Source organism: Streptomyces sp. NPDC058326 (genome assembly GCF_042879855.1).
Classification (GTDB): Bacteria; Actinomycetota; Actinomycetes; order Streptomycetales; family Streptomycetaceae; genus Streptomyces.
In genome coordinates this window covers 495930-608019 of sequence record NZ_JBHVZO010000004.1, presented here as the reverse complement: position 1 = coordinate 608019, position 112090 = coordinate 495930, and the positions used below count along the sequence as shown (strand labels likewise).

The 112090-nt window shown below is 72.7% G+C and carries 108 protein-coding genes and 1 pseudogene (1 of these 109 running past the window's edge); 61 read left to right on the top strand and 48 right to left on the bottom strand.

Annotation, left to right across the window (positions count from 1 at the left end):
• The 6 genes from asnB to ACFVYX_RS11520 all read left to right on the top strand — a co-directional run.
• On the top strand, window positions 1–858 hold the 3' portion of the coding sequence (asnB, locus tag ACFVYX_RS11545; RefSeq protein ID WP_389681105.1) for an asparagine synthase (glutamine-hydrolyzing). Its footprint begins 948 nt before the window's first position; only the last 858 of its 1806 coding nucleotides appear in the window; its start codon lies beyond the left edge, outside the window; it ends in the stop codon at window positions 856–858.
• On the top strand, window positions 848–2002 hold the full coding sequence (locus ACFVYX_RS11540) for a hypothetical protein (RefSeq protein WP_389681104.1): 1155 nt from the start codon (window positions 848–850) through the stop codon (window positions 2000–2002). Before asnB ends, ACFVYX_RS11540 begins: the two co-directional genes overlap by 11 nt.
• Before the next feature lie 90 nt (window positions 2003–2092).
• Window positions 2093–2839: an SDR family oxidoreductase gene (locus ACFVYX_RS11535; protein WP_266894913.1), complete on the top strand. Its 747-nt coding sequence runs from the start codon at window positions 2093–2095 to the stop codon at window positions 2837–2839.
• Between the two features lie 99 nt (window positions 2840–2938).
• The gene (locus ACFVYX_RS11530; RefSeq protein ID WP_389681103.1) at window positions 2939–4504 is read left to right on the top strand and encodes a class I tRNA ligase family protein; all 1566 of its coding nucleotides are present in this window, start codon (window positions 2939–2941) and stop codon (window positions 4502–4504) included.
• A gap of 139 nt (window positions 4505–4643) precedes the next feature.
• Window positions 4644–5957, top strand: a complete 1314-nt coding sequence (mshA, locus tag ACFVYX_RS11525; RefSeq protein WP_389681132.1) for a D-inositol-3-phosphate glycosyltransferase — start codon at window positions 4644–4646, stop codon at window positions 5955–5957.
• A gap of 217 nt (window positions 5958–6174) precedes the next feature.
• On the top strand, window positions 6175–6426 hold the full coding sequence (locus ACFVYX_RS11520) for a hypothetical protein (RefSeq protein ID WP_389681102.1): 252 nt from the start codon (window positions 6175–6177) through the stop codon (window positions 6424–6426).
• 117 nt (window positions 6427–6543) lie between these two features.
• On the opposite strand, the gene ACFVYX_RS11515 is transcribed toward ACFVYX_RS11520, so the two are convergent.
• From ACFVYX_RS11515 to ACFVYX_RS11485, 7 genes are all read right to left on the bottom strand, one after another.
• On the bottom strand, window positions 6544–7599 hold the full coding sequence (locus tag ACFVYX_RS11515; RefSeq protein ID WP_389681101.1) for a LuxR C-terminal-related transcriptional regulator: 1056 nt from the start codon (window positions 7597–7599) through the stop codon (window positions 6544–6546).
• Between the two features lie 123 nt (window positions 7600–7722).
• Complete coding sequence (locus tag ACFVYX_RS11510) at window positions 7723–8742, bottom strand: LuxR C-terminal-related transcriptional regulator (protein ID WP_389681100.1); 1020 nt, start codon at window positions 8740–8742, stop codon at window positions 7723–7725.
• A gap of 114 nt (window positions 8743–8856) precedes the next feature.
• Complete coding sequence (locus ACFVYX_RS11505) at window positions 8857–9297, bottom strand: Fur family transcriptional regulator (RefSeq protein ID WP_389681099.1); 441 nt, start codon at window positions 9295–9297, stop codon at window positions 8857–8859.
• Between the two features lie 179 nt (window positions 9298–9476).
• Entirely contained in the window at window positions 9477–10370 is an 894-nt protein-coding gene (locus ACFVYX_RS11500; protein ID WP_389681098.1) for an SAM-dependent methyltransferase, read from the bottom strand.
• 158 nt (window positions 10371–10528) lie between these two features.
• Complete coding sequence (locus tag ACFVYX_RS11495; protein ID WP_389681097.1) at window positions 10529–11008, bottom strand: GNAT family N-acetyltransferase; 480 nt, start codon at window positions 11006–11008, stop codon at window positions 10529–10531.
• A gap of 145 nt (window positions 11009–11153) precedes the next feature.
• Complete coding sequence (locus ACFVYX_RS11490; protein WP_389681096.1) at window positions 11154–12065, bottom strand: M56 family metallopeptidase; 912 nt, start codon at window positions 12063–12065, stop codon at window positions 11154–11156.
• Window positions 12062–12451 carry a BlaI/MecI/CopY family transcriptional regulator gene (locus tag ACFVYX_RS11485; protein ID WP_389681095.1) on the bottom strand — a complete coding sequence of 130 codons (390 nt, stop codon included), beginning with the start codon at window positions 12449–12451 and terminating at the stop codon, window positions 12062–12064. The genes ACFVYX_RS11490 and ACFVYX_RS11485 overlap by 4 nt, the downstream gene beginning before the upstream one ends.
• 82 nt (window positions 12452–12533) lie before the next feature.
• Here ACFVYX_RS11485 and ACFVYX_RS11480 point away from each other — a divergent pair, with 82 nt between their 5' ends.
• Window positions 12534–12689, top strand: coding sequence for a hypothetical protein (locus tag ACFVYX_RS11480; RefSeq protein ID WP_389681094.1), 156 nt, complete (start codon window positions 12534–12536; stop codon window positions 12687–12689).
• Window positions 12690–12768: 79 nt separating this feature from the next.
• Here the strand turns inward: ACFVYX_RS11480 and ACFVYX_RS11475 are convergent, their stop codons facing one another.
• The 3 genes from ACFVYX_RS11475 to ACFVYX_RS11465 form a co-directional block, all read right to left on the bottom strand.
• Window positions 12769–13050, bottom strand: coding sequence for a metal-sensitive transcriptional regulator (locus ACFVYX_RS11475; RefSeq protein ID WP_384873482.1), 282 nt, complete (start codon window positions 13048–13050; stop codon window positions 12769–12771).
• 38 nt (window positions 13051–13088) lie between these two features.
• Window positions 13089–15356 (bottom strand): heavy metal translocating P-type ATPase, encoded by a 2268-nt coding sequence (locus tag ACFVYX_RS11470; RefSeq protein ID WP_389681093.1) that lies wholly within the window; start codon window positions 15354–15356, stop codon window positions 13089–13091.
• A 72-nt stretch (window positions 15357–15428) separates the two neighbouring features.
• A complete protein-coding gene (locus ACFVYX_RS11465; RefSeq protein ID WP_389681131.1) occupies window positions 15429–15710 on the bottom strand; it encodes a heavy-metal-associated domain-containing protein in 282 nt (93 codons plus the stop codon).
• Between the two features lie 186 nt (window positions 15711–15896).
• Here ACFVYX_RS11465 and ACFVYX_RS11460 point away from each other — a divergent pair, with 186 nt between their 5' ends.
• From ACFVYX_RS11460 to ACFVYX_RS11450, 3 genes are all read left to right on the top strand, one after another.
• The gene (locus ACFVYX_RS11460) at window positions 15897–16868 is read left to right on the top strand and encodes a hypothetical protein (protein WP_389681092.1); all 972 of its coding nucleotides are present in this window, start codon (window positions 15897–15899) and stop codon (window positions 16866–16868) included.
• A gap of 52 nt (window positions 16869–16920) precedes the next feature.
• Window positions 16921–17610 (top strand): copper homeostasis protein CutC, encoded by a 690-nt coding sequence (locus ACFVYX_RS11455; RefSeq protein ID WP_389681091.1) that lies wholly within the window; start codon window positions 16921–16923, stop codon window positions 17608–17610.
• Window positions 17611–17788: 178 nt separating this feature from the next.
• The gene (locus tag ACFVYX_RS11450) at window positions 17789–18697 is read left to right on the top strand and encodes an aminoglycoside phosphotransferase family protein (RefSeq protein WP_389681090.1); all 909 of its coding nucleotides are present in this window, start codon (window positions 17789–17791) and stop codon (window positions 18695–18697) included.
• Between the two features lie 6 nt (window positions 18698–18703).
• On the opposite strand, the gene ACFVYX_RS11445 is transcribed toward ACFVYX_RS11450, so the two are convergent.
• Window positions 18704–19276 carry a dihydrofolate reductase family protein gene (locus ACFVYX_RS11445; protein WP_389681089.1) on the bottom strand — a complete coding sequence of 191 codons (573 nt, stop codon included), beginning with the start codon at window positions 19274–19276 and terminating at the stop codon, window positions 18704–18706.
• 108 nt (window positions 19277–19384) lie between these two features.
• On the bottom strand, window positions 19385–21448 hold the full coding sequence (locus ACFVYX_RS11440) for a HelD family protein (RefSeq protein WP_389681088.1): 2064 nt from the start codon (window positions 21446–21448) through the stop codon (window positions 19385–19387).
• 250 nt (window positions 21449–21698) lie between these two features.
• Between ACFVYX_RS11440 and ACFVYX_RS11435 the strand changes: the two genes are divergently transcribed.
• The gene (locus ACFVYX_RS11435) at window positions 21699–21887 is read left to right on the top strand and encodes a hypothetical protein (protein ID WP_389681087.1); all 189 of its coding nucleotides are present in this window, start codon (window positions 21699–21701) and stop codon (window positions 21885–21887) included.
• Between the two features lie 49 nt (window positions 21888–21936).
• Window positions 21937–22347 carry a hypothetical protein gene (locus tag ACFVYX_RS11430; protein ID WP_389681086.1) on the top strand — a complete coding sequence of 137 codons (411 nt, stop codon included), beginning with the start codon at window positions 21937–21939 and terminating at the stop codon, window positions 22345–22347.
• Window positions 22348–22356: 9 nt separating this feature from the next.
• Here the strand turns inward: ACFVYX_RS11430 and ACFVYX_RS11425 are convergent, their stop codons facing one another.
• Entirely contained in the window at window positions 22357–23997 is a 1641-nt protein-coding gene (locus ACFVYX_RS11425; protein WP_389681085.1) for a DNA repair helicase XPB, read from the bottom strand.
• Window positions 23998–24162: 165 nt separating this feature from the next.
• On the bottom strand, window positions 24163–26697 hold the full coding sequence (locus ACFVYX_RS11420; RefSeq protein WP_389681084.1) for a helicase-associated domain-containing protein: 2535 nt from the start codon (window positions 26695–26697) through the stop codon (window positions 24163–24165).
• Window positions 26698–26769: 72 nt separating this feature from the next.
• On the opposite strand from ACFVYX_RS11420, the gene ACFVYX_RS11415 reads away from it, so the two are divergent.
• The gene (locus ACFVYX_RS11415; RefSeq protein ID WP_389681083.1) at window positions 26770–27666 is read left to right on the top strand and encodes a hypothetical protein; all 897 of its coding nucleotides are present in this window, start codon (window positions 26770–26772) and stop codon (window positions 27664–27666) included.
• A 679-nt stretch (window positions 27667–28345) separates the two neighbouring features.
• On the opposite strand, the gene ACFVYX_RS11410 is transcribed toward ACFVYX_RS11415, so the two are convergent.
• Genes ACFVYX_RS11410 through ACFVYX_RS11400 form a run of 3 tightly spaced genes read right to left on the bottom strand, consistent with a single transcriptional unit; the run spans window position 28346 to window position 31258 of the window.
• The gene (locus ACFVYX_RS11410) at window positions 28346–29152 is read right to left on the bottom strand and encodes an ABC transporter ATP-binding protein (RefSeq protein ID WP_389681082.1); all 807 of its coding nucleotides are present in this window, start codon (window positions 29150–29152) and stop codon (window positions 28346–28348) included.
• Window positions 29149–30204: a FecCD family ABC transporter permease gene (locus ACFVYX_RS11405; RefSeq protein WP_389681081.1), complete on the bottom strand. Its 1056-nt coding sequence runs from the start codon at window positions 30202–30204 to the stop codon at window positions 29149–29151. The genes ACFVYX_RS11410 and ACFVYX_RS11405 overlap by 4 nt, the downstream gene beginning before the upstream one ends.
• 49 nt (window positions 30205–30253) lie before the next feature.
• Window positions 30254–31258, bottom strand: a complete 1005-nt coding sequence (locus ACFVYX_RS11400; RefSeq protein WP_389681080.1) for a FecCD family ABC transporter permease — start codon at window positions 31256–31258, stop codon at window positions 30254–30256.
• 113 nt (window positions 31259–31371) lie between these two features.
• Between ACFVYX_RS11400 and ACFVYX_RS11395 the strand changes: the two genes are divergently transcribed.
• Entirely contained in the window at window positions 31372–32010 is a 639-nt protein-coding gene (locus tag ACFVYX_RS11395; RefSeq protein ID WP_389681079.1) for an HAD family hydrolase, read from the top strand.
• Here the strand turns inward: ACFVYX_RS11395 and ACFVYX_RS11390 are convergent.
• Complete coding sequence (locus ACFVYX_RS11390; RefSeq protein ID WP_389681078.1) at window positions 31998–32276, bottom strand: hypothetical protein; 279 nt, start codon at window positions 32274–32276, stop codon at window positions 31998–32000. The two genes, ACFVYX_RS11395 and ACFVYX_RS11390, sit on opposite strands and share 13 nt — an antisense overlap.
• Before the next feature lie 141 nt (window positions 32277–32417).
• On the opposite strand from ACFVYX_RS11390, the gene ACFVYX_RS11385 reads away from it, so the two are divergent.
• A complete protein-coding gene (locus ACFVYX_RS11385; protein WP_318212558.1) occupies window positions 32418–32801 on the top strand; it encodes a cold-shock protein in 384 nt (127 codons plus the stop codon).
• A gap of 71 nt (window positions 32802–32872) precedes the next feature.
• Here ACFVYX_RS11385 and ACFVYX_RS11380 read toward each other — a convergent pair whose 3' ends face one another.
• From ACFVYX_RS11380 to ACFVYX_RS11365, 4 genes are all read right to left on the bottom strand, one after another.
• Window positions 32873–33727: a 1,4-dihydroxy-6-naphthoate synthase gene (locus ACFVYX_RS11380; RefSeq protein ID WP_389681077.1), complete on the bottom strand. Its 855-nt coding sequence runs from the start codon at window positions 33725–33727 to the stop codon at window positions 32873–32875.
• Window positions 33724–34548, bottom strand: coding sequence for a futalosine hydrolase (locus ACFVYX_RS11375; RefSeq protein WP_389681076.1), 825 nt, complete (start codon window positions 34546–34548; stop codon window positions 33724–33726). Before ACFVYX_RS11375 ends, ACFVYX_RS11380 begins: the two co-directional genes overlap by 4 nt.
• A gap of 7 nt (window positions 34549–34555) precedes the next feature.
• Window positions 34556–35041, bottom strand: coding sequence for a DUF2771 domain-containing protein (locus ACFVYX_RS11370; protein ID WP_389681075.1), 486 nt, complete (start codon window positions 35039–35041; stop codon window positions 34556–34558).
• 120 nt (window positions 35042–35161) lie between these two features.
• The gene (locus ACFVYX_RS11365; RefSeq protein ID WP_389681074.1) at window positions 35162–36541 is read right to left on the bottom strand and encodes an MFS transporter; all 1380 of its coding nucleotides are present in this window, start codon (window positions 36539–36541) and stop codon (window positions 35162–35164) included.
• 381 nt (window positions 36542–36922) lie between these two features.
• Between ACFVYX_RS11365 and ACFVYX_RS11360 the strand changes: the two genes are divergently transcribed.
• Both ACFVYX_RS11360 and ACFVYX_RS11355 read left to right on the top strand, forming a co-directional pair.
• On the top strand, window positions 36923–37852 hold the full coding sequence (locus ACFVYX_RS11360; RefSeq protein WP_389681073.1) for a DUF3027 domain-containing protein: 930 nt from the start codon (window positions 36923–36925) through the stop codon (window positions 37850–37852).
• Between the two features lie 446 nt (window positions 37853–38298).
• Window positions 38299–41436 carry a sacsin N-terminal ATP-binding-like domain-containing protein gene (locus ACFVYX_RS11355; protein WP_389681072.1) on the top strand — a complete coding sequence of 1046 codons (3138 nt, stop codon included), beginning with the start codon at window positions 38299–38301 and terminating at the stop codon, window positions 41434–41436.
• 58 nt (window positions 41437–41494) lie between these two features.
• Here ACFVYX_RS11355 and ACFVYX_RS11350 read toward each other — a convergent pair whose 3' ends face one another.
• The 3 genes and pseudogenes from ACFVYX_RS11350 to ACFVYX_RS11340 all read right to left on the bottom strand — a co-directional run.
• The gene (locus ACFVYX_RS11350) at window positions 41495–41944 is read right to left on the bottom strand and encodes an SRPBCC family protein (protein WP_389681071.1); all 450 of its coding nucleotides are present in this window, start codon (window positions 41942–41944) and stop codon (window positions 41495–41497) included.
• A gap of 656 nt (window positions 41945–42600) precedes the next feature.
• Window positions 42601–43725 (bottom strand): ATP-grasp peptide maturase system methyltransferase, encoded by a 1125-nt coding sequence (gene tgmC, locus ACFVYX_RS11345; RefSeq protein ID WP_389681070.1) that lies wholly within the window; start codon window positions 43723–43725, stop codon window positions 42601–42603.
• Window positions 43722–44120, bottom strand: a pseudogene (locus tag ACFVYX_RS11340) (ATP-grasp ribosomal peptide maturase); the annotation flags it as partial. The pseudogene ACFVYX_RS11340 and the gene tgmC, both read right to left, overlap by 4 nt.
• A 203-nt stretch (window positions 44121–44323) precedes the next feature.
• Here ACFVYX_RS11340 and ACFVYX_RS11335 point away from each other — a divergent pair.
• Window positions 44324–44647 carry a hypothetical protein gene (locus ACFVYX_RS11335; RefSeq protein ID WP_389681069.1) on the top strand — a complete coding sequence of 108 codons (324 nt, stop codon included), beginning with the start codon at window positions 44324–44326 and terminating at the stop codon, window positions 44645–44647.
• 191 nt (window positions 44648–44838) lie between these two features.
• On the opposite strand, the gene ACFVYX_RS11330 is transcribed toward ACFVYX_RS11335, so the two are convergent.
• The 3 genes from ACFVYX_RS11330 to ACFVYX_RS11320 all read right to left on the bottom strand — a co-directional run bounded on the left by ACFVYX_RS11330 (window position 44839) and on the right by ACFVYX_RS11320 (window position 48144).
• Entirely contained in the window at window positions 44839–45171 is a 333-nt protein-coding gene (locus ACFVYX_RS11330) for a hypothetical protein (RefSeq protein ID WP_389681068.1), read from the bottom strand.
• Window positions 45172–45353: 182 nt separating this feature from the next.
• Window positions 45354–47762, bottom strand: coding sequence for a cation-translocating P-type ATPase (locus ACFVYX_RS11325; RefSeq protein WP_389681067.1), 2409 nt, complete (start codon window positions 47760–47762; stop codon window positions 45354–45356).
• Between the two features lie 88 nt (window positions 47763–47850).
• A complete protein-coding gene (locus ACFVYX_RS11320) occupies window positions 47851–48144 on the bottom strand; it encodes a DUF2530 domain-containing protein (RefSeq protein ID WP_389681066.1) in 294 nt (97 codons plus the stop codon).
• A 165-nt stretch (window positions 48145–48309) separates the two neighbouring features.
• Between ACFVYX_RS11320 and ACFVYX_RS11315 the strand changes: the two genes are divergently transcribed.
• Entirely contained in the window at window positions 48310–49764 is a 1455-nt protein-coding gene (locus ACFVYX_RS11315; RefSeq protein WP_389681065.1) for an NCS2 family permease, read from the top strand.
• On the opposite strand, the gene ACFVYX_RS11310 is transcribed toward ACFVYX_RS11315, so the two are convergent.
• On the bottom strand, window positions 49734–49988 hold the full coding sequence (locus ACFVYX_RS11310) for a hypothetical protein (RefSeq protein WP_389681064.1): 255 nt from the start codon (window positions 49986–49988) through the stop codon (window positions 49734–49736). The genes ACFVYX_RS11315 and ACFVYX_RS11310 overlap by 31 nt on opposite strands.
• 199 nt (window positions 49989–50187) lie before the next feature.
• On the opposite strand from ACFVYX_RS11310, the gene ACFVYX_RS11305 reads away from it, so the two are divergent.
• Both ACFVYX_RS11305 and ACFVYX_RS11300 read left to right on the top strand, forming a co-directional pair.
• Window positions 50188–50631 carry a MarR family winged helix-turn-helix transcriptional regulator gene (locus ACFVYX_RS11305; RefSeq protein WP_389681063.1) on the top strand — a complete coding sequence of 148 codons (444 nt, stop codon included), beginning with the start codon at window positions 50188–50190 and terminating at the stop codon, window positions 50629–50631.
• A 26-nt stretch (window positions 50632–50657) separates the two neighbouring features.
• On the top strand, window positions 50658–51995 hold the full coding sequence (locus ACFVYX_RS11300) for an MFS transporter (protein ID WP_389681062.1): 1338 nt from the start codon (window positions 50658–50660) through the stop codon (window positions 51993–51995).
• A 434-nt stretch (window positions 51996–52429) separates the two neighbouring features.
• Here ACFVYX_RS11300 and ACFVYX_RS11295 read toward each other — a convergent pair whose 3' ends face one another.
• Window positions 52430–52954, bottom strand: a complete 525-nt coding sequence (locus ACFVYX_RS11295; RefSeq protein WP_389681061.1) for a GNAT family N-acetyltransferase — start codon at window positions 52952–52954, stop codon at window positions 52430–52432.
• 33 nt (window positions 52955–52987) lie between these two features.
• On the opposite strand from ACFVYX_RS11295, the gene thpR reads away from it, so the two are divergent.
• Both thpR and ACFVYX_RS11285 read left to right on the top strand, forming a co-directional pair.
• The gene (gene thpR, locus ACFVYX_RS11290) at window positions 52988–53584 is read left to right on the top strand and encodes an RNA 2',3'-cyclic phosphodiesterase (RefSeq protein ID WP_389681060.1); all 597 of its coding nucleotides are present in this window, start codon (window positions 52988–52990) and stop codon (window positions 53582–53584) included.
• 257 nt (window positions 53585–53841) lie between these two features.
• The gene (locus ACFVYX_RS11285; protein ID WP_389681059.1) at window positions 53842–54831 is read left to right on the top strand and encodes an aldo/keto reductase; all 990 of its coding nucleotides are present in this window, start codon (window positions 53842–53844) and stop codon (window positions 54829–54831) included.
• 69 nt (window positions 54832–54900) lie between these two features.
• Here the strand turns inward: ACFVYX_RS11285 and ACFVYX_RS11280 are convergent, their stop codons facing one another.
• Window positions 54901–55431 (bottom strand): MarR family winged helix-turn-helix transcriptional regulator, encoded by a 531-nt coding sequence (locus tag ACFVYX_RS11280; protein ID WP_389681058.1) that lies wholly within the window; start codon window positions 55429–55431, stop codon window positions 54901–54903.
• Window positions 55432–55479: 48 nt separating this feature from the next.
• Between ACFVYX_RS11280 and ACFVYX_RS11275 the strand changes: the two genes are divergently transcribed.
• Window positions 55480–55893 carry a carboxymuconolactone decarboxylase family protein gene (locus tag ACFVYX_RS11275; protein ID WP_389681057.1) on the top strand — a complete coding sequence of 138 codons (414 nt, stop codon included), beginning with the start codon at window positions 55480–55482 and terminating at the stop codon, window positions 55891–55893.
• Here ACFVYX_RS11275 and ACFVYX_RS11270 read toward each other — a convergent pair.
• Entirely contained in the window at window positions 55848–56603 is a 756-nt protein-coding gene (locus ACFVYX_RS11270; protein ID WP_389681056.1) for a GDSL-type esterase/lipase family protein, read from the bottom strand. The two genes, ACFVYX_RS11275 and ACFVYX_RS11270, sit on opposite strands and share 46 nt — an antisense overlap.
• Before the next feature lie 142 nt (window positions 56604–56745).
• Window positions 56746–57594, bottom strand: coding sequence for an alpha/beta fold hydrolase (locus ACFVYX_RS11265; RefSeq protein ID WP_389681055.1), 849 nt, complete (start codon window positions 57592–57594; stop codon window positions 56746–56748).
• Window positions 57595–57846: 252 nt separating this feature from the next.
• Here ACFVYX_RS11265 and ACFVYX_RS11260 point away from each other — a divergent pair, with 252 nt between their 5' ends.
• Both ACFVYX_RS11260 and ACFVYX_RS11255 read left to right on the top strand, forming a co-directional pair.
• Entirely contained in the window at window positions 57847–58839 is a 993-nt protein-coding gene (locus ACFVYX_RS11260; protein WP_389681054.1) for a WD40 repeat domain-containing protein, read from the top strand.
• 196 nt (window positions 58840–59035) lie between these two features.
• Window positions 59036–59401, top strand: a complete 366-nt coding sequence (locus ACFVYX_RS11255) for a hypothetical protein (protein WP_389681053.1) — start codon at window positions 59036–59038, stop codon at window positions 59399–59401.
• 109 nt (window positions 59402–59510) lie between these two features.
• Here the strand turns inward: ACFVYX_RS11255 and serC are convergent, their stop codons facing one another.
• A complete protein-coding gene (gene serC, locus ACFVYX_RS11250) occupies window positions 59511–60629 on the bottom strand; it encodes a phosphoserine transaminase (RefSeq protein ID WP_389681052.1) in 1119 nt (372 codons plus the stop codon).
• 51 nt (window positions 60630–60680) lie between these two features.
• On the opposite strand from serC, the gene ACFVYX_RS11245 reads away from it, so the two are divergent.
• The 3 genes from ACFVYX_RS11245 (at window position 60681) to ACFVYX_RS11235 (ending at window position 64530) form a co-directional block, all read left to right on the top strand.
• Window positions 60681–63440 (top strand): FAD-binding and (Fe-S)-binding domain-containing protein, encoded by a 2760-nt coding sequence (locus ACFVYX_RS11245; RefSeq protein WP_389681051.1) that lies wholly within the window; start codon window positions 60681–60683, stop codon window positions 63438–63440.
• A gap of 83 nt (window positions 63441–63523) precedes the next feature.
• Window positions 63524–63907 carry a DUF4440 domain-containing protein gene (locus ACFVYX_RS11240; RefSeq protein WP_389681050.1) on the top strand — a complete coding sequence of 128 codons (384 nt, stop codon included), beginning with the start codon at window positions 63524–63526 and terminating at the stop codon, window positions 63905–63907.
• Between the two features lie 92 nt (window positions 63908–63999).
• Window positions 64000–64530, top strand: a complete 531-nt coding sequence (locus tag ACFVYX_RS11235; RefSeq protein ID WP_389681049.1) for a cytochrome b — start codon at window positions 64000–64002, stop codon at window positions 64528–64530.
• A 110-nt stretch (window positions 64531–64640) separates the two neighbouring features.
• On the opposite strand, the gene ACFVYX_RS11230 is transcribed toward ACFVYX_RS11235, so the two are convergent.
• Entirely contained in the window at window positions 64641–65498 is an 858-nt protein-coding gene (locus tag ACFVYX_RS11230; protein WP_389681048.1) for a LysR family transcriptional regulator, read from the bottom strand.
• Window positions 65499–65758: 260 nt separating this feature from the next.
• Between ACFVYX_RS11230 and ACFVYX_RS11225 the strand changes: the two genes are divergently transcribed.
• The 9 genes from ACFVYX_RS11225 to ACFVYX_RS11185 all read left to right on the top strand — a co-directional run bounded on the left by ACFVYX_RS11225 (window position 65759) and on the right by ACFVYX_RS11185 (window position 75605).
• Complete coding sequence (locus tag ACFVYX_RS11225; RefSeq protein ID WP_389681130.1) at window positions 65759–66607, top strand: DMT family transporter; 849 nt, start codon at window positions 65759–65761, stop codon at window positions 66605–66607.
• Window positions 66608–66671: 64 nt separating this feature from the next.
• Window positions 66672–67049: a VOC family protein gene (locus tag ACFVYX_RS11220; protein WP_389681047.1), complete on the top strand. Its 378-nt coding sequence runs from the start codon at window positions 66672–66674 to the stop codon at window positions 67047–67049.
• 97 nt (window positions 67050–67146) lie between these two features.
• Window positions 67147–67326: a DUF1272 domain-containing protein gene (locus ACFVYX_RS11215; RefSeq protein WP_389681046.1), complete on the top strand. Its 180-nt coding sequence runs from the start codon at window positions 67147–67149 to the stop codon at window positions 67324–67326.
• A gap of 350 nt (window positions 67327–67676) precedes the next feature.
• The gene (locus tag ACFVYX_RS11210) at window positions 67677–68129 is read left to right on the top strand and encodes a hypothetical protein (protein WP_389681045.1); all 453 of its coding nucleotides are present in this window, start codon (window positions 67677–67679) and stop codon (window positions 68127–68129) included.
• 86 nt (window positions 68130–68215) lie between these two features.
• Complete coding sequence (locus ACFVYX_RS11205; protein ID WP_389681044.1) at window positions 68216–69004, top strand: TIGR03084 family metal-binding protein; 789 nt, start codon at window positions 68216–68218, stop codon at window positions 69002–69004.
• A complete protein-coding gene (locus ACFVYX_RS11200; RefSeq protein ID WP_389681043.1) occupies window positions 69004–70695 on the top strand; it encodes an acyclic terpene utilization AtuA family protein in 1692 nt (563 codons plus the stop codon). Before ACFVYX_RS11205 ends, ACFVYX_RS11200 begins: the two co-directional genes overlap by 1 nt.
• Window positions 70696–70805: 110 nt before the next feature.
• The gene (locus ACFVYX_RS11195) at window positions 70806–72413 is read left to right on the top strand and encodes an acyl-CoA carboxylase subunit beta (protein ID WP_389681042.1); all 1608 of its coding nucleotides are present in this window, start codon (window positions 70806–70808) and stop codon (window positions 72411–72413) included.
• A 130-nt stretch (window positions 72414–72543) separates the two neighbouring features.
• Window positions 72544–74475, top strand: a complete 1932-nt coding sequence (locus ACFVYX_RS11190) for an acetyl/propionyl/methylcrotonyl-CoA carboxylase subunit alpha (RefSeq protein ID WP_389681129.1) — start codon at window positions 72544–72546, stop codon at window positions 74473–74475.
• Window positions 74472–75605: an acyl-CoA dehydrogenase family protein gene (locus ACFVYX_RS11185; RefSeq protein WP_389681041.1), complete on the top strand. Its 1134-nt coding sequence runs from the start codon at window positions 74472–74474 to the stop codon at window positions 75603–75605. The genes ACFVYX_RS11190 and ACFVYX_RS11185 overlap by 4 nt, the downstream gene beginning before the upstream one ends.
• 246 nt (window positions 75606–75851) lie before the next feature.
• Here ACFVYX_RS11185 and ACFVYX_RS11180 read toward each other — a convergent pair whose 3' ends face one another.
• Window positions 75852–77513: an FG-GAP repeat domain-containing protein gene (locus ACFVYX_RS11180; protein ID WP_389681040.1), complete on the bottom strand. Its 1662-nt coding sequence runs from the start codon at window positions 77511–77513 to the stop codon at window positions 75852–75854.
• Window positions 77514–77756: 243 nt separating this feature from the next.
• On the opposite strand from ACFVYX_RS11180, the gene ACFVYX_RS11175 reads away from it, so the two are divergent.
• Genes ACFVYX_RS11175 through ACFVYX_RS11165 form a run of 3 tightly spaced genes read left to right on the top strand, consistent with a single transcriptional unit; the run spans window position 77757 to window position 80699 of the window.
• The gene (locus tag ACFVYX_RS11175) at window positions 77757–79340 is read left to right on the top strand and encodes an AMP-binding protein (RefSeq protein WP_389681128.1); all 1584 of its coding nucleotides are present in this window, start codon (window positions 77757–77759) and stop codon (window positions 79338–79340) included.
• A 10-nt stretch (window positions 79341–79350) separates the two neighbouring features.
• Window positions 79351–80079, top strand: a complete 729-nt coding sequence (locus ACFVYX_RS11170) for an enoyl-CoA hydratase family protein (RefSeq protein ID WP_389681039.1) — start codon at window positions 79351–79353, stop codon at window positions 80077–80079.
• Window positions 80067–80699, top strand: a complete 633-nt coding sequence (locus ACFVYX_RS11165) for a TetR/AcrR family transcriptional regulator (RefSeq protein WP_389681038.1) — start codon at window positions 80067–80069, stop codon at window positions 80697–80699. The genes ACFVYX_RS11170 and ACFVYX_RS11165 overlap by 13 nt, the downstream gene beginning before the upstream one ends.
• A gap of 133 nt (window positions 80700–80832) precedes the next feature.
• Here ACFVYX_RS11165 and ACFVYX_RS11160 read toward each other — a convergent pair whose 3' ends face one another.
• The gene (locus tag ACFVYX_RS11160) at window positions 80833–81870 is read right to left on the bottom strand and encodes a M4 family metallopeptidase (RefSeq protein ID WP_389681037.1); all 1038 of its coding nucleotides are present in this window, start codon (window positions 81868–81870) and stop codon (window positions 80833–80835) included.
• A 366-nt stretch (window positions 81871–82236) separates the two neighbouring features.
• On the opposite strand from ACFVYX_RS11160, the gene ACFVYX_RS11155 reads away from it, so the two are divergent.
• Entirely contained in the window at window positions 82237–83298 is a 1062-nt protein-coding gene (locus ACFVYX_RS11155) for an isopenicillin N synthase family dioxygenase (protein ID WP_389681036.1), read from the top strand.
• A 94-nt stretch (window positions 83299–83392) separates the two neighbouring features.
• On the opposite strand, the gene ACFVYX_RS11150 is transcribed toward ACFVYX_RS11155, so the two are convergent.
• Complete coding sequence (locus tag ACFVYX_RS11150; RefSeq protein ID WP_389681035.1) at window positions 83393–84493, bottom strand: citrate synthase 2; 1101 nt, start codon at window positions 84491–84493, stop codon at window positions 83393–83395.
• A gap of 189 nt (window positions 84494–84682) precedes the next feature.
• Here ACFVYX_RS11150 and pdxH point away from each other — a divergent pair, with 189 nt between their 5' ends.
• Window positions 84683–85366, top strand: coding sequence for a pyridoxamine 5'-phosphate oxidase (pdxH, locus tag ACFVYX_RS11145; protein WP_389681034.1), 684 nt, complete (start codon window positions 84683–84685; stop codon window positions 85364–85366).
• Between the two features lie 135 nt (window positions 85367–85501).
• The gene (locus ACFVYX_RS11140; protein WP_389681033.1) at window positions 85502–86836 is read left to right on the top strand and encodes a PAS domain-containing protein; all 1335 of its coding nucleotides are present in this window, start codon (window positions 85502–85504) and stop codon (window positions 86834–86836) included.
• A 17-nt stretch (window positions 86837–86853) separates the two neighbouring features.
• On the opposite strand, the gene ACFVYX_RS11135 is transcribed toward ACFVYX_RS11140, so the two are convergent.
• A complete protein-coding gene (locus ACFVYX_RS11135) occupies window positions 86854–87609 on the bottom strand; it encodes an SIS domain-containing protein (protein WP_389681032.1) in 756 nt (251 codons plus the stop codon).
• A gap of 149 nt (window positions 87610–87758) precedes the next feature.
• Between ACFVYX_RS11135 and ACFVYX_RS11130 the strand changes: the two genes are divergently transcribed.
• The 7 genes from ACFVYX_RS11130 to ACFVYX_RS11100 all read left to right on the top strand — a co-directional run bounded on the left by ACFVYX_RS11130 (window position 87759) and on the right by ACFVYX_RS11100 (window position 93773).
• On the top strand, window positions 87759–88448 hold the full coding sequence (locus tag ACFVYX_RS11130; RefSeq protein WP_073810447.1) for a metal-dependent transcriptional regulator: 690 nt from the start codon (window positions 87759–87761) through the stop codon (window positions 88446–88448).
• Between the two features lie 606 nt (window positions 88449–89054).
• Complete coding sequence (locus tag ACFVYX_RS11125) at window positions 89055–90104, top strand: alpha/beta fold hydrolase (protein ID WP_389681031.1); 1050 nt, start codon at window positions 89055–89057, stop codon at window positions 90102–90104.
• Window positions 90105–90262: 158 nt separating this feature from the next.
• Window positions 90263–91489: an FG-GAP-like repeat-containing protein gene (locus tag ACFVYX_RS11120; protein ID WP_389681030.1), complete on the top strand. Its 1227-nt coding sequence runs from the start codon at window positions 90263–90265 to the stop codon at window positions 91487–91489.
• Between the two features lie 340 nt (window positions 91490–91829).
• Window positions 91830–92285: a peptidoglycan-binding protein gene (locus ACFVYX_RS11115; protein ID WP_389681029.1), complete on the top strand. Its 456-nt coding sequence runs from the start codon at window positions 91830–91832 to the stop codon at window positions 92283–92285.
• Window positions 92286–92330: 45 nt separating this feature from the next.
• Window positions 92331–92783 (top strand): peptidoglycan-binding protein, encoded by a 453-nt coding sequence (locus tag ACFVYX_RS11110; protein ID WP_389681028.1) that lies wholly within the window; start codon window positions 92331–92333, stop codon window positions 92781–92783.
• A gap of 32 nt (window positions 92784–92815) precedes the next feature.
• Entirely contained in the window at window positions 92816–93265 is a 450-nt protein-coding gene (locus tag ACFVYX_RS11105; protein ID WP_389681027.1) for a peptidoglycan-binding domain-containing protein, read from the top strand.
• Window positions 93266–93317: 52 nt separating this feature from the next.
• Window positions 93318–93773, top strand: a complete 456-nt coding sequence (locus ACFVYX_RS11100; RefSeq protein WP_389681026.1) for a peptidoglycan-binding protein — start codon at window positions 93318–93320, stop codon at window positions 93771–93773.
• 56 nt (window positions 93774–93829) lie between these two features.
• Here the strand turns inward: ACFVYX_RS11100 and ACFVYX_RS11095 are convergent, their stop codons facing one another.
• Entirely contained in the window at window positions 93830–94903 is a 1074-nt protein-coding gene (locus tag ACFVYX_RS11095; protein WP_389681025.1) for a helix-turn-helix domain-containing protein, read from the bottom strand.
• A 162-nt stretch (window positions 94904–95065) separates the two neighbouring features.
• Here ACFVYX_RS11095 and ACFVYX_RS11090 point away from each other — a divergent pair, with 162 nt between their 5' ends.
• A complete protein-coding gene (locus ACFVYX_RS11090) occupies window positions 95066–96136 on the top strand; it encodes a GH25 family lysozyme (protein ID WP_389681024.1) in 1071 nt (356 codons plus the stop codon).
• Between the two features lie 2 nt (window positions 96137–96138).
• Here ACFVYX_RS11090 and ACFVYX_RS11085 read toward each other — a convergent pair whose 3' ends face one another.
• Together ACFVYX_RS11085 and ACFVYX_RS11080 are read right to left on the bottom strand one after the other, a co-directional pair.
• The gene (locus tag ACFVYX_RS11085; protein WP_389681023.1) at window positions 96139–96315 is read right to left on the bottom strand and encodes a DUF397 domain-containing protein; all 177 of its coding nucleotides are present in this window, start codon (window positions 96313–96315) and stop codon (window positions 96139–96141) included.
• Window positions 96312–97130, bottom strand: coding sequence for a helix-turn-helix domain-containing protein (locus tag ACFVYX_RS11080; protein ID WP_389681022.1), 819 nt, complete (start codon window positions 97128–97130; stop codon window positions 96312–96314). The genes ACFVYX_RS11085 and ACFVYX_RS11080 overlap by 4 nt, the downstream gene beginning before the upstream one ends.
• Window positions 97131–97212: 82 nt before the next feature.
• Between ACFVYX_RS11080 and ACFVYX_RS11075 the strand changes: the two genes are divergently transcribed.
• The 4 genes from ACFVYX_RS11075 to ACFVYX_RS11060 all read left to right on the top strand — a co-directional run bounded on the left by ACFVYX_RS11075 (window position 97213) and on the right by ACFVYX_RS11060 (window position 100389).
• Window positions 97213–97623 carry a hypothetical protein gene (locus ACFVYX_RS11075; protein WP_389681021.1) on the top strand — a complete coding sequence of 137 codons (411 nt, stop codon included), beginning with the start codon at window positions 97213–97215 and terminating at the stop codon, window positions 97621–97623.
• A 157-nt stretch (window positions 97624–97780) separates the two neighbouring features.
• A complete protein-coding gene (locus ACFVYX_RS11070; protein ID WP_389681020.1) occupies window positions 97781–98872 on the top strand; it encodes a hypothetical protein in 1092 nt (363 codons plus the stop codon).
• A 125-nt stretch (window positions 98873–98997) separates the two neighbouring features.
• Complete coding sequence (locus tag ACFVYX_RS11065) at window positions 98998–99705, top strand: alpha/beta fold hydrolase (RefSeq protein WP_389681019.1); 708 nt, start codon at window positions 98998–99000, stop codon at window positions 99703–99705.
• Window positions 99706–99714: 9 nt separating this feature from the next.
• Window positions 99715–100389 carry a winged helix-turn-helix transcriptional regulator gene (locus tag ACFVYX_RS11060; protein ID WP_389681018.1) on the top strand — a complete coding sequence of 225 codons (675 nt, stop codon included), beginning with the start codon at window positions 99715–99717 and terminating at the stop codon, window positions 100387–100389.
• 79 nt (window positions 100390–100468) lie between these two features.
• Here the strand turns inward: ACFVYX_RS11060 and ACFVYX_RS11055 are convergent, their stop codons facing one another.
• The gene (locus ACFVYX_RS11055) at window positions 100469–101041 is read right to left on the bottom strand and encodes a GNAT family N-acetyltransferase (protein WP_389681017.1); all 573 of its coding nucleotides are present in this window, start codon (window positions 101039–101041) and stop codon (window positions 100469–100471) included.
• Between the two features lie 166 nt (window positions 101042–101207).
• Here ACFVYX_RS11055 and ACFVYX_RS11050 point away from each other — a divergent pair, with 166 nt between their 5' ends.
• A complete protein-coding gene (locus ACFVYX_RS11050) occupies window positions 101208–101678 on the top strand; it encodes a carboxymuconolactone decarboxylase family protein (RefSeq protein ID WP_389681016.1) in 471 nt (156 codons plus the stop codon).
• 96 nt (window positions 101679–101774) lie between these two features.
• Here ACFVYX_RS11050 and ACFVYX_RS11045 read toward each other — a convergent pair whose 3' ends face one another.
• From ACFVYX_RS11045 to ACFVYX_RS11035, 3 genes are all read right to left on the bottom strand, one after another.
• Window positions 101775–103418, bottom strand: a complete 1644-nt coding sequence (locus ACFVYX_RS11045; RefSeq protein WP_389681015.1) for a transporter — start codon at window positions 103416–103418, stop codon at window positions 101775–101777.
• On the bottom strand, window positions 103415–104260 hold the full coding sequence (locus ACFVYX_RS11040) for an ABC transporter ATP-binding protein (RefSeq protein ID WP_389681014.1): 846 nt from the start codon (window positions 104258–104260) through the stop codon (window positions 103415–103417). Before ACFVYX_RS11040 ends, ACFVYX_RS11045 begins: the two co-directional genes overlap by 4 nt.
• A gap of 74 nt (window positions 104261–104334) precedes the next feature.
• Window positions 104335–105021: a bifunctional DNA primase/polymerase gene (locus tag ACFVYX_RS11035; protein ID WP_389681013.1), complete on the bottom strand. Its 687-nt coding sequence runs from the start codon at window positions 105019–105021 to the stop codon at window positions 104335–104337.
• A gap of 258 nt (window positions 105022–105279) precedes the next feature.
• Here ACFVYX_RS11035 and ACFVYX_RS11030 point away from each other — a divergent pair, with 258 nt between their 5' ends.
• A complete protein-coding gene (locus ACFVYX_RS11030) occupies window positions 105280–106662 on the top strand; it encodes a transcriptional regulator (RefSeq protein WP_389681012.1) in 1383 nt (460 codons plus the stop codon).
• Window positions 106663–106785: 123 nt separating this feature from the next.
• On the top strand, window positions 106786–108285 hold the full coding sequence (locus ACFVYX_RS11025; protein WP_389681011.1) for a hypothetical protein: 1500 nt from the start codon (window positions 106786–106788) through the stop codon (window positions 108283–108285).
• Window positions 108286–108354: 69 nt separating this feature from the next.
• Here ACFVYX_RS11025 and ACFVYX_RS11020 read toward each other — a convergent pair whose 3' ends face one another.
• The gene (locus tag ACFVYX_RS11020) at window positions 108355–109641 is read right to left on the bottom strand and encodes an ABC transporter substrate-binding protein (protein WP_389681010.1); all 1287 of its coding nucleotides are present in this window, start codon (window positions 109639–109641) and stop codon (window positions 108355–108357) included.
• A 180-nt stretch (window positions 109642–109821) separates the two neighbouring features.
• On the opposite strand from ACFVYX_RS11020, the gene ACFVYX_RS11015 reads away from it, so the two are divergent.
• Together ACFVYX_RS11015 and purU are read left to right on the top strand one after the other, a co-directional pair.
• Window positions 109822–110268, top strand: coding sequence for a hypothetical protein (locus tag ACFVYX_RS11015; protein ID WP_389681009.1), 447 nt, complete (start codon window positions 109822–109824; stop codon window positions 110266–110268).
• A gap of 46 nt (window positions 110269–110314) precedes the next feature.
• Complete coding sequence (gene purU / locus ACFVYX_RS11010; protein ID WP_389681008.1) at window positions 110315–111166, top strand: formyltetrahydrofolate deformylase; 852 nt, start codon at window positions 110315–110317, stop codon at window positions 111164–111166.
• 54 nt (window positions 111167–111220) lie between these two features.
• Here purU and ACFVYX_RS11005 read toward each other — a convergent pair.
• A partial coding sequence (locus ACFVYX_RS11005; RefSeq protein ID WP_389681007.1) for a maleylpyruvate isomerase N-terminal domain-containing protein occupies window positions 111221–112090 on the bottom strand: 870 nt, incomplete at its 5' end.

Below are 112090 nucleotides of genomic sequence, written 5' to 3'. Positions count from 1 at the left end.
GCCGTCGACCCCGACGAGCTGAGCTCGCTCCTCACCAGGACCGTCCGCCACCTCGGCCAGCCCAACGCCGACCCGATCACCCTCTCCACGTACGCCCTCTTCCGCGCCGTCCGCGAGAACGGCTTCACCGTCGCCCTCACCGGCGACGGCGCCGACGAGCTCTTCGGCGGATACGACCGGATGCGCGAGGCCCTCGCGGCGCCCGCCGGTGCCGACTGGGCCGGCGCCTACGCCGACGCGCTCTCCGCGGCCCCGCGGCTCCTCCGCGAACACCTCTACACGGCCAACTACCGCGCGTTCATCGCCGACCAGGGCTCGGCCGCCGACCGCATCGAACAGGAGCTGCGCTCGGCGGAGGCCGTCGGCGAGGACCGGCTCACCGCGATGACCGCCTTCGAGACGCGCTGGCGGCTCCCCGCGTACCACCTGCGGCGCGTCGACCACCTCTCCATGGCGTGGGCCGTCGAGGCGCGCATGCCGTTCTGCCAGCCGTCCGTCGTGACGCACGCGCGCGCGTTGCCGACAGCGGCGAGGACGGGGAAGCGGGCGCTGTACGAGGCGGGCGCGGAGCTGCTCCCGTCCTCGGTCCTGCGGCGGCCCAAGCAGCCGTTCACGCTGCCCGTGGCGGCGATGCTGGCCCCCGGCAGCCCGCTCCTCGACACCGTCCGCGACCTGCTCTCCCCGGCGCGGCTCGTCCTCGGCGGCAAGGTCCGCGCGGACCGGGTCCAGAAGCTCCTGGCCCGCCACCTCGAACGCCCCTCGCACCATGACGCCCTGGCCCTGTGGTCCCTCGCGGTCCACGAGCTGTGGACGGAGGTCGTCCAGGGCATGCGGATCCCGGCCGGCTGTGCGGCCTGAAGCCCCGGGACCTCCGCGTCCCGTACCCGCCGGGACCGGGCTCCCCGGCCCGGCGCCGGGCGCCGCCCGGCCCGGGAACCCCGCGGCCCGGACCCCGCGGGTCCGCACCGGTCCGGGCCCCGCCCCGTCCGCGACGAAGGCCACCGTCGTCCGGGCCGTTGACGCCCCCGGGCCCACCCTCGTCCTGCGGGTCGACCGGCTCCCCGTCGGCACCCTCGCCCTGGGCGGCGAGTTGGCGCGGTTGCGCCACGCCCTCGCCCGTACCCGCTACCCCCGGCTCGACAAGATCGCCCTCTACGGGCCCGCCGCCCGCCCCGGCCACTCCCTCGACTACCGGTTCATGCAGGTCCTCCCCGACGGGCGGTTCGACTTCCGTGCCGGTTGCGGGCACTCCCTGCTCGCCTGTGTCGTCGCCGAGGGGCAGCCGGGGCCCGTCACCGTCCGGGCGGTGACCACGGGGGACACGGTGCTGTGCGAGCGGGAGGGCGCGGCGTACACCCTCAGCTTCCTCAAGGCTCCCGCCGCCCCCGGCACTCTCCCCACCGGCCGGGCCCTCGACCACCTGCTCGGCGTCCCCGTCTCGATCGTGCGCTACGGCAACCCCTACGTCTTCGTCGACGCCCGGCACCTTCCCGAAGCCGACGCAGTCAACGCAGCCGCCGCAGCCGCCGCAGCCCACGCAGCCGCCGCAGCAGAGGAGTCCGCCGAATCAGGCGCAGCCCGCGCAGCCCACGCAGCCCACGCGGCCCACGCGGCCCACGCGGCCCACGCAGTCCACGCGGCCGACGCGGCCCTCCAAGCCCGGCTCCTCGCGCTCCGGGCGTGCGCCGCCCGCCTCCTCGGCCACCCGCCCCACTCCGCGCTCCCCAAGATCGCCGCGTTCACCACCGGCCCCGGAGGGCTCTCCGTCCGCGCCCTGACCGTCGGCGGCTGGCACCCCCGTCTCGCGCTCACCGGCGCCGCCGCCCTCGCCGCGGCCGGGGCACTCGACGGCACCGTCGTCCCCGCGACGAGCGGCCCCGTCCGCACCCCCGGCGGCACCGTGACCGTCTCCACCGCGCCGGACCGCGTTCGCGTCCACCACAAGCGGGCCGAGGTGCTCGAAGAGCTCGAACTGCCATGGCGTGTCCACGCAACGGCGTGAACGCGCACCCCGCTCACCAGGCCCGGCGCCCGCTTCCTCTGCCACGCTGAAATGGACCGGCCATCGGTATCCGTGGGGAGAGCAGACACCATGAAATTCGAGAACCTGCGTGTCGTCGTGACCGGAGCGTCCCGCTATTTCGGTCGCGCGCTCGCCGTGGGCTTCGCCCATCTCGGCGCCGAGGTCTATGTGTCGGCGCGGACCGTGGAAGCGGCCGAACGCACCCGTACCGAAGTCATGGGCTCGGCCCGCGACCGTATCCACGCCTTCGGCTGCGACCTCAGCCGGCCCGCCGAGATCCGCGAGTTCGCGGCCCGCGTGGGCGAACACACCGATCGCGTCGACCTGTTGGTCAACAACGGCGCCCGCTGGCTCGACGGCATGGACCTGGAGGCGGCGAGCGACGCCGAGATCGTCGAGACGATCGAGTCGACGGCCGGCGGCACCGTCCTGATGGTGAAGCACTTCCTGCCGCTGCTCCGCGGCTCGCTGCGACCCGACATCGTCAACATGGTCGCCGTCCGCGACGCCGAGGGCGCCTCCGCGGCGACCGCCGGTGTCGCCCACGAGGCCTTCTGGGCGGCGAAGAGCGCCCAGGCCGGATTCGCCGACATCCTCTCGCGCCGGCTGAGGCCCTCCGGGGTCCGTGTCTTCTCCCTCTTCCCGCCGGACTTCTCCACCTCCGACCCACGGTTCGCGGAATGGGACGGATCGAATCCGGACGGGATAGCGCCCGACGAGAAGCTGACCACCCAGGCCCTCTTCGAATGCATCGTGTACGCCGTCGAGCAGCCCCGTGACTGCTTCATCCGCTCGTTCCACTTCGAGCCCCGCTGACCGTTCTTCCCACCGACCCCGCTGGCCCGCCCTGCGCCGACAGCGCCCCGCCGCACGCGACCGCTGAAGCCCACCGCACCACAGCGTCAAGGAGGTCCCATGAGCACCCCTGTCTGGATCACCGCGACCCCTCCCGCCACCCACGGTGAACTCCACATCGGCCACCTCGCCGGGCCGTACGTCGCCGCCGACGTCCTCACCCGCTATCTGCGCGCCGAGGGCGAGGCGGTGCGGTTCACCACCGGCACCGCCGACCACGCCAGCTCCGTCGAGGTCCGGGCGCTGCGCCACAACCGCAAGCCCGAGGAGGTCGCGGAGGGCTACCGCGCCGCGATCACCGCCGACTGGCTGCGTTCGGGCGTGGAGTTCGACCACATCGTGCGCCCGCGCCGCGACAAGGGCTACGGACGCTGGGTGCAGGACCTCTTCGGCCGTCTCTTCGCGCAGGGCGTGATCGCCCCGCGCACCCGGCTGCTGCCGTACTGCGAGCCCTGCGACCGCTGGCTGTACGGGGCGCACGCGACGGGCACCTGCCCGCACTGCGGCGCGGTCAGCGACGGCGGCATGTGCCACGAGTGCGCCCGTCCGAACGACGGCGGCGACCTCATCGCCGCCCGCTGCGCCCTCTGTGACACCCCGGCGGTCGCCCGCCGCTGCCGCCGGCTGTACGTCCCCCTGGAGCCGTTCCGGGAGACCCTCGCCGACTACTGGGCGACGGCGGGCCTGCCGCCGCGGCTCGCCGCGCTGTGCGAGTCGCTCGTCGAGGACGGCCTGCCGGACATCGCGGTCGGGCATCCCGCCGAGTGGGGTCTGCAGGTGCCCGTGGAGGGTTTCCCCGACCACCGGATCGACGGCTGCTTCGAGGCCGCCGCGATGCACCTCTTCGGGTACGACACGAAGGGCCCGCTGCCCCGCCGTGCCATCCACTTCTGCGGCTTCGGGCACTCCTTCTGCCACGCGGTGCTGCTGCCGGTGCTGCTCCTCGCGCAGGACATCAAGCTGCCGCAGGACTTCAACGTCAACGAGTCGTACGTCATCGAGGAGGGCGTGCAGGAGGGCAACGTCTGGGCGCTCGACCTGCTCACCGAGTACGGCTCCGACACCCTGCGCCGCCATGTCCTCCAGGCCCGCCCGCTGGGCCGCCGCACGGTCTTCCAGCGGGACCGGCTCGCCGCCGCCCGCCACGAGCTGGACGACAACTGGAACAGCTGGCTCTCCCGGCTCTTCGCCGCCGTACGGGAGGAGTGCGGCGGCCTCGCGCCGCAGGCGCTGCCAGGCGGCACCGGCTGGGAGATCCTGGAGCGGCGGCTGCACCGGGGCGTGGACGACCTGCGTGAGGCGTACGGTCCCGATGCCTTCGACCCGCGCCGCGCGGTGGCCGTCCTGGACGAGATGGTCCGTTCGACGGCCGACTTCGGTCACGTCAACGCCCACGAGCGGTGCCGGCCCAGCACGTCCTGCCGTCATCTTCCGGCGCTCGCCGCCCAGTTGGCGGTGGCCTCCGCCCTGTCGGCGTGGGCGCGGCCGGTGATGCCGGAGGGCGCCGACCGGCTGGCGGCGGCGCTCCAGGTGGCGCCGGGGCGGCCGGTCGACTGGCACGCCCTGACGCCTCCCCTTCCGGGCACCCGCCTGGCGCCGCCGTCGGGCCCGGTCTTCGGGTTCTGACCACCACGACCCCCGCAACTACTAAGCAACTAAGCAACTAAGCACATACGTACCTGCCGCGTGACCGTGCGCGCGAGCGACGCGCAGGGACACGTGGCCCCCCACTCCTCAGGAGCCCCACGTGTCCCTGCGCGTCGCCATGCTCAGCGTCCACACCTCCCCGCTCCACCAGCCCGGGACGGGGGACGCCGGCGGGATGAACGTCTACATGGTCGAGCTGTCCCGAGCCCTGGCGGAACAGGGCGCGGAGGTCGATCTGTTCACCCGCTGCCGGGGCGAGGCCCTGCCCCCGCTCGTCGAGCTCGCCCCCGGGGTACGGGTCCGCCATCTGCAGGCGGGGCCGCGCGAGGCGCTCCCCAAGGAGGCCATGCCCGATCTCGTGGTGCCGTTCTCCCTCGCCCTGCTCAAGGAGGAGCGGCGCTACGACCTGGTCCACTCGCACTACTGGCTCTCCGGGCAGGCGGGCCGGATCGCCTCCGTGGGCTGGCGGATCCCGCTCGTGCACACCGCCCACACCCTGGCCCGGGTGAAGAACGCCTCGCTCGCCGCCGGTGACACCCCCGAGCCGGAGCTCAGGATCCGGGGTGAGCACCAGGTGGTGGGCGCGGCCGACCGGCTGATCGCCAACACGGCCGACGAGGCGGAGGCGCTGCGCTCGCTGTACGGGGCGGAGGGGCCGCGCACCGAGGTCGTACGCCCCGGGGTCGACCTGCGGACCTTCCATCCGGGGGACGGCCGGGCGGCCGCGAGGGCCCGGCTCGGGCTTCCCACCGACGCGTTCGTACCGCTCTACGCGGGCCGGATACAGCCGCTGAAGGGCCCTGACGTGCTGGTACGGGCGGTGGCCGAGCTGCTGCGCGAGGCCCCGGACCTGCGCCGCCGGCTGCTCGTGCCGGTGGTCGGCGGGCATTCGGGCGCGACGCGCGAGGGGACGGCCTGGCAGCTCGCGGCGGAGCGGGGGGTGACGGATGTGCTGCGGTCCTGCCCGCCCGTACCGCAGGAGCGTCTCGCGGACTGGTACCGGGCGGCGGACGTGCTGGTGGTGCCCTCGCGCAGCGAGTCCTTCGGGCTTGTGGCCCTGGAGGCGCAGGCGTGCGGGACGCCGGTGCTCGCGGCGGCGGTGGGCGGGCTGCCGACGGCGGTGTGGGACGGGGTGACGGGGCTGCTCGTGCGCGGTCACGATCCGGTGGAGTACGCGCGCCGGCTGCGCTGGCTCGCGGCGCATCCGGAGGTGGTGGCGACGATGGGGGAGGCGGCGGTGGACCATGCGCGCGGGATGAGCTGGCGGGCCTCTGCCATCCGGACCGTCGAGGTGTACCGGGGGGCGCTCGCGGAGGCGCCCCGGCCGGTCTTCTTCGGGGTGGAGCGGGAGGTGGGGCAGGGGCGGCGGCACGCCCCTGCCCCGGCGGCCCCTCTCTCCTGGAGGAACGAGAAGGCCGTTGCACAAGTCTAGCACCTCTTTTGGTTCGACCAAAGATATGGAGAGCTCCGGATTCATCAATTCCGTTGTGCGAACGGCGGATTGACGCATCCGCGCCATGGCGAGTCCACGCAAAGACAATCCCTGGATTCGATTCGGGGGCCGGGACAGAATGGAGATGTCTTCAGGGAGCGCCCGGCGGCACGGGCCCCCGGAAGGCGGAATTGACATTCCAAATCCTGGAGGAAACATGTCTGCTGAGCGCGCCACGGGGATGCCCAAGATCGTCCGTCAGTTCGCGGTCGCCGCGGCTGCCTGTCTCTCCGTCGCGGGCGGTGCGGCGCTCGTGACGGCCCCCGAATCGGCCTCCGCTTCCCAGCACGTGATGGCCGAAGGAACGGAAGACGCCACGACCGCGACGCCCACCCCCACCCCCACGCCGTCCCCGTCCAACGGAAACGAGTGGGACCGTGTCTCCCCGGCCTCGATACCTGCCAATTGAGCCGTCGGGTAAAAGGCTCCGTGGCTGCCCGGAAACGGGAGCCACGGAGCCTTTGATTTTTCATTGCCGGAACTGATCCGAAGTAATTCCCCGCCGTACGGGGGAGATTCGGGGCCGTCAGTCGACCCAGCCCAGCCGATAGGCGCGCACCCCGGCCTCGAAGCGGCTCGTCGCGCCCATGTCCTGCATCAGCTCCGAGAGCATGCGGCTCACCGTCCGCAGCGACACCCCGAGCCCGCGTGCGATCTTCTCGTCCTTCATGCCGGAGGCGAGCATGCTCAGCGCCGCCCGCTGCTGCTCCGAAAGACCGTCACCACCCTGCTCCGGGGCGGAACGGTCCCCGTACGGCGAGGCGGTGTGCCAGCAATGCTCGTACAGCGCCAGGTACGAGCGGACGAGAGCAGGGCCCCGGGCCAGTACCGCGCCCGCCGCCGGCTCGGCCGGATCGACCGGCACCACCGCGAACTGGGCGTCGGCGATGATCAGCGGCATGGGCACCGCGGAGGCGATCCGCACCTCCACGCCCGCCTCGACCCGCCGCCGCAGATGCTCCGCCACCTCGGGCGAGGTGCAGACCTGCTCGCTGTACATGGCGCGGACGCGCACCCCGTTGTCGATCTGCCGCCGGTCGCGGCTCAGCACCCGTTCCCCCACCTCGCGCTTCAGCGACGTCAGGTGCATCGACGCCAGACCGTGCTGGATGACATCGGTGATGTCCTCAAGGACCTGCTGGATCCGCCGGTAGTCGCTGAGCAGTTCCACATCGGCGTCCGAGCGCGTGAGCGATCCGGCCCGCAGATACGCCCCGGCCAGGGTCTCCAGCGTGCTGTACGCCCGGTCCGCCTCGTCCAGATGGTCGCGCAGCTGCTCGCGCTCGCGCTGCAGCAGCCGGAGCATCGCGATCTCCGGGTCGATCACGGCGAACGTGTCGCCGTCCTGGTGCCCCGTGCCGCGCTCGTACTCCGCCCGGGCCGCGTGCTGGGCGGGGTTGGTCGGCACGATCAGACCGAGCGCCGTCAGCTCCGTCCTACATCGCTCGTACTCCTCAGGTGCGAGCCGGAGTTCGGCCCCCACCTCGTCGAGCCGTGACACACCTCGCCTGCGTAACTCCTGGTAGAGGTTCACCACAGGATCGGGTGACCGCTCTCCCGTACCGCCGCCTCTGGTGATCATGGCGAAGTGACCCCCTGTTCGCTCGAGTCGCCCCCCGCCCTCACCCTGTCATACGGCTCGGAGGGGTCCGTCATGCCGGTCTCGCACCCATCGTGCGTCATACGGACTCCTCCGGGGGAGGCCCTACAGCGCGCGGTCGTTCCACTCGCTGTCGAGCAGGCCGAGCCGGGCCGCCTTCACCCCCGCCTCGAAACGGCTCGCCGCGCCCAACTCCTGCATCACCTCGGACAGGAGACGGCTGACCGTCCTCAGCGAGACCCCGAGATTGCGGGCGATCTGTTCGTCCTTGATACCGGACGCGAGCATGAGGAGCGCCGCCCGCTGCTGCTCGGAGAGCCCGTCGCCGTCCTTCTCCGCCGGAGCCTCCTGACCGTACGGAGCCGCCGCCGTCCAGCAGTACTCGTACAGCGCCAGATAGGACCGGACCAGACCGGAGCCGCGCGCGAGAATCGACGGGGACGACGGGTCGAACGGATCGGTCGGGAGCATCGCGAAGTTGTCGTCGGCCAGCACCATGTTCATCGGGATGACGGAGGACAGCCGGATCTCCACGCCCACCGCGGCGCGCTCCTCCAGGTGCTGCGCCATCTCCGGCACCGAGCCGGCCCGCCGGCTGTACATGGCACGGATCCGGATCCCCCGGTCGGCCCACAGCCGGTCCCGCGCCAGCTCGCCGTTCGTCTCCTCGCGGCGGACGGAGCCGGTGTGCATGAAGTGCGCGGCCGTGCGTACCGAGTCCGTCAGGTCCGCGACGCTGCGCCGGGCCCGCTCGGGGGAGTCGACGATCTCGACCTCGATCTCGGCCCGGGGGGTGGCGCCCGCCTGGAGGAAGGGCCCGGCCAGGGCTTCGAGGGCGGTGTGCGCGCGGCTGGTCGCGGCCAGGCGTTCCTGGAGCCGGTCACGCTCCCGGCGCAGCAGCCGCAGCAGGGCGACATCGGGGTCGACGACGGCTCGGGCCGGGGGTGCTCCGTGTGCTGCTTCCGTGCTCTCGGTCAGTCCCAGGGCGGCGAGTTCCTCCCGGCACCGCTCCCGGTCCTCGGCGGAGAGCTCGAAACGGTCCGCGACCTCGTCGAACGTGGCATCCGGGCGGATGCGGAGTTCCTGGTAGACGGCGAGAGCCTGATCGCCCCCCACACGCGGCACGGCGGTATTTCTGGACACTGCGCAGCAGACTCCCCTCGGTCCACCCGGACCCGTTGAATCGCCCCGCTAGACACTGCCACACATTCGAACGCGCCGCACAGAGTTGAACAAGGCTCAGGTGACGGGAACGCTCGTCCGGCAGTCGGGGCACAGGCCCTTGAACACGACCTCCGAGTCGTCCACCCGCCACTCGGACAGGGCGCCCCCGGGCGGCGCGGGCGCGGCCGACGCCACGTTCTCCACGCGGCCGCAGACCGTGCACAGGGCGTGCTGGTGCGCGGGGCCCGAGATCTCGAAGACCGCGGGCAGGCCGGGCCGGTCGAACTTGCTGACCAGGCCCGTCTCCTGGAAGTGCCGCAGCATCTCGTACACGGCCTGGCTGGTCAGCGTGCCGAGGCGCTCGCGGGCGGTCGTGGTGATCGCCTCGACGTCGAGATGGCCGCCGGCGGCGAGCACCGTGAGCACTTCGAGGCGGGGGCCCGTGACCCGCAGCCCGACGTCGCGCAGGCGCTGGATCACCGCCTCGCGGCCCGTCAGCTCTTCCACGACTGCCATCTTCTCCGCCCGCCACCTGGTCGGCTCAAACTTTTGTAGGCATCGTACCTCTTGCCCGTCAACCTCGTCAGGGTGCCTGTCGACGTCGTCAGGTGTTCTCCGGCCCTCCGGTGACGTCCGTCAGTCGTCCGGGGCGGCCCGTGCCGTCCGGTGGCGCCCATGCCGTCCGGAGCCGTCCGTCACTCGTCCGTCCTGCACACGAGCAGCACGGACTCGGTCCGCTCGTCGATCCGGTGCCGCCGCCGGCCCTCGATGTGCAGGCCCGCCGCGTGCAGCTCGGCGGCGAGCCGTTCGGGGTCCACGATCCACTTGTCGGTGGTCAGCACGACCCGCTCCGTGGAGAGCTTGCCGGTCCTCGCCGCGTAGTACGTGATCCGCTCGCTCATCGACGGCAGGTCGAAGACCTGCCGGGCCACCACCCACTCGTCGATGCCGTCGAAGCGGGGCACCTGGAACGCCCAGGTCCGCCGCGGCTCCGCGATCAGCGCCGGCAGCTGGTGCGCCGTGTAGTCGAGGGCGAGCGCCCCGCCCGCCTCCAGATGGGAGGCGACCTCCCGGAGCAGTCCTGCCCGGTGCGCCGGGGGTACGGCGGTGACCATCGCTCCCGCGAGCAGCGCGAGCCGGTAGCTGCCGTCGAGGCGCAGTTCGGTGAGGTCGGTCCGGTGGGTGACGACGAGCCCGGCCACCTGCGGACCGATCCGGCGGGCCCAGCCTTCGAGGCGCTCCAGTGCCGAGGCGTCCCGGTCCACGGCTTCCACGGCGAAGCCGTGCCGGGCGAACGGGACGGCGAGCCGCCCGGCGCCGGAGCCGAGGTCGAGGACGGGTCCGCCGGTGGAGCGGGCGAGGCTGAGGTACCGGACGATGTCCGCGCTGTGCGGGCCGAGCAGGGCGTCGTGCAGCCAGACGGATCCCTCGTCGGCGGGGGAGACGGATTCGAGCCCGGGGAGGGTGTCCGAGGTGACCCGGATGCCGGCCCCGGGGGCGGGCTCCTGCTCCCGGCCGTATCGGGACGGCAGGACCGGCGCGAGCGCTGCGGGCACGACGGGCAGGGAAAGGCCGCTCGGTGTGTGCATCGCTCCTCCAGGGGCTCGCTCGGTCCATGCCGTCCGGACGGGGTGCCCGTGCCGCCGGGACCGCGCCGCTGGGCCCATCCTGACCTGGTGAGGGAGCCCCGATCCACCGGATCGGGCTGCGTGAACACGCGATGGCGTGGATCTGCCACGCCCCTGGTTCAGAGTGCGCGGCTGAAGCGTCTGGGGGAGAGGGCCGCGAAGCCCAGGTGGGTGTAGAAGGGCAGGGCCGGGTCGGCCTCCGCGGGGAGCTCCACGTGCTGGGCCCGGGCGCCGTGGCTCCGCATCCGGTCCGTGGCGGCGGCGATCAGGGCCGTACCGACGCCACGGCGGCGGGAGCCGGATGCCACGGCCAGGGCGTACACCTCGCCCTCGCCCGGGACCGGGACGCCGCCCGCGGCGACGCCGACGACCGTGCCCTCACCGTCGCTCGCGACGAGCCAGCCGAGCCAGCCGGGCGCACCCCCCGGAATTTCAATTTCCGCACGTATGCGGGGGAGCGCGCATTGGGCGGAGATGAGCCGCCGCATCGGGATTTCGGCCAGGATTCCGGTGTAGCTGCTCCGAATGACATCGGCAAGCAGCCTGGATATCGTCGTCGCGTCACCGGCCGCGGCCGTCCGAACGCCAGCCAGCTGCATTGGTTTCGTACCCTTCGACGTGCCGTGCCAGAGCCCCAACATACCCACAATAGCCGGGTATTAAGTTGTCCGTGACCGATGCGAAATCTACGAATTCGCTTAGTAAATAAGGCTGTTCGGCAGGTCGGCCGGCGACCCGTGTCGATTAACCGGGGAAGGAACAGCAGGCAATGATCAAGGGCGTCATCGCGAGCGCCCCCGCTCCGATGGTCAGCAACCCCCGGAGAACGGGATGCCCCGCGCTGTACGGGGTGAGGATGCGCCGCATCCGCAGCGCCGCCGAAGGGCCGCCCGCCGCGAACGCCGACCGGGGCGCCCGCCCCGACGCCAGCGCGTAGAGCGCCGTGGCCAGAGCGTCCCGCGTACACCGCCGCAACGCCCGGTCGTCCGCCGCCATTTCGAGCAGCAGCGGTACGGCGGTCCCGCCGTGTCGCGCGAGCGGCAGGCGCGGGAAGACGGCCGCGAAGGCCTCCGCCGCCGCGACCAGAAGATGATGCCGCCCCGCGATGTGCGCCCGTTCGTGCGCGAGCGCCGCCGCCAGCTGGGCCGGGGTCAGGGTGTGCACCGCGCCCGAGGAGACGACGACCCGGCGCGAGCGGCCGGGCAGGCAGTACACGGCGGGCCGCTCGTCGTCGAGGACGGTGGCCCGCAGCGCGGCGTCGTACCGCCCCACGAGCCGCAGCACCCCCGCGTGCCGCACCCGCACCCGCCGGGCCCGGAACAGCCGGCGGACGAACGCGGCGGCGGGCACCGAGAGGACGGCGAGGGCGAGCGAGAGGGCGACCAGCTCGCGCCCGTCGAGGGCGAGGAGCTGGGCGGGGGTGGGCGGACGGAGCATGAGCATCATGTCCGCCAGACGGTGACTGCTCTCGCTCGACAGGACCATCTGCGCGGGCAGCAGGGCGGACGCGCCGGCGAAGACCGCGCCGCACGCGGCCCACACCCCGAGGGCGAGCCGGGGGACCTGCTGCGCCCAGCGCGCCCGGGCCACGAGTAACGGCAGGAGGAATCCGGTGAGGGCGACGAGCCCGAGCGGGACGAGGGCGTGGTGGTTCACGCGCCGCTCCCGCCGGGCTGCGGGTCCTGGTCGCCCCGGGCGGCGCGCAGGGCCGCGTCGAGGGCGTCCATGTCCTCGTCCGAGATGACCTCGACGAACCGCAGGAGGGCGGCGGGGCGGTCCTGGCTGTCGCCGAGGGCGTCCCGCATGAGTCCCGCGGTGTACTCCTCGCGGCTGCGGACGGGCTCGTACAGCCAGGCACGCCCGGTCTTCTCGCGGCGGAGCCAGCCCTTGCGGTGCAGGATGTCCGCCACCGTCATCACGGTCGTGTAGGCGACCCGGCGTCCGCGGTTGATGTCGTCGACGATCTCGCGGACCGTGGCGGGCCGCTCCCAGGCCCACAGCCGGTCCATGATCTCGGCCTCCAGGTCTCCCAGCCGGCGCACGTGCATCCCCTCCCCTACGGGCGGCTCATCGTACGGGCCGCCTCCCCTGCCCAGGTATACCCCCTAGGGGTACGCTGGCGGGATGTCGATCCTCATGAAGAACGGCTCCTGCGCGAAGATCTGTGACGCCGGTCCGGCCGGTTCGGCGGAGCTGGTGCTCCTCCGGCAACTGCTCGGCCTCTGTCTCCGGCTGAGCGTCACCCTGTCCGCCGCCTGTCCCGCACGCAAGAGCGGTTGACACCACCGAAGGGCCCCTCGGGGGGCCCTTCGGTCCGACTCCCCTTCCGGGGCCTTTCGCGGTGACTCTCTTTCAGGCCCTACGTCCGGATGAGCCGGGCGATGGCCTTGGACGCCTCGCCCACCTTCGCCTTGGCCTGGTCTCCGCCCTGGGCGATGGCCTCCGTGACGCAGCAGCTGAGGTGTTCGTCGAGCAGGGCGACCGCGCAGGACTGGAGCGCCGCGTTGATGGCGGAGACCTGGGTGAGGACGTCGATGCAGTAGACGTCCTCGTCGACCATCCGCTGCACCCCCCTGACCTGACCCTCGATGCGCCGCAGGCGTCTGATGATGTCTTCCTTGTGCTGTCCGTAACCGGCCACGGCGGGCTCCTCGGAGATTGGCGGGGAAGGGCGGGTCGTCAGCGGTCGGCGGCCTGGAAGCCGCGGAGTCGGAGGCTGTTGCCGACGACGAAGACGGAGGAGAAGGCCATGGCGGCGCCGGCGATCATGGGGTTGAGGAGTCCGGCGGCGGCGAGGGGGAGGGCGGCGACGTTGTAGGCGAAGGCCCAGAACAGGTTGGAGCGGATGGTGCCGAGCGTCTTGCGGGAGAGGCGGATGGCGTCGGCGGCGGCGCGGAGGTCTCCGCGGACGAGGGTGAGGTCGCCGGCTTCGATGGCGGCGTCGGTGCCGGTGCCCATGGCGAGGCCGAGGTCGGCCTGGGCGAGTGCGGCGGCGTCGTTGACGCCGTCGCCGACCATGGCGACGGAGCGGCCCTCGGCCTGCAGGCGCTTGACGACGTCGACCTTGTCCTGGGGCATGACTTCGGCGATGACTTCGTCGATGCCGACCTCGGCGGCGACGGACTCGGCGACGGCCTTGTTGTCCCCGGTGAGCAGGATCGGTGTCAGACCGAGGGCGCGCAGCCGCCGGATGGCCTCGGGGCTGGTCTCCTTGATGGCGTCGGCGACTTCGAGGACGGCGCGGGCCTGACCGTCCCAGGCGACGGCGATGGCGGTCTTGCCGGCCTTTTCGGCGGCGTCCTTCGCGGACTTCAGCGCCTGCGGAAGTTCCATCGCCCATTCGTCGAGGAGCTTTTCGCGGCCGACGAGGACGGCGTGGCCCTCGACGACGCCCTGGACGCCGAGACCGGGGATGTTGGCGAAGTCCTCGGGGGTCGGGAGGGTGCCGACCTTGGCGGCGGCGCCGGTGGCGACGGCCTGGGCGATGGGGTGCTCGGAGGAGTGCTCCAGGGCGCCGGCGAGGCGCAGGACGTCGGTCTCGTCGGTGCCGGCGGCGGTGTGGACCTTGATGAGGGTCATGCGGCCGGTGGTGACGGTGCCGGTCTTGTCGAGGACGATGGTGTCGACCTTGCGGGTGGTTTCCAGGACTTCGGGGCCCTTGATGAGGATGCCGAGCTGGGCGCCGCGGCCGGTGCCGACCATGAGGGCGGTGGGGGTGGCCAGGCCCAGGGCGCAGGGGCAGGCGATGATCAGGACGGCGACGGCGGCGGTGAACGCGGCGGTCAGGCCCTGTCCGGTGCCGAGCCAGAAGCCGAGGGTGCCGAGGGCGAGCGCGATGACGATGGGGACGAAGACGGCGGAGATCTTGTCGGCGAGGCGCTGGGCGGCGGCCTTGCCGTTCTGGGCGTCCTCGACGAGCTTGGCCATCCGGGCGAGCTGGGTGTCGGCGCCGATGCGGGTGGCTTCGACGACGAGGCGGCCGCCGGCGTTGAGGGTGGCGCCGGTGACGGAGTCGCCGACGCTCACCTCGACGGGGACGGATTCGCCGGTGAGCATGGAGGCGTCGACGGCGGAGGAGCCCTCGACGACGGTGCCGTCGGTGGCGATCTTCTCGCCGGGACGGACCAGGAAGCGGTCCCCGACGGCGAGTTCGGCGGTGGGTACGGTGACCTCGCGGCCACCCCGCAGGACGGTCACCTCCTTCGCGCCCAGCTGCATCAGGGCTTTGAGGGCTGCGCCTGCCTTGCGCTTGGAGCGGGCTTCGAAGTAGCGGCCGGCGAGGATGAAGGCGGTGACGCCTGCGGCGGCCTCCAGGTAGATGTTCCCGGCGCCGTCACTGCGGGCGATGGTGAACTCGAAGGGGTGGGTCATCCCCGGCGTACCGGCGGTGCCGAAGAACAGCGCCCACAGCGACCACAGGAACGCGGCGGTCGTGCCGACCGAGATCAGGGTGTCCATGGTCGCCGCGCCGTGCCGGGCGTTGGTCCAGGCGGCCTTGTGGAAGGGCCAGGCGGCGTAGACGACGACGGGTGCGGCGAGGGTGAGGCTGAGCCACTGCCAGTACTCGATCTGCAGGGCCGGGACCATCGCCATCGCGATGACCGGCACGGCGAGCGTGACGGCAGTGATCAGCCGCTGCCTCAGGGGCCGCAGCTCCTCGTCGGCCCTCTCCTCGTCCGTGGGGCCGTCCGCGGCGCCGGGGGTGTCCGTCTTCGGGGGCGCGGGCTCGGCGGCGGTGTAGCCGGTGGCCTCGACGGTCGCGATCAGCTCGGCGACGTCGATGTCGGCGTCGAAGGTGACCTTCGCCTTCTCGGTGGCGTAGTTGACGGTGGCCTCGACCCCGTCCATCCGGTTCAGCTTCTTCTCGATACGGGCCGCGCACGAGGCGCAGGTCATGCCGCCGATGGCGAGCTCGACCTGGGCGGTGCCCGGAGTGGTCGTGGTCATTTCCTGCTCCTCGTTTCAAAGCCTTCGGGGGCCGGGGCCCGTGTCTGGGCGGGCCCCGGCGGCCGGGATGGATCAGGCGCGGCCGGTGAGCTCGTAGCCGGCGTCGTCGACGGCCGCCGTGATCGCGGCGTCGTCGGGCTCGCCGCCCGTGGTCACCGTCACCAGGCCGCCGGCGACGTCGACGTCCACGGAGATGACGCCGGCGAGCGCGCTGACGGAGGTGGTGATCGCGGTCTTGCAGTGGCCGCAGGTCATGCCCGAGACGGCGTAGACCGTGGCGGTGCTGTCGGCGACCGCGACGGCGGCGGTCTCCGTGGTCGAGCAGCTGTTGTCGGGGGTGCAGCAGGAGCCCATGGCTTCCTCCTCGGTCGGTTCCACTTCACCGGATACCCTCGGGGGGTATCTGGTCGTGGCTCCATGTATACCCCCCAGTGGTATTCGGCGCAAGCGGATCCCCGACTTGACTTGATACCCCCTGGGGGTATGGTGAAGTGCATCGGACGAGAACCCGCGCCACCCCTCATGTACGGGAGAGCAGTCATGAACACCGGAGTGAAGATCACTGCCTTTGCCGCCGCGCTCGCCGCGACCTTCGGGACCGCGTACGGGGTCGGCAAGGGGGTCGGCCCCATCGACGAGCCGAAGAAGGCGGAACACGGCGGCCATGCGGCCGCCCCCGCCAGGAGCGCGCCCGACGGGCACGCCGGCCACGAGGAGGGCGCGGCCAAGGACGCACCGGCCGCCGCGAACCTCCCCGGCGGCCTCCAGGTCTCCCAGGACGGCTACACGCTGGCCATGGAGACCCCGACGCCCGCCGCGGGCAAGAGCGTCCTGAAGTTCTCCGTCAAGGATGCGGCGGGCAAGAAGGTCACCGCCTTCGCCACCGAGCACGGCAAGGAGTTGCACTTCATCGTCGCCTCGCGCGACCTCGGCACCTTCCGGCACCTGCACCCCGTGAAGGCCGCGGACGGCACCTGGACGACCCCCGTCGACCTTCCCGCCGCCGGCGGCTACAAGGCCTTCGCGGACTTCAAGCCCGCCGCGCCCGGAGCCAAGGGCATCACGCTCGGTGCCGACCTCGCCGTCCCCGGCGCGTACACCCCGAAGCCGCTGCCCGCCGTCGCCCCGACCGCGAACGTCGACGGCTACCAGGTCCGGCTCGGCGGCACCCTGAACCCGGGCAAGGCCGGCGAGCTCCGGCTCACCGTCAGCAAGGGCGGGAAGCCCGTCACCGACCTGGAGCCGTACCTCGGGGCGTACGGGCACCTCGTCGCCCTCCGCGCCGGTGACCTCGCCTACCTCCACGTCCACCCGAACGAGGGCGGCCCCGGCCCCGACGTCTCCTTCACGGCGACGGCACCCAGCGCCGGCGCGTACCGTCTGTTCCTCGACTTCCAGCACGAGGGCAAGGTCCGGACGGCGGCCTTCACGGTCACCGCGGGCGGCGCCGGGGCCCCTGTTCCCTCGGCTGGTGAGGCCACGCACGATGCGGGAGGCCACACGCACGGCTAGGCTGGTCATTGGACTAGACCTGTAGCCGTCATTTATGGAGAAATGGGCTTCGATGAGCAACCGTGCAGTCCTTGAGGTGATCGCCCTCGACGAGGAGGATGCGGTCGCCGCCCAGACCGGCGGCGCCGACCGGCTCGAACTCGTCACCGACATGGCGGCGGACGGGCTCACCCCGTCCACGGCGTCCTTCGTCGCCGTCCGGGCTGCCGTCGACATCCCGCTGCGCGTGATGATCCGTCTCGCCGACGGCTTCGCGGCCGGCGACACCGACGCCCTGGTCCGCCGGGCGGAGGAACTCCGCGCGGCGGGCGCCACCGAGTTCGTCCTCGGCTTCCTCACCCCGGACGGCGAGCCCGACCTGGTGGCCGTCGAGCGGCTCGTCACCGTCTTCGACGGCTGCCGCTGGACCTTCCACCGGGCGATCGACCGCGCCGCCGACCGTGACGGGCTGCGCAAGCGCCTCGCCGACCTGCCGGGCCTCGACACGTACCTGACCGCCGGCGCGGCCACCGGCGTCGACGACGGCCTGGCCACCCTCAAGGCCGAGGCCGCCCGCACGGGCGAGCCCGGCTACGAGGCCCGGATCCTCGTGGGCGGCGGACTGCGCCTCGACCACCTCCCGGAACTCCGCGCGGCGGGCCTCGACGCCTTCCACATCGGCGGCGCGGCCCGCCCCCAGGGCTGGGCGCGCCCGGTCTCCTCCGCGGCGGTCCGCGTCTGGCGCGAGGCACTGGACGCGTAGACCTGCCGGGGGATCGCTGCCCTCGGAGCGGGATGCCGGAGGTGTGCCCCGGGGGATGCCGGAAGCCTGCCCTGGGGAGCCGGGGAGCCGGAAGCCGGGAGCCGGAAGCCGGAAGTCCGGCGGCGCCGTGCGGAAAACGCGTGGCCCCGGCCCAAGGGCGATGGCTAGCCTGCCCGGTATGGCAGCCACCCCCATGCAACCCGGCGAACTCCCCGTCGACACCGCGCTCGTCGAGCGGCTCGTCGCCGGGCGGTTCCCCGAGTGGGCAGGCCTTCCCGTGCGGGCCGTGGACTCCGCCGGTACGGACAACGCGATGTTCCGGCTCGGCGACGACCTCGTCGTACGGCTGCCCCGCGTCCCGTACGCGGCGCGCCACGTCGAGAAGGAGCAGCGCTGGCTGCCCCTGCTCGCCCCGCACCTGCCGCTCGACGTCCCCGTCCCGGCCGGGCGGGCCGGGGCGAGCGCGGAGTTCCCGCTGCCCTGGTCCGTCTACCGCTGGCTCGACGGCGACGACACGTACGACGTACCGCTCACCGACCTCGCCCACGCGGCCGTCGCGCTCGGCCGCTTCGGCGCCGCCCTGCGCGCCGTCGACGCGAGCGGCGGGCCCGCCTCCTTCCGGGGCGGCCCGGTCACCGCGTGGGAGGACGGCAACCTGCCGGGCGCCGTCCGGGAGCTCGCGGCCGACGGCGCCGTCGACGCGGAACTGGCCCTCGCCTCCTGGGAGGCCGTCCTGCGGCTCCCGCAGTGGGACGGCGCGCCCGTCTGGATCCACGGCGACCTGCTGCCGGGCAACCTGCTCGGCCGCGACGGCCGGCTCAGCGCCGTCATCGACTTCGGCGGCCTCGGTACGGGCGACCCGGCCTGCGACATGATGCCCGCCTGGACCCTGCTCACCGCCGGCACCCGCCCGCTGTTCCGCGAGGCCGCGGGGGCCGACGACGCGACCTGGGCGCGCGGGCGGGGCTGGGCGCTGGCCTGGGGCCTGGTGACGGAGGCGTACTACCGGGACACGAACCCGGTCCTCGCGGCCGTCGCCCGCCGCACGCGCACCGAGGCCCTCGCGGAGTACGCGACACCGCGCTGACCGGACCTAACGCACGACGTCGAAGACGTTCAGCTGCATGCCGTTGGAGTACGCCTCGTGCTCGACGAGCTTCAGCTTCTGCGTGTCCTTGTCCGTCTGGCTGAACAGCCGCTTGCCCGCGCCGAGCAGGAGCGGGAAGACGAGCAGGTGGTAGCGGTCGATCAGGCCGGCGTCCGAAAGGGCGCGGCCCAGCGAAGCGCTGCCGTGCATGATGATCGGCCCGCCCTCGGTCTTCTTCAGCGCGGCGACGTCGTCGAGCGAGCGCAGGATCGTGGTCTCGCCCCAGTTGTCCACCAGGTCGCTCTCGGAGAGGGTCGTGGACACGACGTACTTGGGCATCGTCCTGTACCCCGCGAAGTCCTCCATGTCCGGCCAGACGGGGCTGAACGCCTCGTAGCTGACGCGGCCGAACAGCATCGCGGTGGCCTCCTCCTGCTCCCGGCCCTTGACGGCGTACGCCTCGGGGACGAACTCCATGTCCTTGAAGGTCCAGCCCGCGTTCCGGTAGCCGGCCTCGCCACCGGGTGCCTCCACGACGCCGTCGAGCGAGACGAAGGCGGAGCTGATCAGGGTGCGCATCTGGGTTCTCCCGTGAGGTTCATGACTGGTACTCGCCAACAACACCCCCTAGGACCGCAGACCGCGTGGAAACTCATCGGTCCCGGACCGCAGGGCCCCCGGCCTGGCTCACACGTGCCCCAACTGCCGTGGCAACGGCGCCGAGTGGAGGACCGTCAGGCCGGAGACGGCGCGGGTCAGGGCCACGTAGAGGCGCCGCAGACCCGTCCGTTCGTCCGGTTCGCCGTCGACGACCGCGGCCGGTTCGTCCAGCACCACGTAGTCGTACTCCAGGCCCTTCGCGAGCGAGGCCGGAACCAGGGTCAGCCGGGACTCGGCCGTCGTCTCCTCGCCAGGGGAGAGGTACGCGAGCCCGGCGGCCGTCAGGGCCTCCGCCAGCGGGGCGATCCGGGCGTCCGCCGCGATCAGGCCGATGGAGCCCTCCTGGGCCAGGAACTCGACGCAGGCCGCGACCACGTCCTCGTCGGGCGTGTCCGTGGGGCGTACCGCGAGGGAACCGGGGTTCTCACGGACCGACTCGACCGGCGCGAGGCCCGGCGACATGTGCGGAAGGAGCCGGGAGGCGTACGCGATCACCTCGCGCGGCACACGGAAACCGGCGGTCAGCTCCTCCACCACCGCCTCCGGTTTCCCGAGGTGCCCGAGCGCCTCCGCCCAGCTCCCCGTCGCCCACGGCGTCGTCCCCTGCGCGAGGTCGCCCAGGATCGTCGCCGAGCCGGTCGTGCAGCGCCGGCCCACCGCCCGGTACTGCATCGGCGACAGGTCCTGCGCCTCGTCGAGGACCACATAACCGAGCGAGTGCGTCCGCTCCACCAGGTCCCGCGCCTCGTCGATGAGGACCGCGTCCGCCGCCGACCACTTCGCCGTCCGCACGCTCCGCGCCGGCTTCGCCCACAGCAGCAGCTTCTGCTCGTCCCCGGTGAGCAGCCCCTCGGCGTGTTCCGCGAGGAACTCCGGGTCCGAGAGCAGCCGGAGCACCAGCTTCTCCGGTTCCACCGGCGGCCAGCACTCCTTCACGACCGCCTTCACCGCCGTGTTCCGCGCGACCGTGTTCTGCACCCGGTCGTCGGGTGCCTCGCCGGCCTGTTCCATCCGGACCAGGACGGCGTGCGCGATGCGCTGCGGCAGTGCCTCGCGGGCCGCCCCGTACCGGATGTCGCGGTCCGCCAACTCGCGGACGATCTCCTCCAGTTCGTACGCGGGCACCCGCCAGCGGCGTGAGCCGCGCACCACCATCAGGGGCTCCGTGGGCAGCGTGATGTGGGAACGCACCGCCCGGCGCAGCACCTCCGCCATCCGGGCGTCGCCCTTGACGACCGCCGTCGCCGCCTCGTCCGTGCCCCGCACCTCGACGTGCGCGACGAGGTCGTCGACCGTGGCCTGCCTGACCTCCAGCTCGCCGAGCGCGGGAAGGACCTGCTCGATGTAGTGGAGGAAGGACCGGTTCGGTCCGATGACCAGGGTGCCGGTGCGGGCGAGCCGCTCGCGGTGCGCGTACAGGAGGTACGCGACACGGTGCAGGCCCACGGCCGTCTTGCCGGTGCCGGGGCCTCCCTGCACGCACACGGTCCCGGAGAGACCGGACCGGACGATTCCGTCCTGCTCCGGCTGGATCGTGGCGACGATGTCCCGCATCGGGCCGACGCGGGGCCGCTCGATCTCCGCCTGGAGCAGCCGGCTGGTCGTCTCCAGCTCCTCCGGATCGGACAGGTGCTCGTCCTCGTACGCGGTGAGTTCGCCGCCCGTGTACCCGAAGCGGCGGCGGAGGCCGACGTCCTGCGGGTCCTTCTTCGACGCCTGGTAGTACGGCTGTGAGACCGGCGCGCGCCAGTCGATCACCATCGGGTCGCCGTCGGCGTCGTGGACGTGCCGCCGCCCGATGTAGAAGCGCTGCCCCTCCTGCGTGGTGTGGAGGTAGTCGAGGCGCCCGAAGAACAGCGGAAGCCCGGAGAGGTCGGCGAGTGCCTTGATGCGGTCCTCGATCTGCCGTCCGAGGACGACGGCGTTGACCCAGTTCGCCGTGACGTCCTTGATGTCGAGCGCCTCGACGTCCTCGCGCATCGCGCGCAGGGCGGCGCGGGAGGAGGCGAGATGGGCGCGTTCCCGCGCGAGCGGGTCGCCGGCCGGCGGAACTGCCGGGTGAGCGGCGCGCGGATCGTCGGATACGGACACGGTGAAGCCTCCGGGCAGGTGGATACGCGGACACGACGAGGTGGCCGCCGGTTTCCGGCCGGGCGGCGGCTCTCCACGGAGGGAGGCGGGGAAGCTGGCGAGTGTAACTCCTGTGCGGGTTCGGGGCGAACGGATTCGCCGCCCGTCCGCCCCGTAGGGGACGGGCTCCGTCTCACGTCGGAGCCGGGTCCGTCCCCGGTTCACTCCCGAGAGCGATGTGTTCGGAATGTCCGGATTCCATCATGGAGGTATGACCGCGACGACGTTCACCTCCGCGACCACGATCCCCCGGCCCCGAGTCCGCCACCTCGGCACCGCCTTGCGCGCGATCCGCGCCTTCGGCGGCGCCGCGGCCGGAGTCGTCCTCCTCGGCGACTACGGCCCGCCCGGGGCGGGGGTCAGGAACCCGCGCCCTGAGTACGCCCCCGGCCCCGACTGAGTACGGGAACGTCTGCCGGCGCCGCCGTCGCGCCTGATGGGATCAGCACATGACGACGACGCCCGCCCCGACCCCGGACGAGCCCGCCCCGGCCGCGCCCGCCCCGACTCCGGCCGAGACCTCCCCGGCCGCGCCCGCCCCGGCTCCGACCGCCCCGACTCCGGCCCCGGCCGCGACCGCCCCGGAAGCGTCGCCCGCCCCGTACACCTTCGGGCTGCGCCTCGCCGCGGCCGGCGGGCTGGTCTTCCTCCTCGCCTGTCTGGTGTTCACCGCCATGGTCACCCTCAGTGACGCCGTCGAGGGCGACGGTACGGGCGGCGTCCTCATCGCGGCCGGATTCTGGGCCGTGGCCCTCGGGGCGGTCGCGGGCGTGGCGGCCCTGGTGTCACCCCGCCGCGCGCTGGTCACCGCCCAGTACTGCCTGGGGGCGGCGGGCCCGCTCCTTGCCCTGATGGACTGAGCGCCCAGGTCACTGCCCCAGCAGCTCGTCCGCGTCGACGATCCGGTACGCGTACCCCTGTTCGGCCAGGAACCGCTGGCGGTGCGCCGCGAAGTCCTGGTCGATGGTGTCGCGGGCGACCACCGAGTAGAAGTGCGCCTGGTGTCCGTCGGCCTTCGGCCGCAGCACCCGGCCGAGGCGCTGGGCCTCCTCCTGCCGCGAGCCGAAGGTGCCCGACACCTGGATCGCGACGGTCGCCTCCGGCAGGTCGATCGAGAAGTTCGCGACCTTCGACACCACGAGCACACTGATCTCGCCGGTGCGGAACGCGTCGAAGAGCTTCTCCCGCTGCGCGTTCGACGTCTCGCCCTTGATGACGGGGGCGTCCAGGTGCTCGCCCAGTTCGTCGAGCTGGTCGATGTACTGCCCGATGACGAGGATCTGCTGCCCCTCGAACCGCTTTACCAGGGCTTCCGTCACCTTCCGCTTCGTCGCCGTCGTCGCGCAGAAGCGGTACTTCTCCTCGGCCTCGGCGGTCGCGTACGCGAGCCGCTCCGAGTCGGTCAGGTTCACCCGGACCTCGACGCAGTCGGCGGGCGCGATGTACCCCTGCGCCTCGATCTCCTTCCACGGCGCGTCGAACCGCTTGGGCCCGATCAGCGAGAAGACGTCGGACTCCCGCCCGTCCTCCCGCACGAGGGTCGCGGTGAGGCCGAGCCGTCGCCGGGCCTGGAGGTCGGCGGTGAACTTGAAGACGGGCGCGGGCAGCAGATGCACCTCGTCGTAGACGATGAGGCCCCAGTCGCGGGAGTCGAAGAGCTCCAGGTGCGGGTAGATGCCCTTCCGCTTGGTCGTGAGCACCTGGTACGTGGCGATGGTGACCGGCCGGATCTCCTTCTTCGTCCCGCTGTACTCGCCGATCTCGTCCTCGGTGAGCGAGGTCCGCTTCACCAGCTCGCTCTTCCACTGCCGGGCGGACACGGTGTTGGTCACGAGAATGAGCGTGGTCGCCTTGGCCTGCGCCATGGCCCCCGCCCCGACCAGCGTCTTCCCCGCACCGCAGGGCAGCACGACCACCCCGGAACCGCCGTGCCAGAAGCCTTCGACGGCCTGCCTCTGGTACGGGCGCAGGGCCCAGCCGTCCTCGGCCAGGTCGATCCGGTGCGCCTCGCCGTCCACGTACCCGGCGAGGTCCTCGGCCGGCCAGCCCAGCTTGAGCAGCGTCTGCTTGATCTGCCCGCGCTCGGACGGATGCACGGCGACGGTGTCGGCGTCGATGCGCTCCCCGACCAGCGGCTGCACCTTCCGCGACCGCAGGATCTCCTCCAGGACGGGCCGGTCGGTGCTGGTGAGGACGAGCCCGTGGGTGGGGTGCTTGGACAGGGTGAGCCGCCCGTACCGTGCCATGGTCTCGGCGATGTCGACGAGCAGTGCGTGCGGCACGGGATAGCGCGAGTACTCGACGAGCGCGTCGACGACCTGCTCGGCGTCGTGCCCGGCGGCCCGCGCGTTCCACAGGCCGAGCGGCGTCAGCCGGTACGTGTGGATGTGCTCCGGCGCCCGCTCCAGCTCCGCGAACGGCGCGATGGCCCGCCGACAGGCGTCGGCGAGCTCATGGTCGACCTCCAGGAGCAGGGTCTTGTCACTCTGGACGATGAGCGGTCCACTCACGTGTGATCAGGTCCTTCCGGCACCCGGCCGTTCCCGTAACGGCCAATCCTCCAGTGTGCAGCATGGTCGCGCGCGGGACGTGGCTCGCTCGTACGACAGCTGTATGACAGGTGTACGACGCGGCGCGAGGTGAGATCCGTGGCAGGACGCGCGGCGGCCGGCCCTCTACACCTGGTCGTCCGCCAGCTCCGCCACCCCCGTGATGCGGTGCAGCGGATACGTGCGGACCTCGTCCGCCGTGTGGTCGTACCCGGTCACGAAGCCGCCCTCCACCCGCACCGGGGCGATGACCCGCTGGCTCGCCGCGCCCTCCGCGTTGACGTAGCCGATCCAGACCGCGGAGCCGGTCATCGCCGCCGCCTGGACGGTGGCCAGGGTCTCGGCGGCGGAGGTGCGGGGCAGGGCGCCCGCCGCCGTCGCCACCGCCGGCTCCTTCCGAACCACCGTCGCCGCCCGGTCGCCCGCCCGGATCGCCCGTACCGCCGCGCCGAGCAGGGTCGTGTCCGGCGCGGGCGGCCCGTCGGGGACGGGCACGGGGGCCGTACGCGCGGGCGTGCGGTACGCGTCGGCGCGGGTGACGAGGACGTCGCCCTCCGCCGACTCGGCGGCCGGCGCGTACCCCATCGACCGCAGCCCGTCGAGCAGCGACACCGGGTCCGTCTGCGCCGCCAGGACCGTCGGCGCGATCCTCCGCAGACCGAGCGAAGCCGAACGCCGGTCCGCCAGGATCTCCCCGAGGACCGTGTCGTCATCACACCGCACATACGCGGACGCCGCCCCCACCCGCAGATGTCCGTGCCGTCTCGCCACGTCGTCCACGAGGTACGCGAGCGGCTGCGGCACCGGCGTACGGGCATGCGCCTTCAGGAAGTCGTGCAGGTCCGAGGCCGTCAGCCCGGAGTCGAGCGCACGCCGGACGGACCCCGGCGTGAACCGGTAGACCGTCGCGCCACCCTTCGACTCGACATCCGCCAGAACCGCGAGCGCGTCCGCGAGCGGCCGCCGCAGCGGCCCCGGCGCGACGGCCGTCAGATCCGCCTGGAGGAGGACATGGTCGACGGCCTCGGGAAGCAGCGGCGCGAGCAGGGTCGCCGCCCGCGCCGCCGCCACCGACAGCTCGACGCCGCCACCGTGGTCGGCGGGGGCGGCGGCCTCCGCCAGGGGCAGGTTGAGCAGCGCCCGCGCCGGACCCGACAGGGCGCCCCGGCCGGTGAGCCCCAGGAACTCCGCCTCCGCGAGCGTCCAGCGGGCGAGCCGCGACCGCAGATCCGTGGTCCCGGCCCCCTCGGAAGCGACCTGCGAGGCGCCCCGCAGGGGCCGCTCCCAGCGCAGCCGCGCCAACAGCGTCTCCGGGTCGGCCGCCGCGCCCGGCGCCAGCGTCGCCAGGAGCTCCAGAACCCGGTGCCGCACCTCGGGCGCCGGCGCCCGGTCCAGGTCCGGGCCGAGAGCGGCGAGCGTACGGCCCTTCGCGTCCGGGCCGCCGACCAGGCCCGGCGTACGGGTCGCCGTCAGCCAGGGAGTGACGAGCAGCGCCCAGCGTTCGGCGGGCGGCAGGTCCAGCCAGTCGTCGTAGGCGGGCGTCGGCGCGTACCGCTCGTCCGCCTCACCGTCCGAGGCGAGCAGCCCCGCCCCGTAACAGAGCTCCAGCCAGAACGCGGCCGTCTCCTCCGTGACGTCCAGGGCCGCCGCGGTCCGCTTCAGGTCCCGCACCGCGAGCCCGCCCGCGCGCAGCACCGGCGGACCGCCCCGGTCCCAGGACTTCAGCAGCTCCTCGACCGTCGCGAGCGCCACATGCGCCTGACCGGCCGCCGCACTGTCCACAACCTGTGGGCGGTACTCGCGCAGCACCCCCAGCTCGGGCGGCACCGGCTCCGGCGACCGGTGCGCCCGCCCGCCCCGCAGATGCAGCGCCACCTCGCGCGGCAGCACCATCGTCCGCGCCGACACCGGGAGCAGCAGGCCACGGTCGCGCAGCCAGCGCACCGGAGGCGCCGGGTCCGAGGTCACCTCGCCGTACGGAGGGCCCCACACCAGCCGGTCCAGGACGCCGAGCGCGTCCGGAGACGCCGTGTCGAGCAGCGCGCCCATCCGGTCCCGGTCGGTGAACAGCTCCGTCAGCGCCGCCACCGCCGACACCGGATCGTGCGTCGTGGGCAGCCCCGCCGCCGCGATGATCTCCTGCACCCGGCCCGGCGACATCCCCGACGTCGCCTCCGCGACCGTCGGCCCGAGCCCCGTCGGCGACGGGTGCTGCGCCGAGGGCGCGAGCAGCTCCCGCGCCGTCCGCACAAGCCGCAGCCGGTCGTCCTCGCCCCACACGAGCGCCTGCTCGCGCAGCAGCGCCACCGCGCCCGGCAGCGCCGCCTCGACCGCCGGGTCGCCCTCGTCGCCGGACAGCAGGGCCAGGAGTACGGGATACGGGGTCGGGTCGGGGCCGACGGCGAGCGCTTCGGCCGTCTGGAGCGCGAACCGGTCGAGCCGCTCCAGGGCACGCACCACCGAACCCCGCGTACCGGCGCGGGTCGCCAGCTGCGTCAGGTCGTTCGGCACGGGACTCAGCAGGTCCGGCCGGGCCCGCAGCAGCGCGGCGAGCCCCTCGTCGCCCCGCGCGCGCAGCGCCTCCGCGAGCGTGCGGGGCGCCGTGGCGGCGCCAGTTACCTCGGGCACGTGCGCCTCCCGGTCGAGCTCACCGATCCCCATCCGGACCACGTTAGCCGCTGCGCAGGCGCTAACGTCGGGCCGTACCGGGCGAACCGGCCGTGGAGGGGCACCGTGGGCATCGAGAGCGACCAGTTGGTCTACGACTACCTGAGCCGGGTCGGCGATCTGGCACAACAGCGGCAGCTGCCGGCGAGCGACCGGATGCGGCTGGTGTCGACGCTGCGGGACGAGATCGACCGCCGCCGCACCACGCACGGCGAGGAGAGCCCGTCGGAGGTGCGCGGCATCCTCGGGGCGCTCGGCACGCCGGACGAGGTGGTGGAACGGGTCGGAGGCCCGGGCGCGGCGGCGGTGCCGAAGCCACGCGAGGGAGAACCCGAGGTTCCGGACGGGGACGAGAGCGAGCCGGAGTGGTGGCGGACCGACACCGCCGAGGCCCTGCCGGGCTTCGTGGGCGGCGTCGAACGCCCGGACCTCTTCGCACCGCCGGAGCCGGACGAGCCGGAGGAGGGGGAGCCGGAGGGCCACGAGCCGGAGCCCGCGCCGGGCAAGCGCCGCCGGCCGGCCCGAGCGCTCCTGCTCCGTCGCGGCGGGCCCGCGACGAAGGCGCGGCCGGAACAGGACCCTGCCCCGGCCCCCGGCCCCGAGGGGACCGCGGCCTCCCGCCTCCGCCTCAGGAACCCCTTCGTGCTCCTTGCCGCGCTTCTGCTGCTCGGCGGCGCGATCTTCAGCTCGCTTCCCGCGCTGGCCGCGGGCTGGCTCCTCGCGTACGCCTCGCGCCGCCTCACCCCCGGCGAGGTCAGGACCGCGGTCCTGGTGATCCCGGGCCTCGCCGCCGCGTCGGGTGTCACCTGGCTGTGGGGCCGCGTCGAGGGCCGCTGGGGCGAGCCGGTGGCGACGGGCGGGGAGGCGATGGGCGCGGCGATCTCGGAAACCTGGCCGTGGATCTTCCGGGCGGCGGCCATCACCACGGCGGCCTACCTCCTCTGGCGCTCCCGCCGCCCCTGAAGCCCCGCCGCCGGTCCGCCCCCCGCCGTGGTGGGCATCTGACCCGCTGGAGCGGGCCTGACCCGTGCGGCCCCCGCCGCCCCGCGTTTGTGAGCGTGGGTTCCGCCGTGCCGCCCCCCGTTGTGGGCGTGGGTTCCGCCGTGGCGCCGCCCGCCACCTCCGTTGTGGGCATCTGTTCCGCTGGGGCGGGCCCACCCTTGGCGTCCCCGCTGCCCCGCGTTGTGGGCATCTGTTCCGCTGGGCCGGGCCCACCCTTGGCGTCCCCGCTGCCCCGCGTTGTGGGCATCTGTTCCGCTGGGGCGGGCCCACCCGTGCCTCCCCGCTGCCCCGCGTTGTGGGCATCTGTTCCGCTGGGGCGGAACGGGTGGGCACAACGGAACGGCGCCCCTTGCCGGGCCCAGGCTTCCGGGCCTGAACCCGCACCCGTCGTGCGCCGCACAAGTCGGTGGCGGGTCCAGGCACAAGGGCGGAGGCGCCCGCCGAAGGGCGCCGTCCCGTGTGCCCACCCGTCCCGCCCTGCGGGACGATTGCCCACACGGGGGGGGCGACGGGCCGGCGGGTCCAGCCACAAGGGCCGGAGGCGTCGCCCGCCGAAGGGCGCCGTCCCGTGTGCCCACGCGGGGTGGGCGACGGGCGCGGCCCGCCCCGACCCATGGGCGACGGGCCCGTCAGGAAGGCCTCAGCCCCCCACCGTCACATCCGCGTGCCACGGCGCCCCCGGTACCACCAGCGGTGATCCCGTCACCGGGTCCGGTACGACCACCGAGCGGAGCCCGAAGACGTCCCGTACCAGCGATTCCGTCACGATCTCGCCCGGCGGGCCCTCCGCCACCACCCGGCCCGCCTTCATGGCGACGAGGTGGTCGGCGTACCGGGCGGCCTGGTTCAGGTCGTGGAGGACGAGGACGACCGTGCGGCCGCGCAGCCGGTTGAGCCGGCGGACCAGGTCGAGGACCTCCACCTGGTGGGCGATGTCCAGGTAGGTGGTGGGCTCGTCGAGGAGCAGCAGGTCCGTCTCCTGCGCGAGGGCCATCGCGATCCACACCCGCTGCCGCTGGCCGCCGGAGAGCGCGTCGACGGGCCGGTCGGCGAGCGCGGTCACGTCCGTGCGGGACATGGCGTCGGAGACGGCCCGTTCGTCCTCCTCGGACCACTGCTTCCACCAGGCCTGATGCGGCTGGCGGCCCCGCGAGACGAGGTCGGCGACGGTGATCGCCTCGGGCGCGACGGGGGTCTGGGGAAGCAGCCCGATGGAGCGGGCGATCCGCTTCGTCGGCAGCTTGGCCAGTTCCTCCCCGTCGAGGAGCACCGCGCCGCCCGCCGGCTTGAGCAGCCGCCCGAGGGCCCGCAGGGTGGTGGATTTGCCACAGGCGTTGGGGCCGACGATCACGGTCACCTTGCCGTCGGGGACGGCGAGGTCGAGGTCGTGGACGACGGTGCGGTCCTCGTAGGCGAGCGTCAGCTCGCGGGCCTGCAGTCTGCTCACGCCTTACCTCCAACAGCTCGGCTCCGCACGATGAGCCAGATCAGATACGGGGCGCCGACCGCCGCCGTGAGGACTCCCACCGGCAGTTCGACGGGGGAGAAGAGCCGCCGGCCGATCAGGTCGGCGAGGACCACGACCGCCGCGCCGGCCAGCGCCGAGCAGAGCAGCGGGATCTGCGCGGTCCGCGTCATACGGCGGGCGATCTGTGGGGCGAGGAGCGCCACGAAGTCGACGGGGCCCGCGACGCCCGTGGCCACGGACGCGAGGACGACGCCGACGGCGACGAGCCCGAGGCGGACCCGGCCGAGGGAGACGCCGAGCGCGGTCGCCGTGTCGTCGTCGAGGGACACGGTCCGCTGTGCGCGGGCCGCCCACAGGACGGCGGGCAGCATGAGGAGCAGCGTCCAGCGGAGGGGCGCCGACTCGTCCCAGCCGCGCCCGTTGAGGGAGCCGGTCATCCAGATCTGGGCCTGCTGGGCGACGAGGTAGTCGCCCTTGGTCATGAAGAGGGTGGTGAGGGACCGCAGGGCGATGGCGAAGCCGATGCCGATGAGGACGAACCGGGTGGCGTGCAGTCCGCCGCGCCACGCGAACGCGTACACGAGCGCGGCGGCGAGGACACCACCGGCGATCGACAGGTAGGGCAGGACGGTGTACGAGGTGAGGCCGAAGGTCATCGCGGCGACGGTGACGGCCCCGGCGCCCTGGCTGATGCCGATGATGTCGGGGCTGGCGAGCGGGTTGCGGGCGACGGTCTGGATGAGGGCGCCCGCGATCCCGAAGGCGGCGCCGACGGCGAGGGCGACGACGAGCCGGGGCTCGCGCAGCTCCTCCACGACGAACGCCGACGGCGACGGCTGCCCGAGCAGGATCCGTGCGACCTCGGTGGGGCCGACGAACCGTTCGCCGACGCAGAGGTACGCGACGGAGGCGGCGGCCAGGAGCAGCAGCAGGCCCACGGCGACGAGGGCGGAGCGCCGGTGGAGCAGGAAGGAGGCGCGCCGGGCGCGCAGGATCCCGTACCCGGCGGGACGCACATCGAGGGCGCTCACGCGGGCACCGCCTTCCGGCGTACGAGGGTGACGGCGAACGGGAAGGCGCTCACGCGGGCACCGCCTTCCGGCGTACGAGGGTGACGAGGAACGGGACCCCGATCAGCGCGGTCATCACCCCGGCCGGCACCTCGCCCGGCGGGAACACGATCCGTCCGGTGACGTCGGCCACGAGCAGCATCACCGGCCCGATGACCGCGGCCATCGGAAGTACCCACCGGTGGTCGGAGCCGACGACGGCCCGCGCGATGTGCGGGACGGCGAGGCCGACGAACGCGACGGGCCCGGCGGCCGCCACGGCCGCCCCGGTGAGGACGGTCGCGCCGATCCCGCCGACGATCCGTACGGTCGCGACCCGCTGCCCGAGCCCCTTGGCCACGTCCTCGCCGAGCGCGAGCGCGTCGAGGCCGCGGGCCACGGAGACGACGAGGACCGTGCCGAGCAGCAGGAAGGGCCAGATCTGGCCGACGATCTGGGCGTCGCGGCCGTCGAGGGAGCCGATCTGCCAGAACCGGAACTCGTCGAGCGCGGAGGCCTTGGTGGTGAGGATGCCGGTGGTGACGGAGAGCAGCAGCGCGTTGATCGCGGCCCCGCCGAGCGCCAGTTTCACGGGCGTGGCCCCGCCGCGCCCGCCGGAGGCGATGGCGTGGACGGCGACGGCGGCGAGCGCGGCTCCGGCGAAGGCGAACCACACGTATCCGGTGAGGCTGTGCACCCCGAAGAAGGCGATGGCGAGGACGACGCCGACGGAGGAGCCCTGGCTGATGCCGAGGATGCCGGGGTCGGCGATCGGGTTGCGGGTGATGCCCTGGAGAGCGGTCCCGGCGAGGGCGAGCGCGGCGCCGACCATGAGCCCGATGAGGGTGCGGGGGACGCGCAGCTGCCGTACGACCTCGGCGTCGGGGCTCGTGCCGCCGTGCAGCAGGGCGTCGAACACCGTGGAGGGGGCGATGGCGCGGGCGCCGACGGCGAGGCTGAGCAGGACGGCGAGGAGGAGGGCGACGAGAGCCGCCGAGGTCGCGAGGACCCGTCTGGTACGGAAAGCGGCTGGCATCAGGGACCCATCGGGTGGTGCAGAGGGCGGAGCGGGGTTCGGTAAGGCTTGGCTCAGTGTAAGCAGCACCGAGATTCGAACGCCGGGGGCCGGAGGTCCCGCAGAATGGCCCCATGACGACCACCGCGACCCCCTCCGCCCCCGCGTCCCCGCTGACCGTCGGCTTCGACCTCGACCTGACGCTGATCGACACCCGCCCCGGCATCAAGGCGGCCTGGGAGGCCTTCGCGGCCGAGACCGGCGCCGCGATCGACGCGGACCTCGTCGTCACCCGCCTCGGCCCGCCCCTCGAACACGAGATGGCGTACTGGTTCCCCGAGGAGCATGTCCCGGAGATGGTGACCCGCTACCGGGCGCTGTACCCCACGTACGCCATCGAGCCCTCGCACCCGATGCCGGGCGCCCGGGACGCCGTCGAGGCCGTCCGCGAGGCCGGCGCGCGCACGATAGTCGTCACCGCGAAGAACGGCCCGCACGCCGAGCTGCACCTCGCCCACCTCGGCATCGAGCCGGACGCGGTCGCCGGCGGCCTGTGGGCCGAGGGCAAGGCGGAGGCCCTGCGCGCCCACGGCGCCCAGGTGTATGTGGGCGACCACGTCGGCGACGTCCGCGGCGCGGCCACGGCCGGTGCCTTCTCGGTGGCCGTCGCCACCGGCCCCTGCGCCGCCGAGGAGCTGAAGCAGGCCGGCGCGGACGTGGTCCTCACGGACCTGACGGACTTCCGCGGCTGGTGGGAGGGCTACCTGGCCTGAACCGGCGTGTCGGCGCCGCCCCGCGCCTGCCGCCGCTGGGCGGCGATCGACCGCAGCACACCGGCGGCGGCGACGGCGAACCCGACCCCCATCAGCATGGAGACGGTGTACGCGACGGTGGGGAACGGGTCGGTGCCGAGGAACAGCGGAGCCACGGTGACCAGCGTCGCCACGGCGCCGACGGCGAAGAGGATCACACCGGCCCTGACGAGGCCGTCACCCGGAGCGCTGTCGTTCTCCGGTGCTGCAGGGGTTTCACTACGCATCCGGCCAGGGTAGTTCCCAGGCCACAGGAACACACCGGCACCGTCTTGTCACCGGCCTCCGGGCCATTAGCCTTGGTGCCGGCGGGTCGGTGGACCCGCTGTTCGCCATACCCGACGACGAGTACGAGGACGAGGACAGACGTGCCTACCGGCAAGGTCAAATGGTTCAACAGTGAGAAGGGCTTCGGCTTTCTCTCCCGGGACGACGGCGGCGACGTCTTCGTCCACTCGTCGGTGCTCCCTGCCGGAGTCGACGCCCTGAAGCCGGGGCAGCGGGTGGAGTTCGGGGTCGTCGCCGGTCAGCGCGGCGACCAGGCGCTGTCCGTCACCATCCTCGACCCGACTCCGTCCGTCGCCGCGGCGCAGCGCCGTAAGCCCGACGAACTGGCGTCCATCGTGCAGGACCTGACGACGCTCCTGGAGAACATCACGCCGGCCCTTGAGCGGGGCCGCTACCCGGAGAAGACCCAGGGCGCGAAGATCGCGGGCCTGCTGCGCGCGGTGGCGGACCAGCTCGACGTGTAGTCGAGCTCAGACGTGTGTCGAGCTCAGACGCGGTCGAGCTCAGACGCGGTCGAGCTCAGACGCGGTCGAGCTCAGGGGAACGCGAGCGCGTCCGGGCCGAGGGGCGGTACGAGTCCCTCGGCCGCGGCGCGGGTGAGCAGCCCGCGGACGGCCGCGTAGCCGTGTTCGCCGAGGTCGGCCGTGAACTCGTTGACGTAGAGACCGATGTGCTGGTCGGCCACCTTCGGGTCCATCTCCTGCGCGTGTTCCAGGACGTACGGCCGGGAGGCGGCCGGGTCGTCCCAGGCCATCCGTACGGAGGCGCGGGCGGAGGCGGCGAGCCGTTCGAGGGTCTCGGCGCCGAGTGAGCGGCGGGCGACGATCGCGCCGAGCGGGATCGGCAGGCCGGTCGTCGACTCCCAGTGCTCGCCCATGTCGGCGAGGCAGTGGAGCCCGTAGTTCCGGTAGGTGAAGCGGGCCTCGTGGATGACGAGCCCGGCGTCGGCCTTGCCGTCGCGCACGGCGGGCATGATCTCGTGGAACGGCATCACGACGACGTCCCCGACGCCGCCCGGCACGTTCTCGGCCGCCCACAGCCGGAACAGCAGGTAGGCGGTGGAGCGCTCGCTCGGCACCGCGACCGTCTTCCCGGCCAGATCGGCGCCCGTCCCGGCTTCCCGGGTGAGGACGAGCGGCCCGCAGCCGCGGCCCAGAGCGCCGCCGCAGGGCAGCAGCGCGTACTCGTCGAGGATCCACGGCAGCACGGCGTACGACACCTTCAGGACGTCGTGGGTGTCGGTGCCGCTCTCCGCCCAGCCGTTGGTGACGTCGATGTCGGCGAAGGTCACGTCGAGCCGGGGCGCACCCGGGACACGGCCATGGGCCCAGGCGTCGAAGACGAAGGTGTCGTTCGGGCAGGGCGAATAGGCGATCTTCAGCTTGGTCACGACGGCTCCAGCTCCACGAAGACGGTCTTGCCGAGCACCCGGAAGGCGTGCCCCAGCGCTTCCAGGGCCTCGCCGATGCGCCAGGCGGCCCGGTCACGGGGGCCGACGGCGTTCGACACGGCACGGATCTCGACGACGGGCACGCCGTACGCGGCGGCGGCCTCGGCGACGCCGAAGCCCTCCATCGCCTCGGCGGCCGCCCCGGGATGCCGGTCCGCGAGCTCGGCGGCACGCGCCGCGGTGCCGGTGACGGTCGAGACGGTGAGTACGGGGCCCACGGTGTGCGCCTGGCCGCCGGCGTCCAGGGCGGCGGCGATACGGCCGGTCAGGGCGGCGGGCACGGGGTGCGCCGACCGCCCGAAGCCGAGCTCCTCGACGGTGAGGTAGCCGTCGGGGGTCTGGGCGCCGAGGTCGGCGGCGACGACGGACGCCGAGACGACGACGGATCCGAGCGGCGCGAGGGAGGGGAACCCGCCGGCGATGCCGGCGGAGACGATCAGGTCGTAGGGGGCCGCATCGGTGCCGGCCTCCGTGAGGGAGGCGCAGGCGAGCGCCGTCGCCGTCGCGGCGGCCACGGCGGCGGGCCCGACCCCGCCGACGAGCACGTCGACGCGCAGGCGTGCGGCCCGCTCGGGTGTGGCCCGTAGGTCGACAGGTATGCGTGCGGCCCGCTCGGGTGCGGCCCCGGCGCCGTCCGTGTGCCGGCGCAGGACGAGGCCCCCCGGCAGCGGGAGGAGCTCGGGGCCGCCGAGGCCGAGGCCGGCGGTGACGGAGTCCGCCTCCGCCGCCACGGCCGTCACGATCAGGATCCGGTGGACCACCGGAGGATCAGGATTCCTTCTTCAGCTTGAAGTGCCAGATGCCGGTCAGCTTCTTGCCGGTGTTCTCGACGATGGTCACCTGCGTGTCGCCGGCGCTCTCGCCGGTGGGGCTCTGGCTGGAGAAGAAGGCGCTGGCCGGAATGGTCCGGTACGTCTTCTTGTACGGCTCGGGCTCGGCCTGCTGGCCGCCGAGGAAGATCGTCCAGCCGTTGTCCGCGATCTCGGGGTCGACCCCGAAGCGGATCTTGTCGTCCATCGCCACGGTGATGGACTTCTCGGCCTTCTTGTTGAGGCACTGCTGGATCTGGGACTCCTTGATCGCCTCGCCGTCGTTGTAGCAGGCGGCTTCGGAGTTGATCGAGTCGGAGCCGACCGTCAGGGTCGCGATCGGAGTCGGCTTGTCGCAGGCGGAGAGTACGAGGAGCCCGGCGGAGACGGCCCCGAGGGCGACGGCGGCCCGGCGGCGCGAGCCGGAGAAGAACGCAACGGTCATGAGCCGAAGGCTATCGGGCCGCCGCGTCCGCGCCACGCGGGGGTACGGCGTGCCGCCCTCCGGTCCCGGAAGGCACCCGCCGTGACGAGGGGATGTCCCGCCGGCCAGACCGGGCTCCTCCTACTCCACCCGCGCCTTGGGGCGGTCCTTGGAGCCGGGGCGGCGGCGGGCCGCCGCGAGGAGGCCACGGACCGCGAGGAGCGCGCCCAGGGCGAGGAAACCGGCCGCGACGGACATGCCCAGGGTCCCGTTCAGCGGCAGCGCGATCCCGATCGCGCCGCCCACCACCCAGGCCATCTGCAGGGCCGTCTCGGAGCGCGCGAACGCCGAGGTCCGCACCACCTCCGGCACGTCGCGCTGGATCAGCGCGTCCAGGGACAGCTTGGACAGGGCCTGCGTGAGCCCCGCGACCGCCCCCAGGACCGCCACCATCACGCCGCCGAAGAACACCGCCGTACAGATCGCCGTACCGCAGACCACGCTGATCATCGTGGCGATGATCACCTCGGGGCCGTGTCCCCGCTCGCGGAGCAGCGAGCCGACCGCCGTGCCGCAGGCGTTCCCGACGCCCGCCGCCACGCCCACGATCCCCAGGGAGACGGCGGCGCTCTGCCCCGACAGCGGGTGCTCGCGCAGCAGGAACGCCAGGAAGAAGATCAGGAAACCGGACAGCATGCGTTGCGCCGCGTTCGCCTCCAGGCCGTGCAGGACCGAAGGCCCCACCGTCCGCAGGCTCGGTTTCCGCTCGCCGTGCGTCAGCAGGTGCGCCCGCCGCTCGCCCTTCGCCGAGTCCACCTTCGGCGGCATCCGCAGCGCCCAGAACGCCCCGAGCAGGAACAGCGCGCACGCCCCGTACAAGGGGTACGGGGTTCCGAGCATCTGAAGCCCCGCCCCCACGGGCGCGGCGATCCCGGTCGCGAGGAGCCCGGCCAGGGTCACCCGGGAGTTCGCCTTCACCAGCGAGAACCCCGGTGGGAGCAGCCGTGGCACGACCGCGCTGCGCACCACCCCGTACGCCTTCGAGGCGACCAGGACCCCGAGCGCCGCCGGATACAGCTCGATGCCGCCGGTGGCGACCGCCGCCGACATCATGATCGCGAGGACCGCGCGGGTCAGCATCGCGCCGGCCATCGCCGCCCGCCGCCCGTGGGGGATCCGGTCCAGGAGCGGACCGATCACCGGGGCGAGGAGGGTGAACGGGGCCATCGTGATGGCGAGGTAGAGGGCGACGCGCCCCCGCGCCTCGTCGGTCGGCACGGAGAAGAAGACGGTGGACGCCAGGGCGACGGTGATCATGACGTCCCCGGCGCCGTTCACGGCGTGCAGCTCGATCAGTTTCCCGAGCCCCGACTCACCCGCGCCGTGCGCGTGCGTGGCTTTCCTGATTCCCTTCGCGGTTCCCGTGAACGGCAGGTGCAGGGCACGCCCCACCGACCGGCCCGCTCGGCTGAGCGGTCCGGCATGATCTTCGGATCGTGCGGGAGACCGTGCGGCTGCCACTCCGTCATAGTGCCCCACCCGCACGCCCGGCGAACCGTGGCGCGGCGGGGGAGGCCCTTCGGAAGGCCCCCGGCGGCCCTCTCCGGCCCGCGCCGGAAGGCATCCGGCTGTCCGGGATCCGGGCCACTTGGGGCGGGCAGGTGGGCTGAGGCCCGCGAACGGGGTAGCGTGCGTAGCGCGTCACCGGCGGAAGCTCCCGGCCGCGCGCCTCTTCGGCATCCCGCAGAATGGATGACGATAGGTGTGCCCGAGACACGCGAGACAAGTCGGGTGCGCGGACGTCGATGCGGCCCACAGGTCCGCTCCGCCCGCCGCCCGTGGCTTCGCTCCCGCCCCTCGGCCGGCGCACCCGTGAGACGGCGTAGGAGAGAAGCGAGACCTGTGAGTGCTGCGACGACGCGAAGCGGTACCCCGCGTACCCCGCGAGCCACGCGTATCCCCGACCGCCTGTGCGCCGAGGCCGTAGACCTCGCGCGGGAGGCCGCCGAGGAGGCGGCCGCGCCCGGCATCGTCGGCGCACACGTCGAGGTGGTCGCTGAGGGCGACCGCGTCGTCACCCACTACTTCGAGTCCAAGGAACCCGGCTACCGGGGCTGGCGCTGGGCGGTGACGGTCACCCGCGCCTCCCGCGCCAAGAACGTCACCCTTGACGAAACCGTCCTGCTGCCCGGCTCCGACGCCCTCCTCGCCCCCGAGTGGGTGCCGTGGAGCGAGCGGCTCCGCCCCGGCGACATGGGCCCCGGCGACCTCCTCCCCACCGAGCAGGACGACCTGCGCCTGGAGCCCGGCTACACGGGCGAGGACGCGCCGCCGCCGAACTCCGTGGTGTCGGAGGAGCTGGAGGAGCACCTCGACGCCGAGGACGCCGAGATCGTGACCCGTACCCCCGCGCGGGGAACGGTCGCCGCGGTCGCCGAGGAACTCGGCATGCGGCGGGCCCGTGTCCTCTCCCGGTACGGCCTCCACGTGGCCGCCGACCGCTGGGACGAGGCCTTCGGCGCCGCGACGCCGATGGCGCAGGCAGCGCCCGCCTCCTGCGAGTCCTGCGCCTTCCTGGTGCCGCTCGCCGGATCCCTGAAGCAGGCGTTCGGCGTCTGCGCCAACGAGTTCTCCCCGGCCGACGGCCGGGTCGTCTCCCTCGCGTACGGCTGCGGCGGGCACTCGGAGGCCGCGATCATGCCGAAGCCGCCGCGGCCGGCGCCGCCGGTCTTCGACTCGACGGCGGTGGACGCGTTCCCGCTCCGCCCGGCCAAGGACTCCGGCTCGACGACGGAACCGGACGACACCTCGGAGGACCTGGGCCACTCGTAGTCCCGTACCCCGGTCGTGGGCATTCGTCCCGCCGGGGCGTGGGGCCCCCGGACGGAGTCCGGGGGAGGGCGGGCACGGCGGGACGGCACCCTTGGCCGGACCCGCCGCCACCGAGCACCACAAGCCGCCACCGCCGCCACCGAGCACCACAAGCCGCCACCGAACACCACAAGCCGCCGCCAAGCACCGCCGCCGCCCACGCTTCCGCGCCGGAACGTGCACCACGGGGACGGCGCCGTAGCGGCCGGACCGGCACTGGGGCGGCGCCGCAGTGGCCCGACCGGCACCCGGCCGGCGGCAACCACGGCGCGGCGGCCGCCGCGTCCTTCTCGCCGAATGCCCCCACACGCCCCGACCGCCGTACGTGCCCCCGCGACCAGCGCACCTCGGCGCGCGGTACCTTCGGGCCCCGGGACTCACGGTCCCGGGACCGAGCCCCCCGCAGAGTGGAGTCAGACGTGAGCGTCAGCGTCCGGACGTCGACCGACGGAACCGACCCCTTCGGCACCGCACGGCTCCGGCGGGGCGTGCTCGACGCCTGGGGCGCCTCGCCCGCGCGGTTCAGGGAGGACGCCAACGCCGAGGAGGACCTCGCCCTCGGCGGCTACCGCGACCGCCTCGTCGTCGAACTCGCCCAGAACGCCGCCGACGCCGCCCACCGCGCCGGCGTCACCGGCCGCCTCCGCCTCACCCTGCACCCCGCCGACCACGAGGGCCCCGCGGTCCTCGCCGCCGCCAACACCGGCGCCCCGCTCGACGCCGCCGGCGCCGAATCGCTGTCCACGCTCCGCGCCTCCGCCAAGCGCGAGCAGACCCACGGTGCCGTCGGCCGCTTCGGCGTCGGCTTCGCCGCCGTCCTCGCGGTGACCGACGAACCCGCCGTCCTCGGCCGGCACGGCGGCGTCCGCTGGTCCCTCGCCGAGGCCCGCGAACTCGCCGCCGAGACCGCCCGGTACAGCCCCGGCCTCGGCGACGAACTACGCCGCCGCGACGGCCACGTACCCCTCCTGCGGCTTCCGCTGCCCGCCGAGGGCACCGCCCCCGACGGCTACGACACCGTCGTCGTCCTCCCCCTGCGGGACACCGCCGCCGGCGACCTCGCCGAACGGCTGCTCGCCTCCGTCGACGACGCCCTGCTCCTCACGCTCCCCGGCCTCGCCGAGATCGTCGTCGAGACCGCCGAAGGGGTACGGACCCTCCGCCGCTCCGAGGACGACGGCTACGTCCGTGTCGACGACTCCGCCACCGGCACCCACCGCTGGCGGACCGTCTCCCACGGCGGCCCCCTCGACGCCGAACTGCTCAGGGACCGCCCGGTGGAGGAGCGGCTCCGCCCCCACTGGTCCGTCACCTGGGCCGTACCCGTGGACCCCGAGGGCGCCCCGCTGCACCCCCGTACGAGCCCCGTCGTGCACGCCCCCACGCCCACCGACGAGCCGCTCGGCATCCCCGCCCTCCTCATCGCGTCCCTCCCGCTCGACACCGCACGGCGGCACCCGGCACCCGGACCGCTCACCGACTTCCTGGTGCAGCGCGCCGCCGACGCGTACGCCGAACTCCTCGCCGACTGGCAGCCGGTGACGTCCGCCACGCTCGCCCTCGTCCCCGGCCCGCTCGGCAAGGGCCCCCTCGACGGGGCGCTGCGCGAGGCGATCCTGCACCGGCTGCCGAGGGTCGCGTTCCTCGCGCCCGCCGCCCCGTCCGAGGAACTCCCGGCGCTCCGCCCCATCGAGGCCGAGGTCGCGGAGGGCGCGGGCGCGGACACCGTCGACGTCCTCGCCGAGGTCTTCCCGACGCTCCTCCCGGCGGGTCTTGAGCGGCGGCCGGAACTCCGTACGCTCGGCATCGGCCGCGTACCCCTGACCGAGGCGATCGACCGCCTCGCCGGGGTCGACCGGCCCCCGACGTGGTGGTGGCGCCTGTACGACTCGCTCGCCGGCGTCGACCCGGACCGCCTGACGGGGCTCCCCGTCCCGCTGGCCGAGGCGGAGGAAGGCGCCCGGATCCGTACGGCCATCGGCCCCCGCCAGGTCCTCCTGCCGCAGGACCGCACCCCCGCCGAGCTGACCCGGCTCGGCCTGAAGGTCGCCCACCCCGACGCCGCCCATCCGCTCCTGGAGAAGCTCGGCGCCCTGCCCGCCACACCCCGCGCGGTCCTCACGACCCCGCAGGTGCGGGCGGCGGTCGCGGCCTCCCTCGACGCGGGCGAGATCTGGGACGAGGACGCGCTGGACGCGGAGGAGCTGGCGGACACGGTCCTCGCGCTGGTCAGGGACGCGGAACTCGACCCGGGCGACGAGCCGTGGCTCGGCGCGCTCGCCCTCCCCGATGAGGACGGCGAACTCTCCCCGGCGAGCGAACTGGTCCTGCCGGGCTCCCCGTTCGCGGACGTCATGCGCGAGGACGAACTCGCCCACGTGGACGCCGACCTGGCCGCCCGCTGGGGCGAACAGCCCCTCGCCGCCTGCGGAGTCCTCGCCAACTTCGCCCTCGTCCGCGCCACCGACCTGCTCCTCGACCCGGACGAGGTCGAACCCCGCGAGGGCGACTACCCCGAGCCGGACGACGCGGGGCTCCTCGACGCGGTCGACGTGTGGTGCGAGGACGTCCTCGACCGGCTGCCGGAATCGCCGGTGCCGCCGGTGGCGACGGAGGTCGTGGCCGTACGGGACCTGGACCTCGTCGACGACGAGTCCTGGCCGCAGGCCCTTTCCCTCCTCGCGCAGCCCCCGCTCCGTGACGCCCTCACCCAGCCCGTACGCGTCCTCCTCCCGGACGGCACGACGGAGACGGTCCGCTCGTACACGGCCTGGTGGCTCCGCGACCACCCGGTCCTGGACGGCCGCCGCCCGGCGGGACTGCGCGCGGCGGGCTCGGACCCCCTCCTCGCCGGCCTGTACGACTCCGCCGACGCGACCGGCTTCGAGGACGAACAGGTCCTCCGGGCCCTGGGCGTCCGCACCTCCGTCCCGGCCCTCCTCGACGAACCGGGCGGCGCGGCGGAACTCCTGACCCGCCTGGCCGACCCGTCGAGGGAGGTCACGGGCGTCCAGCTGCACGCCCTGTACACGGCCCTGGCGGACCTGGACCCGGACCAGGTGACGCTCCCGGACGAACTGCGGGCGGTGGTGGACGGCGAGCTGGTGGTGGTCGACGCGTCGGAGGCCCTGGTGGCGGACGCCCCGGACCTCCTGCCCCTGACGAACGGGCTGCCGCTGCTCCCGGTGTCCCCGTCCCACGCGGCGGACCTGGCGGAACTGTTCCAGGTACGGCGCCTGAGCGAGGCGGTGGAGGCGGAGGTCACGACGGTGGGCGAGGAACACGAGGTCCCGCCCTCGGTCCACGCCCTCCTGGGCCCGTCGACGCCCACCTCGTACCTCGAACACGAGGAGCTTCAGGCAGGCGGAGTGGAACTCGACTGGCGCCACACCCCGGACGGCGTGGTGCACGCCTCCACCCTGGAAGGCGTGGCGGCCGGCCTGGCCTGGGCGGCGGGCCAGTGGCCCCGCCGCTTCGAGGTGGCGGCCCTCCTGGAGGACCCGTCGAGGACGACGGAACTGGCGAGGGACCGCTGGTTCGACTGATCCCGGCCGACGGCCGGGGGACGGGGGCGCCCGGACGGGCGCCCCGGGGGGCCGGGCCCTAACGGGCGCCCGACTCCATCAGCTCCTTCAGGTGCTCTTCGTTCCGCGGCATCTCCTTACGGATGTGCGGTTTGACCACGAGCGGGACGAGGACCTTGCCGATGCCGTGCGACTCGAAGTCGATCGACAGGGTCAGCCGGGACCGCCGCCCGTCGTCGAGCGGCTCGATCGTCCCCTGGACGTCGCCGCGGACGGGCCCGTCGATGCCGTGGAGATGCCAGCTGCGCGACGGGACCATCTCCATGACCTCCATGGTCATGGGCATCTCACGGCGCCCGATACGGCGCTTGATGTGAATGCGGGAGCCGACGTCGAGCGGCCCGTCACTGAGCTTGCGCGCGGCGACGGCGCTCTCCTGCCATTCCGGCATGTGCGAGGGATCCATCATGTACGAGAAGAGGTCCTCGGGGCTGCGGGAGATGTCGATGGTTTTTTCGATTCGGGACATTACGCCCCCTCGGGTAGTCATTACGACAAAATCATCCCACGCCGGCGGCCGCCCGAGCGAGGGCGAGCAACGCACTACGACGAACCGCCCGGACGCAAACGAGGCACTCGGGGTGCGGGCTGGGCTCGTGAACGGCGCCGGTGGGTCCGTCTCCGTCGGTCGGGGTGCGCGGACGCCGAATGGGGCGGCCCGGCGGCGTTAAGGGTCTTGCGGTTGTTGCTCGGTGGGGCTTCGGGCCCCGCTGGTCTGTCTGGGTGGGTGGAAAGGGCTCTCAGGGCGGTGGGCCCGGGAGCCTTCCTGCTGCTACTCGCGGTAACTCCCTGATCCGGCCCCTCTGGGGCTGGTTACCGCGAGTAGGAGCACGTTGACTTCGTCGCCTGCTCCTCACGGACTTCCCACCACCGGGAATGACCAGCGGGGCCTGAAGCCCGGCCATTTGCGAGCGTGACTCGCCGAGCCGGAGCCCGGCCGCCCCATTCAACGACCGCGCACCACCAACCGACGGGACTGCGCCCACCCGCCCGGCCACGAACCCAGCCCCCACCCACCGGCCCGACGGGCGCCCTCCGGCCCCGGATGCTGTCCGGGGCTCCGGTGCCCCCCACCCCAAGGACCTCACCGACCGCCGGACGCGCCTGACTCCTCCCGCTCGCCGATCAGTGTGGCCACGTGATGGCCGTGCCGTCCGGAGTGACCGTGATCCGGAAGCGGTCGAGGGCCGGTGAACCGCTCCGCCGCCATCGGGTCACGTGGTCCTCGATCCGGCTCCACAGGTGGTCCGGGCCCCCCTGGCGGACGGTCCATCGTGCGCCGTCGCGCCGAAGCGTGACCCATGACCCGGCATCGACGTCAAGGAGCACGGGGCGCGCCCCGCCGCCGAGAGACATCCGGATGAGCTGAGCGCGCGGGGCGGCGAGCTGGGCGACGAAGCGGGTGGTCCAGTTGTCCAGGACGTCGGGGCCGAGGACGGTCTCCCGTTCTTCGCCGTCGTCCAGGTCGGGGAGCACTCCCAGGGGTGGCGGGAGGTGGGGGCGGGCCAGCATGAAGGAGACCTGACCGCCGAGGAGCCGGCCGTGAGCGGTGCCGTCGCTCCCGACGGTGAGGCGGGCGAGCTCGGAGGAGTACATCCAGCCGCACACCGTGGCGAGGATCTGCCCGCCCGGCCTGGTCTGAGCGAGCCAGGCCGGTGGGACCGCCAGGATTCCGCAGGTGGCCACGATCCGGTCGTACCGGCCCCCGCCCGGATCCCCGGTCAGACCGTCCCCGACGACCAGCCGGGGCAGATGGCCGACGGCGCCGAGGGCGGCCCGGGCCCGAGCGGACACGTCAGCGTCGACCTCGACCGACGTCACGCGGTCGTCGCCGAGGCGGTGGCAGAGCAGGGCGGTCGAGTAGCCGGTCCCCGTGCCGATCTCCAGGACCCGCATGCCCTCCTCCACCTGGAGGTCTTCGAGCATCTGGACGACCAGGCCGGGCAGAGTGCCGGAGCTGGTCGGAGGGCGGAAGATCCGGCCCTGGATGTCGGCGGGCGTGATGGTGCCGGCGATCTGGGTCACGAGCGAGTCGTCCTCGTACGTGGCCGGGAGCCATGCCGGGTCGTCCGGCATCACCGGCTCCCAGCCGGTGGGGCCGGCGCCGTCCACCCGTCTGAAGTAGCCGCCGCGAAGGAACTCGTGGCGGGGTGTGTCGAGGACGGCCCGGTGCCACTCGGGCGAGCGTAGCTGGCCACCCGAGGCGAGCCGGTCGACCAGTCCTTCCCGAAGAGTCTTGTCGTCGCTCACGCAGCCTTCCGTTCCAGGAGGTCAGCCATGGCCGCGACCATGGGAAGTCCGGTTTCCGGTTCCATCCACGCCCATTGGCCGGACGGGTTGCATTCGAGGAACCACCATGACCCCCTCCGGTCCACGGCGAAGTCGAATGCACCGAAGACCAGCCCGAAGTGGTCCAGGTAGCGGTGGAGGGCGTCAATGATTCCGGACGGCGGTTCGACCACGGTGTACGTGAGCCGGTCGTAGTCCGTGCGCCAGTCCAGCACCCCGGAGTCGATCCGCACGCTGAACACCCGTCGACCCATGACCGTCACGCGGACGTCGGCGACCTTGTCGACGCGATGCTGGAACAGGTGGGCGGTGCCGGCCACCCGCTCGTCGATCTGGTCCGCTGTGACCTCGCCGACTTCGAGATGAGAACTACCCAGCCCACCCCTCCCGCTCCCCAACTCGCCTGGCCACACGATCGGGTGAAGGCGTGTCCGGTGGCCGGACAGGTGGGGTGGGGCGTGCGCTACGGTCAGCCGTAATAGCGGCATATGACAAGTCGGCCCCCGGCAGGACTGGCATCCTGACGAGGGCCTGACCAAGCAGGAAGTAGCGCTTCCCCATGGCTGATCCGCAGCCTGACGCGGTCGTTTCCGTCTGCCCCGTTCCGTACGAGATTCCCGACGACGCGCCTCGCGCCGGGGTCATCCACGTGCGTCACCGGCACACCGACCGGTTCACCGTCGTCGGCGACCACCTCGCTCAGCATCCGCGTCTCTCGGCCGTCGCGATCGGGCTCGGCGTCTACCTGCAGTCGCTGCCCAACGGCGCCGACGTCACCGTCAAGACGCTCACCCTGCGGTTCCGCGAGGGTGAGATCACCATCCGGCGGGCCCTCGACGAGCTCGTGGCCGAGGGGTACGTGGAGCGGCGGCGGGTGCGCTAGGCGGCGGGTGGTTCGCCACCCGGACGCTGTCGTACGACAATCCCGGCTGTGGGTCCCGTAGCCGGCGATCGCCTGCCGGCCTCAGCCGTACAGACGGAGCCGGAGCCCGGTCCCGCGCCGGACACCGTGGCCCGAAGCCCCGAGCCGTGTCGGCCCGGGGCTTCGGAGAGAGGGAGGTCGGTCAGGACCGGTCAGCCCTCGACCCAGGAAGCGCTGCCCGCCCCTGAACCGCCCCCGCATTCGCCCGCCGAGGTGCCGCGCTGGCCGGAGTTCAGCGTGACCCACTGGCCGTACGTGTCCGGCCACCAGCCGCAGACGATGGAGACCCGGAAGGCGATGGCGCGGTTGGTGTTGTTGGTGCAGTCCGCGAAGCCCTGGTAGCCGTTGACCCACGTCTGGCAGTTCAGTGCGTTGGCCGCCGCGCGGGGTGCCGCCTCGGTGGTGTGGGCGGTTGCGGGGGCTCCCGCCGAGAGCAGGGCCGCCCCGACGAGGGCGGCCAGGGTGACAGGCATCTTGCGTCGCATCAGTTACTCCTTGGCAGGATCTCCGTCGCACTACCACGGATGACTCCACGCGCATGCCCCGAGGAGCGCTCCTCGTCGCCCTTGTGTCGAACCGCAGGTCCGAGCCCCGCGACGCCGGCGTGGTGCTGGATGTAGTGCTCAATGAGATAACGGACATCCCGCCCGGAAGGTGCGGAGTTTCCTCACGCCGGGAACCTCCGGCCCACCCACCGCCACGCGAGCTCCAGGAGCAGGCCTCCCGTCGCCGCGATGGCGACCGCCGCCCACGGCATCGTCGTGCCCACCAGCTTCAGCGCGAAGAAGTCCTGGAGCCAGGGGACCACCAGGACCAGGAGGAAGGCCCCTCCCATCGTGGCGACCAGGGCGAGGCGCCACCAGGTGTACGGGCGGGCGATGATCGCCAGGACCCACATGGAGACCAGGAAGAGGGTGAGGGTGGCGGCGCTGGTCTCCGCGTCCAGGGCGCCTTCGCCGCTGTAGTGCCGGCGGGCCAGGAGGTATGTGGTGAAGGTGGCCGCCGCCGCGATGACGCCGCTGGGGATCGCGTACCGCATGACCCGCCGTACGAAGTTCGGCTTCGCCCGTTCCTTGTTGGGGGCGAGGGCGAGGAAGAACGCCGGGACGCCGATGGTGAGGGTGGAGAGGAGGGTGAGGTGCCGGGGGAGGAAGGGGTACTCCACCTGGGAGACCACCACCAGGACCGCCAGGAGGACCGAGTAGACGGTCTTGGTGAGGAAGAGGGTCGCGACCCTCGTGATGTTGCCGATGACCCGGCGGCCCTCCGCCACCACCGACGGGAGCGTCGCGAAGCTGTTGTTCAGGAGGACGATCTGCGCGACCGCCCTCGTCGCCTCCGAGCCCGAGCCCATCGACACGCCGATGTCGGCGTCCTTCAGGGCCAGGACGTCGTTGACGCCGTCGCCCGTCATGGCGACCGTGTGACCGTGGGACTGGAGCGCCGCCACCATGTCCCGTTTCTGCTGTGGGGAGACCCGCCCGAAGACCGCGTTCTCGTCGAGGACCCTCGCCATCTCCTCCCGGTCGGCGGGGAGGGTGCGGGCGTCCACCGTGTTCGCCGCGCCGGGCATGTCGAGCTTCGCGGCGACGGCGCCGACCGAGACCGCGTTGTCGCCCGAGAGGACCTTCGTGGCGACGTTCTGGTCGGCGAAGTAGGCGAGGGTGTCGGCGGCGTCGGGCCGGAGGCGTTGTTCCAGGACCACGAGGGCGGTCGGGTGGGCGTCGGCGGCGACGTCCGGGTCGTCGAGCTCGTGCCGCGTGCGGGCGAGGAGGAGGACCCGCAGTCCCTGTTCGTTGAGGTGGTCGATCTCGGTCAGGGTCGGGTCGTCGGCCGTGAGCAGGACGTCGGGGGCGCCCAGGAGCCAGGTGGAGTTCTCGCCGTCGCCCTCGCTGAAGGACGCCCCGCTGTACTTGCGGGCCGAGGAGAACGGCAGCGCCTGCGTGCACCGCCACTCCACCGAGTCCGGGTACGCCTCGATGATGGCCTGCAGGGAGGCGTTCGGGCGGGGGTCGGACTCGCCGAGGGCGCCGAGCACCTTCCGTACGTACGTCTCGTCGCTGCCGTTGAGGGGACGGAGCCCCGTGACGTCCATGCCGCCCTCGGTGAGCGTGCCCGTCTTGTCCAGGCAGACGACGTCGACGCGGGCGAGCCCCTCGATGGCGGGCAGTTCCTGCACCAGGCACTGCTTGCGGCCCAGGCGTACGACTCCGATGGCGAAGGCGACCGAGGTGAGCAGGACGAGGCCCTCGGGGATCATCGGGACGATGCCGCCGACCGTGCGGGCGATCGAGTCCTTGAGGTCGTTGTCCTTGACGACGAGCTGGCTGATGATCAGCCCGATCGCCGTCGGGACCATCATCCACGTCACGTACTTGAGGATCGTGGAGATGCCGGAGCGCAGTTCGGAGTGGACGAGCGTGAAGCGGGAGGCCTCTTCGGCGAGCTGCGCCGCGTACGCCTCGCGGCCGACCTTGGTGGCGGTGAAGGCGCCGCCGCCGGCGACCACGAACGAGCCCGACATCATCGGGTCGCCGGGTTTCTTCACGACCGGGTCGGCTTCGCCGGTGAGGAGGGATTCGTCGATCTCCAGGCTGTCGGCCTCGGCGACGACGCCGTCGACGACGACCTTGTCGCCGGGGCCGAGTTCGATCAGGTCGCCGAGGACGATCTCGGAGGTGGAGAGTTCGGCGGTCACGCCGTCCCTGCGGACGGTCGGTTTGGCCTCGCCGATGACGGCGAGTCCGTCGAGGGTCTTCTTGGCGCGGAGTTCCTGGATGATGCCGATGCCGGTGTTCGCGATGATCACGAAGCCGAAGAGGCTGTCCTGGATCGGTGCGACGCAGAGCATGATCACCCAGAGGACGCCGATGATCGCGTTGAAGCGGGTGAGGACGTTGGCGCGGACGATGTCGGTCGTCGAACGGGAGCTCCGTACCGGGACGTCGTTGACCTCGCCGCGCGCGACGCGCTCGGCGACCTCGGCCGAGGTGAGCCCGGCGGCGCGGTGCACGACGGGCGGGCCGGCCGCCTCGGTCTCACTGCCGTCCGTGTCGATCTTCGCCCGCTGAGTCATGTTTTCGACGGTACGACCGGAACGGGGCGTTCACCTGCCGGGGAGGGCGAAGATCGGACCGGGGGAGGAGGGGAATGGTCCCCGGGTACTACACGCCGGGCGCCTGGGCGCCGGACCCCGCCGTCCCCGCCGTTCGCTCCGCCTCGTGCCGCTTGATCGCCGCGTCCCGCTTCCGTACGTACCAGATGCCGATCAGGCCGAGTCCCGCGCCGGCCAGGCAGGTCCACACCCACCAGGTGAGGTCCCGGTCGTCGAACCAGCCGTAGAAGGGGACCTGGACGACGAAGAGGACGAACCACAGGATCGTTCCGCCGGTGATGGTGGCGACGACGGGCCCTTCGAGGGGCTCGGGTGCCTCGTGCTTCGGTGTCCACTTCGCCATGGGGTCAGTCTAGGTGGCGGGAAATCGTACCTACGCATGGTCTACGCGCGGAGATAGACGCTGGCTCGTTCATGTGTTCATACTGAAACGGTTTGCCTCTGGCAGGTTTCCTTCGTACGAACCGCCAAAAAAGGACTTCTCCGCTCCGAAGAGGAACCCACCCCCATGAGCACCACGGCCACCGCCAAGGCCACGTCCCCCGAGGGACCCCAGGGCCCCGAAGCCCCCGTCTCGGGCCTCGACCGCTACTTCAGGATCTCCGAGCGCGGCTCGACCGTCGCCCGCGAGGTCCGTGGCGGCTTCGCCACCTTCTTCGCGATGGCCTACATCATCGTGCTGAACCCGATCATCCTCGGCAGCGCCAAGGACATGTACGGGCACCAGCTCGACGGCGGCCAGCTCGTCACCGCCACCGTCCTCACGGCGGCGTTCTCGACGCTCCTCATGGGCGTCATCGGCAACGTCCCGATCGCCCTCGCCGCCGGCCTCGGCGTGAACACGGTCGTCGCGCTCCAGCTCGCGCCGAAGATGTCCTGGGCCGACGCGATGGGCATGGTCGTCCTCGCCGGTGTCGTCGTCATGCTGCTCGTCGCGACCGGTCTGCGCGAGCGCGTGATGAACGCGGTCCCGGTCGGCCTGCGCAAGGGCATCGCGATCGGCATCGGCCTCTTCATCATGCTGATCGGCCTCGTCGACTCCGGCTTCGTCTCCCGCATTCCCGACGCCGCGCACACCACCGTCCCGCTTCAGCTCGGCGGCGACGGTCACCTCACCGGCTGGCCGGTTCTGGTCTTCGTCCTGGGCACGCTCCTCACGCTCGCCCTGATCGTCCGCAAGGTGCCGGGCGCGATCCTCATCTCGATCGTCGTCATGACGATCGTGGCGATGGTCATCAACGCGGTCACGACCGTCCCCTCCTGGGGCCTCACGACCCCCGAGTGGCCGGGCAACCCCGTCGCCTCGCCCGACTTCGGCCTGGTCGGCGAGGCCAGCCTCTTCGGCGGCTTCGAGAAGGTCGGCTACCTGACCGGCGTCCTGTTCGTCTTCACCGTGCTGCTGTCCTGCTTCTTCGACGCCATGGGCACGATCCTCGGTGTCGGTGACGAGGCCAAGCTGATCGACAAGGACGGCAACTTCCCCGGCATCAACAAGGTCCTCCTCGTGGACGGCCTGGCCGTCGCCTCCGGCGGCGCGACCTCCTCCTCGGCCACCACCTGCTTCGTGGAGTCCACGGCGGGCGTCGGCGAGGGTGCCCGTACGGGACTCGCGTCGGTGGTCACCGGTGGTCTGTTCTCGGTGGCGCTGTTCCTCACGCCGCTGGCCACGATGGTCCCGTCCCAGGCGGCGACGCCCGCGCTGCTCGCGGTCGGCTTCCTGATCCTGGCCGGTTCGGTCAAGGACATCGACTGGAGCGACTTCACCATCGCGGTGCCGGCGTTCCTGGCCATGGTGATGATGCCGTTCACGTACTCGATCACGAACGGCATCGGCATCGGCTTCATCGCGTTCAGCGTGCTGCGGCTCGCGGCCGGCCGGGGCCGTGAGGTCCCGGTGGCCATGTACGCCGTGTCGGCTGTCTTCGTCTTCTACTACGCGATGCCGGCGCTCGGCCTCACGTGATCGGGGGGCGCGGCGGCCCCCGGGCCGTTCGCGCCGTCCTCCCCGTCCTCCCCGTAGAACTTCTCCGTCTCGTCGACGGCGGTCTGGAACCGCTCGTCGAAATCCTCCCGAATGAGCGTCCGGACGACATAGTCCTGGACGCTCATTCCTCTTTTCGCGGCGTGGCTTCTGAGCCGGTCGAGCAGCTCACCGTCGATGCGCAGGCTGAGCACTGTCGATCCCATGTCGTTCAGGGTCGGGGCAGCCGGGGCGTCTTTGCGTCACTTTCTGGATCGGACTCACTCGTTCGGGTGATACATGGAAGCTGGAGTGTGATCTGCCCGGCGCTGTGCTGCCGCCGGGTGTCCGGCGGGGGTGTGATCCGTGCGACGTCGGCGCGTTCCCGTTGGTATTTAGCGAGAGTAATGAGTTAGGCTAACAAACATGCCTGACCTGTCCCACGGCACCGCCGACGACGACGCGGCCGTGAACGCGCTCCGCTCCTCCGTCATGCGGCTCGGCCGACGCCTCAAGCACCAGCGCGTCGACGAGTCGCTGAGCCCCACCGAGATGTCGGTGCTCGGCACCCTCGCGCTCTGCGGCTCCGCCACCCCCGGTGAGCTGGCCCGCAAGGAACACGTTCAGCCGCCGTCGATGACCCGCATCGTCGCGCTGCTCGAAGCCAAGGGACTGGTCCGGCTCGAGCCGCACCCCGACGACCGACGGCAGAAGGTCGTCAGCCAGACCGAGCGGGCCGAGGCCATGCTCGAAGAGTCCCGCCGCAAGCGGAACGCCTGGCTGGCCACCCTCGCCGAAGGCCTGGACGAGGACGAATGGGCCAAGCTGCGCGCCGCCGCCCCGGTCCTGGAGAAGCTCGCCCACCTGTAATCCACGCGCCAAGGAGGCGACGCACTTTGAGTACGGGACCCGGAGCAGACTCCGCACCCGTCCACAAACCCACCCTCAAGACCCGTGGGCGGGGGGAAACCTTCTCCTCGCTCCGCATCCGCAACTACCGGCTGTTCTTCACCGGAGCGATCGTCTCCAACACCGGTACGTGGATGGCCCGTATCACCCAGGACTGGCTGGTCCTGAGCCTCACCGGCTCGGCCGCCGCCGTCGGCATCACCACGGCCCTGCAGTTCCTGCCGATGCTGCTCTTCGGCCTGTACGGCGGTGTCATCGCCGACCGCTACCCGAAGCGGCGCCTGCTGCTCTTCAGCCAGGCAGCCCTCGGCCTCTGCGGCCTCGCGCTCGCCGTCCTCACCCTCTCCGGGCACGTCCAGGTCTGGCACGTCTATCTGATCGCCTTCCTCCTCGGCATGGTGACGGTCGTCGACAACCCGGCCCGGCAGGCGTACGTCTCCGAGATGGTCGGCCCGAAGCAGCTCCGCAACGCCGTCTCGCTCAACTCCGCGAACTTCCAGTCCGCGCGGCTCATCGGCCCCGCGGTCGCCGGTGTCCTCATCGCAGGGGTCGGCAGCGGCTGGGCCTTCCTCCTCAACGGCCTGTCCTTCCTCGCGCCCCTCATCAGCCTCCTGCTCATGCGGACGAGCGAACTCCACAAGGTGGACCGCGCCCCGCGCGGCAAGGGCCAGCTGAGGGAAGGACTGCGGTACGTGGCCGGGAGGCCGGACCTGATCTGGCCGATCGTCCTCGTCGGCTTCATTGGCACGTTCGGGTTCAACTTCCCGATCTGGCTCACGGCGTTCTCCGGCGACGTCTTCCACGTCGGCGCCGGCATGTACGGCTTCCTCAACACCCTGATGGCGGCCGGCTCCCTCGTGGGCGCCCTCATGGCGGCCCGGCGCGGCTCGACCCGGCTGCGGATGCTGGTCCTCGCGGCCGGCGTCTTCGGGGTCCTGGAGATCGCGGCGGCGCTCTCGCCCACGTTCTGGCTGTTCGCCGTGCTGCTCGTCCCGATCGGCATGATCGGCCTCACGGTGAACATCACCGCGAACTCCGCCGTCCAGATGGCGACGGACCCGGCCATGAGGGGCCGGGTCATGAGCCTCTACATGATGGTCTTCGCCGGCGGCACCCCGATCGGCGCGCCGCTCCTCGGCTGGATCACCGACACGTACGGCGCCCGAGTCGGCTTCGCCACGGGCGGTGTGATCTCGCTGCTTGCGGCGGTCCTCGTGGGCCTGGTCCTGGCCAGGGTCGGCGGCCTCAAGGTCGCCTGGGCCTGGCACCACGGCCACCCGCAGGTGCGGTTCGTGGCGCGGGAGCGCTTGGCGACCGCGGCGTAGCCCTTGGGCGGGCGGCGGCCCGGGTGGGGGGTGGTCCGGCTCGTCCGGGCCTGGAGGGGGCTGCCTCGGGGCCCGGGGCCTCCCTGCTCCGGGCCGCGCTGCTCCGGGCTCGTCCCTACGGGGCCTCCTGCTCTGGGCCCGTTGCTACGGGGTCTCCCGCTCCGGGCTCGTTGCTACGGGATCTCCCGCTCCGGGCTCGTCCCTAGCGGGCCTCCCGCTCCGGGCCCGTTGCTACGGGGTCTCCCGTTCCGGGCCCGTTGCTACGGGGTCTCCCGTTCCGGGCTCGTCCCTAGGGGGTCTCCCGTTCCGGGCTCGTCCCTAGGGGGTCTCCCGTTCCGGGCTCGTCCCTAGGGGGTCTCCCGTTCCGGGCCCGTTGCTACGGGGTCTCCCGTTCCGGGCCCGTTGCTACGGGGTCTCCCGCTCCCGGCTCGTTCCTACCCGGCCCGTCCCTGGGCGACCCGGCGTTCCAGGACCTGGCCCTCCCAGTCGCCGACCGTGAAGGTCTCCGTCCGGGTGAAGCCCTGGTTCTCGTAGTACGCGATGAGCCGGCCCTCGCTGCCCGCGAAGCAGTCCACCCGCAGCAGCGACACCCCCTGCCGCCGGGTCTCCTCCGCCGCGTGGGCGAGCAGCGCCGCGCCCACCCCGTGCCCGTGGAACCGCGCGTCCGTCGCGAGCAGCCGTACGTACACCTCGGGCTCGCCCGCCGGCTCGACGTGCTGCCCGGGGAACGGCGTCAGCGTCATCGTCCCCGCCGGTACGCCGTCGATCTCGGCGATCCACGGATCGCCCGCGACCATGGTGTCCTCGACCTGCCGCACCGCCTTGGGCCGCGCCGAGAACGGCTCCGTGCCCCACTGGGCGGTGATCCCCTTGCCGTTGAGCCAGACCACGGCGCTGTCCAAGACGCCGAGTATCGCGGGGAGGTCCTCCGCCCGGCCCTTCCTGATGCTGATCTTCATGCCCGCGAGGCTAACCGCTGCCACACTCGCCCCATGAGGCTTTTCGCCGGCGTCCTGCCGCCAACCAGCAGGCTCGACGAGCTCGGAGACGTCGTCGACCGTCTGCACCGGCTGCCCGGGGCCGAGGGGCTCCGCTGGACCTCGCGGCCCGGGTGGCACCTCACGCTCGCCTTCATGGGCGAGGTCGACGAGGAGCTGCTGCCGGAGCTGCGGGTGCGGCTCGCCAGGGCCGCGCACCGCACCCCGCCGTTCCCGCTGCGGCTGCACGGCGGCGGGCACTTCGGGCGGCGCGCGCTGTGGACCGGGGCGGCCGGGGGCCTGGACGAGCTGCGGCTGCTCGCCGAGCGCGCGGACGCCGCCGCGCGCCGGGCCGGGGTCCCGATGGAGGAGCACCGGCGCTACCAGGCGCATGTGACGGTCGCCCGGGCGCGGACGGGCGAGGTGGACCTGCATCCCTTCCTCGATGTGCTCGGAGGTTTCGAGGGCACGCGGTGGGAGGTGGGCGAGCTGGCCCTGGTCCGGTCGAACCTGCCGGTGAGCGGGGTGCCGGGCGAGCAGCCGAGGTACGAGGAGGTCGACGGCTGGCCGCTGGAGGGAGCCGGGGGCGGGCGGGACGGCCGGGCGGGTTAACCTCGAAGGGTGGATCCCAAGACCCGTAACCGAATCATGGCCGGCGTGCTCGTACTGATGTTCGCGATCATCGCGGTGGCATCCGTGGCCGGTCTGTAGCCGTCGTGCGCCGTTGAGGCCGTACGCCATAGCGGCCGTACGCCGTAGTCGGCCGTGGTCGGCCGGTTGGCCGCCGTACGACCGTCGCGGGCCGTCGTCCGTCACCCCGTGGGAACCCCCTTGCTTCGAGCGCACTCGAAGCAGTTGGCTTGACGCCCATGGAGTACACGCAGCTCGGACGCACCGGACTCAAGGTCAGCCGACTCGTCCTCGGGACGATGAACTTCGGCCCCCAGACGGACGAAGCCACCAGTCACGCCATCATGGACACGGCGCTCGACGTGGGGCTCAACTTCTTCGACACGGCCAACGTGTACGGGTGGGCGGAGAACAAGGGGCGGACGGAGTCGATCATCGGTTCCTGGTTCGCGAAGGGTGACGGCCGTCGTGACAGGACCGTCCTCGCCACCAAGGTCTACGGGAACATGGGCCTCGACGGCGAGGCCTGGCCCAACCACGACAAGCTCTCCGCGCTGAACATCCGCCGGGCGGTCGAGGGCAGCCTCAAGCGCCTCGGCACCGACTACATCGATGTCTACCAGTTCCACCACATCGACCGCTCGACCCCCTTCGAGGAGATCTGGCAGGCCGTCGACGTCCTGATCCAGCAGGGCAAGATCCTCTACGCCGGCTCCTCCAACTTCCCCGGCTACAAGATCGCCCAGGCCAACGAGACCGCCGCCCGGCGCGGCTCGGTCGGCCTCGTCAGCGAGCAGTGCCTCTACAACCTGTACGAGCGGCGTGCCGAGATGGAGGTCATCCCGGCCGCCCAGGAGTACGGCCTCGGGGTCATCCCCTGGTCCCCGCTCCACGGCGGCCTGCTCGGCGGCGTCCTGAAGAAGGAGACCGAGGGCAAGCGGCGCACGGAGGGCCGTGCGGCTGCCACGCTGGCCGACCCGGTGGCGCGGGCGCGGTTCCAGGCGTACGAGGACCTGCTCGACAAGCACGGTCTGGAGCCGGGGGAGACGGCTCTGGCCTGGCTGCTCACCCGGCCGGGCGTGACGGGCCCGATCGTCGGCCCCCGGACGCCCGAGCAGCTGACGAGTGCGCTGCGCGCCCTGGAGCTGGAGCTGAGCGAGGAGCTCCTGGCCGGGCTCGACGAGATCTTCCCGGGCCCGGGTCCGTCGCCGGAGGCCTTCGCCTGGTAGTCGCTCGTGAGGCCTTCGCCTGGTAGTCGCTCGTGAGGCCTTCGCCGGCGGGCGCTCGGCGGGTGCTCTTCAGGCGCCGCCCAGCCAGCTGATGGCGTCCAGGCGGAACGCCGTCTCGGCGGGGACGACGTTCCGCAGGGACGTCTCGATGTCCCGTACGCGGTCCGCGCCGAGGGCCGCGACCCACTCCGCCCGCAGTTCGTCGAAGATCGCCGCGGAGCGGGCGAGGGCCTCGTAGCCGCGCGGGGTGAGGTGGACGAGTTTGCGGCGGGCGTCGGCGGGGTCGTCGGCGCGCTCGGCGTACCCGAGGGTGAGCAGCCGGTCGACGGTCTTCCCGGCCGCCTGCTTGGAGACGCCGAGGCGGCGCCCGATCTCGCTGGCGGTGGCGCCGTGGGTGCCGATGGCCTGCATGGCGAAGCCGTGCGCGGGACGCAGGTCGGGGTGACCCTCGGCGGCGAGACGGGTGTGCAGCCGGTCGATGAGGGTGCGGAAGCCGCCGAAGAGGAGCAGGGGGAGCTCGAATCCGGGGCCGTCGCCGGATACCCCCTTGCCAGTATCGACAACCTGGTTTACTTTTTCCCTCGCGACATGGTCAACCATGTTGTCGATTCTATGCCACCTCCACCGCCACCGCTCATCGGAGATGCCTTGTCCGTAGACCTGTCCGCCCGCACCGCCGACGCCGTCGCCCTCCTCAAGGAGTCACCCGAGACCCTCGACGGCTTTCTGAAGCTCAGCCAGATCTTCGAGTCCACCACCCTCGACCCGCACGCCCGAGAGACGGTGATCCTGACCGTCGCCGCCCGCAACCAGTGCCACCTCTGCGTCGACATGCACGAGGTCAAGATGGCCGCCCTCGGCCCGGCGCCCGAGCCCGAACGGCTCGACGCCGTGCGGACGTTCACCCTCCAGGTGCTCGCCGCCTCCGGCGCGGTGAGCGACGGGGACCTGGCCGCCTTCGAGAAGGCCGGCTACACCCGCCGCAACGCCCTGGAGGTCGTCCTCGGCATCGGCGCCTACACCCTCTCCACCTTCGCGAACCGCCTCACGCGGGCGTCCTGAGGGGCCTGGGCGTCCTGAGCGTCCTCGGGGGGTTGCCCGTACGGGCCGCCCAGGCCCCACGCCTGGTGCATCGCGTCGGCGAAGGCGGCGGCCAGCTTGTGTTCGCCGGAGGGGCCGGGGTGGGTGCCGTCATAGGTGTCGGTGCCGAGGTCGTACGACTCCGGGATCGTCGCGAGGAGCAGCGGCGACGCGGCCGTGTCGAGGTCGGCGACCGCCTTCGCCAGGAGCTCGTTGAAGCGGGCGCACTCGGCCGCGAAGGGGGCGTCGTACCCGGCACGGACGTTGGGGATGACCGGCAGGAGCACGGCCCGCACCCGCGGGTTGGCGGCGCGGGCCGCGGCGACGAACGCCCGGACGTTGGCGTGGGTCTGGTCGCTGTCGGTGTAGAAACCGAGGTCGATCAGGCCGAGGGAGATCAGCAGCACGTCCGCCCCGGTCGCCGTGACCGTCTCGCCGATCACCGGCGCCATGTGCAGCCAGCCCTCGCCCCAGCCGGCCAGATGGCGCCGGGCGGGGGCGGGGAAGCCGGGATCGGCGTAGGCGTCCGATGCCGGGGCGTCGGCGGCGGGCTCGTACAGCCGGGTGCGGGGGCCGACGATCTCGTACCCGCCGGGGAGCGTCGCCTCCAGGTGCCGCCACATGCGGTACCGCCAGGTCCAGTCGCCGGCGCGTCCGATGGTCATGCTGTCGCCGACGAACAGAAAACGCATGGTCATATCATCGCGGACGCCGTCCCGGACCTGCGACGTGATCCGGGACACGGGCCGCAGGCCACCCGGCCCCGGCCCCGGCCCCAGCCCCGGCCCCGGGCTTCGGGGCTCGGCCCCGGACTTCGGGCTGCGGGCGTCGGGGTCATCCGTTCAGGAACGAGTCCACCGTCTTCGCGAACCGCTCCGCGTCGTCGTGCCACGGGAAGTGCCCCGCCCCGTCCAGGACGGCCAGGGTGGCCTTCGGGAACAGTTCCGCGTACGCGGCGGCCGTCGGGACCGGCGTGTTCACGTCCCCCTCCCCGGCCACCACGAGCACCGGACGCGCGAACTCCGCGAACACCGCGCGCGTGGCGGCCGTGTCGAAGGCGCCCTCACTCGCGAAGACGCCCGCGCCCTCGCGGTTCCGCTGCCCCTCCCCGGCCGCGTGCCGCTCCCGCGCCGCCTCGTCCCAGGTCCCGTGGAAGAACGGAGCCACCGCCCCGAACGACTCGGCGGTACCGCGCCCCGCCGTGACGTCCTCCAGAGCCGCGTACGCGGGCCCGAACCACGGCTCGTCCCGCCGCAGCCGCGCCGCCGCGAGCCGCTCCTCCGGGGCGGTGTCGAGCCCGACGGCCGCCGTGCCCGGGGTGACGAGCACGAGCCGGCCGACCCGCCCGGGGTACCGGGTGACGTAGAGCGCGGCGAGGTTCGCACCCGCCGAGTGACCCAGGAGGTCGACGGTGTCGAGGCCGAGGTGCGCGCGCAGCGCCTCCACGTCATCGACGAGCCGGTCGCAGCGGTACGCGGCCGGGTCGTCCGGCACCGCCGACGCGCCCGTGCCCCGCAGATCGAGCCGGATCAGCCGGCGGCGGGCCGCGAGGCCGCCGAGGTCGCCGAGGTAGACGGAGTCCTGGAGCGGACCGCCGGGCAGGCAGATCAAGGGCTCTCCGGAGCCGGAACCGAACTCGTGGTAGGCGAGCACGGTGCCGTCGGGAGCGGGGAAGGTAGGCATGATCGCGACGATGGCAGGGCCTCCCGAGCCGGTCAATCAGGTTTCCCCCGCCCTGACACGGCTCGACTCCGGCCCTGGCACCGCTCCAACCCCAGGCCTGGCACCGCTCCGACCCCGGACCCTGACACCACTCCGACCCCAGCCCGGACCCCGCCCCTGACTCCGACCCGGACCCGGCCCCGGCGCAGGTCAGGGAGGTTTCAGGGGCAGCGGACCGGACTCCCGCCCCCGCGCCGTGGCAGGCTGGGGGGCATGCGATCTGCTCTGTGTGCCCTCGGCGTGGCGGTGGCCCTGGTGCTGCTCCCGGCCGGTCATGCCCGTGCCCAAGGGCAGGAGCCCGACCAGGACTTCACGATTGAGGACTCCCGCGTCACGGAGTCCAGCGGTCTCGCGGCGAGCCGCGCCCACCCCGGGATCTACTGGACGCACAACGACCAGGACGCGCCCCTGATCTACGGCATCGACTCCCGTACGGGAAAGACGGTCGCGACCCTCACCCTGCGGGGTGTCGGCACCCCCCGGGACATGGAGGCCATCGCGGTCGGACCGGACGGCGACATCTACGTCGGCGACATCGGGGACAACCTCGACGGCTCCTGGGACCACGTCTGGATCTACCGTTTCCCCGAGCCGAAGGCGCTGAAGGACCAGCAGGTGGCGGCGGAGCAGTACGTCGTGAAGTACGCCGACGGGCCGCGCAACGCCGAGGCCCTGATGGTCCATCCGAAGACCGGCCGGGTGTACATCGCCAGCAAGAACGAGGACGGCGGCGGGCTGTACGCGGGCCCCGAGCGGCTCTCCTCTTCCGGGACCAACGTGTTCCGGCGCGTCGGCGAGGTGCCGTGGGTGACCGACGGCGCCTTCTCCCCGGACGGCGGCCGGCTCGTCCTGCGCGGCTACTTCAGCGCGAGGGAGTACGTGTGGAAGGACGGCCGTACGGAAGGGGACGGCACCTCCGTCGGAGCCCCCTTCCAGGGGCAGGCGGAGTCGGTGACGTACACGACGGACGGCTCGGCGTTCATGTTCGGCTCGGAGGGCGGGAGCAGCAGGGTCGTCCGGGTCGACCGGCAGGAGCCGGCGCCGAGTCCCTCGGACGGACCGGCGGACCCCCCGGGCGGCGCGCCGGAGTCCCCCCGCTCACCGGCCGCCGACGGCGAGGGCGGAAACGCCACGGTGGGCTTCCTGGTCCTCGGGGGCGCCTTGGTGCTCGTCTTCGGCGCCAAGCGCCTCCTGCGCCGGGACTGACATCCGCCGGCGCTTCTCCGGGCCCCGCGCTTCTAGGCCCCGCGCTTCTCCAGGCCCCGCGCTTCTAGGCCCCGCGCTTCTCCGCCCCCTGCCCGAGCTACCCCTGCCGCCCCCGCTTCCCCGTGTCGACCGGGCGCGGTCCCGGGTCGAGACTGGAAGGAGACCGGACACGCCGGGGACGAGCCGTGGAGGAGTCATGACGGCATTCACTCGCGAGGGCACCCCCGTCGCCATGGAAGGCGGCGGTGTGGACTTCCGTACGCAGGAGGCCGGCGGCGACATGAGTGTCGCCTTCATCCACCTCCCGAAGGGCACCGACATGGCCCCGGCGCTGAAGGGCCTCGAAGGCGATCTGTGCCAGTGCCCCCACTGGGGATACCTCCTGAACGGCCGGATCAGGATGCGGACCGCTTCGGGCGAGGAGATCTACGAGGCGGGACAGGCCTACTACTGGGGCCCCGGGCACGCCCCCGAGGCGCTTGAGGACGTCGACGTCGTGGAGTTCTCGCCGACCGCCGAGTTCAACGCGGTGATCGACCACGTGAAGGCGCAGTCGGGCTGATCCGCGCCGCCGGACACGGCGGGGCACGTGTCCGGGCCGAGGGGCGCCGGACATGGCGGAGGGCCCGGTGCCGGTCGTGTCCGACGCCGGGCCCTCGTCCGAGAACCGGTTACAGCTTCTCGATCACGTAGTCGACGCAGGCCGTCAGGGCGCGCACGTCCGCCGGGTTGATCGCCGGGAACATCGCGATCCGCAGCTGGTTGCGGCCCAGCTTGCGGTACGGCTCGGTGTCCACGATGCCGTTCGCGCGCAGCACCTTCGCGACGGCCGCCGCGTCGATGTCGTCCGCGAAGTCGATCGTGCCGATGACCTGCGAGCGCTTCGCCGCGTCCGTGACGAACGGCGACGCGTACTTGGACTCCTCGGCCCAGCCGTACAGCGCGTCCGAGGACTCCTTCGTCCGGGCCACGGCCCAGTCGAGACCGCCCTGGCCGTTGATCCACTTCAGCTGCTCGTTGAGCAGGAAGAGGGTCGAGAGCGCCGGGGTGTTGTACGTCTGGTTCTTCAGCGAGTTGTCGATCGCCGTCGGCAGCGAGAAGAACTCGGGGATGTGCCGGCCGGACTCGTGGATCTTCTTCGCGCGCTCCAGGGCGGCAGGGGAGAAGGCCGCGAGCCACAGGCCGCCCTCGGCGGCGAAGGACTTCTGCGGGGCGAAGTAGTAGACGTCCGTCTCGGTGATGTCGACCGGGAGGCCGCCCGCGCCGGAGGTCGCGTCGACCAGGACGAGCGCGCCCTCGTCGGCGCCGGCGACCCGCTCGATCGGGGCGGCGACACCGGTGGAGGTCTCGTTGTGGGTGTACGCGTAGACGTCGACGCCCGCCTCGGCCACCGGCTCCGGGTGGGTGCCCGGGTCGGAGGAGATCACGGTCGGATCCGCCAGCCACGGGGCCAGCTTGGCGGCCTTCGCGAACTTGGAGGAGAACTCGCCGAAGGTGAGGTGCTGCGACTTGTTCTCGATGAGACCGTGGGTCGCGACGTCCCAGAAGGCGGTGGAGCCGCCGTTGCCCAGGATCACCTCGTAGCCCTCGGGGAGCGAGAAGAGGTCACGGATGCCGGTACGTACCTCGCCGACCAGGTTCTTCACGGGAGCCTGGCGGTGGGACGTGCCGAGGAGAGAGGTGCCGGTGGCGGCCAGGGCGTCCAGCGCCTCCGTACGCACCTTGGAGGGGCCCGCGCCGAAACGGCCGTCGGCGGGCTTGATGTCAGCGGGAATCTGGATATCAGCCACGAGGCGGAGAGTATCGGGTCGGGAAGGGGCCGGTCGCCGTATGTCCGCCCGATGAGACGAGCTCTGAGACATCCTGGGCCTGTGGGAAGACACGAGGAACTCGCCGCCGCCCTGCGCGCCGCCGTCGCCGGAGACGTCGACTTCTCCACCACGGCCAGGGCGCTGAACACGATGGACGCCTCCAACTACCGCCGTGTTCCGGACGGTACGGTCGCGCCGCGCGACGCCGACGACATCGCCGCCGTCCTCGAGGTGTGCCGGGCCCACGGGACGCCGGTCGTCGCGCGCGGCGGCGGTACGTCCATCGGGGGCCAGGCCACCGGAACGGGGGTCGTGCTCGACCTCACACGGCACATGGCGCGCCTCGTCTCCCTGGATCCGGAGGCGCGGACGGCGGTCGTCCAGCCGGGGCTCGTCCTCGACCGGCTGAGGGAGGCGGCGCGGCCGTACGGGCTGACCTTCGGCCCCGACCCTTCCACCCACAGCCGCTGCACCCTCGGCGGCATGATCGGGAACAACGCCTGCGGGGCGCACTCGGTCGCCTGGGGGACCACGGCGGACAACGTGCGCTCGCTGGAAACGGTGAGTTACCGGGGCGCGAGGTTGACGCTGGGGCAGGAGGGGCGGGGTGCGCCGCCCGGACTCCTCGACCTCGTCGGCGGCCACCTCGCCCTGCTGCGGACCGGCTACCCGGAAGGCCTTCCGCGCCGGATCTCGGGGTACGCGCTCGACGCGCTGCTTCCCGAGCGGGGGGTCGACGTGGCCCGCTCGTTCTGCGGCAGCGAGGGCACGCTCGGGGTGGTGACGGAGGCGACGGTACGACTGGTCCCGCTGCCGGAGGAGCCGGTGCTCGTCGTCCTCGGGTACGCCGACGAGAGCGCGGCGGCCGAGGCGGCGGCGGGACTCCTGGAGTACGGCCCGCTCACGGTGGAGGGCATGGCGGCCGATCTCGTACGGGGTGCGGAAGGGCTGCCGAGGGGCGGGGCCTGGCTGTTCTGCGAGGCGGACGGGGGCGCGGCGGCCCGGCGTCTGGTGAGGGCGGCGGACGCGCTCGACGCGGCCGTGGTGAGGGATCCGGTGGGGCAGCGGGCGCTGTGGCGGATCAGGGAGGACGCGGCGGGGACGGCCACCCGGATGCCGGACGGGCGGGAGGCCTGGCCGGGGTGGGAGGACTGCGCGGTGCCGCCGGCCCGGCTCGGCGCGTACCTCCGCGAGTTCCGTGGGCTGCTGGCCGATTTCGGCCTCCGGGGAGTCCCGTACGGGCACTTCGGGGACGGCTGTGTGCACGTCCGGATCGACTTCGATCTGTGGACGGGGAAGGGCGTACGGGAGTTCCGCGGGTTCTCGGAGGCGGTGGCGGACCTGGTGGTCGCCCACGGCGGCTCGCTCTCCGGGGAGCACGGCGACGGGCAGGCGCGGGCCGAACTCCTGCCGAGGATGTACGGGGAGGAGCTCGTCGGTCTCTTCGGCGCGGTCAAGGACGTGTGGGACCCCGACGGCGGCCTCAACCCGGGGATGCTCGTGCGGCCGAAGCCGCTGGACGAGGGGCTGCGGTTCACCGGCCTTCCGCTGGTCGGGGTGGGAAGGGCGGCGGCCCGCTGTGTCGGTGTCGCCAAGTGCCGGGTGGGCGGGCCGAGTTCGGGTCCGGGGGTGATGTGCCCGTCCTACCGGGCGACGGGGGAGGAGAGGCATTCGACCCGGGGCCGGGCGCGGCTGCTGCACGAGATGGCCCTTGGTGAGGTCATCACGGACGGCTGGCGCTCGGAGGAGGTCCGGGAGGCGCTCGACCTCTGCCTGTCCTGCAAGGGCTGTCGCAGCGACTGCCCGGTGGGCGTCGACATGGCGGCGTACAAGGCGGAGTTCCTCGACCGGCACTACGCGGGACCGGCGGGCTTCCTGCGCCGGCCGCGCTCGCACTGGACGATGGGCCGGCTGCCGCGCTGGCTGGACCTCTTCGGGCGGGCGCTGAACCCGGCGATGGGGCTGCCGTTCGCGGCGCGCCTCGCGGGGGTGACGCCGGAGCGGACGATGCCGCGCGTCGCGGAACGTTCCTTCACGTCGTGGTTCGCCGACCGGGGATCGACCCGCTCGCCGGACGTGACGCTGTGGCCGGACACCTTCACGGACCACCTGGCGCCGCAGGTGGGCAGGGCTGCGGTCCGTGTCCTGGAGGAGGCGGGCCTCGGGGTGACGCTGCCGCAGGGCAGGGTCTGCTGTGGGCTCACGTATGTGTCGACGGGGCAGCTGGGGGCGGCACGGAGGGTCATGCGGCGGGCCCTGGACGTACGGGAGGGGGCCGAGGGGCCGGTGGTCGTACTGGAACCGTCGTGCGCGGCGACCCTCCGCACCGACCTGCCGGAGCTGCTGCCGGACGACCCCAGGGCGGCCCGCCTGGCGGCGTCGGTCCGCACCTTCGCCGAGACCCTGGAGACCCTGGCGCCGGAGTGGGAGCCACCGCGTGTGAACCGCCCGGTCACCGGTCAGACCCACTGCCACCAGCACGCGGTCCTGGGCGACGCGGCCGACCGCCGCCTCCGCGAACGCGCGGGCCTGACGGGCGAACTGGCGGGCGGCTGCTGTGGTCTCGCGGGCAACTTCGGCTTCGAACCGGGCCACTACGAGGTGTCGGTGGCGTGCGCGGAGGACCAGCTGCTCCCGGCCCTGCGAGCGGCCACCCCGGAGACGACCGTCCTGGCCGACGGCTTCTCGTGCAGAACACAGATCGAAGACCTGACGGAGGTCCGGGGCCGGCATCTGGCGGAGGTGCTGGCGGAGGCGCTGGACAGCGGACTGGGGCCACCGGCCCTTTGACGTCCCCGGTCACTCGTCGATGACGTCGAGCGGGTCTCCCGCGCGCTTGCGCGTGCCGTGGTCCGCTGGGGCAGGATGCGCCCATGAACGTGGACGCGGAAAGCGGTGTGGCCGAGGCCATCGCGGGGGAGTTGCAGTTGATGAGTCCGGCCGTGCGGTCGTCCAGGGCGTTGGTGGAGCAACTCCTGGATCCGGAGTTCGTGGAAGTGGGTGCCTCGGGGCGCAGATGGGATCGCCGGTCGATGCTCTCGGCGCTGCCGGTCATGCAGGGCGCGGACGAAGACGGCCCGCAGTACGTGCCGACCGGGATGACGGGCACCGTATTGGCGCCGGGGATCGTGCACCTGACGTTCGAGACCGTGATCGACGGCAGGCGAGCCCGGAGGAGCTCGATCTGGCGGAAGTCGGACGAGGACGCCGGGTGGCGGATGTACTACCACCAGGCAACGCCCGTGCCGGACGCATGAGGCGGTGACCGGCTTCGCCGTTCCCGTGACGGCCGCGAGGCCGGTGAGCGTGGTGCGGTGTGGCGGGTGCCGCCGTGGGTTGTGATGGGGGAATGGACACCGGTCTCGGGTATCGGCCCCTCACGAAAGTCCTCCACTGGAGCGTGGTGGCCGTGTTCGCCGTCCAGTTCGTCATCGGGTACGCGCTGGACACGTCGGAATCCGGGCGCGGCCGGGGCCGGGGCCGTGGTGGAGAGTCCGGGCGGGGGCGCGGACGCGGTGGCGGTGACGAAGCCTTCGGCGAGGACGCTCTGCTCACCGCCCACGTGCTCGTAGGAGCCGTCATCGTCGCTCTGGGCGTGACGCGACTGATCTGGCGGCGCCGCACCACCCTGCCGCCGTGGGCACCGACGCTCACGTCTTTCGAACGCCGCCTCGCCCACCGCACGGAGGCCGTGCTCTACGTGCTGACGTTCGTGGTCCCCCTCACCGGGGTGCTGCTCCTCGCCTCGGGCGACGATGACCTCCTGTGGGTGCACGTGGCGGCACAGATGTCCTTCTTCGCCGCGCTGGCCGGCCATGTCGGCCTGGTCCTCAAGCACCAACTCCTCGACCGTGACCGGCTGCTCCACCGCATGCTGTGAAACGGGCGGGGCCGGACGTCCGCTTGCTGCCCGGCACCGATGCGCGCGCCCGCGTGCCCAGGCCCCTTCGAGCGGAGGGCGGTTGCTCCTCGGCGGGGAGGGGAACGCCCTCAGCTCCCGCTGACGATCTCCCGCGCCATCGCCACCAGCGCCCCGGTCGCCGGGTGGGGGAAGGCGTCCCGCCAGGCCAGGACCACCGGCAGCGGCGGCGCGTCGGGCAGGGGACGGTAGCTGACGCCCGGGTGCGGGTGCAGGGCGGCCGTGGACGCGGACGAGACGCCGACGCCGCGGCCCGCCGCGATGGCGGTGAGCCAGTCGTCGGTGTTGGCGACGGTGACGGTGGCCGCCGGGCGGCCGGCGGGGGGCCAGAGCGTGAGGGTGGTCGTACCGGAGACGGTGTTGAGGACGACGGTTCCGCCGACCAGGTCGTCGAGGGTGAGCCGTGCCCGGTCGGCGAGCGGGCTGTCGGAGGGGACGGCCGCGACCCGTTCTTCCGTGGTGAGCTCCTCGGTGACCAGGCCCGGCGCGTCGACGGGCCCTCTGAGCAGGGCCGCGTCCACCTCGCCCCGGGTGAGGCCGGCGGTGCGGTCGTCGACGCGGAGGAGTTCGAGCGGGGTCTCGGGGTGCGCGCGCTGCCAGCGCCGGAGCAGGGGGGTGGTGTACGGGCCGAAGGCCGACCAGGCGTGCCCGAGGCGCAGAGGGCGGTGACGCAGCCGCGCCGGGTCGACGGCGGCGTCGAAGGCGGCGAGCGCGGCCTCGGCCCGGGCGTGGAAGGCCCGGCCCTCGGCGGTGAGGGCGAGGTGGTGGGTGGAGCGGTCGACGAGGCGGGCGCCGAGGTGCTGTTCGAGGGCGGCGAGCGTGCGGGAGACGGCGGGCTGGGTGAGGTGGAGCCGGGCGGCCGCCCTGGTGAGGCTCGATTCCTCGGCGATGGCGAGGAAGCAGCGGAGGTGGCGCAGCTCGATGCTCATGCGTCCGGAGCATAACCGCAGCGCAATCGGCATTTCCGGCGCCGCGCGGGGCCTCGTAGCGTGAGAGGGAAGTCCAGGGTCCGGTTATCGGGTGGTTCAGTTCTCTGTACTACGAGTACAGTGTGTTGAACTGAAATCGCGGCAGCCGTGAGAGTCGTACGAGTGCGGAGGAGGGGTCGGTGGACAGTCCGGTCAAGGAGGTGACCCCGGCGGCGGCCGTGGCCGGCGCCGTGTCGGCGGGTGGCCCCGCACCGGGGCGGATGGCCGGTCACCGGTTCGGCCCCGTGGCGCTCGTCGTCACGGGCGGCCTCTCCGTACAGTTCGGCTCCGCCGTCGCCGTCCTCCTCATGCCGCGCGCCGGCGCCCTCGGGGTCGTCACCCTGCGGCTCGTGCTCGCCGCGGCCGTCCTGCTGATCGTCTGCAGGCCCAAGGTGCGCGGCTACGGCCGGGCCGACTGGGGGACGGTCGTCGCCTTCGGCATCGCCATGGCGGGCATGAACATCCTCTTCTACCAGGCCGCCGACCGGATCCCGCTGGGCGCCGCCGTCACCCTGGAGGTGCTCGGCCCGCTGATCCTCTCCGTGATCGCGTCCCGCCGCCTCATGAACCTGCTCTGGGCCGGACTCGCGCTCGGCGGTGTCGTCCTCCTCGGCGGCGGCGGCTTCGACCGCCTCGATCCGCTCGGCGCGGCCTTCGCGCTCGCGGCGGGCGCCATGTGGGCCACGTACATCGTGTTCAGCGCCCGTACGGGCCGGCGCTTCCCGCAGGCGGACGGGCTGGCGCTGGCGATGGCCTTCGGCGCCGTCCTCAGTCTGCCGTTCGGCATCGTGGAGGCGGGCGACAAACTCCTCGTACCGTCGACGATCGGCCTCGGCCTCGCCGTCGCGCTGATGTCCTCGGTCCTGCCGTACACCCTGGAACTCCTCGCCCTGCGCCGCCTGCCCGCCCCCACCTTCGCGATCCTGATGAGCCTGGAACCGGCCATCGCGGCGGCCGCCGGCTTCCTCGTCCTCAGTCAGTCCCTGTCCGCCCTCGACGCCCTCGCCATCGCCCTCGTCATAGCGGCCAGCATGGGCGCGGTCCGCAGCCAGGTCAGGGGCGCCCCCTAGGAGGTGTCTTGTCGATCAGGCCGGGCTCGCGGGTCCCCCTGAGCCCTGCCCCTAGGATCCGCGCATGATCGCTGAACTGCAGTGCGTCGTCATCGACTGTCCCGCGCCCCGCGCGCTCGCGGAGTTCTACCGGGCCGTGCTCGGAGGGGAGGTCGACCGGCCCGACCGGCGCTGGTCCCTCGACGCGGGCTGGTCCACCCTCCACGTGCCCGGGGGGCTCGTCCTCTGCTTTCAGGGCGTCGCCGACCACCACCCGCCGGCGTGGCCCGACCCGGAACGCCCCCAGCAGTTCCACCTCGACTTCGGTGTCGCCGACCTCGACGCCGCCCACACGGAGGTCCTCGCGCAGGGGGCGACCGTCCTTGACGAGGGGGACGGGAAGCGTGGTTGGCGCGTGTTCGCGGACCCCGCCGGCCATCCGTTCTGCCTGGTCAGGCATTGACCCGATTCGGTTGGTCCTTGACCGTCCGGGGCATTGAGGGGGTCCTGGCGGGCGCGGACGATGGGGGTTCACGGACGTACGAGGGAGGGGGCCGACCATGGCTCTGGAGATGCGGGACAAGTGTGAGCGCTGCACGACGGCGGTCCTGACGCCGGACGGGCCCGCGCGCATCTGTTCGTACGAGTGCAGCTTCTGCGTTCCCTGCGCCGACTCCATGGCGGATGTCTGTCCCAACTGCGGCGGCGAGTTGGTCCCCCGGCCCCGGCGCACCCCCTAGTAGTAGGTGCCGTACGGGGGGTGGACGGGCAGGCCGGCCCCAGCCCTGGTCGCCGACGCCGATGATCTGGGTGAAGTTCTGCCGGCCGCCGCCGATGCGGGTGCGGGAGGCGAAGGTGCCGTCGCCCGTGCAGCCAGGCGATGGGCTTCCACCCCCGCAATGACTCGGGCAGTAGCGGCCGCGAAGTAGCGCCCGGAGCCGGCCCAGCCCGGAGTCGGCCCGGCCGGAACCGGCCCAGCCCGGAGCCCGTCCCGCCCGGAGTGCGTGTCCGGGCGGGAGGATCCGGCGGAACGGGTCCTTCCCGAGGGGTCTATACACCTCATGTATACATAGTGCGTATAGTCGCCTCCATGGCAGCGTCCTCCACCACTCCCCTCGCCCCCCGCCTGCTCAAGGCCGTCATCGTCTCCTCGGTCGCCGTCGCGGCGTCCCATCTGGTCCTGTCCGACACCCTGTTCCTGTCGTTCAGCGGTCAGGCGGCGGCGACGCTGGGGGCCGGGCCCGGGTACTCCTCGGACCAGGCGTTCACCGCCGCCGTCGTGAACACGGTCCTGCTCATGCCGCTCGTCCTCTGGATCGGCATGCGGGTCACGGGTGAGCGGAGGGTCGGCCCGATGGTGCTCGTGGGCGCGGTCGGCTGGGTCATCGCCGTCGGCGACGGCATCGACCTCCTCGACGACGCCCCGGGTGCGCTCCTCCCCCTCCGCTCCCTCGCCCTCGTCGTCCTCGTCACGGCCCTGGCCTCCGCGATCCGGCGGAAGCCCCGGAAGCCGTCCGGGGTCACCTCGGCACCCCCGATCTAAAGCAAGCACGCTTGATTGTTTCTGGTGTCGCTGTCATGCTCCTCGGCGAAGGCCCGTGAACGCCCGTCCCCCGAGGGGAGCGCACCGTGTCCGACCCCGTCGCCGTGCTCGACGACCTGCGAGACGAGAGTGGCGAACTCGACCGGATCGTCGGCGAGTTGAGCGAGGAACGGTGGGGGACGCCCACCCCCGCGCCCGGCTGGACCGTCGCCCACCAGATCGCGCACCTCGCCTGGACCGACCGCGCCGCGCTCCTCGCCGCCACCGATGCCGAGGCCTTCGCCGCCGAGACCGAGAAGGCCCTCGCCGCCCCCGATCGCTTCGTCGACGAAGGCGCCGAGGAAGGGGCGAAGCTGCCGCCCGGCGAGCTGCTCGCCCGCTGGCGCGAGGGCCGCGAACGGCTCCAGGAGGCTCTGCGCGCGGTGCCGGACGGCACTCGTTTCCCCTGGTACGGGCCGCCGATGAGCGCCCCCGCCATGGCCACCGCCCGGCTCATGGAGACCTGGGCGCACGGCCAGGACATCGCCGACGCCCTCGGCGTCGTCCGCGTGCCCACGGCCCGCCTCCGACACGTCGCCTGGATCGGCCACCGCGCCCGCGACTACGCCTACCTGGTACGGGGCCTCCCCGCCCCCACCGAACCCTTCCGCGTCGAACTCCTCGCTCCCGACGGGCAGATGTGGACGTACGGGCCCGAGGGCGCCGCCCAGAAGGTCACCGGCACCGCACTCGACTTCTGCCTCCTCGTCACGCAGCGCGTCCACCGCGACGACACGGCGCTCGTCGCCGAAGGACCGGACGCCGGGCACTGGCTCACCATCGCCCAGGCCTTCGCGGGCCCGGCCGGCCCGGGCCGCGCTCCCGAGGGGGCCTGATGGTCCTCCGTATCGGCAACGCCTCCGGCTTCTACGGCGACCGTTTCGACGCCGTCCGCGAGATGCTCACCGGCGGCGGGCCCGGCGGCGGACTCGACGTCCTCACCGGCGACTACCTCGCCGAACTGACCATGCTCATCCTCGGCCGCGACCAGCTGAAGGACCCGGCCGCCGGATACGCGAAGACCTTCCTGCGCCAGATGGAGGAGGGCCTCGGCCTCGCCCACGAGCGCGGGATCCGGATCGTCACCAACGCCGGCGGCCTCAACCCCGCCGGGCTCGCCGACGCCCTGCGCACCCTCGCCGCGAAGCTGGGCCTGCCGACCCGGATCGCGCACGTCGAGGGCGACCGGCTGCCCGCCACGGACGGCGTCCTCGCCGCCAACGCCTATCTCGGCGGCGCCGGGATCGCCGCCTGTCTCACCGCGGGCGCCGACGTCGTCGTCACCGGCCGGGTCACCGACGCCGCCCTCGTCACCGGGCCCGCCCAGTGGCACTTCGGCTGGGGCCCCGAGGAGTACGACCGGCTGGCGGGCGCGGTCGTCGCCGGGCACGTCCTGGAGTGCGGAACCCAGGCCACCGGCGGCAACTACGCCTTCTTCCGCGACCACGACCCGAGCGTCCTGCGCCGTCCCGGCTTCCCGGTCGCCGAGCTCCACGCGGACGGCAGCGCCGTCATCACCAAGCACCCCGGCACCGGCGGACTCGTCGACGTCGGTACGATCACGGCCCAGCTCCTGTACGAGACGGCAGGCGCCCGCTACCCCGGCCCCGACGTGACCGCCCGGCTCGACACCGTACGGCTCACGCGGGAGGGCCCCGACCGGGTCCGGATCGACGTCGTACGGGGTGAGGCGCCGCCCCCGACGCTCAAGGTCGGGCTCAGCAGGCTCGGCGGCTTCCGCAACGAGGTGGTGTTCGTCCTCACCGGGCTCGACATCGAGGCCAAGGCCCGGCTCGTGCGGGACCAGGTCGAGGACGCCCTCGCGAAGTGCCGCCCGGCGGAGGTCCGGTGGGAACTGGCCCGTACCGACCGGCCCGACGCCGGCACCGAGGAGACCGCGAGCGCCCTGCTCCGGCTCGTCGTCCGCGACCCCGGCCCCGAGGCCGTCGGCCGGGCCCTCACCGGCGCGGCGATCGAACTGGCCCTGGCGAGCTACCCCGGCTTCCACGTCACCGCCCCACCCGGCAGGGGCGCCCCCTACGGCGTCTTCGAGTCCGCGTACGTACCGGCCGCCGAGGTCCCGCACACGGCCGTCCTCCCGGACGGGACCCGCAGGGAAATCCCCGTACCGGTGGAGACCCGGGAGCCGGAGCCCGTACCCGGACCGGACCTTCCCGAGCCGCTCCCCGACGGGCCCGTCCGGCGCGTCCCGCTCGGCCGGGTCGCCGGGGCCCGCAGCGGCGACAAGGGCGGCGACGCCAACGTCGGCGTCTGGGTGCGGACGGACGAGGAGTGGCGCTGGCTGGCCCATGCCCTCACGGTCGACAGGCTGAAGGAGCTCCTCCCGGAGACGGCCGCGCTGACCGTCACCCGGCACGTCCTCCCGCGGCTCCGCGCGCTGAACTTCACCGTCGCCGGGATCCTCGGCGAGGGCGTCGCCTCCCAGGCCCGCTTCGACCCCCAGGCCAAGGCCCTCGGCGAATGGCTCCGCTCCCGCCACATCGACGTACCGGAGGAGCTCCTGTGACCGCCGTACCCGACGCCCTGCCGGAGGGATCCCCGTGACCGCCGTGCCCGACGACGTACCGGAGGAGCTCCTGTGACCGCCGTACCCGACGACCTGCCGGAGGGACCCCAGTGACCGTCCTCGCCTCCGCCCTCGACACCGGCGGACCCGAGTACCGGAGCAACCGCGCCGCCATGCTCGACAAGCTGGCCGCTCTCGACACCGAGCACGCCAAGGCCCTCGCGGGCGGCGGCGAGAAGTACACGGCCCGGCACAGGAAGCGCGGCAAGATGCTCGCCCGTGAGCGGGTCGAGCTGCTCGTCGACCCCGACTCGCCCTTCCTCGAACTGTCGCCGCTCGCCGCCTGGGGCAGCGCCTCCCCCGAGTACACGGTGGGCGCCTCCCTGATCACCGGGATCGGGGTCGTCGAGGGCGTCGAGTGCCTGATCACCGCCAACGACCCGACCGTGCGCGGCGGCGCCTCCAACCCGTGGACGCTGAAGAAGGCGCTGCGGGCCAACGAGATCGCGTACGCCAACCGGCTGCCCGTCATCTCGCTCGTCGAGTCCGGCGGCGCCGACCTCCCCTCCCAGAAGGAGATCTTCATCCCCGGCGGGGCGCTCTTCCGCGACCTCACGCGCCTCTCGGCGGCCGGCATCCCGACCGTCGCCGTCGTGTTCGGCAACTCGACGGCGGGCGGCGCGTACGTCCCCGGCATGTCCGACCACACCGTGATGATCAGGGAGCGCTCGAAGGTGTTCCTGGGCGGTCCGCCGCTCGTGAAGATGGCGACGGGCGAGGAGAGCGACGACGAGTCCCTCGGCGGCGCCGAGATGCACGCCAGCACGTCGGGGCTCGCCGACCACTACGCCGTCGACGAGACCGACGCGATCCGGCAGGCCCGCAGGATCGTCGCCCGCCTCAACCACCGCAAGGCGCATCCCGATCCGTTCACCGGAGAGCCTCCGAAGTACGACGGGGACGAGCTCCTCGGGATCGTCCCCGGCGACCTCAAGACCCCGTTCGACCCGCGCGAGGTGATCGCCCGGATCGTCGACGGCTCCGACTTCGACGAGTTCAAGCCGCTGTACGGGCCCAGCCTGGTGACCGGCTGGGCGGCCCTGCACGGCTACCCCGTCGGGATCCTCGCCAACGCGCAGGGCGTGCTCTTCGGCCCGGAGTCGCAGAAGGCGGCGCAGTTCATCCAGCTCGCCAACCAGCGGGACATCCCGCTCGTCTTCCTCCACAACACCACCGGCTACATGGTCGGCAAGGAGTACGAGCAGAGCGGCATCATCAAGCACGGCGCCATGATGATCAACGCGGTGTCGAACTCGCGGGTCCCGCACCTGTCCGTCCTCATGGGAGCGTCGTACGGCGCCGGGCACTACGGCATGTGCGGCCGGGCCTACGACCCCCGTTTCCTGTTCGCCTGGCCGAGCGCCAAGTCCGCCGTCATGGGCCCGCAGCAGCTCGCCGGCGTCCTGTCGATCGTGGCGAGGGCGAGCGCGGCCGCCAAGGGCCAGCCGTACGACGAGGACGCCGACGCCGGTCTGCGGGCGCTCGTCGAGGCGCAGATCGAGTCCGAGTCGCTGCCGATGTTCCTCTCGGGTCGGCTCTACGACGACGGGGTCATCGATCCCCGTGACACCCGCACGGTCCTCGGACTGTGCCTCTCCGCGATCCACACGGCACCGGTCGAGGGCGCGCGCGGCGGCTTCGGCGTCTTCCGAATGTGAGGCACCCCCGTTGACCACATCCGAGGTACCCACGTCGACCACGGCCGAGGCACGCACGTCGACCACATCCGAGGCGCCCACGTCGACCACGACCGAGGTGCCCACGTCGATCAGCTCCGAGGCACCCATGTTGATCACCTCCGTCCTCGTCGCCAACCGCGGCGAGATCGCCTGCCGCGTCTTCCGCACCTGCCGTGAGCTCGGGGTCTCCACCGTCGCCGTGTACTCCGACGCGGACGCCGGCGCCCTGCACGTCCGCGAGGCCGACGCGGCCGTACGGCTGCCGGGGGCCGCGCCGTCGGAGACGTACCTTCGCGGCGACCTGGTGGTGAAGGCGGCGCTCGCGGCGGGCGCGGACGCCGTCCACCCCGGCTACGGCTTCCTCTCCGAGAACGCCGCCTTCGCACGGGCCGTGCTCGACGCGGGTCTGGTGTGGATCGGGCCGCCGCCGGAGGCGATCGAGGCGATGGCCTCCAAGACCCGCGCCAAGGAGCTCCTCGGCATCGCCCCGCTCACCGACGTCACGGAGGCGGATCTGCCGGTCCTGGTGAAGGCGGCGGCGGGCGGCGGCGGCCGGGGCATGCGGATCGTACGAGAACTGTCCGCTCTGGAAGGCGAGTTGGAGGCCGCGTCGGCGGAGGCGGCGAGCGCCTTCGGGGACGGGGAGGTCTTCGTCGAGCCGTACGTGGAGAACGGCCGGCACGTCGAGGTGCAGGTCCTCGCCGACACCCACGGCACGGTGTGGGCACTCGGCACCCGCGACTGCTCCCTCCAGCGCCGCCACCAGAAGGTCGTCGAGGAGGCCCCCGCGCCCGGCCTGCCCGAGGCCCTGGAGGCCTCCCTCCTCGACACGGCCGTACGGGCGGCGAAGGCCGTCGGCTACACCGGCGCGGGCACCGTCGAGTTCCTGGTCGCGGACGTCCCCCGAGCTCTCGGCTCCGCTCGAGCAGGGGGGACCCCCAGGGCGCACTTCCTGGAGATGAACACCCGGCTCCAGGTCGAGCACCCGGTGACGGAGGAGGTGTACGGGGTCGACCTCGTCGCCCTCCAGTTCGCCGTCGCCGAGGGCCGCGCCCTGCCCCCCGAGCCGCCCGCCCCGCACGGCCACGCGGTCGAGGCCCGCCTCTACGCGGAGGACCCGGCCGGGGAGTGGGCGCCGCAGACCGGCGTCCTGCACCGTTTCGACCTGCCACGGGAGGGCCGGCTCCGGGTCGACACCGGGTACGCCTCCGGGGACACGATCGGCGTCCACTACGACCCGATGCTCGCCAAGGTCATCGCCCACGCCCCCACCCGCGCCGAGGCCGTCCGCAAGCTCGCCCACGCGCTTGAGCGGGCCCGGATCCACGGCCCGGTCACCAACCGGGAGCTGCTGGTCGCCTCGCTCCGGCACCCCGAGTACGCCCGGGAGGAAGCCCTCGACACCGGCTTCTACGACCGGAACCTGCCCGTCCTCGCCGCTCCGGGGGAGGGTGAGGAGTACGCGGCGGTGGCGGCGGCCCTCGCGGCGGCGGCCGCGCGCGCGAGCCGCTTCGGCGGCGGCTGGCGCAACCTGCGCTCGCAGGACGGGACGCGGGCGTACGGGGAGCACGAGGTCCGCTACCGGCCCACGCGGGACGGCGGATACGAGGTCACCGCCCCCGGAGGGGTCCGGGTCGTATCGGCCGCGCCCGACCGGGTGCGCCTCGAAGTCGGTGGCGTCGTAAGGGACTTCGAGGTCGCGCGGTACGGCGAGACCGTCCATGTCGGCCCGCACCGGCTCACCGCCCGCCCCCGCTTCCCCGACCCCGCCGGCCGGCGGGAACCCGGCTCCCTGCTCGCCCCCATGCCCGGCACCGTCGTCCGGGTCGCGGACGGCCTCGCCGTCGGCGACCGGGTCGGCGCCGGGCAGCCGCTCCTCTGGCTGGAGGCCATGAAGATGGAGCACCGCGTCGTCGCCCCCGCCTCCGGCACGCTCACCGCGCTCCACGCCGCCCCCGGCCGCCAGGTCGAGGTCGGTGCCCTGCTCGCCGTCGTACAGACCGATGTCCCGACCGAAGCACAGGAGGAAGACTCCGTATGAGCACCGACATCGAGCCGCAGGAACACTCCGAACTCCGCGCCGCCGTCTCGGCCCTCGGGCGGCGCCACGGCGCCGGTTTCGACCGGGCGGCCCTGTGGGCGGAGGCCGGGAAGCTCGGCTACCTCGGGGTGAACCTGCCCGAGGAGTACGGCGGCGGGGGTGGCGGCATGGCCGAACTCTCCATCGTGCTGGAGGAGGCGGGCGCCGCCGGGGCGCCGCTCCTGATGATGGTCGTCTCGCCCGCCATCTGTGGCACGGTCATCGCCCGCTTCGGCACCGAAGGGCAGAAGCGGGAGTGGCTGCCGGGGCTCGCGGACGGTTCGCGGACGATGGCTTTCGGGATCACCGAGCCGGACGCGGGCTCCAACTCGCACCGCATCACCACCACCGCGACCCGCACGGAGGAGGGCTGGGTCCTCAACGGCCGGAAGGTCTTCGTCTCCGGCGTCGACATCGCGGACGCGACCCTGATCGTGGGCCGTACGTCCGACGCCCGCACCGGCAACCTCAAGGCCTGTCTCTTCATCGTCCCGCGCGACACCCCCGGCTTCGGGCGCCGCCGCATCGAGATGGAACTGGCCGCCGACGAGAAGCAGTTCGAGCTGACCCTCGACGATGTGCACCTGCCGGCGGACGCCCTCGTCGGCGACGAGGACGCGGGCCTCCTCCAGCTCTTCGCGGGCCTCAACCCGGAGCGGATCATGACGGCCGCCTTCGCGATCGGGATGGGCCGCTACGCCCTCGCGCAGGCCGTGACGTACGCGAAGGAACGCCAGGTCTGGAAGGCGCCCATCGGCGCCCACCAGGCCATCGCGCATCCCCTGGCCCAGGCGCACATCGAGCTGGAACTGGCCCGTCTGATGATGCAGAAGGCGGCGAAGCTGTACGACGCGGGCGACGACCTGGGCGCGGGAGAGGCCGCGAACATGGCCAAGTACGCGGCGGCGGAGGCATGCGTGAAGGCCGTCGACACCTCCGTGCACACCCTCGGCGGCAACGGCCTCACCAAGGAGTTCGGCCTGGCCCGGCTGATCACGGCGTCCCGGGTGGCGCGGATCGCGCCGGTCAGCAGGGAGATGATCCTGAACTACGTGTCGACCCACTCCCTGGGGCTGCCCAAGTCGTACTGAGGCAGGGTGGGGAGCCCCCTGGTACCTGGACGCCGACCGCCCCCGGGCCCGGGGGCGGCCCGACCATGGCCGGTGTGTCCGGGCGGTGCACGCCGGCGGTCGGCTGCTCCGCCCGGCTGTCCTGCTGCACCGGCCGGGTGGAAGCAGCCGCAGAAGATGTGGCGACCGTGCTGTCCGGCCGCGAGAACTGACGGTTCCGGGAGTCCGCCGCGGCCCCGTCGGGCAGCCGTAGCGGACGTTTCGGCGTCAGCTGATGTGGTCGTACTTCCAGCCCGACGCGATCTTGACGCGGGGGGCGAAGGTGGACGTGCCGCGCAGGCCGGTGGCCGAGTAGCGGTAGACGTCGCCGGACGGGGTGACGGCGACCAGGTCGGACCGGCCGTCGCCGTCCATGTCGCCGGGCGAGGCCAGGTACGCGTACGTCTCCCAGCCCTTGCCGACCACGATGGGCGTCCCGAACGGCGCGGTGGCCGAGCCGGTGCCCGGGAGCACGTGCAGGTAGATGCCGTCGTGCCGGGTGACGAGGTCGGGGCGCCCGTCGCCCGTGACGTCCCCGGCGGCGATCAGGATGTCGTTCGTCATCCCCGTGCGGATCTTCACGGCCGCACCGAGGTACGCCGGACTGTGGCTCTTCAGGCCCGGGTGGAGGAACAGGTCGCCGGAGGAGCCCAGGCCGATGAAGTCGCTCTCGCCGTCGGCGGTGACGTCGCCCGGGGCGATCATCGTGAGGTAGTTCAGGAAGGCGCTGCCGGTGGAGACCTCGTGGCCGAGGCCGTCCCTCCACATGTGCATGCCCCGGTTGTCGGCGGTCAGCAGGTTGGACCGGTCGACCCCGTCCAGCGAGTGGCCGTTGACCGTCTCCCAGTGGTAGGCGTGGTCTCCGGCCGCGCCGTACTGCTGGGGCGCGGTGAACCTGCCGCCGGCCAGCGTCCTGTACGTGAAGGCGGTCCCCGCCTTGTCGACGACGAACAGGTCGTGCTTGCCGTGGTCCGGCAGGCCGCCCTGGCCGAGGTAGTACGAGAGGTTCTGGCCGCCGCCGCCGAAGTACGTCCGGGTCGCGAACTTGCCGCCGCCCGCGGAGAGGTACCGGTAGAACGTGCCGCTGTGCGTGCGGGCCAGCAGGTCGGCCCTGCCGTCGCCGTTCAGGTCGTCGGCGCCGATGACCTGGTTGTAGGTGTTCCAGCCGCCGCCGATCCTGACGCGGGGCTTGAACGGGGCGGTGGCGGAGCCGGTGCCCTTGTAGAAGTAGAGGTCGCCCGTAGGGGTCTTGGCGACGAGGTCGGCGATCGTGTCGCCGTCGATGTCGTTGGTGCCGACGAGCTGGTCGTAGATCTGCCAGCCGCCGCCGACCCTGACACGCGACCTGAACGGGCCGCCTTCGTACGGCGACAGTGTGCCCTTGCTGCCGTAGAGGTAGAGCGTGCCGTCGGGGGTACGGGCCAGCAGGTCCTGGAATCCGTCCCTGGTGAGGTCTCCGGGGGCGAGGACCTTGTTGTAGATGTGCCAGCCTCGCCCCTGCCACGGGACTCCGTCGGTGGCCGTGGGGCTCACGGTGGAGTGCAGCGCGAGGGTGCCGTCAGGGTGGAGCGTCAGCACTTCCGGGGTGTCGCTGCCCGTGAGGTCGTCCGCGGGCAGGATCTCCAGGCTGTCGGCGGCCAGCGTGAACGCCGCGCTGGTGCCCGTCTTCGACAGGGCCACCGACAGCTTGCCGGTGGCGGCCGACCGGTAGATCCGGTCGCTGCGGCCGTCACCGTCCAGGTCGAACCGGGGCTTCGCGGCGGCGGTGGTGCCGGCCGGTGCCGCGACGGCGGTGGAGACCGGTCCTCCGGTCACGAGGCCCACGGTGAGCGCGAAGGCCGTGCAGGCCGCGAGCCGGTGGCTTCGGCGGGGGTGGAGCGCGTGGTGCAAAGTCCCTCCTGGGACGTGGCGAGGGGAACGGGAGCTGGAGGCGGGGGTTCCGGAAACGTCCGGATCGTAAGGCCCGCGGGGGGCGGAAATGAAGATCTGTCGCGTACAACCTTTTCATCGGACCGCCGATCCGGTATGCGCGGTACTCGCGAGACCCCCCGCGGCCCCCTGAATCATGCATGCGTGCTTGATTGTTTCGGTGGAGTGCTGCCAAGGTCTCCCCAAGCCGTACCGGCACGAGCGATCCTGACGACTCCGATCACCGTCCACCGCTCCCTCCCCATCCACGACGCGGTCCTCGGCCGTGCCGCCGAGCGCGGCGACACGCCCGCGCTGATCGACGGCACCGGCGAGTTCACCCTCACCCACGCGCAGGTCGACGCCTTTCACCGGCTCGTCGCCGCCGGCCTCGCCGAGGCCGGTGTGCGGAAGGGGGACGTGCTCGCGCTGCACAGCCCCAACACCGTGCTGTTCCCCATCGCCTTCTACGCCGCCACGCGCGCGGGTGCGGCCGTCACCACCGTGCACCCGCTCGCCACGCCCGAGGAGTTCGCGAAGCAGCTCCGCGACGCCGCGGCGCGCTGGATCGTGACCGTGTCGCCCCTGCTGCCCGCCGCCCGCGCGGCGGCCGAACTCGCGGGCGGCATCGAGGAGATCTTCGTCTGCGACCAGGCGGAGACGGGTGACGTCCGCTCGCTACAGGACTTCCTGGGCTCCACCGGACCCGTGCCCGAGCCCGACGTCGACCCGGACGAGGACGTGGCGGTCCTCCCGTACTCCTCCGGCACCACCGGCGTCCCCAAGGGCGTGATGCTCACGCACACCTCCATCGCGACCAACCTGGCCCAGCTGGAGCCGCTCATCCCGATGGGGCCGGGGGACCGCATCCTCGCCGTGCTGCCCTTCTTCCACATCTACGGGCTCACGGCCCTCATGAACGCGCCCCTCCGCCAGGGCGCCACCGTCGTCGTCCTGCCCCGCTTCGAACTCGACACCTTCCTCGGTGCCGTCCAGAAGCACCGCATCAGCGGCCTGTACGTCGCCCCGCCGATCGTGCTCGCCCTCGCCAAGCACCCGGCCGTCGCCGACTACGACCTGTCCTCCCTGAAGTACATCGTCAGCGCCGCCGCGCCGCTCGACGCGGCCCTCGCGGAGGCCTGTTCGGCGCGGCTCGGGCTGCCCCCGGTCCTCCAGGCGTACGGCATGACGGAGCTGTCCCCGGGCACCCATGTCGTCCCGCTCGACGCCCCGAACCCCCCACCCGGCACCGTCGGCAGGCTGCTGCCCTCCACCGAGATGCGGATCCTGTCCCTCGACGACCCGTCGAAGGACGCCGCCCCGGGGGAGGAGGGCGAGGTCGCCATCCGGGGGCCGCAGGTCATGAAGGGGTACCTCGGGCGTCCCGACGCCACCGCCGCCATGATCGACGACGACGGCTGGGTGCACACCGGTGACATCGGGCGGGTCGACGCCGACGGCTGGCTGTTCGTCGTCGACCGCGTCAAGGAACTCATCAAGTACAAGGGCTTCCAGGTCGCCCCCGCCGAACTCGAAGCGCTCCTCCTCACCCACGAGGGCGTCGCCGACGCCGCCGTCATCGGCGTCACCGACGCGGACGGCACCGAGATACCCAAGGCCTTCGTCGTACGCCAGCCTGCCGCGCCCGACCTCTCGGCGGAGGACGTCATGGCGCACGTCGCCGCTCGGGTCGCCCCGTACAAGAAGGTCCGCGGTGTCGAGTTCGTCGACACCGTCCCCCGGGCAGCCTCCGGGAAGATCCTCCGCAGGGAGCTCCGCGACCGGGCGCGCTCCGAGACCGAGAGTTGAGGGACCGCACATGACCCTGGTCGCCGTCGCCGAGGAGCGGGGGATCACCACCCTCGCCCTGGACTCCCCGGCCACTCGCAACGCGCTCTCCGCGCCGCTCGTCACCGAGCTCGCCGACGCCCTCACCGCCTGCGGCAAGGACCCGGCGGTCCGGGCGGTGGTCCTCACCCATACCGGGACCACCTTCAGCGCGGGCGCCGACCTGAAGGCGCCGCCGAGCCCGTACGCCTTCGTGGACCTGCTCCGGCAGGTCGTCGAGCTGCCGAAGCCGGTCGTCGGCCACGTCACCGCGGGCGGTCACACCCGGGCCGGCGGCCTCGGGCTGCTCGGCGCCTGCGACATCGTGGTGGCGGGGGAGGGGGCGGACTTCGCCCTCACGGAGGTACGGATCGGGGTCGCGCCCGCCGTCATCTCCCTCACCCTCCTTCCGAAGCTGGAGCCGCGCGCGGCTGCCCGCCACTATCTGACGGGGGAGCGGTTCGGCGTTCCCGAGGCCGTCGCCATGGGCCTCGTGACGGCGGGCGAGGACGCCCTTCCCGGCATCCTCGACTCCTTCCGCGCCGCTTCCCCGCAGGGCCTGCGGGAGGCGAAGCGGCTGGTCACCGCTAGAGTCCTGGAGACCTTCGAACGCGACGCGGAGGACCTGGTGAGGACCTCGGCCACGCTCTTCGCCTCCGCCGAGGCGCGCGAGGGGATGACGGCCTTCCTCGAACGACGGGACCCCGCATGGCGGCTCTGACCGCACCGAAGCCGGACCGGAACCCCCAGCAGGCGGGGAATCCCAAGCCGGACCGGAACCCCAAGCAGGACAGGAGCCGCGCCACCCGGCAGCGGCTCCTGGAGGCGGCCGTGGCCTGCCTGGCCGAGCACGGCTGGGCGGGGTCGACGGTCGCCGTCGTCGCGGAACGGGCCGGGGTGTCCCGGGGCGCGGCCCAGCACCACTTCCCGACCCGCGAGGACCTGTTCACGGCGGCCGTCGAGTACGTCGCGGAGGAGCGTTCCCAGGCGCTGCGGAACCTGCCGTCCCGCGACCGGCACGAGGCCGTCGCCGCGCTCGTCGACCTGTACACGGGGCCGCTGTTCCGGGCCGCCCTGCACCTGTGGGTGGCCGCCGCCGACGAGGACCAGCTCCGCGACCGGGTCACCGACCTGGAGGCCCGTGTCGGCCGGGAGTCGCACCGCATCGCCGTCGAGGTCCTCGGCGCCGACGAGTCGCGCCCCGGTGTCCGCGAGACCGTCCAGGGACTCCTGGACATGGCACGCGGTCTGGGTCTCGCGACCCTCCTGACGGACGACCGCGCCCGCCGGGAGCGGGTGGTCTCCCAGTGGGCGCGGCTCCTTGACGAGGCGCTGGCGTAGCGGATCCGGAGGCCCACCCGCCCGGGACCACCGCCCCGGCTGACCCGCCCGGGGCCACTGTCCGGGCTGACCCGCCCGGGGGCCACCGCCCCGGCTCACCCGCCCGGGATCAGTCGGGCGCGGGCCCTGCGGGTCACATGCCCGGGATCTCCCGGGCGTGGAAGGCCGCGCGTACGGCGTTCGCCGCCGACGTGCCGTACATCTTCTGCGCGGTCTCGACCGTCGTGCGGGCCGCGTCGGCGAAGCTGGTGTCGGGCGCGAAGCCGAACTGCGCGTTGACGATGATCCGGTCGGCGGTCCTCGCTCCGAGGGAGGTGCGGATGTCGAGGAGCGCCCGGGACCAGATCTCGCCGTCGGCGTGGACCTCGCCCTCCCGGTCCGCGTACGTCTTGGTGCCGTCGAGGCGGCGCAGGCAGTGCGGCGCCTCGCTGTAGCCGGTGGCGTCCCAGTCGGCGACGCAGGCCTGGTCGGCCTTGAGCGGCCAGTCGTACTTCTCGATCGCGTGCGTGCCGACGGCCACGGCCAGGTAGTCGCCGAAGGCCTCGCCGATCGCGCCGGACTCGGCGGTGGTGCCGAAGCCGGGCACCTGGGCGTGGTGCACGGCGTGGCCGTACTCGTGGACGATGACCTCGGCGTCCTCGGCGTCGTCCACGCCGCCCTTGCCGAAGCGGATCTCGGCCTTCTTGTCGGTGAAGTACGAGTTGTCGGCGCCCCACTGGTTGAGCCGGACCGGCTGGACGCGGTCGTTGGCCCCGGGGAGCTCGGTGCCGAAGCCGAGGCTCTGGAGGTACTCCTGTGACTCGTTGACCCAGAAGTACGCCATGACCTGCTCGAACTGGTCGTCGGAGCGGTTGTACGCGGTGGCGCCGGCGATCGTGGCGGGCTTGCCGGTCTCGGAGCGGACGTCGGCCCACCGGCCGGAGAGCCCGCCGCTCGCGTCGAGGTTCCGCAGCGTGACGAGGGCGTACGCGGAGGCGGGGACGTCGCTCACCGCGTCCTTGTGGTCGGTGAGCGACTGGTCGCCGGTGGACTGGACCGGGTTGACCATGAAGACGCGCGCCTGCGGCAGCGAGGCGGCGGAGGCTCCGGCCGACGGGAACAGCGCGGCGGTGGCGACGGCCGTGGTGGCGACGGCCGCGGCGACCAGGCCACGAGAGGTGCGGCGGGTCATGGACATCCTCCTGCGATGGGATGCTGCGACGGGAAGCTTGGCGTGTACTCACCACGCGGTGGCGGCGATCTTCGCGTACGCCCGGCACTTTGAACAGACCCGGAGGAGGATGCGCCGGACGTGACCCGGGCCACAGTCGATCGCCGGGGCCCGCAGTACTCTGGTCGCATGCCTACGCTCGTACGCCGTCGCCACGTGGACTTCGTCCGCGTCACGAGCATGAGCTGTCGCCGCTCCGCCTGACCCTCCCGGGCACCACCACCGCCCCCCAGGGTCCCCGTCAGAGCCCCAGCCGACCGGCACCCGTGGCCCCCGCCCCACCCTCGGCGGCCGCCCCGGGCACCCGTAGACCCCGCGGATGCACCCATGACGAACAGCTCGTACCCGTCCCAGCTCCCCATCGTCGACCTCTCGGCAGCCGACCGTGATCCCCAGGCCCGGAGGCTCCTGCGCGCGCAGCTCCACTCGGCCGCCCATGACGTCGGCTTCTTCCAGCTCGTCGGGCACGGGGTGACCGAGGCCGAGACCCGGGCCCTGACCTCGGCGATGCGTGCCTTCTTCGCGCTGCCCGAGGCCGACCGGCTCGCCCTCGACAACCTCAACTCGCCGCACTTCCGCGGCTACACCCGCATCGGCGACGAGCGCACCCAGGGCTCCCGTGACTGGCGCGACCAGCTCGACATCGGCGCCGAGCGCCCCGCGCACGCCCCCGCGCCGTGGGAGGCCCCGTACTGGTGGCTCGAAGGCCCCAACCAGTGGCCGGCCGCGCTTCCCGAGCTGCGTACCGCCGCCCTGCACTGGATCGAGCGGCTCAGCGGGGTCGCCGAGCGGCTGCTCCACGAGCTGCTCGCCTCGATCGGGGCGCCCGCGGACTTCTACGACGACATCTTCGGCCCGCGCGCCCATCCGCAGCTGAAGCTGGTGCGCTACCCGGGCAGCAGCGGCGAGGGCGACGACCAGGGCGTCGGCGCGCACAAGGACTACGGCTTCCTCACGCTGCTGCTCCAGGACCAGGTGGGCGGGCTCCAGGTCCAGCGGGAGGACGGGAACTTCCACGACGTGCCGCCGCTGCCGGGCGCGTTCGTCGTGAACCTCGGCGAGCTGCTCGAAGTGGCCACGAACGGCTATCTGATCGCGACGAACCACCGGGTGGTCTCACCGCCCGGGGCGACGGAACGATTCTCCGTGCCGTTCTTCTACAACCCGCGGCTCGACGCCCGGATCGCGCCGCTGGCCTTCCCGCACGCGGACACGGCACCCGGTGTCACGGCCGACCCGGCGAACCCGCTGTTCGCCGAGTACGGGTTCAACGCCCTGAAGGGGAAGCTCCGCGCCCACCCGCTGGTGGCGGCGCGCCACCACGCGGACCTCCTCCTGCACCCGGACGGCCGCCCGACCCAGCCGATCCCGCAGGCTCAGCTGGTCTAGCTGGTCTAGCTGGTCCAGCCGGTCCATCGGTCCCGGTGGACGGAGCGGTCCGGCGGGCCTCACCGGCCCGGCCGGCGCCCCGGATCCGTCCGGTCTAGCCGGTGATGTCGCCGTAGCCCTCGATGTCGCGCGGGTCCCGCTTGCCGGGGCCCGTGTAGCGGGCGGACGGGCGGACCAGGCGGCCGGTGCGCTTCTGCTCCAGGATGTGCGCCGACCAGCCGGCCGTACGGGCGCAGCTGAACATCGACGTGAACATGTGCGCCGGGACCTCGGCGAAGTCGAGGACGATGGCCGCCCAGAACTCGACGTTCGTCGCCAGGATCCGGTCGGGCCTGCGGTTGTGCAGCTCGTCGAGCGCGGCCTTCTCCAGGGCGGCGGCCACCTCGTAGCGCGGGGCGTCGAGCTCCTTGGCGGTGCGGCGCAGCACGCGCGCGCGGGGGTCCTCGGCGCGGTAGACGCGGTGGCCGAAGCCCATCAGGCGCTCGCCCTTGTCGAGGGCCTGCTTGACGTACGCGGTGGCGTCGCCGGTGCGCTCGATCTCCTCGATCATGCCGAGGACGCGGGAGGGCGCGCCGCCGTGCAGCGGACCGGACATCGCGCCGACGGCGCCGGAGAGCGCGGCGGCCACGTCGGCACCGGTGGAGGCGATCACGCGCGCGGTGAACGTGGACGCGTTCATGCCGTGCTCGGCGGCGGAGGTCCAGTAGGCGTCGACGGCCTTGACGTGCTTCGGGTCGGGCTCGCCGCGCCAGCGGATCATGAAGCGCTCGACGACGGACTGGGCCTTGTCGATCTCGCTCTGGGGGACCATCGGGAGGCCCTGGCCGCGGGCGGACTGGGCGACGTACGAGAGGGCCATGACGGCGGCGCGGGCGAGGTCGTCGCGGGCCTGCTCGGCGGAGATGTCGAGGAGCGGTTTGAGGCCCCACACGGGCGCGAGCATGGCGAGCGCGGACTGGACGTCGACGCGGATGTCGCCGGAGTGCACCGGGATGGGGAACGGCTCGGCGGCGGGGAGTCCGGGGTTGAAGGCGCCGTCGACGAGCAGGCCCCAGACGTTGCCGAACGAGACCTGACCGACGAGGTCCTCGATGTCGACGCCGCGGTAGCGGAGGGCGCCGCCTTCCTTGTCGGGTTCGGCGATCTCCGTCTCGAACGCGACGACTCCCTCGAGGCCGGGTACGAACTCGGACATCAGGCGGCTCCTCTATCGATGATCGATCAACAGGGTGGTGGTCGATGGTGGGGATTCAACAGTCGTCCAGCCCAAGAGTCTGTACGGTTCCGATGATGCGGGGAAGCGTGACATCCGGCACACTGCGCCGATCCGGCGAGTGAGGGTTGACGGCACGGGGTGCCGGGCAGAATGAGGCGCTGCGGCAGGATGGGCCTCGTGACCGACGCACTGGATCCCGCCGACATGCGCGAGCAGTACCGCACCACCGAGCTGTCGCCGGCCGACCTCGCCCCCGAACCGATCGCCCAGTTCACCCGCTGGTTCAAGGAGACCGCCGAGAACCCGGCGATCCACGAGCCGAACGCGATGATCGTCTCCACGGCCACCCCCGACGGCCGCCCCTCCTCCCGCACGGTGCTCCTGAAGCACTACGACCGGGCCGGCTTCGTCTTCTTCACCAACTACGGCTCCCGCAAAGGCGCGGAGATGGCGGCCAACCCGTACGTCTCGCTGCTCTTCCCCTGGCACCCGCTGGCCCGCCAGGTCATCGTCACCGGCCGCGCCGGGCGCGTCGGACGCGACGAGACGGTCGCCTACTTCCGCACCCGCCCGCACGGCTCCCAGCTGGGCGCCTGGGCGAGCACCCAGTCCTCGGTGATCGAGTCCCGCGCGGAACTCCTCGCCCGGTACGGGGAACTCGCCGCCCGCTACCCCGAGAACACCCAGGTCCCGGTCCCGCCGGAGTGGGGCGGCATCCGGGTCGTCCCGGACGCGGTCGAGTTCTGGCAGGGGCACGAGAACCGCCTCCACGACCGGCTGCGGTACGTCCGCGAGGACGGCCCCGACGGCGCGGCGGGCGAGACCTGGCGGGTGGAGCGCCTGGCGCCCTGACCGGCGCACATGCCTCTGGCGTACCCACTCCCGTGCCCGTACCGGAATGCGTTTCCGCGGTGCAACGATTTCGGTGAACCTGATGTGCTCTGCGTCACGTTCCAGTTGAATGGCCGCAGCATGGGGGGTGCCGGAATGAGTGCTTTCACGGGGTCCGCGAGCGAGACCGCATCCGTTTCCGGGGCGGGGGCCGATCTGCTGGCCGCGCTGCTCGACGGGATGGACGCGGCGCTCTGCGCCTTCGACGCCGACGGGACGATCACGCACTGGAACCGTGAGGCCGAGCGGATCCTCGGCTGGTCCGCGGGAGAGGCCGTCGGGCGGCACGGCTTCGAGGGGTGGGCCGCGCGCAGCGCGGACGCCGAGGAGGCCCTGCGCCGGGTGATGGGGGCCATGAAGGGCCCCGGGCGGCAGGTCCACGAGCTGGCGCTGCTCCGCAAGGACGGCGGCCGGGTGCTCGTACGGAGCCAGGCCGCCGGGGTGCGCGGCGCGGACGGCAGGCCGGCGGGGGTGTACTGCGCGTTCAGCGAGGTCCACGTCCAGCTCGACCTGGAACGTTCGGTGGCCCTCAGCGAGGCCCTCTTCGAGGACGCGTCCTGGGGGGTCGTCCTCGTCGACGCCGATCTCCGCCCGGCCATGGTCAACGGCCACGCGGCCCGCGCCTTCGGTACGGGGCGTACGTCCCTGCTCGGGCGCCCGCTCGGCGACGTCGTCGTCCAGGGCGCGGAGGAGCTGGAGGGTGCGCTCCAGCACGTCCTCGCGGAGGGCTCGGCGCCCGCGCCCGCGGAGGTGTGGGTGACGCTCAGGACGTCGGCGGGGGAGCGGCGCAGGTGCTGGCGCAGCGGTTTCCTGCGCCTGTCGTCGCCGATGGCGGAGGAGCCGGTGCCGCTGGGTGTGGCCTGGCTGTTCCAGGACGTGACGGAGGAGCGGCTCGCGGCGCGCGGCGCGGACCGGCTGCGGTTCCGCTGGAGTCAGCTGCACCGCGCGGGCGCGGCGGCGGCGGAGTGCGAGGACCCGGCGGAGGCGGCGACCGTGCTGCTCGACTTCGCCCTGGCCGGGTTCGCCGACCACGCCCTGGTCGACCGGGTCGCGGGCGAGCGGCGCCTGACCCGGGCCCTGGCCACTCCGGCGGGCGCCCCGAGCCCCGCCTCGCCGGTCGTGGGCGGCGGCATCCCGCTGCGGTACGGCCCGAGGCATCCGGCGCTCCAGGCCTGGGACCGTCTCGGCACGGTACGGGCGAGCGCGGGCCGGACCGCCGAGGTGTGGGCGGAGGCCCACCAGTGGCCGGGGGACGCGGCGCACGCGGTCTGCGTGGTGCTGCGTTCCCGTGGCCGGACCCTCGGCGTCCTGACCTTCCTGCGGGCCGCCTGCCGCGCGCCCTTCGAGCGCGAGGACGTGGTCTTCGCGGAGGCGGTGGCGTCGAGGGTGGCGGCGACGCTGGACCTGGGGGACCGGCCGGGGGCGCGGTGAAGGAGGTGCGGGGGCGTTCAGTGCCGGTAGAAGATCCGGTCGGCGTACTCCGTCATCACGCGGCCGTTCCACTCGTGTCCGCCGTCGACGTTCCCCGAGCGCAGCAGTGGCGGCTCGATGCCCCGCCGGACGAGGTCCTCGGCGGCGGCGGCCATCGTGGCCTGCATGAGGGCGCTGGTGACGACGGTGGAGGCGGGGGCGAAGGGGGCCTCGATGCCGTCGTGGGTGAGTTCGGCGTCCCCGACGGCGATGCGCGAGTCGAGGACGATGTCGCAGTGGTCCTTGAGGTACGTCCCGGAGACGTGCCGGGACTTGGTCTCCGTCGCGTACGCCACGGAGGTGACGCCGATGACGGTGAGGCCGAGCGCGCGGGCGTTCATCGCCATCTCCACGGGCAGGGCGTTGCGTCCGGAGAGCGAGATGATGATCAGGACGTCCCCCGCTGTGGCGGGGGAGGAGTCCAGGACCGCTCCGGCGAGGCCGTCCACGCGTTCGAGGGCGGAGCCGAGCGTCGCCGGCATGACGTCGACGCCGACGACGCCGGGGACGACGAGCAGGTTCATCAGGGCGAGGCCGCCGGCCCGGTAGACGACGTCCTGGGCGGCGAGGGAGGAGTGGCCGGCGCCGAAGGCGAAGAGCCGGTTGCCGTGGGCCACGGCCTCGGCGATCGCGGCTCCGGCGGCGGCGATCTCCTCGGAGTCCCCGTCGCGGACCTCCTTGAGCAGACCGATCGCGGCGTCGAAGAACTGTCCGGCCAGCTTGCTCTCGCCCATGGCGTGGCTCCCTCTCGTCGTGGTCGCCGATCACGGTGCGGTCTGGACCATTGCTCTGTCAATACCGCCTTTCGGTCGTGCGGCCCGGTTGTCCGCCCGATGCGTCAGAATTGGTGGAGGGCCAGCGCACGACTCATCGAGGGGCACGTATGTCCGGACTGATCGACACAACGGAGATGTATCTCCGCACCATCCTCGAGCTTGAGGAGGAAGGCGTGGTCCCCATGCGCGCCCGGATCGCCGAGCGGCTCGACCAGAGCGGCCCGACGGTGAGCCAGACGGTGGCCCGGATGGAGCGCGACGGTCTGGTGGCCGTCGCCAGCGACCGGCACCTGGAGCTCACGGACGAGGGCCGCCGCCTCGCCACCCGCGTCATGCGCAAGCACCGCCTCGCGGAGTGTCTGCTCGTCGACGTGATCGGCCTGGAGTGGGAGCAGGTGCACGCCGAGGCCTGCCGCTGGGAGCACGTGATGAGCGAGGCCGTGGAGCGGCGGGTCCTGGAGCTGCTGCGCCACCCGACGGAGTCGCCGTACGGCAATCCGATCCCGGGCCTTGAGGAGCTGGGCGAGAAGGCGGAGGCGGAGGCCTTCCTCGACGACTCGATGGTGTCGCTCGCGGAGCTGGACGCGAGCGGCGGCAAGACGGTGGTCGTGCGCCGGATCGGCGAGCCGATCCAGACGGACGCCCAGCTGATGTACACGCTGCGGAGGGCGGGCGTGCAGCCCGGTTCCGTGGTGTCGGTGACGGAGTCGCCGGGCGGTGTCCTGGTGGGCAGCAGCGGCGAGGCGGCGGAGCTGGACGCGGAGGTCGCGGCGCACGTGTTCGTCGCGAAGCGCTGACGGACGTGCGCTGAGGCGGTTACGGAGCATGGGACGAGGGGCGCCCCGCCGGTCGGCGGGGCGCCCCTCGTCCGGTTCACCGGGTCAGATGCAGGGGGCGACGTCCACCAGACGTGGCCGGCGTGGGCCGCGAGGACGGCCGCGCCGCCCGAACGGCTCGCGGAACGGTCTCGATTCCGCGTCAACCTCCCGCCGTGCGCCCCGCTTTACGCCGGAATGGCCCCGCGCGCGCCCTTGTCGTGCCACGCTGAGTGGAGCGGTGCGGTGCCGGGGAGGGGTGGGGCCATGCGACGGACGGATTCCGTACGCCGGATGCCGCTCGCCCCGGTGGGCGGAGCGGCCCTGACGGCTGAGGGCCCCGGCGCCCTGGGGCGCCGGGGCCTGTCCTCCCCTGTTCCGACCTGGAGCCCCGAGCTCTCAAGGTCGTTCCCTTCGGACCGGTTTCCCCGAGCGGTCCGCCTCCCGTTGAAGATCTCCCCTCGGCAGTGGCTGTCAATCCTTGAGCCCTGTCACTCGAACGAGGGGTGTTGCGTGGCAGGAGCGCATTTTCGAATGCGAGTTCGATAGTCTGGCGGGGTCAGACGGGAAACAGAGGGGGTGCCAGGGATGGCGCGACGACTCGACGTCACCGGGGCCGACGGCGTACGCCTGGCGGCCTGGGACTTCACGCCCGGACCAGGGACGACGACCGCCCCGCGGATCGCCCGCCAGGCGACCCCCGGCGCGGCCCCCGGCCCGGTGCCGGGGCCCGTCCGGCAGCCCGCCGTGCCCCAGCCGGCAAGGCAGACCGCCGCCCCAGCGGCCGGACCGTACGCGGCCTCGCAGGGACCCGGCCCCGCCCCCCTCACGGATCTGCGCGCCCCCGCCCCCGTCGCCGTACCGGCCACCGCCCCCGGCGTCTTACTCCTCCACGGTCTGATGGGGCACGCCGGCCACTGGGCCCCCGCCGCGCGCCGGCTCACCGGCGGGCACCGCGTCATCGCCCTCGACCAGCGCGGCCACGGCGCGAGCGAGAAGCCGGCCGGGGGCCCCTTCACCCGCGAGGCGTACGTGGCGGACGCCGCCGCAGCCGTCGAGCAGCTCGGCCTGGGCCCTGTCACCCTCGTCGGCCACTCGATGGGCGCCCTCACGGCCTGGCAGCTCGCCGCCGACCGCCCCGACCTCGTCCGGGCCCTCGTCATCTGCGACATGCGGGCCTCGGCCCTCGGCGCCGCCTCGCAGCGCGCCTGGCAGGACTGGTTCCGGAGCTGGCCCGCCCCCTTCCCGTCCCTCGACGCCGTCCGCCGCTGGTTCGGCGAGGAGGACGCGTGGGCGGAGCGCCCCAACCCGGCCAGGGGCGCCTTCTTCGCCGAGGTCATGGCCGCGCACCCCGACGGCTGGCGCCCGGTCTTCGACCCGGCGCAGATGCTGACCTCTCGCGCGACCTGGGTGCACGACGCCCACTGGGACTCGCTGGCCCAGGTCCGCTGCCCGACCCTCGTCGTCCGGGGCCTGGACGGCGAGCTGGGCCGCGCCGAAGCCCAGGAGATGGTCCGCGTCCTGCCCCACGGGGCGTACGCGGAGATCCCCGACGCGGGCCACCTCCTCCATTACGAGCACCCGGAGGCCTGGGCGGAGATCGTGGAGCCGTTCCTGAACGGCGTCCTCACGCCGTAGACCGTGGAGCCCCTTCCCGAGCGGCGTCCTTACGCCCCTGACCAGGCATTCCGGGGCGCGCACGGCCCCTCGTGTCGGAGGCGGCCGTGCCACCGGATACCGTCTCCTACTCGCGGCGCGTCCGAGGTCTTCTCCGCGCCGCCTCAAGGAGGACATGCATGCGCACATCCATGCTGCGGCGCCTGGCCACGGTGGCCACGGCGCTGGGGCTCACGTCGGCCGGGTTTCTCGGTGCGGGCGCGGCGCCCGCACAGGCCGCGATCGCCGACTGCCCGGCGGGCTACTTCTGTGCCTGGAAGACCGACAACGGCACCGGCACCATGTACAAGACCACCGTGAACGCGGCGACGCTCGGGACGTGGGACAACACGTTCCGCTCGGTCGTCAACCGCACGAACAAGTTCGCCTGCCTCTACGACGGCGCGAACTACGCCGACGACGCCGGTGCCGTCGTGATCGACCCGAACCCGTCGGGCTCGGAGTGGGGCGGCCCCGGCAGCAACTCGATCAGCTCGCTGAAGCTCGTGCCCACCGAGCGCGAGTGCGTCCTGCCCGCGTACCCGGAGTGGCACGCCTCGACCGCCACCAAGGCGGCGGGCTTCGGCGACCTCAACGCCGACAAGAAGTCGGACGTCCTCGCCCGCGACAAGGCAGGCCGTCTCTGGTTCCTGGCCGGCGACGGCACGGGCAAGCTCGTCGGCGCCGGCGGCTGGAACGTCATGAACGCCCTCACCCGGCACGGCGACTTCACGGGCGACACCCGCGAGGACGTCATCGCCCGTGAGACGGCCACCGGCAAGCTGTGGCTGTACCCGGGCACGGGTACGGGCGCCCTGGGCACCCGCAAGCTCATCGGCTCGGGCGGCTGGAACGCCATGGACAAGCTCACCGCCTTCGGTGACCTGACCGCCGACGGCCGCTCGGACCTGCTCGCCATCGAGAAGGCCACGGGCAAGCTGTGGCTGTACCCGGGCACCTCGGCGGGCACCCTGGGCGCGCGCAAGCTGCTGGGCGCGGGTGGCTGGAACGCCATGAACACGCTGGTCGGCACCGGTGACCTGAACGGCGACAGCCGGGCCGACCTGGTCGCCCGCGAGGGCTCCACGGGCAAGCTCTGGTTCTACCCGGGCACCGCCACCGGCACCCTCGGCGCCCGCGTGCTGATCGGCTCCGGCGGCTGGAACGTCATGGCCTCCTTCCTCGCGGTCGGCGACTACAACGCCGACGGCCGCAACGACCTGGCGACGGTGACCAACGGCAGCTACTCCTCCGCCGAGTGCGAGGGCGACGGCTGCCTGGTGCTCTACACGGGCAAGGGCACGGGCGCGTTCAACGCGGGCGTGCCGGAGGACGGCAACTGGTGGGGCCTGAACGGCACCTTCTGATCGTTCTGCCGTGAAGCAGTGAAGCAGTGAAGCGGAGGCCTCCATCCCGGTACGCCGGGGTGGAGGCCTCCGTCGTCAGAGGCCCGCAACGACCTGCTCGCCGCCCTCGGCCTCCCTCGGCCTCCCCCGCCCCCTTGACCTCCCTCGCTCCCTCGGCCTCCCCCGCCCCTGGCCCGTCCGCGTCCCGCCCCCGTCCCAGCGGACGGGGTATCCGCCCAGGTCAGGCCGCTGAGAACGTCCCACCATCCCACGGGGACGGTGTTCGTTGCGGCGGTTCGGTACGTCCTGCCAGCGTCGTCCTCGTCCGACACGGGCAACGCACCGAACGAAGGGAAAGCACATGCGACCGAGCGTTCTGACGAGGGCCATCGTCAGTGCCACCGCCGTCGCCGGCCTGGCGGCGGGAACCCTCGCGACGGCGGGCACCGGCTTCGCGGCAGCCCCGCAGGCGCCTCAGCAGGCGGTGAGCGCGGAGGCCTTCGGCACGCTCGCGACGAACAACCTGGGTCTGACCAGCGACCAGGCCAAGGGCATCCAGCGCTGGCTGGCCATGGACTGGGACTACGAGGGATCCATCGACGGTCTTCTCGGCACCAACAGCTGGAAGGCGATCCAGCGTTACCTGGCGAAGCGCTGGGACTACAACGACTCGATCGACGGGATCCCCGGCCCCAACACGATCAAGGCGCTGCAGCGCTTCCTGAAGGAGCACTCCATCTACGACGGTCCGATCGACGGCATCGCCGGGCCGGGCACCAGGGCCGCGTGGTCGAACTGGGCCAACTACATCGGCTGAGCAGGACCGGCCGACCGAACGAACGAAGGAAAGCAGGGGGAAAGTATGCGATCCATGACGAGGCCGATCGTCAGCGCCACCGCCGTGATCGGGCTGGCGCTCGGGACCCTCGCGGGGGCCGGTACGAGCTTCGCGGCGTCCGCTCCGGCGGCCGAGGCGCCGGCGGTGAGCGCCGGGTCCTTCGGCGCGCTCGCCACGTACAACTTCGGCCTGAGCAGCGCGCAGGCCAAGAACGTCCAGCGCTGGCTGGCCCCGCGCTACGACTACGAGGGACCCATCGACGGGCTCCTCGGCAGCAACAGCTGGAAGGCGATGCAGCGCTTCCTGGCGGCGCACTGGAACTACACCGACCCGATCGACGGGATCCCCGGCCCCGACACGACCAAGGCGCTGCAGAAGTTCCTGGCGGCGGCCTTCGGTTACGACGGTCCGATCGACGGCGTCGCGGGCACGGGCACCAGGGCTGCGTTCGCGCAGTTCGCCGACGCCCTCGGCTGACCCGGACCGAACCAACGAACGAAGGGGGAAGTATGCGATCCATGACGAGGTCGATCGTCAGCACCACCGCCGTGATCGGGCTGGCGCTCGGGACCCTGGCGGGTGCGGGCACCAGCTTCGCGGCATCCGAACCGGCTGCCCAGCCGGCCGTGAGCGCTGAGGCCTTCGGCACGCTCGCGACGAACAACCTGGGCCTCACCAGCGCGCAGGCCAAGAACGTCCAGCGCGTACTGGCCGACGTCTGGGGCTACGAGGGATCCATCGACGGCCTTCTCGGCACCAACAGCTGGAAGGCGATGCAGCGCTTCCTCGCGAAGCACTGGAACTACACCGACCCGATCGACGGGATCCCCGGCCCCGACACGATCAGGGCACTGCAGAAGTTCCTGGCGGCGGCCTTCGACTACAACGGTCCGATCGACGGCATCGCGGGCACGGGCACCAGGGCGGCGTTCGCCAGGTTCGCCGACGCCCTCGACTGACCCGCGCCTCACGCACGCACGAACGAGCGAACGAACGAAGGGAAGAGAACGCATGCGACCGAGCGTCATGACGAGGTCGATCGTCAGCGCCACCGCCGTGGTCGGGCTGGCGATCGGCACCCTCGCGGGTGCGGGCACCAGCTTCGCGGCATCCGAACCGGCTGCCCAGCCGGCCGTGAGCGCCGGGGCCTTCGGCACGCTCGCGACGAACAACCTCGGCCTGGACAGCGCGCGGGCCAAGCAGCTCCAGCGCTGGCTGGACCTGCACTACGACTACAAGGGAAACATCGACGGCCTCCTTGGTACCGAAAGCTGGAAGGCGATGCAGCGCCACCTGGAGGCGGCCTGGGACTACAACGACGCGATCGACGGGATCGCCGGTCCCAACACGATCAAGGCGCTGCAGCGCAGCCTGCGGGGCTACGGCTACGACGGTCCGATCGACGGCATCGCAGGACCGGGCACCAGGGCCGCGTTCGCCACGTTCGCCGGCGGCCTCGACGCCTGATCCGTACGCGCCCGCCTCACCTCTTCAGGGGGGAGGTGAGGCGGGCGCGCCCGGCTTCAGGAGCTCGGCTCCGGACTCGGTTCCGGACTCGGCTTCAGGGCCCGCTCGCAGTGGGGCCAGTCGCCGAAGTCGCGCTCGCGGCTCCACAGTTTCCGGGCGGCCTGGATGTTCCACTCGGGATCAAGGGCCTGGCCGGGCGTCCCGCCGAGTTCCGCGAGACGCGCGTCGGAGATCTGGAACAGCCCCCAGTTCCTGGTGCCGTTGGTGTTCGGCAGGATGTGCAGCGGGTCCAGGAAGGACTGGCAGTCCGCGATGGCCACGGCGTCGTCCGGGACCTCCGCGAACACCTCCCGGACGCGCTGCCGGACCCGCTCCGGGGACCAGGTCTCCATCCGTACCGGCGACTCGTAGAGCGCCTTCTTCGTCGGCGCCCCGACGACGCCGTTCGGTACGAGCCCGGTGAGCACCTGGAAAGCCGTCACCCGGCGCAGGGTCTCCGGCCCGAAGGATCCGTCGACGCCGATGCGGGCTCCGTGCTCGCGGAGCCGCAGCTGTACTTCGCGTACGCAGGCGTCGTTCTGGCCCATGCTGACGACGGGCCCGCAGGCGTCCGCGAACAGCGGCCGGGCGTCCGCCGGTCCGTCGTCCTTGGCGGAGGGGGAGAAGGCGGAGACGAGGCCCCAGGCCGTGAGGCAGAGGACGAGGGTGGTGACGGCGGTGATGGCCGTGCGATGCCGCCTGTTCGGCCTTCGTACGGCCGCCTCCTCGTCCGGCGTCTCCTCGCCACCGTCCTCGGGTACGGGGACGGGCGCGGGGACGGGTGTGGGGTCCGGCGCGAGGGCGGCCTCTTCCGCCTTCGCGCTCTCGGGGCCCTCCGAGTTCCGTTCCGTGTCGGCCAGAGCCCAGAGCCGGTGCAGCTCGCGAAGCTCGGTGGGGGTGGCTCCGCAGGAGACGGCGATGCGGTGGGCGGGGCCGTAGTCCGGAGGGACGGAGGCGCCCGTGCAGTAGCGATGCAGGCTGGACCGGCTGATCCCGGTCTTCTGGGCGAGCGTCTCGTAGCTGTAGTCGGCTCTCTTCCGTAACTCGCGCAGCCGGGACGAGAACCGCTCCGCTTCGGTGAATCGTTTCACAATGAACTCCGTTTGCCCCAGTCCACGACGTCGGCGACGCCCGGCCACCAATGTGCCAGAACTGCCGTGGTGAGTCCCGTCGTTGTGGCCGACCTGCATGTTGCCGGGCAACGGCCCGGACATCGGAACGCAAGAGACAGATCCGAGAGACAGGAGACAGAGATGGGACGAAACAAGCTCCGCGAGGCACTCACCCTTACGGGGGTGGCGCTCGCGCTGATGCTCGCGTCGTCGGCGACGACGGCCGGCGCGACCGCGCGCCCTGCCCCGGAAGGGTCAGGGGCGGTCGCCGCGTGCGGATACTCCGACGCACGGCCGACACTCCGGCGCGGTGCGACCGGCGTCGACGTCAAGGAGGCCCAGTGCCGGCTGAACCTGACGATGGAGCCCGGCCATTACCCGCCGCTGGTGGTGGACGGCGACTTCGGCGGAGGGACCGAGGCCAGGGTCGCCCAGTTCCAGTCGTGCGCGGGTCTCGGCAAGGACGGGATCGTCGGCCCGAACACCTGGGCCGCGCTGGCCGACTGGTCGGCCCGGGGCGCCTACTGTGAACCGCCCCGCCCGGCGGGCTACGCCGTCGACGGCGTCGACACCTCCGTGTACCAGCACCCCGGAGGCGCGGCGATCGACTGGAAGGGCCTGCGCGCCGAGGGCGTCGAGTTCGCGACGGTCAAGGCCACGCGGGGCCTCAACGTCACGGACCCGTACCTCGCCACCGACCTGGAAGCGGCCCGCCAGGCGGGCCTCGCGGTCGCCCCGTACCACTTCTACACGGCCGCGACGGCGCCGACCGGGCCGGCGCAGGCGGACCGTTTCATCGCCGCCGTCCGTGCGACCGGCTACACCGGCCACCGCCCCGGTGACCTGCCGCCCGTCCTCGACCTGGAGCGCATGGACGACGGCACCGGCCGCTGCCCGGTCTACGGCTCGGTGGCCGACGTGACGGCGTGGCTGGACAAGGTGGAGACCGCGTTCGGCCGGAAACCGATCATCTACACCCAGAAGTCGTTCGTGGACGACTGTATGGGCTCGACGACGGCCTTCGCCGGGTACGGCCTCCAGCTCGCGGACTACCGCCACTCGATCACCCAGCCGCCGCTGCCGGCGGGCTCGGCGAGCTGGCTGATGTGGCAGTACACGGAGTCCGCGCTGTTCGACGCCATCAAGGCCCCGGTGAACGCGGACGTCTTCAAGGGCACCCAGACGGACCTGAACCGCCTCGCGAACCGCTGAGGTCAGCCGATACGCGCCACGAAGGCGGCCCAGGCGTCGGGGGAGAGCTCCAGGGACGGGATGTCGACGTCCTTGGAGTCCCGGACGTGGACGGAGTGGGGGCAGGCGGCGACCTCGACGCAGTCGCCACCCTGGGGGCCGCTGTAGCTGCTCTTGAACCAGTTGAGGTCGTTGCTCATAGCTTCCGTGCCACCTGTTCGATGAAGTCTGCTGATTCTTCAGGGCTGAGTGCCTGGGCCCGCAGAGAACCGTATCGAGCGAAGGCATCACCCAACTCGGGCTGCTCAGTGAGAAAGTACCTCCCGCTCTGCCCCTCGACATAGACGAGTTGCTCTTTGCGTCCTTCCGTCTCCAGCAGCGTGAACGGGCCGCTCAGCCCTGCATGTGTCTCCCGGTCCTCCGCCATGACCTGGATCTCGACATTGCGGAGACGGGCGACATCGAGGATATGAAGAAGGTTCTCTTTGAGGACCTGCGGTCCGCCGATGGGGCGGGTGAGCGCGATCTTCTCCAGGACGAACCTGATCAGCGTGAAGGGTCTGCGGCGGAACACCGCGTGTCTTGCCATGCGGGTCTCGATCATGGACTCCCGCTCGTCGTCCTCCCAAGGCGGGTTTGCACAGTTGAAGACCGCTCGTGCGTAATCCGGGATCTGTAGCAGTCCGGGGATCAACTGGTTCTCGTACGCGTGGATCCCGGCGGCCTTCGCCTCCGCCTCCAGGTAGTCCTCGAACCAGGCGGCCACCGCGCTGAGCGGTACCTCCTCGGCCACCTCCAGAAGTGCACCTTGTGCACTCAGCATCTGGTCGGCGACGGCGACGAAGTTCCCCTTCGCACGCCGCTCTCCGCGCTCGATCATGGCCACCTGGGACTTGGAATATCCGGTCTCCCGCCCCAGTGCCTCCTGCGAGACGCCCGCCCGTTCCCGGTAGAACCGCAGCAGTCTCCCGAAGGCCTTCGCGGCTCCTGGACCCGCGCTGTTCCCCTTGTTCACAGCCCACCTCCCCGAGTGCACAGTCCTGCACAACCGGACTATGTCCCTGGTCACAGCACACCACGCCCTCCAAGCTGACCGCATGAATCTGCGCAAGTCGCTTGACATCGTTCCCTCTTGGGTGCCCGCCACCGGTCACGCCCTCCGTCACGTGGGCGTGCACTTCGACGCCGTACGGATCGAGGGTTTCCTCGGTGAGGACGTGGCATACCGGCTGATGGCCTTCACGGACTTCCAGGCGGGCCCGATCGTGCGGGAGGCCACCGGCGGGAGGAACCTCTACTTCCTCGTGCCGCCCGGGACCGTCGCCGGTTACGACTGGCCGGCTCCGGCGCGGGCGTTGAGCGGTGGAGGCCGGAGCGAGTCGTACGTGGGGATTCCGGCGCTGCATGGGCTGACCTGGCCGCTGGACTGGAGGTCGCGGCCGACAATCGAAGATCCGTTCGTGGAAACGGAGTTGCTCCATAGGACCGTGAAATGTGCGGTACGGTAACCGCAAAATTACGCTCCGTGAGATATGGGGCGGCCCTCGGGGGTGCGCCAAACACTCCCCGAGGGCCTTCATCACCAGTGGTCAGCGAGGTCCACCAGAAATGCTTCGTCATGCTATCGACCCTGTTCGCTGTTTCACCAAGGTCTCGAACAGTGTCGTGCGACACCCGCGTCTGAACAGCGACGCGAAGCTCCTCCTGATCCACGTCCAGGGCCTCCCCGGGATCGCGAGCGAGAAGCCGCTCGGGGAGCACGCCACCGACCTGGGCATGCGCCCCCGGGCGTACCACCGGGCGAAGGAGTGCCTGACGGCGTGCGGGTACCTCCACGAGTGGAAGTACCAGAGCAGGCGCGGACATTGGATCACCGAGCAGCTGCTCTCGAACGTCACCCTCACGCGTGAGGAGGCGAACGCGGTCCGGGACGGGATTCCGGCCGACTCTCCGGACGACGCGGGACCGACTACCGGTTTTCGGAGTCCCCGGTGGGCCGGACCTTCTCCTTCGGTAGAGAAAGACGGAGAGAAGAAGACCTCTCCCCACCCACCCGCCAAAGCGCACGCGCAGGCGCAGGCTCCAGAACCGGAAGCGACCCCGGAGCCGGACCCCGCCCGGGATTCCGAAACCGCCCAGGATTCCGAAACCGCCCAGGATTCCGAAACCGCCCGGGAGTCCGGGACCGCCCAGGAGTCCGGGACCGCCCCGGAGCCCGAGACCGCCCCGGCAACCGACCCCGCCCCCGGCGACCCCGCTCCCGAAGTCGTCGAGGCCGAGCGCGTGCTGCTCTCGCTCCGGCACCAGAACCGGGACCTGCTGCTGGGAGTCCGGGAGGCCCGTGGGCTTGCGGAGACGGCGGCGGAGTGGCTGCGGCGGGGCGTGTCCGTCGCGGACCTGCGCCATGCGCTGACGGCGCATCTGCCGCGTACCGGCGTCCGTTCGGCGGTGGGGTTCCTCCGGCACCGGCTGACGGAGAAGCTCCCGGCCGAGCCCCTCCCGGCGGCGCCGTCCGCCCCGGCCACGGCGGACGCGTGGGAACCGGTCGCGGCCCGGGCCGCCGCCCTGGTGACCTGCGAAGGCCCGGGGAACACCCACGCCTTCCGCCCCGCCGGCGACGAGACCCTCTGCGGCTCCTGCCGTCAGGAGGCCGCCCGTCAGGCCCACGCGCACCTCCAGAGGCCCGCGGCCGAGCGCCGGCCGGCCTGGCGTGACCTCGTCGCGCGGGTCGGTCAGGAGAGCGCCTGTCAGCCGTAGACGGGGGGCGGCCTGGCGGTCACGCCATCGCTTCTTGATTTGAAAGTGACCACTTCACATTCAGGTAGCTCACGTTTACAGTCAAGGGGTCGGCATGCGTTGACGGCCCAGCGCGAGGAGCGCCCATGACCACGTACGTACTCGTCCACGGCGCCTGGCACGGACCCTGGGCCTGGGACCGGGTCGTGCCCCTGCTGCACGCCTCCGGCGCCCGTACGCTCACCCCCGACCTCGGCGCGTCCGGCGACCACGGACTCCACGACGACGCCCGTACGGTGGCCGCCGCCCTGGACACCGTCCCGGAGGGCGAGGAGCTCGTCCTCGTCGGCCACAGTTACGCCGGTCTCGTCGTCCGGGAGGCGGCGGACCTGCGGCCCGGCGTCGTCGACCACCTCGTCCTCGTGGACGGCTGGGCCGGACCCGACGGGGCGAGCCTGTTCGGACTGGCGTCCGATGCCTTCGTCACCGCGATCCGCGCGGCGGCGGCGTCCGGGGACGGACGGCGGATCCCCGCCCCGCCGCCGACCGCCTTCGGCGTCGTCGGCACCGAGGACGCGGCCTGGCTCGCCGACCGCCTGGTCCCGCAGGCGCTGCGCACGTTCACCGAGGCGACGCGGCTGACCGGCGCCGTCGACCGGGTCCCCGGCACGGCGATCCACTGCCGGCCCGCGGCCTACCCGTTCGACCGCTTCGCCACCGCCCTCGGCTATCGGACGCTCCCGCTCGACGGCCCGCACGACGTGATGCTGACCGATCCCGAGCCGCTCGTCAGGCTGCTCCTCGACGGGCCAGGGCGTCCGGCGTGCTTCGAGAACCGGAAGGGCGAAGTCTAAAATGAGGGAGTGGAGCAGCGAATGTACAACCAGTACTGCGCGACGGCGCGGACCCTCGACCTCGTCGGCGAGCGCTGGACCCTGCTACTCGTCCGCGAACTGCTCACCGGACCCAAGCGGTTCGGCGATCTCCAGGCAGGTCTGCGGGGACTCGGCACCGGACTGCTCGCGACCCGGCTGAAGCACCTGGAACGCGAGGGGCTCGCCCGCAAGGTCACGCTGCCGCCGCCCGCCCGTACCCCCGCGTACGCGCTCACCGAGGCGGGCGAGGAACTCGCCCCCGCCGTCCTGGCGTTGGCCCGGTGGGGCATGACGTGGGCCATGGACGAGCGCCGCGCGGGCGACACCTTCCACGCAGGCTGGGCCGTGCTGGGCCTGCGCGCCTGCTTCGCCCCGGACGCCGCCGTGGGGCTGCGCGCGGTGTATGAATTCCGCGTCGGCGACGAGGTCCTCCACGCGCGCGTCGACGACGGTACCGTCGAGACGATCCACGGGCCGGCGCAGTACCCGGACGCGACGATCACCATGACGGAGGAGGCGTTCGTCGCCATCACCGCCCGCAGGCTCACCTTGTCCGCCGCGATCGAGGCGGCCACCGCGGCGGTGACGGGCGACGAAGAGGCCCTGCGCAGACTGCCGGGCCTCTTCCGGCTGCCCGCCCCGCGTTCCCGCCGGGCGGACTGAACCGATCCGTTCCCCGGCCGTCAGGTGAGGGGCCTCGACTGCCCGGAGAGCGCCCGGCAGTCCATCGCCCGACCCCCGGTCACCCCGCCGCCCGCAGGTACCAGACCTGGACCTCGCCGGTCTCCGCCGGAGCGAGCGCTTCGGCGGGACGCCGTCCGTCCTCGGTGAAGCCGAGGCGGGCGGGGACGGCGCCGCTGGCGGTGTTGGCCGGGTCGTGGACGATCTCGACGCGCTCCACACCGGGAAGGCGGAAGGCCTCCTCGGCCAGGGCGCGGGCGGCCCGGGTGGCGATACCCCGCCCGGTGGCGGCGGGGTGCAGCCAGTAGCCGATCTCGCGGGTTCCGGCGGGGGTGTCCGCGAACCGGTGAAGGCCGCAGGAGCCGACGATGGCGCCGTCGAGGACGATCGCGTAGCTGCACTGGGCCCCGCTCGCCCAGAGTTCCGCGCGCCCGGCCAGGAACTCCCTGACGCGGGCCGGGCTGTGCTCGGCGACCCACGGCATCCAGGGGCGCAGATGGTCGAGCGACTCCTCGACGACCCGGGAGAACTCCGGCAGATCCGCCTCGGCGTCGTGCGCGCGCAGCGTGAGCCCGCCGTCGAGGGCGAGCACGGGCTGCGGCAGGGGGAGCGGCTGCGGGACGGGGAGGCTCATGCGGCGAGGATCGTACGGCGGACCCGTGCGCGGCAAGGGGATTGCGCGGTACGACCCCGCCCCTGCCGTCGTGAGGCGCAGGTCACATCAGGTCATGTCACGACGCGGCGGGCCCATTCCGTCCTGGGTGTGGAGGCAACGACAACACCCCACGGAGGAAGCCGCCATGAACGCTCGCCTGAACATGTTCGAGAGCCCCATCGCCGCCAAGGTGTGGAAGCACATCATCATGGCCGGCAAGGCCCTCGACGACTCGACGCTGCCCGCCGCGACGCGGGAGCTCGTGAAGATCCGCGCCAGCCAGATCAACGGCTGCGGTTTCTGCCTCGACATGCACACCAAGGACGCCGCTGCCGCCGGCGAGAGCCAGCTGCGCCTCCACATGGTCGCGGCCTGGCGCGAGGCCACGGTCTTCACCGACGCCGAGCGCGCCGCCCTCGAACTGACGGAGCAGGGCACCCGCCTCGCCGACGGCGGCCGGGTCACGGACGAGGCGTGGGCGAACGCCGCCAAGTACTACGACGAGGAGCAGCTCTCCGCCCTGGTCGCCGCGATCGCGATCATCAACGCGTTCAACCGCGGCAACGTGATGATCCAGATGCCCGGTGGCGAGTACAAGCCCGGCCAGTTCGGCTGAGTCCCACCCGCCGCCGGGTCCGGCGGGCGGCACGCGGACGGCGGTACGCGCTCGGGGCGCGTACCGCCGCCGGCGGCTGTCCTCCCGGTGCCGGGACTACCCCTTGCTGACCGCCGCCAGGATCTCCGGCAGCCGCCGCGCCGTCCGGGGAGCCGCCAGCTTGAGGCCCGCCCAGGTGAGGAGCGCGCCGTAGAGCGTGCCCACCGGGAGGAGGAGCCACAGCAGGGAGCCCTGGTCGGACAGGTGCAGGTAGACCGTCGCGCCGATGAGCGGGCCGCAGAGCAGCGGGGCCGTGAGCATGCCGCCCAGGATCGAGATCCAGGCGAGACCGGCCTGCCCGGGGGCCACGTTCTTGTAGCCGCTGTCCTGGGGGATCGAGTACGGGAAGAACGCCGAGGCCACCGCGCCCGTCGCCAGCATCGCGCCGAGCAGTGCGAACGACAGGCCCAGCGCCTCGGGGAGCCGCGACCAGTCACCGATGACTGCGGTGGTGAGCACCGTGACGAGGGTCGCGTACGGCAGGGTCACGGCCAGCAGGGCCAGGGCACGCGCGCGGAGTTCGGCGTACGCGTCGGCGGCCGTCGACAGGGTCTGCGCGACCATCCAGAACGCCGAGGTGTCCTGGCCGAACTGGTTGTACATCAGCATGCCGAGCATCCCGGAGGCGAAACAGGCCCAGTAGATCGAGCCGTTGCCCTGGAAGGCGTAGAACAGCGGCACGATCAGACCGAGGGCGAGCGAGGTCACCCACGAGGCCTTCGTCTTCGGGTCGCGCCACATGTAGCGCATGCTCCGCTCCATGACCGCGCCCGTACGCCCGCCCGGCAGGATCCGGCCCAGGAGCCCCGTACCGGCGGACTTCTCGCGGACGCCCGCGTCCGAGGCGGCGCCGATCGTGGAACCGTCCGGCTCGACCATCAGCCGGACCAGGCTCCGCTGCCACCAGTACACGAGCGCCGCGAGCGCGGCGGCGGTGAGCAGCAGCCGGGCCGCCGCCGACCCGTAGTCGCCGGTGCTCGCCGCGTCGACCGCGCCGATCGCCGCCGCGGGCGGCAGCCAGTCGGCGACGGCCGCCGCCGGTTCGAGGGAGGTCAGACCCCCGGGCCGGCTGAGGCGCTGGGCGCCGAAGTTCACGAGCTGGATGCCGACCGCGACGAGGAGCCCGCTCAGCAGCGCCAGGTCACGGCCCTTGCGGGAGGTGAGCAGCCGGATGTTGGCGGCGGCGACGGCCCGGGACAGTGCCACGCACACGGCGACCGTCAGCGGCACCGCGACGACGGCGGCGACCACGCCGGCCGTGCCGTGCGCGACGGACAGGGCCGCGCCGAACGCCAGGAACAGGGTGAGGGCGGGGCCGACACCCACCAGGGAGGCCACGAACAGGGCCCGGATCAGCGGCCGGGGCCGCAGCGGCAGCATCACGAGCCGCGACGGATCGAGCGTCTCGTCACCGCCCGGCACGAACAGCGGCATCACCGCCCACGAGAGCGCGGTCACCCCGGTGAGGAGGACGGCGATGGTCCCGGCGTCGGAGCTGCCCCGCACCAGCGCGAAGGCCAGCACCATGCCCGCGGCGAAGAGCAGCCCGAAGACGATCGAGACGATGTACGCGGCGGTCCGCCCGCCCGACTGCTTGAGGCCGTTGCGCAGCAGCGACAGCTTGAGCCGTACGAAGACGGACGTGAGGGACGGCACGGAGGACGCGGCGACGGCCGCGGTGGGGGTCGTCACGGCACTCATCGCTGCGCCCCGCCGCCCAGCCAGTCCAGCGAGTCCCCGGCCGCCTCGCGCCCGTTGGCGCCGACGAGTTCGAGGAACGCGGCCTGGAGGGAGGGCGCGTCGCCCCGGACCTCGGCGAGCGGCCCCTGCGCCCGGATCTGGCCCGCCGCCATCACGGCGACCCAGTCGCAGAGCGACTCGACCAGTTCCATGACGTGGCTGGAGAAGACGACGGTCGCGCCGGAGGCGGTGTACCGCTCCAGGACGCCGCGGATGGTCTGCGCCGAGACCGGGTCGACGCCCTCGAAGGGCTCGTCGAGGAAGAGCACCTCGGGGTTGTGGAGCAGGGCGGCCGCGAGCCCGATCTTCTTCCGCATGCCGGTCGAGTAGTCGACGACGAGCTTGTTCTGCGCACCGGTCAGGTCGAGGACGTCGAGGAGCTGCGCGGCCCGCTTGTCGACCTCGGCGCCCGGCAGACCCCGCAGCCGGCCGCTGTACGCGAGGAGTTCACGGCCCGAGAGGCGCTCGAAGAGCCGCAGGCCCTCCGGCAGGATGCCGATCCGCGCCTTGACCTGCGCGACCGACTCCGGGTCGGCCCACACGTCGTGCCCGGCGACGTGGATGCGGCCCTGGTCGGGCCGGAGCAGGCCGGTGATCATGGAGAGGGTGGTGGTCTTTCCGGCGCCGTTGGGTCCGACGAGCCCGATGAAGCGGCCCGCGGGCAGGACCAGGTCGATCCCGTTCACCGCGATCTGCTGGCCGAATCGTTTCCACAGTCCCTCGACACGCACAGCGGGCGCCGCACCTTCCCCCGGTGCGGCGCCCGCCTTGTCGAAAGTTCCCTCAAATGCCTGGTCAGGCATGGTGCTTCAACCCCTTTTCGGTCCCCGTGTGTACGGGCCCCACCCTAAGGGCGGGCCCGCCGGGGGTCCCAGGGTCACGTCGTGCGGCTTCTCGCCTCCGCCGCTTCCCGGCCGCACGCGTACGCGAGGGGGCTGATCAGCTCCTCCGCGTCGGGCAGCCAGCGGTTCGCCGGAGTGGGGCGGCGGGCCCACTGGACCGCGCCGGAGCCGCCGATCCGGGTCGGCGGGGCCGCCACGTAGTGGCCCTCGCCCCGGGTGGTGAGATCGAGGGAGGAGGGGACCCAGCCCAGCTTGCGGACGAGGTCCGGCACCTTCGTGGCGGCGCCGGGCAGCACGAAGAAGTACATCCGCCGGTCCGGGGTGCAGGTCACCGGGCCGAGCGTCAGCTCCATGCGCTCCATCCGAGCGAGCGCCAGGAAACCGGCCGACTCGGAGACCTCGATCGCGTCGAACGTGCGGCCCGTCGGCAGCAGGATCGACGACTTCGGCTGCTTCGACCACATGCGCCGGGCGCCGACCCCGCTGCCGGTCGCCTGGGTCGACCAGTCGGGCCTGATGGCGTGGGCGCCGGGCCGGGCGCACGCGTCAGCGCCGCACGAGCAGCGTTCCCTGCCTTCGACGGCCTCCAGCCAGGTCCCGGGGAACACGTCCCAGTGCCGCTCTTCCGCGTACCGCACGGCGCTGTCCAGCAGCTGCTCGCCTCGCTGCTTGGGGATCTGTGCGGCTTCCGTGACTCCGATGGTCTCTTCCACGGTGAACACAACTTCCCCCGTCACCCGGGGTTACGGGCGGGACGCCGAGCGGTGTGAGGCATCGATCCTGCACGCGGGGCGCATCGGTGCACGGGCGGGGGCGCGCGGAGGGCCGGGGAGCGGGGGTGGGTACGCAGAGGTGGGGGCGCCGGCGGCGAGGACGCGGCCGACGTGTCCGGTTTCGCGTGTTCACATCGGCATTGACCGGATATTCACCGGGCAGTGATCAGTTCTCTTGTGATCACCGCACGGCCTCAGGGGGTACTCATGGCAGCCAGGCCACTCGTTCCGCGTCAGCTCAACGAACGGCTCCAGGCGCTCATTCAGGAGGCGGCCTGTTCCAACGCCGGTCTCGCCCGCAGGGTCAACATGGTCGGCGCGGAGCGCGGCCTCGACCTGCGGTACGACAAGACGTCGGTGGCGCGCTGGCTGCGCGGGCAGCAGCCGCGCGGCCGGGCGCCGGGGATCATCGCCGAGGCGCTCGGCCGCAAGCTGGGCCGTACCGTCACGATCGACGAGGTCGGCATGGCCAACGGCCGCAACCTCGCCGCGGGCGTCGGGCTCCAGTTCGCGCCGACCGTGGCCGGGGCGATCGAGCAGGTCTGCGAGCTGTGGCGCAGCGACGTCGGCCGCCGTGACTTCCTCTCCGGCTCCACCATCGCGGCCTCCGCCCTCGTCGAGCCCAGTCGGGACTGGCTGATCACGGTGCCGGACACGCACGTGGCCCGGATGGCGGGGGCCCGCGTCGGCGTCGCGGACGTGACGGCCGTACGGGAGATGACGGCCGCGCTCGTCGGCCTCGACCGGCGGTTCGGCAGCGGCCATGTGCGGCCGGTGGTCGTCCACTACCTCAACAGCGTGGTGGCGGGCATGCTGTCCGGCTCCTACCGGGAGGCGGTCGGCCGGCAGCTCTTCGCGGCCGTCGCCCGACTCACCGAACTCGCCGGGTACATGGCGGTGGACACCGGCGAACCGGGCCTCGCCCAGCGGTACTACATCCAGGCGCTGCGGCTCGCGCAGGCGGCCGGCGACCGGGGCTACGGCGGATACGTCCTCGCCGCCTCGATGAGCCACCTCGCCGCACAGCTCGGCAGCCCCCGGGAGATCGCCCAGTTGGCGCGGGCCGCGCAGGAAGGGGCGCGGGGCAAGGTGCCGCCGAGGGCGGAGGCGATGTTCCTCGCGGCCGAGGCCCGCGGGCACGCGCTCCTCGGGGACGTCCGCGCCTTCGAGACGTCGGCGGGACGTGCCGCACGGGCCCTGGAGCGGGCCGACCCGGCGGCGGGCGACGACCCGGCGTGGATCGCCCACTTCGACCACGCCTACCTGGCGGACGAACTGGCCCACTGCCACCGGGACCTGGGGCAGGATGAGGCCTGGGCGCGGGCGGCCGAGGAGTCGATCGCCGGGCACCCGGAGTCGCGTGTGCGGCGGCGGGCGATCGGCCTCGCCCTGCTCGCCTCGGCGCAGGTCCAGCAGCGGGAGGTCGAGCAGGCCTGCCGGACGGGGACGCGGGCGCTCGAACTCCTCGGCACGCTGCGGTCGTCGCGGGGCACGGAGTACCTGGACGACCTGCGGGACCGCCTGGAGCCGTACGCGGGGGAGCCGGTGGTGCGGGAGTTCGGGGCGCGCGTCGAGCTGTACGCGGCGTAGTCCCTGGTGGGGGCCGTCCCGTGCGGGAAGGCCGTGTAACCGGGCTCACACGTGTGTGCGGAGCCCGGCGCCCACCCGGTAGCGTGAGCCGACGATTCCGTAGGTCCATCAGTAGGAGTCCCGGTGACGCAGAACGGACAGGGTCCGGAGCCGCAGTACCCGGCGGTGCCCCCCGCGCAGAACGGCCAAGGGGGAGCACAGTCGTACGGTGGCGCCTGGGGTCCCGCCGGCGCCGCGCCGGGCGGGCAGCCCCTGCCGCCCGCGCAGCCGCTGCCTCCCGAGGCGCCGCCGGGCGCCGCCGACGCGCAGTCCACCCAGTACCTGCCGCCGGTCCCGCCGCAGCCGGGCTACGGCTACCCGCACCAGGGCGCCCCGGGCGCCGCCGACCTGCAGGCGACGCAGCACATCGCCCCGGTGGCGGGCGGGATGCCGCCGGTGCCTGGCGCGATGCCGCCGGTGTCGGGCGGGATACCCCAGGGACCGGGCGGGATGCCGCAGGCCTCCGGTCCGCAGCCGGGGTACGGCTACCCGCCGCCGGTGTCGGCCCCGCAGCCCGGGTACGGATACCCGCCGCAGGCCGCCGGGGACATGCAGGCGACCCAGCACATCGCCCCGGTGCCGCCCCAGCAGGGCGGCGGCTCCCACACCCAGTTCCTCGGCACGGGACCGCTCCAGGCGCAGGGACAGCAGGGCCCCGGCCCCGCGGGCGCCGCCGACGCGACCCAGTACATCGCGCCCGTACCGGCGCAGGAACCCGGTGAGCGCCAGCCGCCCGCCGAGTTCGACAACCTCTTCCGTACGGAGGCCCCGCGGCCGCCGCAGCAGCCGCAGCCGCACACGCAGGCGTACCAGCAGCCGCCGGCCCCGGCCCCGTACCAGCAGCACCAGCCGCCGCAGCACCACCAGCCGCCCGCGCCTCCCCAGCAGTACGCGTACCAGGGCGCCTACTACGAGGGTGACGAGCCCGAGCCGCCGCGCCGCAAGTCACCGGTCGCGCTGATCGCCGCCGTCGTCGTCGGCTGCGCGGTCGTCGGCCTCGGCGCCGGTGCGCTCCTGAGCGGTGGCGAGGAGGAGAAGGACCCCGAGGCCGGCGGGCAGAACGTGGCGGCGACCTCCTCCGCGCCGCCGTCCACCGAGGCGCCGCCGCCCGCCGAGAAGCCCGTCGACCCGGCCGAGCCGCAGGCGCGGGAGCTGAGCAAGCTGCTCGCGACCAGCAGCAGCAGCCGTGACACGGTGATCCGCTCGGTCGAGTCCATCAAGCAGTGCAAGAACCTCGACAAGGCCGCCGCCGACCTGCGCGGAGCCGCCGCCCAGCGCCGGGGCCTGGTCACCGAGCTCCAGTCGCTGTCGGTCGACAAGATCCCGAACAACGGCGCCCTGACGGCGGCGCTCACCAAGGCCTGGCGGGCCTCGGCGTCGGCCGACGACCACTACGCGGCCTGGGGCATCCAGATGAAGGCCAAGAAGGCGTGCAAGGGCGGCAAGGCCCGCTCGACGAACCACCTGGTCGAGGCGAACAAGCAGAGCGGCGTGGCCACCACCGCGAAGAAGGAGGCGGCCTCCCTGTGGAACCCGACCGCCTCGAAGTACGGCCTGGAGAAGCGGAGCTACTCCCAGCTGTGAGCCGGCCCCGCCGGAACGGAGAAGGCCGCGCCGGAACCGGCGAGGCCTTCTCCCGGTGAGGGGAAGGATTCACGGGGCGCTGAGGACCGTCTCGCCGACGTCGACGAAGCCGGGCTTCTGCGCCACGAGCCGCCCCTGGCGGACCACCTGGAACGTCACCTCGCGGTTGACGATCCGGGGGAAGCTGGGGGCGCCCAGCAGGTCCTCGTACTTCCACCGCAGGGCGGGCGTCAGGCCGCCGGTGTCGATCCGCGCGCCCCGGTCCAGGGCATGGGCGATCTTCGTGGCCGTGACCCGGTCGGAGCCGAGGGCCTCGACGACCTCCTTGAGCACCGTGTAGGCGATCCAGGTGGTCTGGACGCCCGCGTCGGCCGGGTCGACCCGGTTGTCGGCGAACGCGTGCTCCTGGATGACCTTGCGCATCGGCGCCCAGCTCTTGTCGGACGACTCCGGGTACCAGCCGGTGACGAACGCGCCCTCGAAGGGGCTGCGGGCGCCGCCGGTACGGTCGATCACCGGCTGGCCGACGCTGCCGAGGACCGACGAGATCCGTACGGCGTCCCGCTTGCCGTCCGAGCCGCCCTCGCCCTCCTCGGGCAGTCGGCGGAAGGAGTCGAAGAACGTCTGGGTGCGCTCGCCGAGCACGGCGGTGACACAGCCGTCCTCGTCACCGGCCTTCTCACGGGCCCGGTCGGCCTGCGCGGTGTACTCGGCCGCGTCCTCGACGGCCGGGATGTCGACGGCGCCGCGGTGACGCGCCGTGCGGAGACCGGAGTTGAGGAGCTCGGGGAGCTTGTCGCCGGCGAGGGTGTCGGGCCGGACCAGGGAGACCGTGCGGCAGGACTCGGCGAGCTGCATGCCGTGACCGGCGATGAGGGACGCCTGTCCGCCGTTGACGGGGTAGGAGAGCGGGCTGGTGAACTCGTCCTCCGAGATGCCGTAGCCGCCGATGTACGGGATGCCGGCGGCCTCCAGGGGTGCCATGAAGGCGCGCCCGTTCTGGCTGTACGAGCCGACGACGGCGACCGCGTTCTCACGGACGGCCCGGCGGGCACAGGCGGCGGCGCCGGTGCCGGTGTTGTGTTCGTTACAGGTGAGGACGCGCAGTTCGTGGCCGTCGATACCGCCCTGGGAGTTGACCCACCGCGCGAAGGTCTGGGCCATGGCGGGCATTCCGGGCATGTTGGTCGCCCGGGTCTGGTCGGGGGCCCACGTCATCACCGTGACGGGCTCCCTGGAGCCCCCCGTGGCTCCAGGGAGCACGCCACACCCGGTGAGCAACGAGGCTCCGGTCGCCGCGGTCGTGGCATACGCGAGGAGTGAGGTCAGTCGCCTACCGGTCATGGGCATGCACATTTCCGCCTCATGGGTAACGCGGGAGTGTGCACGGTTCAACGGTGGGTGACGTGAAGGTGAATTACGGGGGCCGTGAGGGGTGGGCACCGCTTACCGGACAAGGGAACGTACGATCGAAACGTGTCCAGTCCAGTCTCCGGTTCGGTTAACTCTTCCCGTCGCGGCCGTCGCTCCTCCACCATGGGCGGCATGCCGCTCAATGACATGCCGTGGTGGCGCTGGCGCAGCAACGTGCGCTCGGCGCTGCACATGCTCTCCGACCCCGGGTTCCACGAGACGACCTGGCTCGCCGGCCTCGAGGGATACGGCGACGTCACCGACGCCGTCTACCGCCTGGTCGAGGACACCTGGCTCGACAACTGGTCCGCCGAGAAGTACGTCGGCTCGATCTTCCGCGACACCGGCGAGGCCGCCCTCGTCGACGTCGCCGTCCTCCGGGTGCTCCGCATCATGCACCAGGTCGGACCCGACGCCCCCGTCTCCGCGTACCTCGAACACCACGGCTGGCCCGAAGCCGTACGGGCGGCCCGCGAGGCCCACGTACGCCTCGCGCAGGCCGACGGCGAGGACCCCGACACGCCCCCGCGCTCCCTCGACGTGCTCCGCATCATGACCCGGTCCGCCTGACGGACAGTCGGCTTCGTGACCCTCCGGGGTGTGGCAGGCTGACAGGATGACCGACCAGTACGTCCTCACCCTCTCGTGCCCCGACAAGCAGGGCATCGTGCACGCCGTGTCGAGCTATCTCTTCATCACGGGATGCAACATCGAGGACAGTCAGCAGTTCGGAGACCGTGACACCGGTCTCTTCTTCATGCGGGTCCACTTCTCGGCCGAAGCCCCCGTGAACGTCGACAAACTGCGGGCCAGCTTCGCCGCGGTCGGCGACTCCTTCGCCATGGACTGGCAGATCCACCGCGCCGACGAGCGCATGCGGGTCGTCCTCATGGTGTCGAAATTCGGCCACTGCCTGAACGACCTGCTGTTCCGGTCCAGGATCGGGGCGCTGCCCGTCGAGATCGTCGCCGTCGTCTCCAACCACACGGACTTCGAGGAACTCGTCGGCTCCTACGGGATCCCCTTCCGGCACATCCCGGTGACGAAGGACACGAAGGCGGCGGCGGAGGCGGAACTCCTGGAGCTCGTCCGCGCGGAGAACGTCGAGCTGGTCGTCCTCGCCCGCTACATGCAGGTCCTCTCCGACGACCTCTGCAAGCAGCTCTCCGGCCGGATCATCAACATCCACCACTCCTTCCTCCCCAGCTTCAAGGGCGCCAAGCCGTACCACCAGGCGCACATGCGCGGCGTGAAGCTGATCGGCGCGACGGCCCACTACGTGACGGCCGACCTCGACGAGGGCCCGATCATCGAGCAGGAGGTCGAGCGGGTGGGCCACGAGGTGACCCCTGACCAGCTGGTGGCGGTCGGCCGTGACGTGGAGTGCCAGGCGCTGGCCCGCGCGGTGAAGTGGCACGCGGAACGCCGCATCCTCCTCAACGGCCGCCGCACGGTCGTCTTCGCGTAACCCACGCCTCCCGCCCCCCGTGCCGCGAGCCCGGCCTGATCGGCAAGACACCCCCTAGAGGCGGCTCAGGGACGCTGCCGCCGAGAGGACGTCCCTGATGGCCTCCCGGTCGCCGTCCTGGCCCACCGCCGCCTCCTCCGGCGGGACGTGCCCCGCCACCAGCTGGCAGAACTCCACCCCGTCCATCGCCACCTGCGCCACCGCGCGGTCCGGTGACCCCACGGCCGCGGGGGAGTCCAGGGGGATGTACCAGTGGCCACCGCCCGCGCCCTCCACCTCCAGGTGGAGCGAGCGGCCCGGCGCGCCCGCCGCGACCAGGTGGCGGGCCGGGGCGGCGAGGCCCGTGCGCCGCCGTCCGGCCAGGGCCGCCGGGAGCAGCCTGGCCGCCAGGTCGATCATGCCGTGGAGGTGCGGGCCGCTCGGCGGCGCGTACGGGTACGCCACCGCCTGCGCGATGTCCTCCGCGTGCACCCAGCACTCGAAGGCCCGCTCAAGCAGCGAGTCCCGCAGCGGCAGCGCGAAGTCCTTGTAGGTGACCGTCAGGTCCGCCACTCCCCGGTCCGCGAACGAGACCGTGCGGATCAGGGCGTGGCTCTGCTCCCGCCAGGGCCCCCGCAGCGACCGGTTCGCCGGCCGGTCGAGGCCCGACCAGAACTCCTCCGTCCGCTCGGTCGGCGACAGTTCCGGCGTGCCCCTGCCGAGCGGGTCGTCGAGGCCGAGTGCCGCCGCCACCAGGCCGTCCACGGCGAGCAGGTGGCCGATGACCCCGGCGACGGTCGCCTTCCGGCGTACGACCCGGTCCTCCTCGTACCACTTGAGCCGTACCGGCGCGTGCCACTCGGACTCGCCGATGTCCCGCAGCAGCGCGTCGAGCCGTGCGGTCTCCGCGTCGTACGGGGTGACCCAGCCGGGGATCGGGATACG

Coding starts and splice junctions, on each gene's coding strand:
- ACFVYX_RS11535 (WP_266894913.1), top strand. CDS start 2,093: ATGAAATTCGAGAACCTGCGTGTCGTCGTGACCGGAGCGTCCCGCTAT.
- ACFVYX_RS11530 (WP_389681103.1), top strand. CDS start 2,939: ATGAGCACCCCTGTCTGGATCACCGCGACCCCTCCCGCCACCCACGGT.
- mshA (WP_389681132.1), top strand. CDS start 4,644: ATGCTCAGCGTCCACACCTCCCCGCTCCACCAGCCCGGGACGGGGGAC.
- ACFVYX_RS11520 (WP_389681102.1), top strand. CDS start 6,175: ATGTCTGCTGAGCGCGCCACGGGGATGCCCAAGATCGTCCGTCAGTTC.
- ACFVYX_RS11515 (WP_389681101.1), bottom strand. CDS start 7,599: ATGATCACCAGAGGCGGCGGTACGGGAGAGCGGTCACCCGATCCTGTG.
- ACFVYX_RS11505 (WP_389681099.1), bottom strand. CDS start 9,297: ATGGCAGTCGTGGAAGAGCTGACGGGCCGCGAGGCGGTGATCCAGCGC.
- ACFVYX_RS11500 (WP_389681098.1), bottom strand. CDS start 10,370: ATGCACACACCGAGCGGCCTTTCCCTGCCCGTCGTGCCCGCAGCGCTC.
- ACFVYX_RS11495 (WP_389681097.1), bottom strand. CDS start 11,008: ATGCAGCTGGCTGGCGTTCGGACGGCCGCGGCCGGTGACGCGACGACG.
- ACFVYX_RS11480 (WP_389681094.1), top strand. CDS start 12,534: ATGTCGATCCTCATGAAGAACGGCTCCTGCGCGAAGATCTGTGACGCC.
- ACFVYX_RS11470 (WP_389681093.1), bottom strand. CDS start 15,356: ATGACCACGACCACTCCGGGCACCGCCCAGGTCGAGCTCGCCATCGGC.
- ACFVYX_RS11465 (WP_389681131.1), bottom strand. CDS start 15,710: ATGGGCTCCTGCTGCACCCCCGACAACAGCTGCTCGACCACGGAGACC.
- ACFVYX_RS11460 (WP_389681092.1), top strand. CDS start 15,897: ATGAACACCGGAGTGAAGATCACTGCCTTTGCCGCCGCGCTCGCCGCG.
- ACFVYX_RS11455 (WP_389681091.1), top strand. CDS start 16,921: ATGAGCAACCGTGCAGTCCTTGAGGTGATCGCCCTCGACGAGGAGGAT.
- ACFVYX_RS11450 (WP_389681090.1), top strand. CDS start 17,789: ATGGCAGCCACCCCCATGCAACCCGGCGAACTCCCCGTCGACACCGCG.
- ACFVYX_RS11445 (WP_389681089.1), bottom strand. CDS start 19,276: ATGCGCACCCTGATCAGCTCCGCCTTCGTCTCGCTCGACGGCGTCGTG.
- ACFVYX_RS11435 (WP_389681087.1), top strand. CDS start 21,699: ATGACCGCGACGACGTTCACCTCCGCGACCACGATCCCCCGGCCCCGA.
- ACFVYX_RS11430 (WP_389681086.1), top strand. CDS start 21,937: ATGACGACGACGCCCGCCCCGACCCCGGACGAGCCCGCCCCGGCCGCG.
- ACFVYX_RS11420 (WP_389681084.1), bottom strand. CDS start 26,697: ATGGGGATCGGTGAGCTCGACCGGGAGGCGCACGTGCCCGAGGTAACT.
- ACFVYX_RS11400 (WP_389681080.1), bottom strand. CDS start 31,258: ATGCCAGCCGCTTTCCGTACCAGACGGGTCCTCGCGACCTCGGCGGCT.
- ACFVYX_RS11395 (WP_389681079.1), top strand. CDS start 31,372: ATGACGACCACCGCGACCCCCTCCGCCCCCGCGTCCCCGCTGACCGTC.
- ACFVYX_RS11390 (WP_389681078.1), bottom strand. CDS start 32,276: ATGCGTAGTGAAACCCCTGCAGCACCGGAGAACGACAGCGCTCCGGGT.
- ACFVYX_RS11370 (WP_389681075.1), bottom strand. CDS start 35,041: ATGACCGTTGCGTTCTTCTCCGGCTCGCGCCGCCGGGCCGCCGTCGCC.
- ACFVYX_RS11350 (WP_389681071.1), bottom strand. CDS start 41,944: ATGTCCCGAATCGAAAAAACCATCGACATCTCCCGCAGCCCCGAGGAC.
- ACFVYX_RS11335 (WP_389681069.1), top strand. CDS start 44,324: ATGGCTGATCCGCAGCCTGACGCGGTCGTTTCCGTCTGCCCCGTTCCG.
- ACFVYX_RS11330 (WP_389681068.1), bottom strand. CDS start 45,171: ATGCGACGCAAGATGCCTGTCACCCTGGCCGCCCTCGTCGGGGCGGCC.
- ACFVYX_RS11325 (WP_389681067.1), bottom strand. CDS start 47,762: ATGACTCAGCGGGCGAAGATCGACACGGACGGCAGTGAGACCGAGGCG.
- ACFVYX_RS11320 (WP_389681066.1), bottom strand. CDS start 48,144: ATGGCGAAGTGGACACCGAAGCACGAGGCACCCGAGCCCCTCGAAGGG.
- ACFVYX_RS11315 (WP_389681065.1), top strand. CDS start 48,310: ATGAGCACCACGGCCACCGCCAAGGCCACGTCCCCCGAGGGACCCCAG.
- ACFVYX_RS11310 (WP_389681064.1), bottom strand. CDS start 49,988: ATGGGATCGACAGTGCTCAGCCTGCGCATCGACGGTGAGCTGCTCGAC.
- ACFVYX_RS11305 (WP_389681063.1), top strand. CDS start 50,188: ATGCCTGACCTGTCCCACGGCACCGCCGACGACGACGCGGCCGTGAAC.
- ACFVYX_RS11295 (WP_389681061.1), bottom strand. CDS start 52,954: ATGAAGATCAGCATCAGGAAGGGCCGGGCGGAGGACCTCCCCGCGATA.
- thpR (WP_389681060.1), top strand. CDS start 52,988: ATGAGGCTTTTCGCCGGCGTCCTGCCGCCAACCAGCAGGCTCGACGAG.
- ACFVYX_RS11285 (WP_389681059.1), top strand. CDS start 53,842: ATGGAGTACACGCAGCTCGGACGCACCGGACTCAAGGTCAGCCGACTC.
- ACFVYX_RS11280 (WP_389681058.1), bottom strand. CDS start 55,431: ATGGTTGACCATGTCGCGAGGGAAAAAGTAAACCAGGTTGTCGATACT.
- ACFVYX_RS11270 (WP_389681056.1), bottom strand. CDS start 56,603: ATGCGTTTTCTGTTCGTCGGCGACAGCATGACCATCGGACGCGCCGGC.
- ACFVYX_RS11265 (WP_389681055.1), bottom strand. CDS start 57,594: ATGCCTACCTTCCCCGCTCCCGACGGCACCGTGCTCGCCTACCACGAG.
- ACFVYX_RS11260 (WP_389681054.1), top strand. CDS start 57,847: ATGCGATCTGCTCTGTGTGCCCTCGGCGTGGCGGTGGCCCTGGTGCTG.
- ACFVYX_RS11255 (WP_389681053.1), top strand. CDS start 59,036: ATGACGGCATTCACTCGCGAGGGCACCCCCGTCGCCATGGAAGGCGGC.
- ACFVYX_RS11245 (WP_389681051.1), top strand. CDS start 60,681: ATGAGACGAGCTCTGAGACATCCTGGGCCTGTGGGAAGACACGAGGAA.
- ACFVYX_RS11240 (WP_389681050.1), top strand. CDS start 63,524: ATGAACGTGGACGCGGAAAGCGGTGTGGCCGAGGCCATCGCGGGGGAG.
- ACFVYX_RS11235 (WP_389681049.1), top strand. CDS start 64,000: ATGGACACCGGTCTCGGGTATCGGCCCCTCACGAAAGTCCTCCACTGG.
- ACFVYX_RS11230 (WP_389681048.1), bottom strand. CDS start 65,498: ATGAGCATCGAGCTGCGCCACCTCCGCTGCTTCCTCGCCATCGCCGAG.
- ACFVYX_RS11225 (WP_389681130.1), top strand. CDS start 65,759: ATGGCCGGTCACCGGTTCGGCCCCGTGGCGCTCGTCGTCACGGGCGGC.
- ACFVYX_RS11220 (WP_389681047.1), top strand. CDS start 66,672: ATGATCGCTGAACTGCAGTGCGTCGTCATCGACTGTCCCGCGCCCCGC.
- ACFVYX_RS11215 (WP_389681046.1), top strand. CDS start 67,147: ATGGCTCTGGAGATGCGGGACAAGTGTGAGCGCTGCACGACGGCGGTC.
- ACFVYX_RS11210 (WP_389681045.1), top strand. CDS start 67,677: ATGGCAGCGTCCTCCACCACTCCCCTCGCCCCCCGCCTGCTCAAGGCC.
- ACFVYX_RS11200 (WP_389681043.1), top strand. CDS start 69,004: ATGGTCCTCCGTATCGGCAACGCCTCCGGCTTCTACGGCGACCGTTTC.
- ACFVYX_RS11185 (WP_389681041.1), top strand. CDS start 74,472: ATGAGCACCGACATCGAGCCGCAGGAACACTCCGAACTCCGCGCCGCC.
- ACFVYX_RS11170 (WP_389681039.1), top strand. CDS start 79,351: ATGACCCTGGTCGCCGTCGCCGAGGAGCGGGGGATCACCACCCTCGCC.
- ACFVYX_RS11165 (WP_389681038.1), top strand. CDS start 80,067: ATGGCGGCTCTGACCGCACCGAAGCCGGACCGGAACCCCCAGCAGGCG.
- ACFVYX_RS11160 (WP_389681037.1), bottom strand. CDS start 81,870: ATGACCCGCCGCACCTCTCGTGGCCTGGTCGCCGCGGCCGTCGCCACC.
- ACFVYX_RS11155 (WP_389681036.1), top strand. CDS start 82,237: ATGACGAACAGCTCGTACCCGTCCCAGCTCCCCATCGTCGACCTCTCG.
- ACFVYX_RS11150 (WP_389681035.1), bottom strand. CDS start 84,493: ATGTCCGAGTTCGTACCCGGCCTCGAGGGAGTCGTCGCGTTCGAGACG.
- pdxH (WP_389681034.1), top strand. CDS start 84,683: ATGGGCCTCGTGACCGACGCACTGGATCCCGCCGACATGCGCGAGCAG.
- ACFVYX_RS11140 (WP_389681033.1), top strand. CDS start 85,502: ATGAGTGCTTTCACGGGGTCCGCGAGCGAGACCGCATCCGTTTCCGGG.
- ACFVYX_RS11135 (WP_389681032.1), bottom strand. CDS start 87,609: ATGGGCGAGAGCAAGCTGGCCGGACAGTTCTTCGACGCCGCGATCGGT.
- ACFVYX_RS11130 (WP_073810447.1), top strand. CDS start 87,759: ATGTCCGGACTGATCGACACAACGGAGATGTATCTCCGCACCATCCTC.
- ACFVYX_RS11125 (WP_389681031.1), top strand. CDS start 89,055: ATGGCGCGACGACTCGACGTCACCGGGGCCGACGGCGTACGCCTGGCG.
- ACFVYX_RS11120 (WP_389681030.1), top strand. CDS start 90,263: ATGCGCACATCCATGCTGCGGCGCCTGGCCACGGTGGCCACGGCGCTG.
- ACFVYX_RS11115 (WP_389681029.1), top strand. CDS start 91,830: ATGCGACCGAGCGTTCTGACGAGGGCCATCGTCAGTGCCACCGCCGTC.
- ACFVYX_RS11110 (WP_389681028.1), top strand. CDS start 92,331: ATGCGATCCATGACGAGGCCGATCGTCAGCGCCACCGCCGTGATCGGG.
- ACFVYX_RS11105 (WP_389681027.1), top strand. CDS start 92,816: ATGCGATCCATGACGAGGTCGATCGTCAGCACCACCGCCGTGATCGGG.
- ACFVYX_RS11100 (WP_389681026.1), top strand. CDS start 93,318: ATGCGACCGAGCGTCATGACGAGGTCGATCGTCAGCGCCACCGCCGTG.
- ACFVYX_RS11090 (WP_389681024.1), top strand. CDS start 95,066: ATGGGACGAAACAAGCTCCGCGAGGCACTCACCCTTACGGGGGTGGCG.
- ACFVYX_RS11085 (WP_389681023.1), bottom strand. CDS start 96,315: ATGAGCAACGACCTCAACTGGTTCAAGAGCAGCTACAGCGGCCCCCAG.
- ACFVYX_RS11075 (WP_389681021.1), top strand. CDS start 97,213: ATGAATCTGCGCAAGTCGCTTGACATCGTTCCCTCTTGGGTGCCCGCC.
- ACFVYX_RS11065 (WP_389681019.1), top strand. CDS start 98,998: ATGACCACGTACGTACTCGTCCACGGCGCCTGGCACGGACCCTGGGCC.
- ACFVYX_RS11055 (WP_389681017.1), bottom strand. CDS start 101,041: ATGAGCCTCCCCGTCCCGCAGCCGCTCCCCCTGCCGCAGCCCGTGCTC.
- ACFVYX_RS11050 (WP_389681016.1), top strand. CDS start 101,208: ATGAACGCTCGCCTGAACATGTTCGAGAGCCCCATCGCCGCCAAGGTG.
- ACFVYX_RS11045 (WP_389681015.1), bottom strand. CDS start 103,418: ATGAGTGCCGTGACGACCCCCACCGCGGCCGTCGCCGCGTCCTCCGTG.
- ACFVYX_RS11040 (WP_389681014.1), bottom strand. CDS start 104,260: ATGCCTGACCAGGCATTTGAGGGAACTTTCGACAAGGCGGGCGCCGCA.
- ACFVYX_RS11030 (WP_389681012.1), top strand. CDS start 105,280: ATGGCAGCCAGGCCACTCGTTCCGCGTCAGCTCAACGAACGGCTCCAG.
- ACFVYX_RS11020 (WP_389681010.1), bottom strand. CDS start 109,641: ATGTGCATGCCCATGACCGGTAGGCGACTGACCTCACTCCTCGCGTAT.
- ACFVYX_RS11015 (WP_389681009.1), top strand. CDS start 109,822: ATGGGCGGCATGCCGCTCAATGACATGCCGTGGTGGCGCTGGCGCAGC.
- purU (WP_389681008.1), top strand. CDS start 110,315: ATGACCGACCAGTACGTCCTCACCCTCTCGTGCCCCGACAAGCAGGGC.